Here is a 115,343-nt window from a genome sequence, read left to right on the forward strand (position 1 = left end):
TATTGAACGTGCCCCGGAGCGTCGGCGATGATGAACTTTCTTTTCGGTGTGGAAAAATACTTATAAGCGACGTCGATCGTGATTCCTTGTTCTCTTTCGGCCTTAAGACCGTCGGTAAGAAGAGCCAAGTTGATCTGACCGTTGTTTCCGCGCGCGGTTTTTTCGATCGCTTCGAGTTGATCCTCGAAGATCGATTTGCTGTCGTAGAGAAGTCTTCCGATCAAAGTGGACTTTCCGTCGTCCACGCTTCCCGCAGTGATAAAACGTAATAAATCCATCAGAAATATCCTCCTCTTTTTCTGTCTTCCATCGCGGCTTCGGAACGTTTGTCGTCGAGTCTGGAACCTCTTTCGGTCGTCCGAGTCGTTTGGATCTCGAGGATGATATCGTCTATATTGTCCGCTTGAGAATCGACGGCCGCGGTACAAGTCATATCGCCCACCGTGCGGAAACGAACGATCTTGTCTTCCACTCGATCGTTCGAGTCGATCGTGATGAATTTCGAAACCGGAAAGAGAAGATTCTCGCGATAGATCACTTCTCTTTTATGAGAAAAATATAAGGAAGGAAGCGCGATATTTTCTTTGCGAATGTATTCCCAAACGTCCAACTCGGTCCAATTGGAAATCGGAAAAACGCGGACATTCTCCCCCGGACTGATTTTACCGTTATAGATATTCCAAAGTTCGGGTCTTTGCAGTTTCGGATCCCATTGACCGAACTCGTCGCGAACGGAAAAAACTCGTTCTTTCGCTCTGGCTTTTTCCTCGTCGCGGCGCGCTCCGCCGATACAAGCGTCGAATTTAAACTCTGCGATCGTATCCAAAAGAGTCACGGTTTGAATTCCGTTTCTGCTCGGGAACTTTCCTTTTTCTTCCACCGCTTTGCCTTGATCGATGGAATCTTGAACGTAACGAACGATCAACTTCTCGCCGATTTTGGAAGCGAGTTCGTCCCTGAAATCAAGAGCTTCTTGAAAGTTATGACCCGTGTCGATGTGAACCAAAGGAAACGGAAATTTCCCGGGACGAAACGCTTTCAACGCAAGATGTACGAGCGTGATGGAATCTTTCCCGCCCGAAAAAAGAAGAGCGGGTCTTTCAAACTGAGAAGCCGTTTCGCGAAGAATGTAAATCGATTCCGCTTCCAGTTGTTCGAGATGTGTAAGTCTAGATCTATTCATAGTTGAATTCATATTGCTCTTTTAGGACCGGCTTTCTGACGGACTAACTTGCCGTCCACGACGTGAAGTCCGCATTCTTGATTGGATTCTTCCCACCACCATCTTCCGGCGCGAATGTCTTCGCCGGGTTGAATTGCTCTTGTGCAAGGAGCGCATCCGATGGAAGGAAATCCCTTTTTATGAAGCACGTTCGTCGGAATCCGATACGTATCGATGTAGTCCTGAGTTTTTTCCAAGGACCAATCCAAGATCGGATGATATTTTAAAATGTTTCGGGAAGAATCGAGTTCTACTTTTGTTAGTGAATGTCTCGAATCCGATTGTTCCGACCGGATTCCGGTGATCCAAAGTTTTGTTCCGACCAGGGCGCGGTTCAAAGGTTCGACCTTACGAATAAAACAACATTCTTTTCTGTTCTCTACGGAATCGTAAAAGCTGTCGGGACCTTTTGTGTTGATGAGATTTTGAATCGCGGTCGTTTCCGGGAAATACGTTTCGATTTTTTTACCGTAACTTGCGTTGGTAAGTTTATGAAGGTCGTAAGTCTCGTTAAAAAGACGACCCGTATCCAAAGTAAAAACTCTGATTTTAAGGTTTCGGGAGAATATAACGTGAGTAATCACTTGGTCTTCCAGACCCAAGCTCGTGGAGAAAGCCGCAGTTTCCCCGTACTCGTTGCTGATCCATTCTAAAGCGTCTTCCAGGCTAAAAGGCGCAAGTTTTTGTTCCAACTCTTGCGGGTTCATGTTCGTGATAATCTAAGTCTTGAATTGGAGGCTCACGCATCCAGCTTGATTTTATTATTTATCCAAGAAATAGTCCAGATTTAAGAAAAAGTGGAGCTATTTATTTGCCAAATTTTTATATATTGGATTTTTTGTAAACTATATTTGATATAGAGTCTTGTCAGACGGCATTTTCTCAGTCTTACTGGAAATTTGGGGAATTCTTTTTGAATTTTTTGAAATTGTAGGAACTACAACGAAATCGAACGAGCTCGCACGGAAGCGCCGGTTAAGAATCCGCTCTTTTCCGGAATTTGTGGGAACTCTTACAAACCTCTTCTTATGTCCTCAAAAATGTAGGATCTCATACAAAATCCCGAAAAAACATTCGAGCCGGAAAGAATTGCAACATTTCAGCAATCGTCGCCCAATCGGATTTCCGATGGAAATCATCCAAGTCCTCAAAGGATTTTTTAGAAAGAATCCGAAAATCTACATTCTCCTTTTCGGATATTACGGAAGTCTTTTTCTGATCCTCTTTTTAAACGAAGAATTCGGATTCCCACTCCTCACGTCCAAGACGTTTTCGATCAAAGCGATTTCATCCTGCATGTTGTATGGATTTCCGATGTTGCTATTCTACATTCAACTTTCCGAAAGAAGAAAGAATCGATCCAAAAAACAAAAACTGATCGGCTTTCTTTTCGTTTTTTGGATTTGTATGATCGTATTGCATCTCCAAAAACTTCCGATCGAAAATCTTCTCATCCATCTTCCAAAAGAATGGATCTTTTGGACCTGGAGAGTTTCTCAACAACTGATTCACGCGCTTCCTTTATTCGTATTACCGTCGTTATACGATCTTTATCGAAACAAAACGAAACCGATTCCGCTTGAAACGAGAAAGAATCCTTCCTATGTTCCGATTCTCATTTTAGGTTTATTAATCGCGGGGCTCGGTTCTATGGTTCCGGGCTTTAAAGAATTCTATCCAAGAGCTCCGCTCACAAACGAACACTTGATCTATAAGGCGACCTGGTACACAACTCTCGGATTTGAAATCTTCTACTTAAGTACATTCTACTTTACAGAATTCTTTTTTAGAAAGTTTACGATTCGATATTTGGGAGAAGTCGGAAAGTATCACGCGGTCGGCATGAGTGCGTAGATTTACGGAATGGTTCATTTTGAAAAACCGAGAGGAGAAATTCTCAGTTCTTTTTTCGGCGGCTTGCTCATGGGAGCGTTGAGCGTAAGAACTCATTCCATCAAAGGCGGACTTTACGCGCATATCGCGCTCGCGGCGGGCATGGAATTTTTTGCGGGAATTTATCTTTGGAAACAACTGTTGTGAGCTGAATCGTCGAAATCATCGACTGAACTTCACGATACAAGCGCCTCGAATCGGAAAAGAAATTGCGTTCTTGGAAAACTTGGATTCTTTTTCCGAAGAATTTTTATAAGATCCGCCTTCGATTTCTTCACAAGTTTTCGCGACTAAAAACCAATCCGGTTTTATTTCCGAAGACGAAGTAGTCTGAAAAAAATCCGATTTCAAAAAGTCCAGTTCTTCCTTTTTTCTTTTTTCCCGAACTTCCCGACGGTTTTCAAATCCCGCGCGATAAAAAGAAAGGGTCACATCGGGCCGATTGTGATGTTCCAAAGGAAGCTGATTCCATAAAACAGAAGGACGATCCACGGATTTTTTAAATACTTCTTCGGCGTCGTCCGCCGTAAAAAACAAACCTCGATCCACTCCCGAAAAACAAAGATTCGTTCTTTCCCAAAGGGAATGGTTCTTCCAGGTCCAATGACCCAAAGTAAATATTAAAAATATAGAATATACTAAAACTGAAAAAATCCGATTTCTTTCGGAAAAGAATTCTTCGTAACAAAACAAAGCGATCGCGATCGATAAAGCCGGATACAAATGATAGATATGTCTCGGTTGATGGTTCGGGGTCATCAAGGTCAAACCGACGATCGAAATCAAAACGGATAAGAATATAAAAAAGGAAGCGGCCACCTTCTTCGTTTTTTGATACCGAAAACTTCCGAGCAAAATCCCCAGGACCAAACCGAATCCAAGAATCCAACCGCCGAACGGCGCGTAAGAAGAATTCTCCACAATCTCATAAAAATACGTAAGACTAAAAATCGAATCGTCGCCTTGACCGGGCAACAAACCCGCTCCTTGTGCGTGTTGGATCGTGCTACTCGAACTTGAAAAACGATCGGGATGTAACAACACCCAAGAACCGATGGGAAGAATCACATACGTCCAAAAATTTTTCCACACGAAAAAGTTTCCGTCCGAAGAAAGAGCTTCCCTCAAAGAATTTTCGTTGTCGTTTTTCCCGAGTTTCGATGCGTAAAAAATTTTCCAAAAGGCAACGCTGATGCTGATCCAAAAGACGAGCGCTCCCGCATATCTTAAAAACGCTTTGGATTTACCGGGTAACGTTTCTTTGGAAAGAACAAACGAAAGAAGGACGAAAAAGATCGAAATCAAAATCGGAACGGAGGCAAAAGAGCGGGCGCCTCGAAACAACCCGTACGAATTCAAAATTTTGAATATTATAGTTTTTGTTTCCTCGAAACGGAAAACGAACAAAAACAAACATCCGAAAAAAATAAAAATATAACCGTACGGATATTTCGTGTGAAACAAAAGATTCGCGCTGATACACAAAAACCAAGGCGAGTAAGAATTCTTCCTTTCGTCAGAACTACGTTGTAATTCCCAAAACGAAAGAACCGCAGGAAGATAAAAAAGTCCGCCTTGGATTTCCAACATTCCCGAAAAGGAATAGTGCATAAAACCCGGGTTTTGCAACAAACCGGCCCAGATCAAAGGAAACAAAAGCGAAACGCCGATCCAATCTTTCGATTCGTTAAACCGAAATAAAATCCAAGGAACGATTAAAAACAAAACGATCAATTCAACGAACGTAAAAAGAGAAACGGGCGTTCCTCCCGCGCCGAACATCAAAACCGCGATCGCCTCCGGAAAATTTCTCAGCACGGGCCAAGTCGGAGAATCGAAAGTCAAACGTAGAACCGTGATCGGATCGAAGGATCGAAACGCTTCCGCGAGACGGATCGAGGTGATCAATCTCGCGTCGGGGTCCCAGGTTAAAAAATTTTGATTGGGACAAAAGGATACAAATTTCGAATAAAGTTTTTGGAAATAGATTCCTAAAATAACGAACTGCGGTAAAAAAAGTCCCAGAGAAATTAAAAGGGAAGAGCGGGTGTTATCAAAAAATCGCATGATCTCTCAGATGAATCATTACAACTTCTTTCGACTCACGGTCAATCTTCTAATCGGAATCCGTTTTTTATTCCCGCTTTTTTTCGCATTCTCTTTGCACGCGGACGAAAGACCTTTCACATTTCCGAAGGACCATTCTTTTCATCCGGAACACAAAGTGGAATGGTGTTACTTCGTGGGAATCATACAATCTTCCGATGGAAAAAAATACGGATACGAACTGAGTTTCTTTAAGGGAATTTTCGGAAAAAACAGGGAAGCGTTTCCGGTTCATTTTGCGATCTCGGATTTGGAAACGAAAAAACACGCCACAGCTCAGACCGTAGAACGTAAGTTAGGCGGAATGGCGGGTTACGATTCCAAAAAAATCTTCAGCGGCGATTTCGTTCTGCACATAGAAGGCAAAACCAAATTTCATCTTGTGGCAAAGCCGAAACATTCTCCCGAACTTTCCTTGGATTTATTTTTAAACGGAAAAGAATCGAACCTACTCTTGCACGGAGATCGAGGTAGATCGATCAAAAGCAGAAAGAATCCGGATTTCTATTCTTATTATTACAGCGTCCCCGGACTTTCCACAAAGGGTGAAATCGTTTTAAACGGAAAAAAAATCAAGATCGAAAACGGAAGTTCTTGGATGGATCACGAATGGAGCAGCCCCTTCGGTTCCACGCGACAAGCCGAACTTTCGGACGGTTCTAATTCTTGGGATTGGATCTGCATTCAACTCGAAGACGGAAGCGAAATCATGGCGTTTAATTTTCGGGAATCACCTGAATCAACGTCCGAAAGTTTCGGAACACTTCGTTTAGCAACGGGCCGAAAAATCATCTTTGAGAAAGAAGGAGAAGTGAATTTCATTCACGATTCTTCCTTTTGGAAAAGCGAAAGGACGAATAAAAAATATCCACTCGTTTGGAATCTGGACTTCAAATCATCGGAGAAAGAATCCGAACTTCAACTTATCATCGAACCGTTTTTTGAAGACCAAGAATTCGATTCCAGAGCGACGACCGGATTCAGTTATTGGGAAGGGGCCGTAAAAGTTCGGGGAACACGCGCCGGAAAAACGGTTCAAGGAACGGGATATTTAGAACTGAAGGGAAATCGAAATTAAATTTTAAGAACGATTCGATTCAATTCTCTTAACAATTAAGATTCTTTTTTGAAAAAGACTTTGTCTTAGGATTCGTTTCCTTGAAACTGTTTTCCGAGAACTCTGAACGAGATGAAAAAATATTTCCTAAAACGATTTCTTCTCATCATACCCACGCTGTTGGGCATGACGTTCATAGTTTTTTTAATTTCTCACTTCGCGCCGGGCGGTCCGCTGGAAACGGAAATCGCAAAAATTCGAGGTTACGCAAATTCGCAGGGCGGAAGCGCGAAAACGATTTCGGAAGAGGAAATCGACCTCATCAAAAAAAGATTACACTTGGACAAGCCGGTAGGAATCGCATATCTTTATTGGCTTAAAGAAATTCTCACCTTCAACTTGGGAGAATCCAGACTTCACACAAGAGAAGTATCCGATCTGATTCTGGAAAAACTTCCGGTATCATTGACCTTCGGACTTTCCGGATTTTTACTTTCTTATCTCATCTGTATTCCGCTCGGAATTTCAAAGGCTTTAAAAAACGGAGAACGGTTCGACATCGCTTCGAGCGGAATCATCTTGATCACGTATTCGATTCCGGTATTCGCACTTTCCGTTTTACTTCTTTATACGTTCGCTTCGGGAGAATTGCTTTCGATCTTTCCGTTGGGCCACGAAGTTTCGGACGAATACGAATCCTTGTCTTCTTGGGAAAAAGTAGTCGATCGAATCGAACATATGTTTCTTCCCGTGATCTGTTACGTTTCCGGTTCCTTTGCCGTTCTTACCTTGTTGATGAAAAATTCTCTCTTGGATCAGATCTCGAAAGAATACGTTCGCACCGCGCTTTCGAAAGGATTCAGTTTTAAGGAAGCGATCTTCAAACATGCGTTTCGAAATTCTTTGATTCCGATCGCGACCGGGTTCGGCAGCAATTTAAGTTTGATCTTTGCGGGTTCGCTCGTGATCGAACTCGTATTCAACATCGACGGAATGGGGCTCTTGAGTTTTCAAGCCGTGACCGAAAGAGATACGGATTTGATGATGGGACTTTTACTCGTACAAAGTCTTTTGTCCTTAACCGGAAATATTCTCTCCGATTTTTGTTACGTTCTCATCGATCCGAGGATTCAGTTCGAATGATTCTCAGTCCGATTTTTGTAAAACGGTTTCAAAAGTTCAAAGCCAACAAAAGGGCTTGGTACTCGTTAATCATATTATTGATTTCTTATTCGATTTCACTTTTCGCTCCTTTGATCGCCACCAACCAACCTTTGATCGTAAGTTATCAAGACAAATGGCGGTTTCCCATTTTTTCGTTTTATCCCGAATCCGAGTTCGGAGGGGAGAATTTAACTCCGCCGAATTACAAAAAATTAGCGCAAAGAGAAGACTTCGTTTCCGGTTCCAACTGGATGCTTTTCGCTCCCGTTCCGTACGGATACAACGAGGATAATCTCGAAAGTTTGGAAGAAGGCGAAACGCCTCCTTCTTCTCCCAATCGCAAACACTGGCTCGGAACCGACGATCGGGGTCGCGACGTTTTCACGAGAGTTTTTTACGCGTATCGAAACGCTCTCAGCTTCGGGCTTATATTAGTATTTCTTGAATTAGCTATGGGAACCTTGATCGGAGGAGTTCAGGGTTATTTCGGAGGAAAGACGGATATTCTCATGCAGAGAATCATAGAAATTCTTTCCGCGATTCCGTTTTTATATTTGATCCTGATCGTGGGCGCGTTTTTCGGAAGAGGATTTACGGTTCTTTTGATCACGTACGGCGCTTTGAGTTGGATCGGAATTTCGTATTATATGCGCGGAGAATTCTACAAACTCAAACAACTTACTTACGTCGATTCCGCGAAGGCCTTGGGAGTCAGTTCGTTTCGAATCATGCTTCGTCATATTCTTCCCAACGCGATCACACCGCTCGTTACATTCTTACCTTTTACTTTGATCGGATCGATTTCGATTTTAAGCGCGTTGGACTTTCTCGGTTACGGAATTCCCGCGCCGAATCCTTCTTGGGGAGAAATGATCGGACAAGGAAGAGAACGTCTCAGCGCGTGGTGGTTGATCACGTTTCCTTCGAGCGCTTTGTTTCTTACGATCTTGTTGACTTCGTTTATCGGAGAAGGTCTGCGCGATTCTTTCGATTCCAGAGAAAAGGCGGTGTATGAATGAACGCGCCTCTTCTTCAGGTTAAGAATTTTTCGTTGGATCTTCATTCCGAAAGTAAATGGCTTCCAGTTTTGCAGAACTTAAACTTCGAAATCAGAAAGGGTGAAATTCTTTCTTTGATCGGAGAATCGGGATGCGGCAAATCCCTTACTTCTCTCGCGTTGACGCGATTGATTCCATCGAATATATCCAAAGTAAAGTCCGGAGAAATCTTATATCAAGGAAAGGATCTTCTAAAACTTTCTTCGGAAGAATTGAGAAAGGTCCGAGGAAAAGAAATCGCTTATATCTTTCAGGAACCGTTCGCGGCTCTCAATCCGTTGCTGAAAATCCAGGAACAAATGATCGAAGCGTATCTGATGCACGTTTCTCAAAACCGTAAGGAGGCGATCGAAAAGGCGGAGTTTCTTCTTTCCTCGGTCGGCATCACGGATATTAAAGAAAGATTATATTCTTATCCGAATCAGATGAGCGGAGGAATTCTGCAAAGAATCAGCATCGCGATGGCTCTGATGTGCGATCCGAGTCTTCTGATTGCCGACGAACCTACGAGCGCGATCGACGTGACGATTCAAGCGCAGTTGGTCGAACTTCTTTTGAATCTGCAAAAACAAAACGGGATGTCCATTCTTTTTATATCGCACGACTTCGGTTTAGTGGGAACGATCGCGGATCGAATCGCGGTGATGTACGCCGGAAGAATCGCCGAACTCGGAGATACGGATTCGGTGATCGATTCGCCGAATCATCCTTATACGGTAGATTTGCTTCGATCCATTCCTTCTCTTGCGAAAACCGTCGAGGATTTACAACCGATTCACGGAATCGTACCTTCGCCCGATCAATATCCGATCGGATGTCATTATTCTACTCGTTGCAAATCCGTATTCAATTCTTGCAAAGAAAGTAAACCGGAACTGTTTACTATAAAGTCCGAAGGAGAACCGCATCTTTCGGCGTGTTTCCTCGCAAAAAATCGGGAATCAATTTAATACGACATGATCCGCATTCAAGATTTAACAATCAGTTATTATACGAAATCCGGATTCGGATTTAAAAAAAATCGGATCGCCGCAGTGGACGGAATCAATCTTGAAATCGGAAGCAACGAGATTCTCGGTTTAGTGGGAGAATCCGGTTGCGGCAAATCCACGTTGGGAAGAGGTCTCGTAAAACTATTAAAACCGGAATCGGGATCGATTCACTTTGAAGACCGCGAAATCACATCCCTTTCCTCCTCGGAATTTTTTCCGTTTAGAAAGAATCTTCAGATCATCTTTCAAGATCCGTATTCTTCCCTAAACCCGAGAATGACGATCGCGGAAATTCTGATGGAAGGTTTGGAAATTCACGAAAAACTTTCCATCGAAGAAGCGGAAAAAAAGATCAAAGAAATCTTGGAACGAGTGAATTTATCCGCGGATATTCTTACGCGATTTCCGCACGAATTTTCCGGAGGACAAAGACAAAGAATCGCGATCGCGCGGGCCTTGATTTTAAAACCTAAGTTCGTCATCTGCGACGAATCGGTTTCGGCTCTCGACGTTTCCACGGGAACTCAAGTTTTAAAACTTTTGGTCGAATTAAAAAACGAATTCGGTCTTTCATATTTGTTTATCTCGCACGATCTCGGTGTGGTAAAATCTATCTCGGATAGGATCGCCGTTATGTATTTGGGTAAAATCGTCGAACTCGGCGCTACTAAAGAAATTATTTCCAAACCGGCCCACCCGTATACGAGAGCCCTTTTTCAATCCACGTTCGACGTCTACGACAGAAAAAAGGTAAGAATCCCGCTCAAAGGAGAAATCCCGAGCGTAGTAAACAAACCTTCCGGTTGTCATTTCCATACCCGATGCCCGATCGCGCAGGATCTCTGCAAATCCGAGGTTCCGGTTTGGAAAGAAGTCGGAGCCGGCCAAAAGGTACTCTGTCATTTTCCGTTGGATCGGTAAAAATGAAATCCCTGAAAAGCATTCAAGAATTCTTATATAGCAACCGCATCAAGTTTCTTGCGATCCTTTTGTTTCAGGTTCTCGCGCTCGCTCTTTTTACTTTGCTTCCGATTCTTTCCCGTCAGGATTTTTATAAGGACTTCATTCTTACCGAAATCGAAAAGGAAACCGGTCTTGAGGTTCAGGTGGAATCTTCGGATCTCATTCTCTTTCCGTTTCCCGGAATCGAACTCAACCGGGTTCAAGTTCAAAAGGGAGATTTGATCGTAGGAATCAGCGATCAGATTAAGATCGATATTTCCTGGTTCGGTTTGCTTGGACAAAAAGTGGAGATCCGCGATATTTATATCTCGGGCGGAAAAATCAATCTTCACAAACATAAAGATGGTTCGATCGACGTAATCGAATTTCTTCAAAAGGGAAAGGAAAACGAAGAAGAACATAAATCGCAAACGATCCGTATTTTCGATCCCGATTCTCCGTCGAACGGCGCTTCTCTCAACCCGAAAGAAATTCTAAAGATAGGATTGAAGAACGTTCAAGTGGAGAATTTTTACGTTCACTATCAAGACGACGTCCACGATCGCACGTACGGAATTTATCTTTGGAATTCTTCGCTCGGTATTTCTTTTTACGGAAATACTTTGGATCTGACCTTACAAGGAAAACTCGACGGTCAAAGTTTTCAGATTTACGGCAACGCGGGTTTGGATGAATTCCCCACCACTCTTGAAAAACTGCAATTTCAACTTACGGTCATCTTTGATAACTGTTCTCTTTCGATTTTTAGAGATCTTCTGTTTATATTTCCGAACGCGGATTTCTCCAAAACGATCTTTAACGGAACGGTTAAGATCACCAAAGCGGTCAACAGCACGATTAATTTTAACGTGATCGCACAAGCGAAGAACTTCGCGTACAAAGGCGGGACCCCGTTCGGCGATCTCAAGATCAGTATGGAAATGAGATTGGACATTCCGAGTAAAAAACTGGAGTTTCCGTACATCACCGCGATTTGGCCCGGAGTCGCGGAAGGAAGCGCAAAGGGAACGGTTCTTTGGAATTACAAAACGAACGCGTCCTTTCAAGTCACTTCCAATTATCTGGATTATCACAGCGTTCTTCGACTCGGGAGACTTTTCGAGTTCACGAAGAAGTTCGACGATCCCACTCGACCCGACGGAGTTTTTTATTTCAGCGCGGATCTTAAAAACGTGTACGCTTTAAAACACAGATTTCCCGTTTTAAAAGCGGAAGTAAAATACACTTATCCTTGGATTCATATTCCTAGTTTCCACGCTTATATTTACAACGGAGAAATATTAGGAAAATCTAAAATTAATCCGTTTAAACCGCGTTTCGAAGTTCAAGGAGAAGCGTATAGAATCCAATCGGATCGGATTCTTATGCCGTACGTAACTGAACAGATCATCAACGGAAATATGTTCAGCAAGTTCAACTTCGTTACTGAAGTTTCCGAACGATCCACGGATTTTGTCGCGGATTTTTTTAGAAACATGGAAGGCTCGGGTAATCTTCAAATTCTCAACGGAGAATTGCTCGGTTACGCGAACTTTATGATTCCGGTTTTGAACACGCTTGGAAAGATTCTTTCCTTAAACGGAATCGATGGAAGAAAGGTGGAATTCTCCTCCTTAAAATCGGATTTTAAAATCGAAAACAATCGTTTCTACTTTCAAAACCTCAAAGTACAAGGCAACGGATTGGAAGCGGACGGAAAAGGAAGTATCAGTTTTGAAAAGAATGTGGACGTTCTTTTAAACTTAAGATTGGGCGGTAACATCGTAGGTCGCGCATTGAAAATTCCGATCATCTATAAAGGAGTTTTTAAACAATCGATTCCTTATATAGATCCGATCTGGCTCGGTTCCGTTTTTGCGGGAAGTACCATTCTCGCGCCGTTCTTTACTCCGGTGGGGGGACCGTACGGAGGGGGAATCGCGGGCTCGGTCGTTTCCGAATACGTTCGAGACGCTTGGGAAGGTTTCAAAGGATTGTTTTCATCCAAAGAAGAGAACAAAAAGAAATAATAAGATTTAGGAGAACGTATGAAAGCAAGGTTATTGATTCGAATCGCATCGGCGTTGATGCTCGTATTCGTTGCGGGACATTCCACCGGACACTTTACAAGATACAATACCGTCGACGCTCGGGCTTTGAGTACGATCTCCGCGATGCAACAAACGAAAATTCCTATGGAAGGAGTCGACCGTTCTTACGATCAGTTTTATACGGGAATGAGCCTGAATCTGAGCATCGTTTTGATTTCTTTAGTTGTTCTTCTTTGGTTCTTAGCGGATCTTTCCGAATCAAATCCGCGAGCCGCTTTGAAACTTTTGATTCCGGTTTTCTTTTGTATTGCCTGTTTTGCGGTTACGGGTTTTATTTATTTTTTCATCGCACCGGCCGCGATTTCCACGTTAGGCGCTCTTTGTCTTTTAATAGGAATTTTTCTTTTACGAAAAGATTAGATTGAGGTGGGACTTGTCGGATCTACGACAAATTTCCGTGAACTGATTTCGGCCCCACCCGCATTTGGGCGGTGGGGAGCGGTGGCGGGAAAAATTTCAAAATTCTCACATATCAGAAGAATCGAATATTCTCAACAAAAAAGTTTCGTTGTCGTACCTCCGACAGCGCCTCTAAAAAGTTCTTGAAAACCCCAAACACGGCTCCGCAAACCCTAACCTCAACTAAAATCCAAATCCATTCCTTCTTGGATTAGAATTCTCAAAGCGTTGCTCGTTTCCACCAAACCTTCGCGGATTTTATAATCGAAGTGCATGGTTCCGTTTAAAACTTCCTCTTGAAAGTGTTTTAAAATCACTCCTGGAACTTTTGCGAGTTCGAGATCGTGACTCGTCACCAAGCCGATCGCACGATTCTTCTTGAGCTCTTTTAAGATTCCTTTGCACGCAAGGGAACGTTCCCGTGTGTTTGTTCCCTTTAAAATTTCATCGAGCAAAACGAGATGAGGCAAATTCGGATTTTTGATTTTTTGAACGATCTCCGAAAGTCTTCTTACTTCCGCATAAAAAAAGGAAATCCCCTCTTCCAAGTTGTCTTCGTTTCTCATACTTGTATGAACTTTTAAAACCGGCAAAGAAAAACTCGACGCAGGCGCAAGACCTCCGGCCAAAGAAAGAATGGAAGCTACACCGATCGTTCTTAAATACGTAGTCTTACCGGACATATTCGAACCTGTGATTAATACGACATCACTTTCCTCGATCGGATCCAGAGGATTGGCGACTCTTGATTCCTTAGAAATCAAAGGGTGAAAAATATCTTTTCCCGAAACTCCGCTCTTGGAATTTTCGGGAAGAATTTCCGGAAAACAATATTCGGGAAACATCCATTTCAAATTTGCAAAAGAAAACAGAGAATCGAAAACCGTAAGATCCTCGATCGACTTTTCCAAAAGAACGGAATGTTTTTCCCTCCACTTGGAAATTCTTTGTAAGATCCAAAGATCGTAAAGAAACAGATTATTCAGGATCAGATGTAAAAGCGGGGCTTCCGTTAATGCGACACGTTTGAGAATCCGATCCAGATCCTGATAAGCGGAACTTAATTCTTCCTTGGAAGTGTCCTTTAAAAGAAATCCTCCGTCCCTTCCCTGAACGTTCAGTCCCTTTAAGTATATTAGAATTTTCTGAAGTCCGCCGATGCTACCAGAAAGAGAATAGTATTGCCGAAAAATCTCCAAAGAACTGGAACGATACAATCCGAAAAGAATCAGATTTAAGAATAAAACCGAAGCCGGAAAAGGAAGTCCCAAAAGAATATTCGCGGGAACAAACGCCAAAACGAGAATCGTAACCGGTCTGTAGATCTTTTTCAGCCAAGGGTAACGATCCCAGAGTTTGGAAGTATCGTCGTTCTGAATCAGCTTCATCTCCGTTTTCGTTTTTGAAACGGAAGAATCCCGGTTTTCGCCGATATACGAGGCAAGTCTTTGTATTTTAGGAATTGCTAATGTTTTTTCGGAAATCGAACGAACTACGGATTGACGGAAAAGAACATTCTCCCTTTTAAAATCCGAGGAAAAATCCTCGTCTTTCGGATCCAAAAGCGAAATCAATTTCTGTTCGGCGTTCGAAGTGAACGTCGCATCCAACCAAAGAAACAATCCGTTGTCCCGAAATAGATCCAAATCTCTCGCCAAAGGAGAAATCGTTTCCATAGAAACTCGTGTTCCGAATTTTTTTCCGAATCCTTTGATTGTGATTCTTGCGGATTCCCTTTCCAAGACAAAAAGCCAAAGCCGGATTCTTTCTCGTGTTAAAACCGTTCTTTTATAACGCCCGACGAAAAAGAAAAAAACCGAAAGAAGAATCAAAGAAGGAAGATAAGAAAGCGCCTGAGAACGCAGATAGTAAAAAACCGAAATCCAAAGGACAAAGGCCGAAAAGAAAATAAGGCGGAATAAGGAAAGTCTGGAAAGAAGAACGGAAATTCGATCGTGAAATCGTTTTAATTTCTCAGCTCTGTTTCGAAGCCGATCGATCCGAAGCGAGGAAGTCATCCTGTGAGGGAGTTTATATTTTCGTAGTGTTCGTTTTCTCGTTTATAAATCTCAAAATCCAACAAACGAACCAAGGATCCGAGATCAGGCATCACCCAACGCGAAACCAATTTTCCGCGTTCCTTACCTTTGATTTTATCCACGTACACGTAACCGAACAGATCCGTGCCGTACTCGTACGCGACGAATCTTCCCGTTCTTTTACCCGTGTTGTTGATGAGCCGGATCTGCATTTTTTTGCAATTTTACCGTTTTGGGAAAATTCGTACAAGAAAAAAAATACTCAAGGATTTTCCAATTTCTTCGATAGTAAGTTCAGGGAGTCAATTGCTTTCTCAAGGATGAGAATGGGGCAGGATTCCTAATAAATAGATCTCGAACCAAACCAGAAAGTCGCATGGAGGCGCAAAATGTTTTACCCAGAAATGGATCCAGACTTGAAAAGTTCCTTTCTTTCGATCGACAAAACCGTCGCAAACCTCGTAAACAACACGATTCTTCCTCAATCAGGCCTAAAAGCGGGCAACCTTCTCAACGCCGAACAAATGAAAAAACTAAAAGAAATCCGCAAACGCAGATTTAGATCGAGCGAATGGAAGAATTTTCTGAAAGACTAAACGTCTTCTTCCCATCGTAAAAAACCTTTGAGGATTTTTTTGAATTCTTACTTTCAAAAGAATTCTTAGAAATAAAAAAAGCCTGCTAAATTAGCAGGCTTTTTTGTTTAACTCGTAACTTGTTAAAACGAAATACGATTTAGTATTTCGTTTTTGTGGAAGGCATCTTCACGTTGAGGATAACGTCCACTTTCGTTACATCGCCTTCTCTTACGTTGATCATCGAATTGTTAAGATTCAAATCCTCCGCAAAAGAAGCTTTAATTTCGTAATCACCCGGCTTGAGGTTCGTAAACCAAAAGTTTCCTTCGCTGTCCGTATTCAGTTTTTGAATTCCGGTTACGCTGGAAATCGTCGGCATGAAGATCGGCTGATTGATCACAGGGTTATCCAAGGTTTTGTAAAAAACTTTTCCTTGAATCGCTCCGAATCCGCTCATAGAAACGTTGATCGGAAGTTCGTTCTTCTTATTCGGAAGAACCGCAAACGTTTCCTGAATTTCAGGATAATCGTCAGCTTTGATCGTAATCTTATGAACTCCGGCAGGAACCTTGCTCAACGTGATCGTGTAGATATTTCCAGGAATCAGCTGGCCTTGTCTTTTCACCGCACCCCAGAAATTGGAAGAAGAAGCGGTAACCGAAGAAGTAAATTCCTGATCGTCGATATAAACTTTAACGTTTCGATTTCCCTTTCTTTTCTTTTTAGCAAAGATAAGAATATCGGGCGGAAGATCCGAAAGTCCGTACGCTCGATCTTGGATGATCGTAGTTTTCAAAACAAGATCCCCTCTTTCGTTCGTAGGTACGACGGGAGGTTCTTGAGGAGTTACGACGGGTTGAACCGGATCGGGTTTTACGGGATCGGGTTCAGGATCGACGGAAGGAGCGGGAGGTTTCGGAGGATCCACCGGTTTCGGAGGTTCTGGATTTTTTTTACCGGATAAAAAGATTCCGGAAGCGTTTCCCGAAATTTGAGGAACCTGCTCATGCTGAAACTTCTTAGCCATCTGAACGGTTTCTTCTCTGGACTTAAAGAACGCTTCCAAAGCCGTTACGACGTTGTCCTTGTTTAAGTCGGCCGTGCTGAGCGCCTTACCGAAGTTATACGTAAAAATCCCGTGATTGATACTGCCGCCGACTTCAATCGCGGTTTGATTGTCGTCCGCGGAAGAAATGATCGCTTTATCTTGAAAGAAAAAATCTTCCGAATCCTGTTTAACGGTTCCGTCGCTTCCTTCCGGAATCGGAACGTCCGCAGAACCGCGAGTCGCTTTTCCTTTTTTAGCGATACCGCCGGAAAAACAACAGTCGAAGATAAAAACCGTCTTAGGCGATTTTACTTTTTCTAAATACTTATTCAGTTCGTCGTCCGGAAGGTGAGGTCTGTCATAACAAATGATCAGGTTTCTCATTCCATTCTTTGCGGACGCGTCTCTCTGAAACGCACCGTGACCGGAAAAGTAAAGTAACACGGTATCGTTATCACCCGCTTTTTTTGCTAAGGCCTTAATCTCTTTTTCTATGTTGTCTTTTGTTACGTCTTTTCCGAGAACGATTTTGACTTCGTCGAAATTTCCGACTCTTCGAATTTCGTCGTTCAAGTAAGTTGCGTCCGCCTCGCAAAGATTCAGTTCCGGAATTCCGGCTTTATTACCGGTATAGTTGGAACCGAAGATAAGCCCGTATCTCTTTTGTGCAAATGCGTCCGTCGCAAAAAATAAAATCAAACAGACGCTGATTGCCGATAGCTTGGTTTTCAAACCTGGCCTCCTAGGATGATTCAGAATGGAATCAGGGTAACAAAAGAAATCCTTTTGTCATTATTTTTTTGGGGGAAGAATCGGGAGTTCAGAATTTAGGAAAGAATTTTCCGAAACTTTGTTTGTCCGTGTTCTTGAGGAAACGGATATTATTCAGCGTTCGATCTTAAAAATAAAAAGGCCTTCGTAAGAAAGCCTTTTAAAAATTTTAGAATCGATCTTAAATCAGAGTTCGTGTTTGTAACCGACTCGATATTGTGTTCCGCCGAGCACAATAGGATACGAAGGAGAAGGTGATAATCCGAGAATTCCTCCTGCGGACTGCGTATGACCCGATCCTAATTTATAAGAGAAAAGCGTTTCCGCTTCCATGTAGATAAAACCTTTTTCCGTGATTCTAGATTGAGCGCCGATGATCCAGTTCGGTGCGATACCGGAAACGCTGAATCTCGCATTCTCCCAAATCGCCGGAGGATTGGTTCCATCCGAAATCAAACCGGCAACCGCGGGACTTAAGGGCATTACCGCGTCGTGAACCAGATTGGAAAGATTGGAACCCGCCAAACTCCACCCACCTTTGAAATAATGAACCCCGCCTCCGATATAAAGTGCGTTATCTTCGGAAACGGAAATTTTGAGTCCTACGTTGATCGGGATTTGGACCGCGTTGTAATCCCAAGTAATATCATAAAATTTGAATCCGAGCGCCTTGGCTTCCGTATCTCCTCCGAAATATTTTCTCGTATAATTTACGGCGACTCTCATAAAAAAATTCTTAGCGAAATCTTTTTCGTAACCGGCTGAAAAAACAAGTCCGGACATGGCTCCGTTGGCCTTCACGTTAATCAATCCCACGGTCGTGTTCTCGAGGGTTTGCAAACGATTTTCAGGGATTACCGCCCTTCTCGTCGCTACACCGGAGTTTGCATTTCCGCCTGTTCCACCCGAGGCTACGTCGTAATAGTTTGCGGAATCCAAACCGTCTTTCGTAATCGTTCCACCCATCTGGGCGAGATCGAATTGAAGACCGAGACTTCCGAATGCGTACGACTTTGCGCTGAGTGAATTCAGCGAAAGAAGTAGGAAAAGAATACAAATGGCTACAACCGGTTTGCGAAACATAAAAACTCCTGTTTTCAACTTTTTTCAGGGCCCTTTGTGGAATAGAATTCCCACTTTAACCCTGACAGGGTATATAAACGAGTTCATCGAGAACTGTCAAATCGGATTCCTATGAAAATCGAAACAAAGAATTCCTATCTTTAAAATAACATTAAAATATCATAATTTTCGAATGCTTAAAAAGAAAGATCATTCTATTTAGAAGTTGAATTTTTCATTCCTTTTGCTAATCCGATTATAACCCAGGTATATTCCAATTATAACCTGGCATGATCTAAAGTTACGTATCCAGCCAACTGCGCTTGGATTTAGGATTTGAAAACTATTGCTTCGTATCATACGTCAAGTTGTCTCTATAAAACAAAAAACCCGGAGGACTTTCATCGACCGGGTTTTTCTTTCGAAAAATTTGAAACGGTTTAAAGATTACTTAGATAACCATTTCATCATGCTTCTCAGTTTTTTACCGACCGATTCGATCGGGTGAGCCGCATTCTTTTCTCTCATGTTTTTGAAGTTCGGATATCCCGCTTTTGTTTCCGCCATCCAGTTGGTTGCGAATTTCGCTCCCTTATCCTTTTGAATGTCGTTCAAAACTTCTTTCATTCTTTGTTTAACGCCTGCGTCGATCACGCGAGGACCGCTCACGTAGTCGCCGTATTCCGCGGTGTCGGAAATGGAGAATCTCATTCTCGCCAATCCGCCTTCGTAAATAAGATCGGTGATGAGTTTCACTTCGTGAAGACACTCGAAGTAAGCGATCTCGGGATCGTAACCTGCTTCGGTTAACGTTTCGAAACCGGCCATGATCAGATTGGAAAGACCGCCGCAAAGAACGACTTGTTCTCCGAAAAGATCCGTTTCGGTTTCTTCACGGAAAGAAGTTTCCAGAATTCCCGCACGTCCTCCGCCTACTCCGGCCGCGTGAGCGAGAGCTCTTTTCTTCGCTTCGCCGGTGGAATCCTGATAGATCGCGATCAGACAGGGAACCCCGCCGCCTTCAGTATAAACTCTGCGTACGAGATGACCCGGTCCTTTTGGAGCGACCATATAAACGTCCACGTCTTTCGGAGGTTGAATGAAATCGTAATGAATGTTGAACCCGTGAGAAAAAACGAGCGCGTCGCCTTTTTTAAGATTCGGTTCGATATCTTTTTTGTAAAGATCCGCTTGAATCGTATCGGGTGCAAGAATTTGAATGATGTCTGCTTTTTGAGAAGCTTCAGCGACGCTGTACACTTCGAAACCCGCATTCTTAGCGTCTTGAACTGATTTGGATCCTTCTTTCAGACCGATGATAACTTTGAGTCCGGAATCCTTCATGTTTTGAGCCTGGGCATGTCCCTGGCTTCCGTAGCCGATCACTGCAATGGTCTTACCTTTGAGCGAGTTTAAATCACAGTCGGCGTCGTAATAGATGTTTGCCATTTTCCCTTTCCTCGAGTGTTCCTTTTTACTAAACATTTGAAAAAGGGTAGAATGACAACTGAAATAAACGTCACGCTTACGACCCGAGGATTATGTAACATTTAGGATTAAATCGATTCCGCTTGAAGAAGAGCGTCCGATTGGGTTTCAAGTTCTCGTACGATCACGCTCAAGGTATCGCTTTTTTCCACGAGGGATTCCATGGAATTTTGCAGTGAAGCGATCGCTTGAACGATTCCTTTCAAACCGATACTTTGTTCCGAAGACGCGAGTTCGATCTCCGAGGATAGCGCGCGTAAACGATCGAGTGTTGAAAAAAATTGAGAATTGATCTTCTTCTGTTCCTCGAACAACTTCGAGAACTCGTCGAATCTCAAAAATAAATCCTGAAAGAGAACGTCCTGATCCTTAACGTGACCGGCGGTTGTTTCCGCGGATTTTTGTCCGGTCACGACGTGATTGGAAGAATCACGGATGATTTTGGAAATCAGATCTGCGTTCCCCGCGCTACTTTCCGCAAGTTTGGAAACTTCTTGAGCGACCACCGCAAAACCTTTTCCGGCCTCACCGGCTCTCGCCGCTTCGATGGACGCGTTCAAGGAAAGAAGATTGGTCCGATCCGCGACCTCGGACATGATCCGGTTCACTTCGCCCACGCTTCGGAAAGAATCTCCCAAAGATGAAAGAGATCCCGAAAGTTCTTCCACAAATCCGGTGACCATCGAACCGGACTTTCGAACCTTGTCGATGCTTTGATCCAAAGCCTCGTTGAATACGGAAATCTTTTCGATGATCGATTTCAGATTGCTACTGTGTCCGATTAAACTTTCAATATTGCTAAACTGATTTTTTACGTTATCGGAAGAATTCTCCGTTTGCGATTGAAACTCCTCCATGGTCGAACTGATCTCTTCGAAAGAGGAAGCGTGTGTCGAAACCAAAAGTGAAAAATCATCCATAAAGTTTTTCAGGTTTTTGGAAGAATCCTTCAGATATCGAGCGGAGTCGTGCATCTTGTTGCTTCTTTGTGCGATCATCTTATGAGATTCTTCCAATTCTTCCTGACGATACGCGGAGTTTTCCCGAAGTTTTATAAAAAGATTCACGAGAATTCTCACGATCAAAGCGCAAGCGAAGATAAAAAGAATTTTGGTAATCTGTTCCGAAAAGGCCGCGTGTCCCAATGAGTTCGCGAGTTTCGGTTCTTCCGCCAAAACCAAACCGTATAAAGTCGCGGTATAAACGACGGCCGTTTGTGCGATCGCCGAGGAAATTCCCACCCAAAGAACGAAGTTCGGAGAAAGCAAAAGTCCCGCGGATATGATATAAAGATAACTGATCCCGTACAACACGGAACTTTTAACCACGCCCGAAGTATAATCGGGATGATCCATGGCCGCTCCTAACATCACCAAAAACAAAACCACAACGTCCGTAACGATAAAGGCCTTACTTAAGGTATGGGAAAGATTTCCGGTTCTTCGAATCTGAAAAAAGCTGTATAAAAAATAAAGAAGCATCGTGGTCGTTCCGCTCAGATACAACGTGTTCTGAACCACGTTACTCCGCTTCCAACCGATCGCGATCGATGAATAATAAAGAAGAATCAAACCGAGACGGATCCAGTTGATATACGCCGGACCGGACGCTATGATTTCTTCGTCTGTTTTTCTTTTTGATTCTTTCTTTAAGGACATGTAACAAATGACGAACATTTAGTTCGAAAAAGCAATGGTTTTTCCGAAAAGAGAAATTTATAATTTCCAATTCCTCTTTCTTAAGAATTTCCGATTCGAAAACGATAACGTTCCGTCTTTGTCGTATTTCGATTTTTGATTTTACTAATATTCTTGATTTTGATCGGATTATCTGCTGAATTATAACGAGATAACAAAATGACTCCGTCCGATTTCGAGAACATCCGAATGAAGTTTCTTTTTGACAGAAGCCTTTCCCGGGCGGATCGTTTCTAAGTCGGATTCGAACTACATTAATTTTTTATAATTAGAAGGAATGAACATGTCTGAACATAAAATTGGCTTATATTGGAAAAAAGGACCCGAAGATTTCAAATATGACTCTTATGACAGAACGCATACGATTCAGTACGGCGGCGGTCAAAAAATATTCGGCTCGTCCACTCCGGATACGTACGGAAAAGCGGAACATGCGAACCCGGAGGAACTATTGGCTTCTTCCGTGTGCAGTTGTCACTTCTTGACTTTTCTCGCGGTGGCGGCTAAAAGCCGTTTTACGGTTTCGGATTACAGCGACAATGCGATCGCAACTCTAGAAAAGACCGCGGAAGGAAAGATGGTCGTAACGAAAATCGATCTCCACCCTAAAGTAACGTTCGAGGGCGAAAAAATTCCCGATTCGGAAACGTTAGTCGGTCTTCACGAAAAGGCGCATAAGAATTGTTTCATTTCAAACTCGATCCGTTCCGAGGTTACGATTCATCCTCAATCGTAAAAACGATTAGGATTCCGTTTCCGCCATATTGTGGGAATACTTCCTAAGCACGTCTTGGATCTTTAAGATCACTTCGTGTTTAGGATCCACGGACAAGGCCACGTCCACCATTTCCATAGCGCGTTTGTAATTCTTTAACGCGATATAAATCTGAGCGAGATTCACAAGATTCTTAATATGATTCGGTTCTCTCAGCTTCAACCGTTCTCCGAAATCCAAAGCCTTTTGAAAACTTCCGGACTTACGAGCCGCGGTCGAAGCGATGTAAAGAATTTCCTTATCGACCGGTTTTAAGTTCAGATAATCTTCCGCGTAGAGCGCGGCGTTTTTATAATCCTTCTTTTTCAAGAACAGACTTACGAATAATTTCTTCACTTCGGGAATCTGATTGTTCAAAGTCTCCGCTTGTTCCAGATAAGAAATCGCTTCTTCGATTTCTTTGTTGCCCGCGCCTTCCTTCGCTTTTTTCAAAAGTTCGCGGATCTGTTCTCGTTCGTGTGCAAGCGCGATCTTCGACTGACTCAAATTCTCCTTAAACGAAACACGAACCAATGAAAGGTCGTCGGTAAGAGATCCGTGTTTATGAATTCCCTCGTAGATCGATTGGAGTTCTCCGTTCGCTTCTTCCACTTGTCTTAGGAATAATTTTTCGTCGTCGTTGATGATTCTTCCGCCGTCCCGATCCGTTCCCACGAGAAGATCGTCCCTTCCGTCCGATCCGGCGATGATAATATCGCCCGGTTCCATCTGAAAGGTTTTGATAAAAACGGTCCCTTCCATTCCGGTCGTTCCCAGTTTTCTAAACATAAGATCGTCTTCGATAAAACTCGCGATTCCGTCCCGGTATAAAACGGTCCACGGGTGTTCCGCGTTGATAAAATACAACAAACCCGCTTCGTCGTCGACTACGCCTAACACGAGTGATACGAGCATGGAACCGTCGAAACTTTCGAACACTTTGTGCAATTCCAAGAACGCGTTCTTCAACCAACGTTCGGGAGATTGTTCCTTCATCGTAGCGGCCATGCGCGTTCTTTCGATGATCGATTCGAACACGGCTCCGAGTACGAGAGCGCCTCCCGCCCCTTGCATGGATTTTCCCATCGCATCGGCGTTTAAGAATACGGTATAATATCGATCCTGTAATTCGATTCCGTTGGAGATGTTGATGTCCCCGCCGATCTCATCGTTGAATCTTCTAAAGGAGAATTTCTTTTTTTGTTCGATCAGAAAATCCACTTTTACGTTTTCCTGACGAGCCTTGTTGGAACCGAGAGGTTTGATCAAAAGAGAGGTTAAGAAATAATCCCCGTCCTGTTGTTGTTTTAACTCCTGAACTTCTTCGAGCGTTTGTTGAAGTTCCTTCGTTCTTTCCTTTACCTTCTCTTCGAGTTCGTCCGCGTATTGTTCCAAACGTTTTTTAGCGGCTTGGATCGATCTCGCCATTCTGTTAAACGAACGCGCGATAAAACCGATTTCGTCCTCGACCTTCACTTGAAGACGATATTCCAAGTTTCCGGAATTGGCTTCTCGCAAACCGATCACGACTTCTTCGAGAGGATTGAGTAAGGCTCCTTGAAAGAAAAAACGGAACCCGAAAAGGACGAGAAGAAGAATACAAATCGCGGATATGTAAAGAATCTTTCCCGTGGAATGAAGATATTCGCGTAAGGATTCGTAACGAAAACCTACCTCGTAGATTTTTGCTCCGGATTCCGCGACGTAAAAGTAGGAAATATAATGTTTAGGAACCGCACCGCCGATTTCGTAGATGCGTTCTCCTTTGTAAGTTCTTTCATCGAGTCTTCTTACCTGAGTGAGAAGAGTATTGATGATCTTTTCCCTCTTTGCAGAATCCGTAATGTTCGGATTCAACGCGGACTTTTTCAGTTCTTTCAGATATCCTGCGATTCCCGGAACCTCGGACTGAAACAACTTCTCCAGAGAAGCCGGATCGTTTTTCTCCTTGGGAGGCAAATGAAAGTATTTATTTCTGAGTACGACCAGCTTCTTTTCCAAATCGTCGAAATACGATTCGATTTCCTTACCGGAAAGACGTTCTTCTTTTCGCGAAGAAAGATATTCCTTCACTCCGGCCTTATACGCTTCGAAACCCGCAGGAGAATTCTTTAATATACTTTCGGCTTTGTCGGCGAGTTCGCGGTTGGAAAGGGACGGCAATTCGAAAAGATTATGAGCCACTTTAAAAAAACGGAATTCTCTCAACATGAACTCGTTCGGTTGTTCGGAGTTTTTCGAGAATCGAGTTTGGACCGAATCCGCATCGGGATCGTATTCGAAAACGTATTCGGCGTCTTTGGAAATCTCCAAACCTGCGACCGATAAACGGACTTCCTTTCTTTTGATCAAGTCGTACGATTCTTCGTATTTGTTGAAGATGAATATACTCACGATCTGAAGGATCAAAAAGAAAGTCGCCAAAGTGATCCCGGTGATTCTGGAAAGAATGGAGGTCTTTTCACTCGTGTAGTTGATATAACCCACGAGAATCACGAACAAACCGATCACGAGAGAAATGTCCAAAACGGTTTGGTACAATTCTCTGGAAACCGCTCCGTCGCGGCTCATCGCGTTAAAAACCCCGGGCACAAGCGTGACTAACGTCAACGGAATTAGAATGATTCCCGTGATGATTCTGTCCTTACCCTTGAGTTTGATCATTCTCCATGCGCCTATGATCATGAAGAACGCGGTGTAAAGGAGAATGATCGCCGAATAAATCTTATAAAAAAGATTGATCTGAAAATCCCAGTAGTGCCCCGAAAAGTAGAAGACCCGTTTGGCGGAAAGAGATTCGTAAAAATACCAAACGCAGATCACGAGAACGCCGAAAAGCGCGGTTGAAAAAACCGGGATCACCACCTTCCTGGAAATCGGTTCCGGGTAGTGGAGAAAGAACATGATCAAAAATAAGAAACCTAAAAACGGAGAAGGAATTACGATCCATCTGTGAAACACGGACCAAGGTCCGTAAAACGGAAATCCCACCATGTAGCCGAGGTGGAATATTCCGAGACAAAAGAGCCCGATGCTAAGATAGATCGTGCCGGACGACTTTTCTTGAATCGAAAAGAAAAAGAACGTAGTGAACCCGATAAAAAGAACTCCGATCAACGAAGCTAAGGAAAAGTAATTCAGGTAAATTAAATCCATCATAACGCAGGCGCTCTATAAACTTCTTAAAATTATTATCGTCAAGCAAAAAGGAAATTTAAGGAATGTATCGACTGTTATACGCTCCAAACGATTTAAAATTCAAATAAGCTAACTGTGATTGTTTGCTACTTAAAAACCACCGATACAGACATATTTGACGTTAAGATATTCCTGAATCCCATACTTCGATCCTTCTCTTCCGAAACCGGATTCCTTAACGCCTCCAAACGGAACTTGTTCGCTTGATATGAGACCTTCGTTGATTCCCAAAATTCCCGATTCGATTCTTTCCGAAAGAGTTCGAATCTTTCGATAATCCTGCGTATAAACGTAGGACGCTAAGCCCGAAGGTGTAGAATTCGCCACTCGAATCCCTTCTTCGATCGAATCGAACGCGAAGACGGGCGCGATCGGACCGAAGACTTCCTCTTTCATCGAAAGCGATTCTTCTTTTATATCCGAAAGAACAGTCGGCGAAAAAAATAATTTCCCGGCTTCGATTCTGCTCCCGCCGACGACCGCCTTTGCCCCCGTCGATTTTGCGTTTTCGATATGGGTTTCCATTTTACCGATCGCGGCTTCGGAGATCAAGGGTCCGATGTTTACGTCCTTATCAAATCCGTTGCCGACTTTTAATTGTAAGACGGCCTCCGAAAATAAACTTATAAACTCGTTATAAATTCCTTTCTGAACCAAAAATCGATTCGCACAAACGCAGGTTTGTCCTGCGTTTCTAAATTTGGAAAGAATGGCTCCGCGTACCGCGGCTTCCAAGTCCGCGTCGTCGAAGATCAAAAACGGCGCGTTCCCTCCCAACTCGAGGGACAATCGTTTTAAGGTTTTGGAACTTCTTTCCATGATGAGCTTTCCGACTCGGGTGGAACCGGTAAAACTGATCTTGCGAACATCGGGATGATCGACCAAAGTGTTTGCGATTTCTTCGGGATAACCGGTTAAAACTTGAAACACTCCTTCCGGAATTCCGGCTTCCAGAGCAAGCGCGACTAACGCTAAAGCGGAGAATGGGGTCAGCTCCGAAGGTTTACTGATTACCGTACAACCCGCGGCCAAGGCCGCGCCCGCCTTACGAGTGATCATCGAAGATGGAAAATTCCAAGGAGTTAAAATCCCGCAGACTCCGACGGGTTGTTTTAAAACTTCTATCTTCGTATCTTTTCGATGACTGGGAATGATATCTCCGTATGTGCGTTTGGATTCTTCCGAAAACCATTCTAAAAAAGAGGACGCGTAATCGATTTCTCCTCTCGATTCGTTCAAAGGTTTTCCTTGTTCCAAGGTCATGAGAATCGCGAGGTCTTCCCGATTCTTTTGCATGAGGTCAGCCCATTTTCGGATGAGAATCGAACGTTCCTTTGCGGTTCTTCTCGACCAATCTTGAAACGCGTCCACCGAAGTTCGGATCGCTTCCAAGGTCTCTTTTTGACCCAAGGATGGAACGGAACCTATGACCTTCAACGTCGCGGGATCGGAAACGGAAATTCTTCGATCCGAGTTTCCGGATCTCCAAGATCCTCCCCAAAACGCGTCTTCTTTAAACAAATCTTTTCTATGAAGTAATTCTAAACTCAAGAGAACGAACCTCGCCCTCTTGTTTAACCTCAAAATTAGGAAAAGAAAGAAGAATCCGTTTTATCGGGAAGATTTTTTTGCTCGGACCGAACTTTGTTTTCCGGTTTTTGCGGATTTCTTTTTTAAACTTTTTGAATCTTCGATTTTCTTCGTATCTTTCTTGCCGTTTTGAAATTTAAGAATCGAAGAGACTCCGAATTTTTTCTCGAACTGAAATTCAATCGGTTTGAATCCTTCTTTAGGTGGAATCAAGGACATCGCCCTTTCGGTCAAAGCCGTAATCGAAAGACTCGGATTGACTCCCAAATTGACGGTGATCATCGAACTGTCGCAAACTCTCAGATTTTGATAACCGAAGACCCGGTTTTGAAAATCGATCACTCCTTCTTTTTCGGAATCTCCCATGATACAACCGCCCATGATATGCCCCGTAATCGGAGCGTTTAACAAGACGTCGTTGATCGAACTTCTCGGAACTCCTCCGGTTTTTTCGGCGATCTTACGCGCGGTTTCGTTTGCGATCGGAATGTAAGAGGGAGTTTTTTCTCCTTCGGTCAAAGCGGAACTCATCGTCTTCTCAAAGGGCCAAACGAATCTTCTCATACGAACCAAACGGATTTTATTGTCCAAGGTCTGCATCACCAAAAGAATCAAGGACTTCTGTGCGAATCCGAAAGGCCAAGAAGCCTTAAAGAAATAAATCGGATCGGTGAACAGGGTCAGAAAATATTTCAAAGGTCTCGGAAACTTTCCTCCGCCGTCCGTAAGAACCGAAGCGATCGTTCCGAAAAAATCGGAGCCTTTCGGATAACGAACCGGTTCCATATGCGTATGTTCGTCGGGATGAATCGAAGAAGTGATCGCAATCCCTTTGGAATAATCCGCGTCCTTCTTAAAATTAGTAATTGCTAATACGGTTTCGCTGTTCGTTCTTACGCTGTCTCCCAAGGTTTCCGAAATACGCGGCATTTTTCCTTTTTGTTTCATCTTTAAAAGAAGTCCTACGGTTCCCATCACCGCCGCGGAAAGAATTACGTTTTTTGCATATAAAGTTTTTCTTGGAAAACCGAAAAAGCCCGTCGTGGACCGGGTTCGGATTTGATAACCGAATTCTCCGGTGGAAGAAGAATCGGGTTTTCCGTTTTCGTCCAGAGGAATCAGAGAAACGACTTTGTTTTCGGGAATGATCTCGGTTCCCATCTTTTCGGCAAAGAACAGATAATTCTTATCCAACGTGTTTTTGGAATTGAATCTACAACCGACCATACAACCGCCGCAATGATTGCAAGCGACTCGATCGGGTCCTTCACCCAAAAAGTACGGATCTTTCGTAAGTTTACCGGGCTTCTCGCCGAAAAAAACGCCGACCGGTGTGGGACGAAACGTATCTCCTCGATTCATATCCTCGGCGATTTCCTTGAGTATAAAATCCGATTCGTACAATTGAGGGTTTTGTGTAACGCCTAACATTCTTGAGGCGATCGAATAATAGGGAAGAATCTTATCTTTTCCTCCCAGTTTCTTAAACGTAGCGGAATTGAGAACCTTATCGCCCGGAACATAAAGCGTGTTCGCATAAACCAAACTTCCTCCGCCCACTCCCGCGCCGCTTACGAGAAAAAAATCCTTCAAAAGATTCAGTCTTTGAATTCCGTAAAAACCGATGCGAGGCATCCATAGATATTTGTTAAGCGACCAATTCGATTTCGGAAAATCTTCGGACTTCCATCGTTTACCGGATTCGATCACAGCGACGGAATAACCCTTTTGACTCAAACGCATCGCGGATACGCTTCCACCAAAGCCGCTTCCGACTACGATGAAATCGAAATCATAGTGAACATTTGTTCTCTTTTTTTGTTCCATAAGTATTCAGTAATAATCGGATGAATTATAAATTCAAAACTTTTTTTAATTGACTGTGTTATAATTTAAAAGCTGTATCATATTTCCTAACGTATCGTTTATAAAAATAGGAGTGAGATATGTCTTCGTTACCAAGTGTTTGTGTGATTGGAGCCGGATCGAGCGGAATCGCAGTATGTAAGGCTTTGAAAGATAAGGGAATTCCGTTCGATTGTTACGAAGCCGGTAGCGAAGTCGGAGGCAATTGGAGATTCAATAACGATAATAAGATGAGCAACATCTATAAGTCTCTGCATATCAACACTCACAGGGATAGAATGGAATACAGAGATTATCCGATGCCGAAGACGTACGCCGATTATCCCGGGCATCAAAAGATTTTGGAATACTTCATCGACTACGTGAATCATTTCGGATTTCGTAAGAACATACATTTTAAAAATCCCGTCGTTCACGTTGAACGTCAGCAAGACGGAACTTGGCTCGTTCAAACCGGAGACGGCAAACAAAAATACTACGACGCACTCGTAGTATCGAACGGTCATCACTGGTCGCAACGATGGCCCAACCCCGCGTTCCCAGGAAAGTTCACGGGAAAGATCATCCATTCTCATTCTTATGTGGATCCCGAAAATCCGATCAAACTCACCGGCAAACGAGTCGTCGTGTTGGGGATGGGAAACAGCGCGATGGATATCACCGTCGAACTCTGTCGTCCCGGAGTAGCTTCCAAAGTTTTCTTAGCGGCTCGAAGAGGGGCGTATATCATTCCGAATTATCTTTTCGGGAAACCCTTGGACAAATCCACGGAACTCATTCCGGTTCACACTCCGTTCTGGTTAAAAAGTTTTATCATGAGTCTCGTTTTGAAATTCGGAGTCGGAAACGTTCAAGACTTCGGTCTTCAAAAACCGGATCACAAACCCGGAGCCGCACATCCTACGATCTCTCAGGATATTTTAGTCCGTTTGGGACGCGGCGATGTAACGCCGAAACCGAACATAGAATCGTATAACGGGAATAAGGTGAGATTCACGGACGGAACCGAAGAGGAAATCGACGCGGTCATTTACTGCACCGGATACGACGTGAAGTTTCCGTTTTTTGAGGAGAATTTTATCTCCGCGAAGGACAATCATCTTCCTTTGTTCTATCGTATGATCAAACCGGAATACAATAACCTATTCTTCGTCGGTTTGTATCAGCCTTTGGGAGCGATCATGCCTCTCGCAGAGTTTCAAGGAAAATGGATTTCCGAATATTTAACCGGAAACTATCAAATGCCTTCGGAAGAAGAAATGAATGCTTCCATCGAAAAATACGAATCCAAAATGAGGAAACGTTATGTGGCATCGACAAGACATACGATGCAAGTCGACTTCGAGGATTTTCTGTACGACATGAAGTCCGAACTCAAAAAAGGAAAAAAACGCGCGGCAAAAAACGGAAACAAACCTGCCGTACCGGCGCTCGCACAAAACAAAACCGTTTCTAAAAACGGTTTTTCCGCAAACGGATTCAAAAAGAAAACTCGTGCTCTTGCAAAAGTTTGAAAGAATTCTTTTACGGCTGATTCTTACCTTACCGGAAAATCTGTTGCGGAGAATTTCCGGCGGAACCGTTTCCAAACGGGGAAGAATTTTGGACGCAAAGTTGCAAATGTCTTTGTATCTCGCAAGAACCAAACCGAGAATCGAATCTCTTTCACCGAAAGAAGCAAGAATCATGTTTAAAAACTCGATGTTTCTTTTCGATCTCGAACCGGAAAAACTTCACAAGGTCGAAAACTTTTCGATCCCCGCGTCCGACGGAAGAATCGATCTACGATTGTATCGTCCTTTTGAAAGCGACGAACTTTTACCGGCGATCGTTTATTTTCACGGAGGCGGATTCGTAATCGGCGACATCGAAACGCACGATCGTCCCTTGCGTTACCTTTCCAAACAAAGCGGAGCGATCATCGTATCCTTGGATTATCGACTCGGACCCGAACATAAATTTCCAACCGCAGTGGAAGACGCCTTTGTCACTTATCAATACGTGATTCAGAACTCGAAAACGTTGGGAATTCTTCCCAAAAAAATCGCGGTCGCAGGAGACAGCGCGGGAGGAAACTTAGCGGCGAACGTTTGTATTCTCGCCAAAAAGAAAAAAGTAAGTTCTCCTTTGTTTCAATTATTAATCTATCCGTATTTGGATCTTTTTAGAATGAGCGAAAGCAGAAACGAATTCGGAAGAGGATACGCGCTCACCAATAAGCTATTGGGCTACTTCAATCTTCACTACTTGAATTCTCCGATCGAAGGGAAGAATGTTTCGGCTTCTCCAATTCTTCATAAAAAAGCGTCCGACTTTCCGAAAACCTACTTACAGTTGGCCGGTTTCGATCCGCTTCAAGACGAAGCGATGGAATTTATCGATTTCTTAAAAAAGGCGAAGATCCCCGTTGTGTTCAATCTGCATGAAAGTTTAGTGCATGGTTATTTTAATTTTGCAGGAGTCATTCCGGAAGCGAAGAAAGCCTTGAACGAAATCGTTTCGTTTATCAAAGACGGATTCGTTACAAAATAGTTTTTGAATCGGAATTCCCGGATTTTAAGGGAGAATGATCCGATTTACCGAATCTTTCTCTTGAATTTTTAAAGCGTAAGTACAACGTAATGGATTCTGAAAGGTGATCCGTTATGAAATTCCAAGTTCTTAAAAAAAGAATTCTTTTTTGTTCTTTTTGTTTTGTTTTTAGTCTTCAACTCAACGCCGAATCCGCAAATCTCGTTTCCGGCCCGATCTTGGGATATTCCACGCTAAAAGAGGTCTTGGTCTGGGTTCAGACCGACCGCAAGGCGCAAGTAATATTAGAATATTCTGAAATTGAAAATCCTAAAAACAGGTTTTTTTCCGAGGAAATCAAAACGGATTCCAAGACGGGTTTTATCGCGAAGTTGATCGCGAACAAAGTTCACCCGGGTAAAAAATACAATTATAATATTCTAATAGACGGCAAGAAGATCGAAAGCCGACACGCGCAAGTCTTTCAAGCGCAATCCTTCTTTGCGGCCGGTCAAGATCCTCCTTCTTTTTCCTTCGCGCTCGGAAGTTGTGCTTACGTCAACGAAACCGAGTTCGACGTTCCGGGAAAACCGTACGGCGGAGAATACTTTATCTACAATTCCATTCTTTCCAAAAAGCCGGACTTTATGCTTTGGCTCGGCGATAATATTTATTTGCGGGAAACGGATTGGGATTCGAGAACCGGATTCTTTCATCGTTACAAACATCAACGGGGAATCGCGGAGCTCGCTCCGCTCTTTGCGTCCGTTCACCACTACGCGATTTGGGACGATCATGATTTTGGTCCGAACGACGGGGACGCTTCTTTTTGGATGAAGGATACGGCCGAGGAAATGTTCAAACTTCATTGGGGAAATCTCCAGTATGCGAAGGAGGGAATCTACGGTTCTTTTACTTGGGGAGATTCTCAGTTTTTTCTTTTGGACGATCGAACGTTTAGAACGGCTAACAACAATAAGGCGGTTGGTCCGAGACAGATTCTCGGCGAGAAACAATTTCAGTGGCTCGTAAATTCTTTGGCGTTTTCCAAAGCGACTTTTAAGTTCGTCGCAATCGGAGGACAATTCTTAAACCCGAACGCGGTTTTTGAAAATTACGCGACGTATCCGGAAGAAAGAAATAAAATTCTTTCGGCGATTCGAGATCTTAAAATCAAAAATCTGTTTTTTTTAACGGGCGATCGCCATCATACTGAGTTGAATCTTCTCAAAGAAGAAGGAGCCGAACCGATCTACGACTTTACAGTTTCTCCGTTGACCTCGGGTTACTATTCTCCGATCACGGAAAAAAATCCTTTGCGCGTGGAAGGAACTCTCGTCGATAAAAGAAATTTCGGAATGGTTTCCGTCAGCGGGAAACGGGGCGAAAGAAAACTCGTTTTACAAATTTTCGACGTAAACGGAAAAGAGGTTTGGAAGAAGGAAATTCTTCCCGTACCTTAAACTATGAAACGGTTGGTAAACTTGATTCTTACGTTATTCGTCTTTTTCGTTCTTTTCGTTTTGTTTTTGGCCTGGTGGAATCAGGATAAGCTGATTTTTTTTCCGGAACAACTTTCGAAAAACTTTATATTCAATTTTCCGAATGAATTTCGGGAAATCAAACTGGAGACCCCCGACGGAGAAACCTCTTACGGTCTTTTCTTTCCAGCGAAAGGAAACGAATCCCGAAAAACGATTTTATACTTTCATGGAAACGCCGGAAGTTTAAGAACCTGGGGAGGAATTTACGAAGACTTTCTTCCCTTAGGTTGGAATATTCTCGTTGTGGATTACAGGGGCTACGGAAAAAACTCGGGTAGTCTTTCGGAAAATTCCATGAACGCGGACGCGGCCATGTGGCTCGATTACGTTTTGAACGATTTGAAGGTTCCGAGAAATCGAATCGTGATTTACGGTCGCTCGATCGGAAGCGGAGTCGCCTGCGATCTTTCGTCCAAAAACCCGGATCTGAATCTATTTTTGGAAACTCCTTTTACCGATCTTCCCACTCTTGCAAAAGAATATTATCCTTTTCTAAAGCCTTGGATGTTGCGTTTTCGATTTCCGAATTCGGATAAACTGGAAAACACGAATTCCAGGATCAGAATTTTCCATGGAACGGACGACGAAATCATTCCGTATTTTCACTCGCAAAGTATATACAGAAAACTGAAAGAACAAAATAAGGACGCGATTCTTTATACGATTCCGAACGGATCTCATAACAATCTAACGGCGTATCCTGAATATCATCAGGCTTTGAAAAAAAGTTTGGATGAAATTCGGTGAAACGCGCTTTCAAAAGAAAATTTCGCGAATAGAAAAACAAACCTTGAGAAAAGAAAGAAAGTAAGGAAAATTAAAAGCCGGGGCGGAAAGATATTTCCAACCCCGCTTCGTTTCGAACGATTAGAAATATTCCGGAAAAAGAACCTTCAGTTTTTTTACGGTTTCCGGATTTCTTTTTTCGGGAGCGGTGATCAAAGAATACTTCGTGCTGTTTTTCAAACTTACGTCGTCCCCGTTTCCGATCACGTGAATCAATTCCGAAAGAAGTTTTTTTGCGGTTTCAGCGTTCTTAGAAAGATTTGCGATCACCATTTCGACGGTAACGGATTCTTCCCCTTCTCTCCAACAATCATAATCGGTCGACATACAGATCATTTGATATGCAATCTCCGCTTCGCGCGCGAGTTTCGCTTCGGGAAGAACGGTCATATTGATGATGTCCGCGCCCCAAGAACGATACAAATGCGATTCGGCTTTTGTGGAAAACAAAGGACCTTCCATACAAACGAGGGTTTTACCCACATGAATTTCCAAACCGATCTTCTTTGCGGTTTGTTCGATTCTTTTCGCGAGATTATGAGAAAAAGGTTCCGCGAAAGGCGCGTGTGCGACGACTCCGTTTCCGAAGTATGTGGAATTTCTAAAACGAGTTCGATCGATGATCTGAGAAGGTAAAACGAAATCGAGCGGTTTGATTTCTTCTCTCAAACTTCCAACGGAACTGAACGCAACGATTTCTTCCACTCCGAGTTGTTTCAGAGCGCAGATGTTCGCGTGGTTCGGAACTTCGGGAGGAGAAAGAAAATGTCCGATTCCGTGTCTAGGTAAGAATGCGATGAGCTTTCCTTTATACTTTCCGATTTTGATTTTATCGGAGGGTTTGCCCCAGGGAGTATCGGGATAAATTTCTTCGATCAGCTCCATTCCATCCAAACTGTAGAGTCCCGTTCCGCCGATGATCGCCGCTTTTACATTATGAGACATGAGTCCGTTCTCCTAAAAGAAAATCTGAATTTCTTCAAGGACAGTTTTGGAAAACGGATCTAAATTGTAAATCGGAAGTGTTTCAAACGGAACGATTTAAGCCACGCTTAGATTTTTCAACTCCGAGGATTGGGTTCTGATTTTTTCGACCTCGTATTGAAGTTTGCCGGATTCCTGATTGATGATGTTGATTTCTTTTTCCAAATGGACCATCGTCTTGACCATCTCTTCCTGACCGACCATCTGTTCCTTCGTGGATTCGAAGATCTCGCTCGAAAGTTGTTTGATTCTTTCCACTTCCGAAACGAAATCGCGTATGATTCCTCTTTGTTCCTGATAGAGTTTTCCCATCTCTTCGATTCGGTTTACGGTTTCGGAAATCTTATGTTTTTGTCTGCTCGTAAGATCTCCCGTGTCCGTGGAAGCCTTGTTCGCTTCCTCGATAAACGATCTGGATTGTTTTACGATATCGGAAATATTCTTCGCGTTTTCGGAAGTGAACTCCGCAAGTTTACTGACCTCGTTTGCAACAACCGCAAATCCTCTGCCGGCCGTTCCCGCGCGGGCCGCTTCGATCGAAGCGTTGAGCGCGAGAAGATTCGTTTTATCCGCGATCTCTCCCATGATCTGATTGATCTCGTCGACTCTATTAAAAGAATTTGATATGTTTTTCAGAAAGTGATTCGTCTTGCCCGCGGCTTCGGTCACGTTTTCCATATCGTTTCTGTTTTCGTTCGCGTACGAGCCGAGATCCTTTGAAAACTGCGCGATACTTTCCACGATCTCTCCGAGACTTTTGGATTTTTGATCGAGATCCACCAAACTGTGATTTTGTGTTTCGATCGAACTCGCGGTATTTTGAGAAGCCGCGGACAATTCTTCGATCACCGCGTTTACTTGTTCCAAAGACGCCGCTTGTGATTCCATCTTTTCACCGGTCGTGTTGATAAACGCCGCGAAGTTTTGAATCGATTCTTCCAGACTTTCCGCGGAAACGTGAATCGCTTTTTGGTTGGTTTCCAACTTTTCCAAAAACCGTTTGCTTTCTTCCGAAAGTTTTCCGGCTTGATCGGCGAGTTTCATAAAAAGGTTCATCAGTTGCGCGAGAATGATTCCCGCCGTGAAAACGAAAATGATTTTGATGACTTCCACGCTTGTGGTTAAAAGACCCGGCTTATTGGCGACATTGGGATCTTCGGTTAAAACGACTCCAAACTGAACCGCGACAAAAAGAGCGGTCGCCGAACCCAAGGCTCCTAGAAATCCGATGAAGATGACGAATCTCTTTTCACCCAAAAGACCGGAATAGATGTTTATGTAAAAATAAATGAAGAATAGAATCACGTTCTTCAAAACGCCGGACGCGACCGCGGGAGAAATCATCGCGTCGAAAATCAAAGTGGAACTTAAAATCAAAGAATCTAATATTACCGAAGCCTTATGAGCCCATTTCGGAACTTCGCTGAAACGATTCCAAATAAAAATGGCGGTGCAATAAACCGCCATCGCAAACGTTCCTCCGGAATGAACGATCAACTGCGAGGGATTGAACGTTTTATAGGCGCCGAGAATGGAAAGCGTAAACAGAATGACCAGACCCAAACGAATGCGATTGATCAGAACCGCTCCGTTCCTTTGAATTAGTTCCAAAGAAGATTGACTCATATTCCTATAAGAAGTCTGAAAGTTCGTTTTTCAAACAGAATCCGATTTAGGAAATAAGTTTTAATATATCAAATTTGTTTCAAGAAGACACAAAGTAAAACGAAGAGATTTCTCCTCTACAATGAATTTCTTATACTCCTTAAACGATACTTAAGGCTTTCAAATCCCTGGACTGAGTTTTGATTTGTAATACTCCGTCTTGGATCTTTCCGGATTCCTGAGTGATCTCGTTGACTTCCCGTTCCAGTTCGAACATGGCTTTCATCATTTCTTTTTGTCCGGTCATCTGTTCTTCCGTGGAATAGAACAACTCGTCCGATAGTCTTTTTACTTTTTCCAGATTCTTTACGAAATCGTTTATGATTGCGGTTCCTCTTTCATAAAGACGGTTCATTTCCTCGATCTTATAAACGGTCGCGTTGATTTTGATTCCTTGGCTTTCGGTAAGTTGGCTGGTTCCGGTCGAAGCGTAGTTCGCGTTCCTGATATATTCGAGGGATTCTTCCACGACCTTGGAAATCATCTTCGCGTTTGTGGCGGTGAATTCCGCGAGTTTACTCACTTCTTGTGCGACGACCGCAAATCCTCTTCCCGCCGCTCCTGCGCGTGCGGCCTCGATCGAAGCGTTCAAGGAAAGAAGATTCGTTTTATCCGCGATCTCGCCTAAGATGCGGTTGATTTCATCGACTCTTTGAAAAGAATTCGAAATGTTCTTAAGATACCCGCTCGTTTTTTCTACGGAATCCTTTACGACTTCCATTTCCATTTTACTTTCTTTCGCGTTGATATCCAAACCTTTGGAATGTTCCGAAATTTTATGAATCACATCCAAAAGAATCTGCGCTTTCTGATTTAACTCGATCAGATTTTCATTCTGAATTCGAATCGAGTTTACGTTGTTTTCGGAAGACTTGGAAAGGGAAGTAATCACAGCGTTTACTTCTTCCAAAGAAGCGGCTTGCGATTCCATTTTCGCGCTGGTCAAACTGGTAAACTCCGAAAAATTCGTTACCGAAATTTCCAACGTTTCCGCGGAAGAATGAATCACCTTTCTGTTGCTTTCCAACCTGTTTAGAAAATTCTTATTCTCCTGAAAATAAGAAGAAGCTTCCTTATAAAGGCTATCGAACAGATTCATCAAACGATAAAGAATGAAACTTACGCTCGCCATAAAGATGATCTTCGTGATCTCCGCGCTCAGTTTGAGATAACCCGGAGTCATATTGACTACGTTGTCTTCCGAAAATTTAAGACCGTGTAAAGCCGCGTTGCTCAATCCGATCGTATAACCTATGGAACAACACAAACCGGTTACGAGCACGAAATTCGGTCTTCCCAGCAGACCGGAATAAGCGATGATAAAAAAGTAAACCGAGTATAAAATCGCGTTTTTAAGAACGGGCGCTATGATTTCCGCCGAAACCATGCTGTCCAAAAAGATCGTAGAACTGAGTAAAAGAGAATCGAATATAATAAAAACGGAATGAACCCACGGCTTTATGTTGAATTTTTTATACAGTGTGAATCCGAAAACCGCGTAGATAAGCATAAATAACGCGGCCGAAGAATGAATAACTTTGATTTCGGGATGAAGGGCCTTAAAACTCGTGACCAGAGAAAGCAACATCATGATCATAATTCCCATTCGGGAATAATAAGTGAGGGCTTCTCCTTTCTTACGAATGGATTCTATAGACTGCTTGGACATAGACCAAACGTGTACAGATTTTGATTTAAGTAAATGAAAAGTAGGAACTCTTACCAAAATCCAATCGCCGTATTATAAAAGGACAATTTGCGATTTCAGAAGAATGAAATTTTTACACTGATTCGAATTCTTTGTTTAAAATCTTGGGTTGTTTGCGTTCGAAAACGGTTGGGAGAAAAAATTTTCAGGATGTAAAGGTGATGGAGAATCGGTCACGGTCATCGTTTTCACCGCATGTCCGTCCGGATATGTCCCCATATTCTTTTGATTGGTAGATCCGTTTCCCAAAGCAACGTCCTTTGCGGCCGCAGAACCCGTATAAGAATAATCCGTAAGCGCGTCGAGTTGTCTCCAAACTCCGTAGTAATCCAAAACGTCTAACGCGCCCAAGCCGATCACGGTGTTTTTGATCGGAGTATAATGGTCCGCATTGAGAATGTTACCGTTGTATGACTCGGAATAAACGATTTCAAAATCCTTTTCGGCGGTTCCGATTCCGATCTGATTGAAAATGTCGATCGCCATTCTGTTGTCGACCACGTCATCGTTGTCGTAAATCTGCGCGATCATTTTGGTCGCACTCGTAAATTGCGCGAGCTGTGCGTTTGTCATCGAGAAAGAATACCAAGGTGCGACGAGAAAGATAAAGGATCCGTTTCCTCCCCAACCTTTTTGAACGATTCCTTGGTGCGCCAAATACGGAGTAGCACCGCCGCCGTAAGAATGGCCCATATAACCGACCCGAGTCGTATCGATGATGTTGGAAAACTGACTCACGGCAAAGTTGATTCCATCCAACATATATTTATAATTCTCCGTCGGGTTTCGAGTATCGGAGATATAAATCGGAAATACGACCACGTATCCTTTCGAAACATAAAAGTCGATCAAAGGATAATACGCTTCTGCGGAAGGAGAACTGAATCCGTGAATTAAAAATAAAACGGGGGCCTTGGTCTTTTGATCGCTCGGGTAATAAACACAAACGTTTCGAGGCGCGCTCGGATTCGGTAAAGCGGCAACGGATACGGTATGCGTACCTCTCGCGCCGTAACCTTGCGAGATGGGAGGAATCGATCCGCTGCGAAAGACCGGAGTGACCGCGCAAGTATCGATCAAATACGGATAACTCAAAATCAAAAGAGTTTCCATCCAAGAATCAAGAACGTCTTTCTTCGGCTTCTCGTTAAAATCGACTTTGCAAAACGTAACGGTTAAAATGAGAAACACAACGAACAAACGATTCATAAAACGTCCTAAGAACAATCGGTCTTGAATCAACGATTTTGCGATTCTTATCGTTTGTCCAAAACTATATATCCGAACCGTTCGAAAAGAATTCTAAAAATTTAGGAACGGAGGTTCGTTTGGCTTGCTTCCCAGCCGATCATCGCCCTCTTTCTTTCGGAACCCCAGCGGTATTCTCCGATGCCGCCGGTGCTTTTAATCACACGGTGACAAGGAATCAGATAACCGATCGGATTTTTTCCGATCGCGCTTCCGACCGCCCTCGACGCGCTTTCTTGTCCGATGGAATCCGCGATATCGGAATAAGAAGACAATCTCCCTTCTGGAATTTTTAACAACGCTTCCCAAACCTTGATTTGAAAATCGGTTCCTTTGAGATGAAGTTTGATCTTTTCCTTTTGCGTCGACGTTTGATCAAAAAATTTTACGACTCTCTCTTGATTCTCATCCGATTGAAAAACGAGCTCGGCTTGGTTCCATTGTTCCTTCAATTCCGAAACGATTCTTTCTTGGGGAATATCATAAAAGAATAAATTACAAATTCCTTTTTCGGTCGATGCGATCACGTAGTCTCCGAAATTACTTTTCCGAAAGCTGTATCGGATTTTGAGTTTTTCTCCTCCATTTTTAAATTCTCCCGGTGTCATTCCTTCGATCTTTACGAATAGATCGTGTAAGCGACCGGTTCCGGAAAGTCCGGTTTCGTACGCCGCGTCGAACAAGGTCGCTCGGGGTTGGTTGAGAATCGACTTCGCGTTTTGCAAAGTAAGATATTGAAGAAATTGTTTCGGGCTGACCCCGGCCCATTCGGTAAATAATCTTTGAAAATGAAACGGGCTTAGATCGACGGATTGTGCGATTTCATCCAATTCGGGTTGGGACAACGCGTGTTGTTCTATGAATTGAATGGCGCTGGCGATTTTTTTGTAATGGTCCATGCCGGAAATGCTAATCGAATCTTGGTTTTTTTAAAACCCGATCCTTGCTGTTTTTCCTTTTTTTGGGAAGAATTTTGTTTTGTTCCAGTTCGTAAAATTGCAGTGAAACTTTGATTTGTATGAGTTCCTACAAAACTTGTTTTTCAAAACAAAATTTTCAGTTCTCTCAAAATTCCGAAAATATTCTCAAGAATGAATCAACTTCGCGAGTTGATCGATTCCTTCCACAAAAAGCGCCGGGCCGGGCTGAAGAATGATCGAAGGATCCAACTCGTAAACCTTTCCGTTTTGAATCGCCCCGGTCTTTTGCCAATCGGGATGTTTTTGTACCCATTCGAAGTTCATCGGCTTTCCGCACCAAGATCCGATGTAAACATCGGGATTCGCGGCGGCTACGTCGTTTGCCGTGATGATTCTATCCTTTGCCAAAGACTTCGTTTTGAGATGATCGAAACAATCTTTTCCACCCGCGAGATCGATCAATTCCGAAACCCAAGAAATTCCCGTGATGATCGGTTCGTCCCATTCTTGAAAAAAAACGGAGGGTCGGTTTCCGGAAGAATATTTCTTTCCGATTTCGTCTAACTTTCTTTTCCAACCTTCGATCAAAGTTTGCGTTTCGTTTCCCTTTCCGACGATACTTCCGAAAAGAAGCAAGGTCTCGAAAATTTCGGGAATCGTTCGTTGATTCGTAACAAGAACGTTCAATCCTTCTGCGATCAGATCCTTGGCGAGATTCGCTTGAATGTCCGAAAACCCGATCACAAGATCGGGTTTTAATTCTTTGATTCGTTTTACGTTGCCGTTGATAAACGCGGAGACTTTCGGTTTTTCTTCTTTGGCTTTAAGAGGTCGAACCGTATACGCGGAAATTCCCACGATCCGTTCTTCCTCGCCTAACAAGTAAAAAAGTTCCGTCGTTTCCTCGGTGAGACAGATAATTCTTTTCGGACCGATCAAATTCTTTCCTCAAATGTTCAGCTATGGAATTCCTTTTTATCGTCGATCAGTTTCTGAACCACGGAAGGATCGGCAAGCGTGGACGTATCGCCGAGACCTTCAAATTCTCCCGAAGCGATCTTTCTCAAAATTCTTCTCATGATTTTACCGGAACGAGTTTTCGGAAGACCGGGCGCCCAATGGATCACATCGGGCCTTGCAATTTTGCCGATGACTTTTTCGACGGTCGCGATCAATTCTTTTTTCAGATCGTCGTTCGTCGTTACGCCTTCTTTCACTGTGACATACGCGTAAATTCCCTGGCCCTTGATGTCGTGCGGAAATCCGACAACGGCGGCTTCGGCGACGGATTTGTTTTCCACGAGCGCGCTTTCCACTTCCGCGCTTCCGATTCTATGACCGGAAACGTTGATGACATCGTCGACACGACCGGTGATCCAATAGTAGCCGTCCTTATCTCTGCGCGCGCCGTCGCCGGTAAAATAATACCCTTTGAATTGAGAAAAATACGTATCGAAGAATCGTTTCGGATCTCCGTAAACTCCCCGCATCATCGAAGGCCAAGGAGCTTTGATACAAAGATTTCCCGAAACTTCTCCCTTATCGTTGATTTCTTTTCCGCCGTTGTCGACAAGAACCGGTTGAACCCCGAAGAACGGCAACGTCGCGGAACCGGGCTTTTGCGGAATCGCACCGGGCAACGCGGTGATCATGATCGATCCCGTTTCCGTCTGCCACCAAGTATCGACGATCGGGCAGTTTCCTTTTCCGATGTTTTTAAAATACCATTCCCAGGCTTCGGGATTGATCGGTTCTCCGACCGAACCTAAAAGACGAAGAGAACTTAAATTTCTTTTTTTGATCGGATCCAAACCTTCTCTCATCAAAGCGCGAATCGCTGTCGGAGCAGTATAAAAAACGTTTACTCCGTACTTATCGATCACGTCCCAAAATCTTCCCGCATCGGGATAAGAAGGAACTCCTTCAAACATCACGGAAGAAGCTCCGTTGGAAAGAGGACCGTAAACCAAATAAGAATGTCCGGTCACCCATCCGATGTCCGCGGTACACCAATACGTGTCTTCCGGTTTGATATCGAATACATAATGAAACGTTAAATTAGCGCCGAGAAGATAACCGCCCGTGGTATGCAAAACCCCTTTCGGTTTTCCCGTAGAACCGGAAGTATAAAGGATAAAGAGAGGATCTTCCGCGTCCATCTCCTCCGGTTTACAATACGCTGGAAGATTCGGATCGTTCATCAAAAAATGATACCAATGATCCTGACCGTCTTTCCAAGTAAGGCCGGATTCGTTGCCGGTTCGTCTAACAACGATTACGGTCTTTACGGTCTCTTTGGATTTTTCAAGAGCGAGGTCCACGTTCTTTTTGAGTTCCACCGGTTTGCCGCCGCGAAAACCGCCGTCAGCGGTGATGATCAACTTCGGTTTGCAATCGTCGATTCTGCTTTGGAGAGCTTCGGGGGAGAATCCGCCGAATACTACCGAATGAATCGCGCCGATCCGAGTACATGCAAGAATCGTAATGGCTAATTCGGGGATCATCGGAAGATAAACGAGAACACGATCGCCTTTTTTCACTCCGTATTTTTTAAGAACGTTCGCAAGACGATTCACTTCGCGATAAACGTCGTAATAAGTAAGAACTTTAGATTCCGCGGGATTGTCGCCCTCCCAGATCAAAGCCGCTTTGTTTTTCAAGGGAGAATTTATATGTCGATCCAAACAGTTATAAGAAACGTTGAGTTTGCCGCCCTTAAACCATTCTACTTTTGCGTTTTTAAAATCGTGGCTAAGAACCTTGGTCCATTTTTTAAACCAGGTCAAACGATTGGCTTCTCTTCCCCAGAACTTATTCGGATTTTCTATGGATTCTTTATAAAGGGATTTATAATCTTTGAGGGAGATGTTCGTATTCTTTTTAAATTCTGCGGATGGCGGAACGACTCTTTCTTTTGCCATGACTTCCTCCGGGTTCGGTAAAGAATGGTTCTATTTTTTTCTCTGTCTACCAAATTGCGAAAATGAAATCGTGAAAGGCTTCCTCCGGAGAATTTTCCGAAGGAAGTCGTTACTCAGGTGGAACCTGTGCGGATCAGATCTAAAAATTCGGAACGGGTTACCATGTTTTCTTTGAAGGCTCCCAACATGCAGGAAGTGAAAAGTTCGGAGTTTTGTTTTTCAACTCCTCTCATCATCATACAAAGGTGTTTCGCTTTAATAACGACGGCGACTCCTTGCGGTTCGAGAACGTCTTGAATCGCGTACGCGATTTGTTCCGTAAGACGTTCCTGAACTTGAAGTCTTCTCGCAAATACGTCCACGATTCTAGGAATTTTACTGATACCGATGATCTTTTTATTCGGAAGATAAGCCACGTGCGCCCTTCCGTAAAACGGCAAAAGATGATGTTCGCAAAGGGAATACATTTCTATATCACGAACCAGGACCATTCCGTCCGTGGGCTCCTCGAAGATGGCGCCGTTTACGATCTTCGTAATGTCGGCCGTATAACCCGAAGTCAGGAAATCGTAGGCTTTTTTTACGCGTTTCGGAGTATTGAGAAGACCTTCTCTCGTGGGATCTTCTCCGATCGATTTCAGAATATTTACAATTTCGTCTTCCAAGTTAAACTCTCTTCGTTCGATTTTCCCGATTCGAGTCGGGAGTCTTTTTGTTAGATTCCTTTCAAAAAATTTCGGAGCGTTTTTTTTGAATCTAAGGCTACATTCCCATTCTCTAAAGAGCCTCCCGAATCTTCCATCGGATTTTCATTTTCTTGCAGATTTCCAAGACCGGGTAAATCTGTCCGATCATGACGACCCGAAACGAGACGAAAAAAAAGAACGGCAATTTTGCGATCGGATTGGACGCGCGTATGATCGCACATTCCGGAATCGGAATGAGAATCCGAGGTCTTTTAAAATATCTCGGTCCGTCCGCGGAAAAGGAAAACATCCGGGTCTATCTTTTCGGAGATGTCGAAACGATTCAAAGCGAAGGAATTTCCTGTCATAAATTTTCTGGCTTCGCTGGAAAAGAATCGGAAGCGACCGATCTCGAAACGAAATCCGAGAAAGCCGATTCTTCCCCGAAGAAAAAAACTTCGTCGCTTAACAAGACCTCCGAGTTTTCGTATCCGGTTATCGATTACCATTCTCCGATCTATTCTCTTTCCGAATTCAAAGGTCATCCGTTTATGGGGAGAATGGACCTTCTCGACATTCCCCATTTCAACGCGCCCTTGCCTTACCTCAAAAAGACGATCGTGACGATTCACGATATCATTCCGTTTCGGATGAAGGAATTTCATTCGAGTTTTGTTAAGCGACTTTATATGCAGGTCGTATTTCGTTTGTTGAAACTTTTCGCCAAAAAAATCGTTTCCGTTTCCGAATACACGGCCAAAGACTTGGAATCCGTTTTCGGTTTTTCGAAAAAAGAAACACGAGTAATCCACAACGGAATCGACGATTCGGTTTTTTATCCGGCTTCCGCTTCCGAAAAAAAGAACTTCTTAAAAAAATACGGACTCAAGGAAGGTTATCTGCTCACCGTAGGAATCGGAAAGGGCCACAAAAATCTAAACTTAGTCGCAAAGGTTTTAAAACCTCTTTGGGAATCCGGGCTCCTAAAAACCAAATGGGTGTTAGGCGGGGCTTCCGGAAAAATCCCCGATTATATGCAAGCCGACGTCGTCGATTGCGAAGCTCGAATTCTTCCGATGCCGAGATTGTCCTTGGACGAATTGCGTTGTTTGTATTCCTGCGCGGGAGTTTTGATTTTTCCGTCCCGATACGAAGGTTTCGGTTTTCCTCCTCTCGAAGCGCAGGCTTGCGGTTGTCCCGTGATTTCTTCCGACGCGACGGTTATGCCCGAAATTTTAGGCGAAAGCGTTTCTTATTTTTCACCGGACAAAACGGATTCGTTGGAGAATCTTCTGAAAGATTTTTTAAAAGGTCGGAACTACGGCAAATCTTGGATCGCAAAAGGTAAAAAGAATTCAGCGCGATTCTCCTGGAAAAAGGCCGCAAAGGAAACTTTGGAAGTATATAAGAATCTTTTGAAATGAAAAATGCGTTTTACAACGCCGCAACTTTAAACTCAAACTTTTTTGTATGAGTTCCCACACTTCTCCTTTCTCCGTTGCGGCTTCGAAAATTGTTCCGACAAAGGAATCTCGAAAAAAAGATTTGCAATTCGATTGGATTGAAACCGGAAGCGCAAAGAAGAAGATCCTTCCTTCTTTCTTTAGAAATCAGCGAAACTGTTTTTTCTTGGAAAGAACTTCTTCCTTACGAACCTTGAGTTTTAAAAAAAGATCGTCCCGTTCCGCATCGGAATAACGAGACCAATTTCCGATTTCTTCGATGGTTCTAAAACAACCTTCACAATAACCGGATTCGAAATCCATCGTACAAATTTTGTTGCAAGGCGAACGAACCAAAACAATTACTTCCCTTTTACTTTAGACTTCGAAACCTTCTTTTTCCTCACGGCTTTTTTCTTCTTAGAATCGGGTAAGGTCGCAGACGGGTTGTTCAACGTTTTCAAAACGGATTTTTCAACTCCGTTTTTGGTATGATCCACGATCGTTTTCATTTCTTTAAAGAGGGACATACCGCTGATTCTTCCCGGGACGATCACGTGCGCGGCCCCGCTGGAAACGAGAATTTCCGCTTCTTGAGCGTCGTCTGTGGTGAGAATGATCGAAGGTTGAGTATGATGACAAATTCCTTTGAGGGATTCCAGAAGTCTTCGATTTGTGGTTCCCTTGAGAATCATATCAGAAATCGTGCATATTACGTATCTTGCATCTTCGATTCCGAGGTGATGAAGCGTTTCCGGGTTCGCCAAGTCGCCGTAAGCCCAACGGATTCCCTTGGCTTCGAGAGATTGACGAAAAACGGGATTGAAGTCCACGATCAAAATCCGATTGAGCCATTCCGGCTTTTCGCGTTCGATTCCTTCCAAAAGTCCTTGGGCGATTCTAAAATAACCGAGAATGACGATATCCCTTTTCGGTTGGCCGGTGATATCGGATTCGGTTCTATCCTCTTCTTTTTCCTTCAGACCGATCATTCCCAACAACTTAAGAATGAATCTTGAAATCGGATCGTTGAAAAGAATGATGTAAGTCGAAACCACGGACGCGAGAATCATCGAAGTCAGAACGGTGGATTCCAATTCTTTGCTGATATGTCCGTAGCCCATTCCCAACGCGAGAATCACAAGCGAGAACTCGCTGATTTGCGCCAGGTTCAAACCCGTGACGATTCCCGCTCTTAAACCTTTACCCGAAAAATAAACCGGAGTCGCGACGGTGATCACTCTGCTGAAGATCACGAACACGACCGCAATCAAAGAAACCGTGATAATTTGAATCGAAGGAATCGGAATTTTCATTCCGAGCGCGACGAAGAATAGAGTGATAAAGAAGTCTCGGATTCCGGAAAGTTTTGCGATGACATCGGCGCCGTACGGAAACGCGGCGATACTTACACCCGCGATCAAAGCCCCCATCTCTTTAGAAAGTCCCGCTCTTTCCGCAAAACCGCAGAGTAAAAAACACCATGCGATCGATGTGATCAGAATCAATTCCGGTTTGGATGCGGCGGCTTGAAACAATCTCGATAAAAAGAATCTACTGATTAAGAATGCGACGCAGATTAAAACCAAACCGATTCCGAGAGAACCTGCGATTTTTAAAATCTGAGGATCTTGAAGGTTCGGTTGAACTCCCATAAAGATGATCGCCCAAATATCCTGAAGGACCAGAACACCGATCGTCAGACGACCTGCGATCGTACTGACTTCGAATTTATCGTGCAGAAGTTTGACGACGATCATCGTCGAACTGATCGCAAGCGCGATGGAGAAATATAAAAGATCGAACTTACCCGATGAACCGGAAAGAATTCCCTTAAAAAAGAAAAGTCCGAACAACACGCAAAATACGAACTGACTGATCCCGAGAATAAACATGGACTTACCCATGCGTGCCAATTCTTTCAAATCGATTTCAAGACCGATGATGAACAAAAGAAGAATCAAACCGATCTCTGAAATCAACTCGATGCTTTCTTCGTTTACCACAAGTCCCAGACCCAAATTCGGTCCGAGCAAAAGTCCCCCGGCCACATAACCCAGAATCAACGGTTGTTTTGTGACTCTTGCGATATGGGAAAAGAACGTAGCGAAAATGATGCTTAATGCAATATCGTTTAAAAGGGAGAGGGAATGATGCTCCATTTACAATGTATCCTGAAACTGATTTATTTTTTTACCTTCTCTGAACGATGCAAGAACGGAGCCGGTAGTTTCTTATAATTCGCTCTGCATGCTAAAATATGAAAGTTTCCCGGAGTAAAAAACATTTTTTTTACGGAATCGGTAAAAACTGAAACGGAATCGAACTCGCTTCAAGGATCGGATATTAAAACGAAGTTGCTGATAAAGAAATAAATCGGCGGAAAAATGAATCGGTTCTTTTAAATTCGAGGCATTCCGAAAAAATCAGACGTTGTAGTCTCCGGGTTCCAAAACGTGAATATCCGGAAGATTTCTATACTTTCCGTCGAAATCCAAACCGTAACCCACCACGAACTCGTCCGGAATTCTCCAGCCGACGTACTTCACCGGAAATTCTAGAATATTTTTTCTTTCCTTAAGAAGAAGAGTAACGATCTCGAGACTCGCAGGATTTCGCGTAAAGATATGACGCACGAGATATTGAAGAGTAAAGCCGGTGTCTAAAATGTCTTCCACAAGGATCACATGACGGTCCGAAAGATCCGTGTTGATGTCTTTTATCAAATCGACCTTTCCTAAGGAAACGGTTCCGGAATAGGACTTCGCTTGAACGAAGTCGATCTCGACCGAAAAAGGAATCGCTCTTGTTAGATCCGTAAAAAAATAAACGCCGCCCTTCAATACGCAGATCAATACCGGATTTAGTTTTTTATAATCCTTTGCGATTTCGGAAGCGAGGGCTTTCACCTTTTGGGAAATTTCTTCCTGAGTAAAACGAGGATGTAAAATGTCGGAAACGGTTTTGTTCATCCGGGTATCCAAAAGCGAATTATTTTTCCGGGAACCTTACCCGATTCTTCCCAAGATTCGGTTTCGATTTGTATACTTAAAAAACCGGAAGTCGGAAACTTATAAAACACGGATTCGGACGATGACAAATCTTCTTTACCTCGAATGAGTCGGTTTGCGATTTCTTCCATGCCGGGATTATGACCTAATAAAGTTGTGCTCAATATTTTGGAATCGAGCTTTCTGATTTTTGCGAGAATGTCTTCGCTGTCCGACTCATACAATTCTTCTGTAACTATCATTTCGGAGGACAAATCTCTTTTCTTTGATATAATCTTATAAGTATCCAGGGTCCTTTTAGAATCCGAAACTAAAAATAGATCCGTCTTGAACTCTATCTTCGCTAAATACTTACGAAGAGAGCGAGCATTTTTCTTTCCTCTTTCCGAAAGAGGTCTTTCGTGATCGGATTTGAATTCCGATTCCCAGTCCGATTTGGAATGCCTGATTAAATGAATTTGTTTCAACGAACTTTGTCTCTCGCTTTCCCGTTCTCAGGTCAACTTTAAATTCATTGACAAGATGTAAAAGAGCACTTTAATAATGGGGCTATGAAAAATGTCTTTGCGTTAGCAGGAATTGCTTTGCTCGTTTTAATGCCCACCGTGTTAGGCGCCCAACTAGCAGGTCCTCCCGACGAAGAAAAGGCGAAAAAAGACGTTCAGATTCATTGGCTCAAAAAAAACGTCGGCGATAAAATTCAATCCATCGAAAGCAACGGCGAACCTGTTCTCATCGAAAACTCGAAATCGAACGCGGATATATTATACAAATTTCCATTTTTAGTAACAACAAAACGCAAGGACGGTAGCATAACGCGTACCGAAGTCGGGGCGAACTATGTTTTTGTTCGTACAAAAGGTTGGCTTTTTTCGGAACTCGGTTTCGGAAAGAATATAGTCTTATCCGATCCCGGCAAAGAATCTCCGGATAAGGAAGTCGCTCTGAAGTTGATCGAAGACGGTCTTCTTCAAGATCGATGGAAGGGGAAAACGATCGAAAACCTGAAGATCGGCGAACCGATGGCGGGAAGCGATATGGAAACGCATTGGTATCGTTATTCGGGAGAATACGAAGTCGTGGACTATAATGTGCGTTATGCGTGTTCCAATTTGATCGTGCGATTGTTTAAGGACGATTCTTCCGCAACCGAATGGAAATTGGATTGGAAAGAAAAAGGAATCTGCAGACAAGCCGCCGGTAATAACCCGAACGAATCCGCTTCTCCGTAATTCGATCTTATTCCGGATTTCGATTGGATGGTTCGGATCTTTTTATATTCTTATCCTTGATCTTATCCAAGTTTTCCTTTTTGATTCTATCCGAAAATCGAACCGAATTGATTTTTCCGGTACGAAGTTCTTTCAAAGTATTTTGAATCGAAGTTCCGATTCGATCATGAGAAGAATATTGTTTTAGAAAATTCTCCGTTTGATTCTTATCCTGAAAATAAAACGATTTTCCGTAAGAAAACACAGCCGAACTTCGAATCGACGGATGTGCGTTTTCGTTTGAAATCGTGGATTCCAAATAATTCTTCGCCGAGTTTCCCCCGAAATCGGCGATCAGTTCGTTGATCTGAGAAATCGCATACACTCTCAATTCAGGATCTTTCGCGATCGCGATCAAATATTCCTGAGGAGCGGAATTAATCGCGTAAATTTCACGGATAAGAGTTTCCTTATCCGCGTGTCCCGTTTGTGTTACGATCGCTTTGATCTTTTGATATTGATTCGGATCCAAGGCCTGAACCTGCGCGACCGAAAAAAGAGATATAAATAGAACGGTAAACGCAAAAATTCGGGTAAGATTCGTTTTCGAATTCATAGATTTCATAAGATATTTATTAAATTCCATTTTGTTAATATACAAGAGGATGCGAACGAAGCACCCAACCTTGTTCTCCGGTTAACTGAATTTGATTGATGGTCGGATTTCCCGCCCAAAACATAAGATTGAGTCCACCACTGTTGTAAAACCCGTCGCCTAAACATTCTCCCAAACCGACGAGATTGTTTCCGTTTTGATCTCTACATTCGGGTGTTTCGGGTAACGGATCCAAAGAATAACGTCCTTTCACGACGTCTTTTTCGACGGGATGATACAATCCCAAATAATGTCCGCCTTCGTGCGCAATCGTCTTTGCGAGAAATATCTGATCCGATGCGCAGGTTAAATCCTGTCCCGTGGTTCCGCAACCCGTAGCGGTTCTATGATTTTCGATGAATACGATCATTCCCGATTTCGGCGTTCCCGTTACCGGAATTCCGGGAATGCCCGAAGAGATTCCTAAAATTCCAGCGGGTGCGCTGCTCGATACCGTATAATCTCTCGTTACATAGATATTCAAAGAGTTCGCGTCTTGAACCGCGGATGGATTACTTCTATAAAGAGAACCTAAAGAATTGACTACATCTCCGTAATCGTCCGTGATATTTGCGATCGTTAAGTAAGAAGCTCCGGCCGCGGCGATGCTCGCTGTTACCGTCACGTCGATCTTAACCGTACTCTGCGCGTATATATCCTTCAACGTTTGAATCATCGTCGCCATTCCCGCAGTGGTCGGAGTCGTTACCGCACCCGGAATAAAGATCAAATTGATGTTCAATTTTTTTCTGGATTGCCAAACCTTGCTCAAACCTGAATTAGAATTTCCGAATGCACCGTTCGGTTCCGCACGGAACTTATATTCTTCGCAGGTTTGAACCGTATTGTTCGTGACTCTTCTCGTAATTACGGAAGGACTCGGTGCGCTCGGAAAGATGAAATCGGCGCCTAACGCGTTGCTGATGAAATTATTATAACCGGAACTCGGAGCGTAATATCCAGAAGTCGCACCGACCGGAAAGGCCGTCGTCGTCGATCGATAACCCGCCGATTCGCTCTTTCCATTGTCTTGAATCAGATTTCCGAAAGAAGTCTGCCAAAGAGGATAAATAAAACGATTCGGATTGGAAGCGAACGCGTGATTTTGTTCCGTATAAACGATTCCCATCGGATTGTCTTTTCCAAGACCGGCAAACTGAACTGTTCCGACAAGATACGCGGTTCCACCGTCCGCATAAGCGCCGCTTTCGGTTAAAAGAACCTGACTTAAAGTGGAATTGGAAACGCTGAAGTTCGGCGCGCTTCCGCTGGTCCGAACATTCTCGGCCGCTTCACAATGATAGAGCGCTTCGTTGATCGCATAAAGTCCGAACAACAACTGGAGGTTTTTGGAAGTGTCGTCGTCTTTTCCTTGTTGGATCGGACAACCCCAAACGAAAGAACATAAGATACAAATTATAACTAAAGATCTTCCCAACATATTTCCATTTTCCCGAGCTTTCATTGAGAAAGCCATAATATTCCGAAGCAGTCGATTCGTTTCTCATTCCGATTCGAATTCAAAATTTAAAACGAAATGATCCTAAACTATTTAGGATTGAATCCTATATCCTTTTCTTTTCCAACCAATTCGGATACGGATTTTAGATCTTGTTTTTTTAAGAACCGATCCAAAAATTCCAGAATCCTCAACGGTAGAAAAGGGCCCTGATAAATATAACCGGTATAAATTTGGATTAAGTCAGCGCCCGCGAGAATTTTTTCCAAGGCCGCTTTTCCCGAATCGATTCCGCCAACTCCGATGATCGGAATTCTTCCCTTTAAAATTCGATACGCTACACGTACGAATTCGGTCGAACGATCCCTAAGAGGAGCGCCGGAAAGTCCGCCTTCTTTTTCCACGTTCGGATATCGTTTCAGAGAAGATTTGTCGATCGTCGTGTTGGTCAAGATCACGCCGTCGATCTTTAGATTTATGGATGTTTCGAGTAACGCTTCGAGGTCTTTGTGTTCCATGTCCGGCGCAAATTTAACGAACATCGGAATTTTAAAATTCTTTCCTAATCCGTTTCGAATTCCTTGGATCAAAGAAACGAAGTTTTCCTGCTTCTGAAAATTTCTCAAACCGGGCGTGTTCGGCGAACTGATATTGATGACCGTATAATCCGCGTAAGGTGAAAGTTTTTTTAAAGTATAGACGTAATCCTCGATCGCTTTTTCTTCGGGAACGATTTTTGTCTTTCCGGCATTGATCCCTCGAATCTTTCCTTTTTTTTGGGAAGAAAGAATTTTTTCCGCCAAGTCCGCGCCGGGATTGTTAAAACCCATTCGATTGATCAAGGCCTGATTTTCGGGATAACGAAACACTCTCGGTTTGGGATTTCCGGGTTGTTCTTGTCCGGTGATCGTTCCGACTTCGATATGACCGAAACCCATTCGAGAAAGAAAAGGATAAAGTTCGCCCGTTTTATCAAAACCCGCGCCCATTCCCAACGGATTTTCGAATTCGATTCCGGCGACTTTCGTTTTTAAACGATCGCTTCGATAAGAGGTCATCGCGTCGATGACCGATAAAACTCCGGGAATTTTTTGGCTCGCTCCGAGAAGATTCTTTGCAAGCTCGTGCGCCGTCTCGGGATCGAGAGAAAGAAAAAAAGGCTTTAGAAAAGCGGAATATGCGGTTTGTCTCAGAGAAGAAGAAAGCATCTCTGAAACTATTTAATCCGCACAAATCAAGACCAGCGAAAAATTCTGCTTCCTATAAAAAGAAATACGATCCCGTATACGAGCAAAGAAATGACGGTCGGAATTACGAACATCAAACCGGCCCCTTCTATAAAAACGGCGCGTAAAGAATCGGCCATCAACGTCAAAGGAAGATTTCTGATAAACGGAAGTACGACTTCGGGAAAATTTTGATACGAGAAAAAGATTCCCGAAAGGACCATCATCGGAAACGTAACTGCATTTACGAGGCCGTTCCCCACTTGAGAACCGGCCGCCCTGGAACCTATGAACATTCCGATACAAGCAAACGCAAAGTTTCCCGCAAGATAAACGAGAAGCGCGGCCCCGATCGAACCTTCGAAAGAATTTTCAAACGTAAGAAGAGTAAAACCCAACAAGATCGCGGACTCGACGGCCGTTACGATCAAACGGGTAAAGAAGAACGAAAGAAGAAAATATAACTTGTTCATCGGAGTCGCAGACATTCTGCGTAAAAGTTTTTTCATTCTCATCTCGATCAGATTCCAACCCACGCCCCAAAGACAGGAATTCATAACTCCCATTGCGAGCATTCCCGGAACCAAGTAGTCGATGTAACGCGTTCCCTTGGAATCGAGTCGATCCACCTGCGATTCAAAATCGGTTTTACCCGATCGGATTTTTGCGAGAATCAAAAGATAATCTCTCTGACCGTTCGGATTGTCCGAATCGAAAGAGAAATGAATTTTTCCGTCGTGGGTTCTTTCCACGATGACGTTGAGTTTTCCTCGTTTGAGATCTCGGATCGCATCCTGTTTGGAAAGAATCAAAAACTTAAGCGAAGGCAGAGAGCCCGGATTCGGTGTCGCCGTTTTATCGTTCGATTGGTTCGAGTCGCTCTTTTCGATCGAAGAAGAATCCAAAATCTTCTTGAGTTCTTCGATTTGATAAGAATTTTCTAATATTGCGATTTTTACTTCTTCCGAGCCTCGATTCTTAAATGCGATCCCGAGAACGCCCGCCATCGCGATCGGAAACACAAAGGCCCAAAACAGAATCCCCGGTTCCCGATAAAATTCCTTGAGTTGAATGCTGACCAATTGAAATATCTGTTTCATTCTTCCAGTCCTCTTCCCGTCATGCTGAGGAAAAGATCGTCTAACGTTTTTTTATGACATTCTAATGCGTTTAACTTTTTACCTGAGTTCGAAATCGTCCTCATCAACTCCGGCAAATAATCCGCGATCGCCGAAACGTAAATTCTCGCTTCCGACTTTCCGGAATTCCAAAAGAATTTATACATTCCCGAAGAAGGAATCCAACTTTCGGGATTGGAACCGTCTTCCATGGAAAGTCGAATGATTTCTCCTCCGTCCGTTCTTCCTAAAAGTTCGGGAAGAGTTCCCTGATCCAAAATTTTTCCCTTGTCCATGATGATGATTCTTTCGCAAAGGGTTTCCGCCTCTTCCATGTAATGTGTGGTGAGAATCATCGTAGTTTTATTTTGTCTTAAACGATCGAGAATTTTCCAAACGTCTCTTCTCGCGCCGGGATCCAATCCGGTCGTCGGCTCGTCCAAAAAAAGTATTTCAGGATAATTTAATATAGATACGCCGAGCGCCAACCGTTGCCTTTGGCCGCCGGAAAGATTTCCCACGTACGTTTTTTGTTTTTCTTCGAGATTGATCAGCTCGAGAATTTCGTTCAGTCTTTCCTTTTTACTTTTGTAAAAGGTTCCGAACAGATCCAAAGTTTCCTGGACCGTGATTCGATCCATAAAACGGGTTTCCTGCAAAGCCAATCCGATCTTGGAACGTAAAAACGTTTCGTTTTGTTTCCAGGTCGTTCCCAAAATCGAAATGGAACCTCCGTTCGGTTCTTGAATTCCTTCGAGCATTTCGATCAGAGTTGTTTTACCCGCTCCGTTCGGTCCGAGTAAGGCGACAAATTCTCCCTTTTGAATCTGAAGACTGAGATCGTTTACGGCGACCGTATTTTTAAAACGTTTGATTACGTTTCGAACGTCGATCACCGAATCTTCGGGTTTTAACGAATGGCTGTTTTGGTTCAAGAGAAGTCCTCGATCACTACATTCTAAATTTTGAATTCGATTTTGAAACGGAAAGGTTCCGCATGTTTATGCATTTTTGATCATTCTGTAAATCAAGGAAGGAAATAGTCTAAGCGCTACTCCGAGATACTTTACGACTCCGATTCCGATATATTCCCTGTCCTTTTCCAACGCGGCGATAAACTCGTCCGTAAGCGCGGCGGTGGTCAACTTATTCTTTCCTCGTCCTGCGGTCATCGGCGTATCGACTTGAGGAGGAAGCATTTCGATCACCTTTACGTTCGTTCCTTCGAGTTGATAACGAAGCGCTTCCGTAAACATATGAAGCCCGGCTTTCGTTCCGCAATAAAGAGGTGCGGAACGTTTCGGAACCAACGCCAGACCCGAGGTTACGTTGACGATCGCCGCATTGAAATTCGATTTTAAAACGGGAATCAAAATGGAAATCAGACGAATCGGAATCGTCAAGTTGGTTTGGATTTCCTTTTCGATCGCATCCGTTTGATCGGGGTCCTTGGAAAAATCCGGATTGAATTGAATTCCAGCGTTGTTGATCAAAATGTTAAGCGAAGGATATTTTTTCCGTATTAAAGTAATCAACTTATCGAAATCGGCGGGTTTTGTAAGATCGCATCGAACGGTTTCGATTCCGGGAACGGAAGACAAACGAGAAAGCGATTCCTTGTTTCTTCCCAATGCGATGACCGTGTTTCCCAGACCCGCAAATCTTTTTGCAAGTTCCAAACCGATTCCGGAAGTTGCGCCTGTGATTAAAATCGTATTGCCCGAAAGTTTCATGATCCGCTTATCTTCTTTTTACAAACGGATCAAGCAAGCAATTCATGAACGAGGAAGAATTAACTTTTACCGTAATAGCGAAGAATTTGTCTGAGTGAAGAAAGATAAGAAGGACCGAACAGATTGATATGGACCAAAACGGGATACATCTGCCAAAAAGGAATTCTATCCTTAAGATGTTCCGGATCGTCTATGCCGCAAGAGGAAAGAATTTGTTGCATCTCTTCCAGATTTAAGGAACTTCCAAATAAGTTCAACATCGCAAGATCCTGTTCGGGATGAGAAAACGAAATCGAAGGATCGATCAGATAGGAATGTCCGTTTTTTCCGGTGAGAATATTTCCGGACCAGAGATCTCCGTGGATCAATCTCGGTCTGCTTTGATCGAGGGACCATTCTTCCGTAAACTTTTGAAATACTTCCGTAACGTTTTCCACGTCCTTGGCCGTAATCAATCGTCTTGCGATCGCCATATCCAATTGAGTTGTTAAGCGACTTTCCCAAAAGAATTCCCGAAAACTCGAATGCCAACGATTCTTTTGCGGAAGCGTTCCAATGAAATTATTCCTTTTCCATCCCCAAGAATTCGAATCCTTTCGATAGAGAAGTTTCAGACTTCGGATTAAATCTTCGCGAGCTCCGGAGGTTGTCGCGCCGGATTCGATATAATCCATTACTAAAAGCCAGGAAACTCCGGCCTGAACGATCCCGTAACATTCTGGAACACGAGCGCCGATTCGAAAGAGTTGTTCCAAGGATTCTTTTTCGGTTTCTGCCATCTCCTTGTTTGCGATGACCTTAACGGCAAAGGTATGATGAGGAACGGTTGCGAGATAGATTTCGTTTAGACTGGAGGAATGAAAACGTACTTTGGGTCTGGACCCGGAATTTACGATTCCAAGTCTTTCCAAACCGTCGCAGATCGCTTCTTCTAAACCCGCTTTGATGACCACAAATTCGCTTCCTCCCGGATGATTCCGGTTCTTTTCATCTGATTAGAAAATCGGTCTGAAAGGTTCCCGGATTGATTGAAATTTATGAAATCCTTTTATAATCCGTAAGACGTGAACATCCTAAGAATTATTACCATACTATCGTTGTTTGTCGGACACACACTTTGGGCGACGGAACAAACGTTACATTGGAATTACGCGCTCTTCGTTTCGCTGGAAAAAGGATCTAACTCCGATTGGGTGGATGTTTGTTCCAAATCCCACACGATCAGTTATACGGGGAATGTCATATTATCAAATGGCAATTTCAAATCCTCGGCGTTGCCCAAAGGATTTTTGGATTTATGTAAGAATTATAAAACTCGATTGATTCCTTTGATCACTGCGGCGGGGAAAGCGGGTTCGGGATTTCTTAAATCGGATCGAACGATCGAAAACGCGACTTTAGAACTTTCAAATTATTTAATACGAAATCCGGAGATCGCCGGTTTGCATTTGGATATCGAATTTCTTCCTTCGTCCGAGATTTCGAATTTTAGAAAATTCTTAAGGGCGTTGAAGAATAAATTGGCGAAAGAAAAAGTGCTTACGGTTGCGATCCTTCCTCAAATCGATTTTCCAAATCGAAATTCCGTCGTTCATGCGGATATTTTAACCGAGGAAGCGATCGACGAGTTTGTGCTGATGAGCTACGATTTCCATTCTCCCCAAACGGCTCCGGGTCCGGTGACTTCTTTTTCTCTGACAAAAAAAAATTTGGAATTCTTATCCGAACGAATTCCCGGTTCCAAACTCTGGCTCGGACTTCCTTTGTACGGTTACTTCTGGAATCGAAACGGTAAAACTCGGATTCTCACCCAGAAGGACCTTCGTAAGTTTCGCGAGAATTCCCAAATCGTTTCGGACTCCGACGGTTTCAGCGTTCTCAAAAACGAGAACGGAATCGGTTTTATTTCCGATCCGAGTACATTAGAAATGTTTAATAAATACCTTTCAACTTTCGGTTTGAAAGGAACCGCCTATTGGAGAATCGGTTTTTAATGGGTTCGGATTTTTGATTCGGAACCAATATTCAATTTTACATTTCTTTTCTCCCCTTTAAACTTGGAGCCAGGTTTCGTTCTTTTCAAAGAGGTTTTTTGTGCAGGAAGTTCATCGATATTTGGATCAATATTTGGAGGAGAATATTCTCCAATCGGAAACCATTCATAGGATGCAACATGTCATTCATGAATTCAGCAGTCGCGCTCCCAAGGTTCTTGTTACAAAATGTATCGACGGTCGCGTTCACGGAAGCAAGCTGAAAGGTTATCCGGTGACTACGATTCGTTTCGGTAGAACGGACGGAAACATCGTTTCCACCAATCTCAACAACTTCTGGTTTTGGAATCGGATCGATCGTTTGATCAACGACGCGATCTGCAACACTCCGAACACTCCCGCTCTTTTTATCGCGTATATGCACCGATCCGATCTTCCCGGACTCGGTTGTGCGGCCCACAACCACGACGATATCGCGGCGAGAAAAGCGATTCGTGAACAAACACAAGCCGTTCGCAAAATTTTCCGCAAAGACAGACTCTATGTTATGGAAGGAATTACGAACACGGATACGATGGCGGAAACTCTGATCTTCGAAGACGGAAACAGTTTGGATACGACGGAGATCATCCGAGATTTCGGATTCGAACATTCTTCCGATATTTTTCACCGTGCGTTTTTGAAATATCCGATCAAAGATCCTTCCACGGCGAGATACGTTAATTTTAAAACTCCCGAAGAACTACTCGCGGAACCCGAACTTCTTTTTTACAACGACTTTCAAACCGCGCTTTGTATGAAGTCCTATCTCATACGCGAAGTGACTTCGATCGTCGTTTCGGACGACTTCGCTTCCCAAAAATTGATTCAACCGGATCTATTCAACGCGTTGATTCAAAAACTTTTTGCGGTTAAGGACCTTCCGCCTCTTTTGATTCCAGCGCTTTTGTATCAATCCCTCTGGAATATCGCGTATTCTTTGTATCACGGACGCAAAATCAGTTTTCTAAACGATACTGAAAAGTGGAAGATTTTGGATCACGCGGAAGAATTGATCTGTTACGGGGACGGCTTCGAACTTCTTCAAAGAAACAAAGCGATTCTCGTCAAAACGGGAAGAGGAAACGATACGGACGCATTGAACGTGGCCCGAAAAGTATTGGAAAAGAATCGTTCGAAACAATCCGAGACGGGTCCGATTCTCATTCATCTCAACGTCGAAATTTCGGGGGAACTTTCGTCTTGGGAAGATATCAACGAGAACATCGCTTCCAAAACGAACACTCTCCTAAGAAACTTGGAAGAAGTTTTTCACGACGTGGAAACGATCGTGTTGACCACCTATTCTTATCGGGATCAAAAACGTTTTTATCCGATTCATACCAAAAAGGACAAACGGATCACCTACCCGGTGGATCTTTTAAACGGAATCAACTCCGAAACTTTGTTTTCCAGTATGGGTTTAAAATCGAGGGAAGCGCTTTACGCGACGGAAAGGATGGGAAAATTCATTTAAACCCGAACGGCCGAAATTCTTTCGAACTTCGACACATTCAGGTTTTTGAATTTTAGAGAATTCTTATATTATTTTTTCTCTCTTAAGCCTTGAACGTATTTTGCGAGTTCCGCTCTAAAGGAGAATTCTCTGGTTCCCATCAGATAACGAAACGCCGATACGATCACGTCCGGACGAGGAGGGTCTCCTCCGATAAAAAGATCCGGTTCCTTCGGAAGTTTGCCGAGTTTAAAAAGTCCTCCGGCAATCGCTTCCGATCCCGCAGCTACGAGCGCTTTCGGAGAAGGCATGGTTTCCCAAGCGGTATCCAGTGGTCCTTCCATGTTCGGTCCGACCGGTCCCGAATACACAAGAGCATCCGCGTGTTTCGGAGAAGCGACAACACGAATCTTGCTCGCTTCGCTGTCGAATAGAGCGTTGAAGCTCGCGTTGATTTCCGCTTCGGTTGTATTGTTACCGCTCGCGGCGACTTCTCTGAATTGAAATCCGGTTTTCTTCGTGGCCTTTCTGAATTGTTTGACTTCTTCGGTTTCGACTTCCTGTCTTTCGTCCGGCATTCCGTTCGTATAAGTCACCTTAAGCGCTTCACGATCGATGGAATACACGTGAACAAATCCGGAATCGATGATCTTTCCATCGGAACAGGATTCGGAACATCTTCCACACTGCAAACAAGCTCCGTAATCGAAGCTGATCTTATCCTTGGAAATCACTTTGAGAGAATGTGTAGGACAAACCTGCTCACAAGACTTACAAGAAAGACAGGATTCGGTCGGCGATAAAACTGGAACCGGAATCCCTCTTGCGTTCGGATTCAAAGGAGAAACTTTTTTGTAGTTCATCGTCTTTGCGGGACGAAGAATATTCAATATCTCGAATATAATTTTCATAGGTCGACTCCCACATAACTCAGGTTGAAGGATTTGTTGTTCAACGGAAAGTCTCCGATGTATTCTCCCCTTACCGCCAATTCAAGAGCGTGCCAGTTCGGAACGGATGCCTCGCGGATATAGGCTTCTTCGATCGTTCCTTCCGCATCCAAATCCAAGGACACGAGAACCGGTCCTCTCCAACCTTCGACCGCGGAATAATACGTTCCTTTTTTAACGGCCGATTTGGAAACGGACTTGTTGAGTTTCGGATCCAAAGCCGCTTCCAATTTAGGAATCGCTTCCACGAGCCACTTGCTACTGTTCTTCAATTCTTCGTAACGAAGATAGAATCTAGCCCAAGCGTCTCCTCTCATGTGGTCTCTGTTCAATTCGAGAGAAATCGGAGAACTAAACGTATAAGATTTTTCTAAATTACGAAGATCTCTGCTAAGTCCCGTGCATTTCTCCACCATCCCGATAAATCCGAGATGTCTGACTTGTTTTTGTCGAATCACTCCGCAGGATTGAAGTCGTTCGCGATTTGTGGACGCTCCAGCCGCTCGTTCGAAATGTCCCGCGACGTCTTCCGTTACGGAACGGATTCTTTCCGCGAGTTCGTTCAACTTATCGCGGTTGAGTCCTTTTCGAAGCGCGACCTTGCCCGGAGACAACGCGCCTCTTCCGAAACGATTTCCGGTAAGAGCTTCCATCACTCCGAGAGGAATTCCTCTTTGCAAAGAACAAACTCCTTGCAACGGATAATAACCGATATCGCCCGCGATGGCCCCCATATCTCCGATATGGGTCGCGATTCTTTCCAATTCCAAAAGAGCCAATCTCGCGAAATCCAACTCTTGAGGAATTGCGATCTTTTGCGCTTCTTCGAAAATTCTCGAAAACGCGATCGCATAAGAGATCGTGCTGTCGCCCGAAACGGCTTCCGCATAAGGCAAAGAATCTTTCGGTCCTTTTCCTTTGATCAGATCGATCAATCCGCGTTTTTGAAATCCGAGTCGAATGTCGAGATTTCGGATCTCTTCGCCTTTTACGATAAAACGAAAATGTCCTGGTTCGATCACGCCCGCATGGATCGGTCCGACCGCGTGAGAATAATGACTCGCTGGAATCGGTACCTTCAATCCCTTATATACTAAATCCTTAATGCCTTTTTTCGTTACGAACTTTTCGAGATCCGTCTTACGATCGGCGTTGAGATATCTTTCGAAATCATAGGAAGAATAATCCTCTTCTCCCTGATCGGTTCCCAAAGAATGTCTCAAAATCCAAATCGGATTTGCGGTATCTTCGAAGGCTTCCTTTTCGGAATATTCCACGGTTTCATGGCTCACTCCTTCGCTGGAAAGCCAAAAACGGTTGTAACCTTTTTTGCCCTTTCTCGGGTATAAACCCGTTACGCTACGCATTAAAACTCTCCTTGAAGCAGGTGATAAAAGCCCCAAACACCGAGACCCAACACCATGATAAAAAGCAGAAGCGAGTTGGTCATACGGATCTGCAACGTTCCGGCGAACTCTTTCGCAAAAGGTCGATCTTCCAGATTAAAAAGAGGAACCGTTTTGTAGAGCAGAACTCCGAAGAAGATCAGTCCCAAGAAAGGAACCGTAATCACGAACCACTGTCCTTGATTCCAACCCATCTTTAAAAGAAGAAGGTCGTTTACGAAAATCGGAGAACCGGGAAGAACGAACGCGACGAACAAAGAGGCCGTGTAAAGCGCCAGAGCTTTTTTGTTGATCGATTCGGAAAGAAAGATCTTACTCAATTCTCTTTTGCCCGCGTCCATTCTCACGATTCCCATCGTTAAGAAAAGAACGGACTTCAATACGATGTTTCCGGCCATCACGAAGTTGAAGATCGAATCGGACAAATCCATCCAAAGAAAGATTCCGATCGCGCCGCTGTGAAATAATGCGACCTTTGCGGTCATCATTCTCAAGTCGTTTCGTTGATAAAGCGCGACGATACTTTGCAACATCGTTACGATTCCCAAGATCAACAATCCGTCCGCCGCGCTGAACGTGGTCGGATACAATTGATGATCCATGTGAATGAAAGGACGCAACGCGTAGCTCACCGCAACGGGAACGAAGGACGCGATCAACGCGGAAATCTGACTCGGACTTTCGCCGTATGTATCGACGACCCAAACGTGATTCGGAAACAAACCGAGCTTTGCGGAATAACCGAAGATCGCCAACCAGAGTCCGATTTCGATCCAGAGATTTTCGGGATGTTCGGATAACTTACCGGCAAGAACTTCTACGGGATGATCGATTCCGTGTAACGTTGCGGTTACGATGATGATTCCCAAAAACGCGATCCCAAGACCGAAGGAATTGATCAAAAGAAATTTCCAAGCGATCGGAAACGATTTCGAAGTTCGGCTTGAAGATACGAGCAAGGCCCCGGTAAAGGTTGTCGCTTCGATCAAAACCCATTGGAGCGCGAATCCTTCTAAGTTCCAAGCCGCGAAGGTTAAACCCGTGCAGAGGATCATCAAAAAAGACCACATCGTGATCTGCCTTTGACCCTTGGTAGGCGCCAAAATATAAGCGAGAAGAATCAGGAATAGAACCGCAATTCCGATTCCGTTTAAAACGAGAAGATTCATGCGGACACCTCTTCTTTTTCGTTCTCGGAAGAACCTTCCATGCTGATTCTCAAAGTGGCCGCGGCACCGATGATAAACACCGCGTCTAAGAAGGAACCGAACTCGATCCCGAGCGGAAGTTCCGTTCTCAAAATCTGAGTCAAAAGAAACGTTCCGTTTTCAAAGACCGCAAACGAAGCGATCACCCCGACCCAATGACGTCGAACCACGAAACCGACCATTCCCACGTATAAAATCAAAAACGTGTAAAGAAAGGACATCTGATTCACTTCACCGAATCGAAATTTAGTAAAACCTAATATTAGAAAACCCACGATCGCTCCGACCAAAAGGAGCGCAAACGTGGGAATATAACCCACTTTCGGAAACGTGGATTCGACGGAGTTGGTTCTGCGCGCGGTCCAAAAAAGGATCCACGGAGTCAAAACCACTTTAAAGAGTACGATCATTCCCGCCAAAAACAAGCTGTGATTTCCGTAACCTCCCTCTTCGAAAAGAGGAACCAAAAGAAACACGCTTTGAAACGCAAGAAGAAGTACGAGTCTCTTCAAGCGGTTCTCCAAAAGGATGACTACTCCGAGCAGAAGAAGAATTAAATAACTGAATTCTGTTCCCATAAAATTTTCCTTAGGATCAACCTAGCTTGAGAAGAATGCCCAAGAAGAGCATGAAGATAAAGTTCAAACCGAGCAACTCGGGAACCCAGAGCCATTTTCTTCTCGTGCTGTTCGCTTCGATATAACCGACACAAACGGAAACGAAAAGCGCTCCGAGAATCGCGACGAGATCGAGCCAAAAAGGCGACACGGATCTACTTATGAAAAATTCTCCGTGATAAACTCCCATCTTTGCGACAAAGAGAAATAACGCCGCCGTTTTGAACTGTTGCGCCATTTCGAAAAGAGCCCTTCTACTTCCTGACGCTTCGAGCAACATCGCTTCGTGAACCATCGTAAGTTCGAGGTGGGTTCTCGGATCGTCAAACGGCGGTTTTGCGAGTTCGGCGAGAATCACAAGAGAAGTCCCTAAAAGGAAAAGTCCTCCGAAAGCAAGGCTCGCGAAGTTCGCATTAAAAACGAGGTGCGATTCGAACACCACGAGAACCAAAATCATAATCGGCTCGCAGAATACGTAAAGAATCACTTCTCTCGCGGCGCCCATTCCCGCAAAGGAAGTTCCGTTTTCGACGGAATAAGCGAGTAACGCGAATCTCATGATACCGATTAAAAACGGAATCAGAAGAAACGATCCCCATTCGAAACTCGCCAAACTCCAAACGACAAGTCCCGATAAACACGCGATCAAAGGAGAAGCCTCGGTGAAAAATCCGGAGAACGGACCGTCCACCGGTTTTTTCCGAATCATCCGCAAAGTATCGTAGAAAATCTGAAGAACGGGAGCGCCCACTCTTCCCTGCGAATAGGATCGTATTTTTTGTACGAGTCCTCCGCAAAGAAACGGAAGAGTGATAAACGCCAGAACTCGGATTACTGGGTCAATGTACTTAAGAATAATTTCCATAAATCTCCCTCGACCAACTTCAAGCCGATAATCAAAAACAGAAGAATCACAACCGTCACGGAAGAAAACGCGAGGTTGATCGAGATCGATTCTTCGTCGGCCTCGTTTACGCGCGTCTTAAAGGCATTTAAGAATTTTATAATTCCGTGAAGTATGCCTTCGTCTAAACGGGAATTTCCTTGCTCATTGGTGAAATATCTTCCCAACGAAGGAAACAACGGATCGGAGATACCGTCCGAAGGAATCGCAACGTCCGCTCCTCCGTAGTTACCCCCGCAGTCCCAAAGTTTTCTTTTGGAAATTTTCGTTCTGAATCCGAGAAGTCCCACGAAAACGATCATACCGAGTCCGATAAAGTTCACGATCGCAAGACCTTTGTACCATTTCTCATCCAACCATTCGGTTGTCGGAGAATAATAAACCGTGTAGGCTGAAATTCCCAAAGAAACGACGAGGATCAAAATCCCGCTCAAAAACAAAGAATAATAAACCGAACGAGAAGGTTTGTGCTCGGGCCAGTTCGTTCTCGGTCTTGATATTACCATCCCGAGAAAAATTCTCAAGTGACCCGCCGCGCCCAAAACCAAACCGGAAGAAACGAGAATCAGCAATGGCAAAACGAGAATCGCGCTTTGTCCCGGAATTTCCAAAACTCCGGCGACTAACTTTACGAAGGTGGCTTCCGAAAGAAACCCGGTGGTTCCCGGAATCGCGAGAAAGCTGATCGTTCCCAAGCTCAAAAGAGAAGTCGGAATTCCGGAAATTCTCCCCACGCCCGTGTTCTGATCTACATTAGAAAAACCTGATATTTTTGTGAGATATCCGATCGAAAGAAACTGAAACGTTTTACTGATACTGTGATGGATTAAGGAAAGAATGAACAGAAACGAAAAGGATCGGCTCAACACTCTTAGATTCTCCACTTCGCTGTCTTTCCACAACGCGGAAAGAAGAATGCAGAGAAACAGAAAGTTCATATTCTCCACCGTACTGTAAGCGATGGCCTTCTTCGCGTCCCTTGAAAATAAGGAAGAAAGTCCGGCCCAAAGAACTCCGAATCCCGCAAGTGGAATCAAGATCTTGATATAGATCGTATTCCCGAGCCAGGGCGCCACAAGTTGATGAAAAAGAATCAAAGGAAGATTCACCAATACGCCCGAATAAGCGGCCGACGCGTGCGCCGGAGAACCGGAGTGAGCTTCGGGAAGCCAAAAGTGAAAACCGAAAAACGCGGCTTTTACCAAAAGACCGGCCACCAAAAAGACGTTTCCGAATTCGCTTTCCGGCGAATAGATCCAATACGTAAAACAAAACGCTCCGACTCCGCCAGCGACGACTAACGCGATAAAACTTTTGATCGAGTTCGGAGTCCATTTACCGCCTTGATAAAGAAGAAATGCGCTTACCGTGGACAATTCCCAAAAGAGAACCAACCACAAAGTCTTTCCTACTAAATAACAAAGTCCCGTACTGAGAAAGAAAACCGCGTAACCCAAAAGGACCGTGGTTCTCTTACGGTGTTCGTACCCGTAGACATATATCGAGGTGATAATCCCCAAGATTCCTTGAAGAGTAAGACCAATGAATATGGCCGTGTCCTGTCCGAAAAAATTCTTACCGAGCACCTTTCCCACAAGGAAAGGCGCGATAAGGGACATTGCGACTATCAGATAAGATAGAATGATCATCGGCTTATTAAGCCTCCTTTTTCTAAAGAGCGGCGTTCACTTGAAAGAAAAATACGCTGGCGTTGTTCGCCGAAGTATGTTGCTTCATAAACGCGGACGGGTTCAATTCAAACTGACCGGTTGATCCGTTGTAGAGCAAAGGACTGTTTCTGTAATTTCGAATCGAATTTCCCGCGATCAAGAATCCGGCTCCGGTCCAGATGGACACGTTGTCGTTCACTTGAAACATCCACGTTAAATCCAATTCGTTATAAATGTTTCTACCTGTCGAATAAGATTGCGTGTAAGCGTTTCCTGTGTAGTTTTCCGTGGAACCCGCAGCCGCAATCGTGCCGGTTGCGTTAGTCGTCGTTGCTACGGGAGAAGAAAGTGCGGAACCCGCGATGGAGTTGGCGCCTCCGTTGATCGCGTACCAAGCGTCGTTTTTCTGAACCTTATCGTTGATGATATAAGCGACTTGGAACATACCCCATTTTTCGTGTTTATAGGTGATGTTCGCGTTCCAAGAACTGAGGTTCTTCGTATCGATGTTTTCGGAAAGACCCGCTACGTTGTTCCAATAAGGAATCACGCCGAAACGAGGGTTAACGAGTGTTTGAAACGTTCCCACGCTTCCGTCCGAGCGGTTATTATCCCCTGAGGCATACGTATATTGCGCGCCCACTCTCAATTTATCCGCAAACGTATAACCGGTTTGAACCACGTGAAAACGTCCCGAGTATTTCACTCTTTCGGTTTTCATATCCGCAAGAGGAGCTCCTTCGATGTTGCCCGGAATATCGTAACCCAAATATTGTTTATGAATTCTTTGTCCGTTATAACCATTCTGCCACGCACTTTCAATCGTCCAATCCCAAGACTTTCCTTCGGGGAGGTTGTTCTTGTTGGTTCTGTTCGTAAGACGAAAACCGGTCGTGTAAAGCATATCGCTTTGTCTTTTCCGGTTTTGCGCGAGAACGTCGTCCGCCGTGGACGCGGGGGTCGTCTGAGGAATCCATTTCTTAACGACGTCTATATTATAAACGTCTAATACGGCTTCGTTTAGAATTTTGATGGAATTGTAGGTACCGAAAAGAGTCGTATCCGACTGAGAAGCGGACGGATTCGTATTCGGCGTAGTGGAATTCACTTTCGGGTCGTTCGCCGAAAGAACCCCGTTCACACCGCTTTGAGTCCAATACGGTCTCGCCATAAAAAAGTGAGAACTGAAATTCTCGTAATCGAACATAACGCGCGCGCCGTCATAGGACAAACCGTTGATCGTCCAGTTTGCGCCCCCGAGCATTCTCTGATCGCCGTAAGCCCAAATCTGTCTACCGACTTGAACCTTTGCATCCAGAGGAAGTTTTTTAATCATCACGAACGCTTCCCGAATGCTCGTGCTGTTCGGAGCGATTGAGTTGTTCGGTTTACCCGGAGTGTTCGGATCCGAACTTAGAGTAGGTGTGTTGTTGAAAAAACCGGAACGAATGTCCCCGACGTTTGCGGGAGATTCTCCACCCCAAACTCGAGTGTCCTGTACCGTGATCTTGAAAGTCACGTAAGGACTCGGATCGATCAGAAAGTAAAACGCAGAAGTCTGCATGATCCGATCCGTATACGCGTGATTGGATTTATCGAAGTTTAAGTTATTTCTGGATTCGTATCTGGGTCTCAGATAAAATCCCAATTTGATCCAATCGTTTACCCAAAGTTTATTCGAGTATTTGTTAACCGTTTTAGCGAGTTCGGGCTCGATAAACATATGTCGATTGTATTCGGCGCTCAGTCCGCCTTTTTTCATCGGAGAAACAAAATCGGCGTCGTCCGTTTTTGTTTCTGTTGGTTTAGCGGCGGTGGCTGGATCCGATGTTGCGGGTTTAATCTCCGCGGTCGGAGTGCCTTGAGCGAAAACGGCTCCAGTCCCGGAGGAAAGGAGAAAGAACAGAATGAAACCTATTTTGAATGTGTTTGTTTTTTGGTTCGAAGTCATTTTGATTTAACCTTCGTTTTTATTTCAGTAAAAAAGAATCTTATACTTCGATACGAAGCTCTCCGCAAGGAAGAGATTCGTACGAGATTATTGAATGCTAAAGTATGAATCGGTTCTCGACGATTTTCCATAAAAAAAATGGGGAGAATCGTCGAGAAAACCGGCATCTTCTCCTTAGGTCAGAGTCACCAAGTAGTAGTAGAGAGGAATTCCCGCTACGATGTTGATCGGGAATACGATCGAAAGCGCAACCGTGAGATAAATACTCGGGTTTGCCTCCGGGATCATATCCTTCATAGCGGCAGGAACCGCGATGTAAGATGCGGAAGCGCAAAGCACTACGAACATCAGAGCGTCGCCGACCGGCATTCCGATAATTTTCGTAAGAACCAAACCTAAAGCCGCGTTCACGACCATCAAACCGATTGCCGCCGCGATTAAGAAGAATCCTACGTGAGCCAATTCCTTAAATCTACGAGCAGCGGAGATTCCCATATCCAAAAGGAAGAAAGTTAAAATCCCTTTGAAAAGATCATCCGCAAAAGGTTTCTCGGCTTTCCAACCGGAATCACCGGTGATGTAACCAACGATCAAAGCTCCCACAAGAAGATAGATGGAAGAACCGAAAAGAGCTTCGTGAAACAACGCTTTCCAGTTGATCGCTCCACCGCCGTTCATCTTGTTCTTGTTCAGACGATCCAGAATCACCGCGATTACGATCGCCGGAGATTCCATCAAAGCCATACCGGCAACGATAAACCCGCCGTATTCAACTCCGAGGTTGTGCAAGAATGCACCCGCAGTTACGAAGGTCACCGCGCTGATGGAACCGAAAGAACCGGCCAAAGCCGCCGCGTTGTGCTTATCCAACTTAATCTTAAGAACGAAATAAGCGTAAATCGGTACCGCAAGCGCCATGATCGAGCAAGCGAGCAGAGTAAAAAGGTGCTCTTGGCTGAAGGCGGTCTTGGAAAGCTCGTGTCCTCCCTTAAAGCCGATGGCAAAAAGGAGATACATTGAGAAGAATTTAGACAACGATTCGGGGATTACCAAATCCGATTTGAAAAAGACCACTCCCATCCCGAGGAAGAAGAACAACACCGGCGGGTTCAGCACATTTTCTAAAACTGCGTGCATATCCATAATCAGCTAACTCCATGATTTTAAGATTCCGAAACCCGATTTAAGAGTTCAAACTGAGCCGCGGTAATCTCTATTTACAAGGGAAGGAAAAGAAATTGAAACCTACTCTCTACAATCCCCTACTGAGGGAATAGACTTTCCAGGATTATAAAATTGGACAATCACTTTTTGAAAAATCGGATTTCTTGGAAAATTTTAGCAAACCGTACAAATTCTCTTGGGCGACATAAAAAGAATCTGAAAATTAAACCTTAAAGCATATAACGTATGCCGATTGAATCACGCATCCTTGCTTAAAATAGAATTCAAATCGTTAATTTATGAAAGAATTGCTCGGGATTTATACCGGTTTTTCGCAAAAAAGAAAGTCTTTTCCGCGGGGGAAAGATTTCTAAAAAACTGTCTAACTTTATAAAATTGGAAAGTGAAAAGGGTTCCCGTTTTAAGAAATGAAAATTCACGTTTAAAAATGAAGAATTTTCTTTTTTAGAAACGAATTTTAAAAAAGTACTGGTGCAAACTTCATTTTCCGGGAAAAATCCATCCTAAAAATATCGAGGGCGAGAAAGGAAAAAAAGAAATCGAAGCAGTCCGGTTTTCCGGGGAAAAAAATAAAAACTCAATTTGCTTCAGAAACGTTTTCAAAAACGATGATATCTCCTTCGGTAAATATTGCGAAACAAGGACTCGGAAACGGAATGTATAAGAATCTAACGTCGAATTTTAAAATTTTTACGCTGATTCTCGGTGTTTTTATTTCCTTTTCTCCGATCCTCGCCCACCCCGAATCCGTATTGTTGGATCAGGACACTTCCTCTAAAAACATCAGTTCTTTGATCGAATATCGTTATAGAGGTCAGCAATTCGCGGGTTGTTCCCCCGAACATATCGTAGGTTTGGAAGATCTCGAATGGCATCCGATTTCGAGCAACGTTCTTCGCGTAAAAAGAACTCCTTTTGGAAACTGGCTTCGTTTTAGCGTACACAACGCGGAGCCGATCGTACAAAGCAGAATTCTTTTATTGGGATGGTTGAACGTTCCCGATACGCAACTTTGTTTTTTTGATAAGAATGGAAAATTCGTCTCGGCGAGTTCCGGATATTCCGGTTCGACATCGGATGAAAAAATTCTCGCGTCCTTACCGCATTTCCGGTTGGATCTGGAACCGAACGAGACCAGGATCTATTATCTTTTCGTAGTATCCAACGAGGACATCAATTACAGAATCCGAATGCTCGGTCTGGAAGAATACGAACTTCACAAAAGACTCAGATCCATCATTCCCTATTCGATCATAGGAATCGTAGCGATCGCGGTTTTTTATTCTTTGTTCGGTTATTATCGCTTCAAAAGCCCGATCTTCATCACGCTTCCTTTATATATCGTTTCGGTGTTGATCACGTTTTATTTTTTACACGGTCGAAGTTTCGCGGAAATCGCAGGAAACACGAACAACTTATTCAGACACAGTTATTTTCTATTCCTAGCGATCTCGCACGTTTTCCTGTTTTTGTATCTGTTTACGATCGATAGGGCCAATCAGAAAAAAGTATATCGTTCGATGTTTTTTTGGATCGCGAGCGCCCTGGGAATTTTATATTCTTTGATTCCTCTTTTGCAATCCTGGTACGATCATAGAATTCTTCTTTTAGTGGCTACAGTAGGACTTTCCTCGTACTACTTCATCCGAGTTCATTATCAATTCTTTCGTCCCAACTCTCCGATCGGTTTGCTTTATACCGCGTCTTGGACGGCGTTTCTGCTTTTGGATACGTATAAAACGATCTTTCATTTCGATTTTTATCCGTTTAATTCCTTTTCGGTTTTCGGAGTGGTGCTGTTTCTTCCGTTCCATTCCGTTTTGGCGAGTTTTGCATTGAACGAATTTTTCAATCGAAGAACCGCGCAACAAACCGAAGAAAAAGAATCCGCGCAAACGAGAAAGTCGACGACGAGTTCCCTCAACGTAAGCGAGATCGTTCAAAACGTGAAGAATCTTTTGGAAAAGAAAAAGATCTATCTTCAGAAATCCCTGAAAGAGGAGAATATCGCCAAGGAACTCGGTTTAAGTCTTCATCAACTTTCCGAAATCATCAACGTAGAATTCGGAAATAATTTTCCTTCGCTGATCAATCAATACAGAATCGAAGAATCCAAAAAACTTCTTCTGGATCATCCCGAGGAAACCACCGCGGAAATCGGAAGTCGCGCTGGATTCAGTTCCAAATCCACTTTTTATCTCGAATTCAAAAAGTTCACGGGAACCAATCCGAACGCATATCGCAGAAAGAAGATGAAAGGCGAAGCCGCCTTCGGTAAACGAATCTAAATTCTCAAATTGATTTGAATTTATCCGACTTTGGAAATAAAATATTCTCCAATGTGGAAATTTTCGATTTTCTGACGGTTGTTTCTAACAGATTCGATAGAACGATTCATATCATCACATTAGGAAATTAAGATGCGAACTAAAATCCTTTCCGCGCTGTTTCTCGCGACTCTAATCTTCTGTTCTAATTTTTCATGCCGTTTTATTTCGTCTTTGTTGATCAAAGACGAACCCGTTCCGACCGGGATGATCGTCGTTTTTCAGAGCGGCGACGCGGAAATTCTTCGGAACGGAAAAAAACTAAAACCTTCGGTCGGTCTGTTGCTTAAGGAGAACGATCGACTTCAAACCTCTTCCGGATCGATCGACATTCAAACTGGAAACGGCGAAATCATCCGTATCAAATCCTATACGAAACTCGTTCTAAAAAATATCTCCAACCCGCAAAAAAGAGAAACGAATCTCTATGTACAAGCCGGCGAATTGTTGATCAAAACCAACAAACTCAAAACGAACGAATCGTTTTACATTTCCACTCCGACAACGGTTGCGGGCGTAAGAGGCACTACATTCTCCTTTGAACTTACCGACGGAAAACCTCCCAAGGTAAAAGTTTACGAAGGCGCGGTCGCGATCAGTTTCAAAATTCCGAAGGAGATTTTGGAAGACAAAGAAGCTAAGGACAAAGAACTCTATCAGGAATTCATAACATTCTTGGAAAAGAACGAAGTCGTTTTAGAAAACGGAGAATCCTCTTACGTGAAGCCGGATCTCGATCATATGATTCAGTTGATCTTGACGAGAATGGAACAAAACGAGGAAATCGCCAAGGAATTCGAAGCGATTCGAAAGATGGAAAATCATTCTCCCGAAAAAGCGGCTTTTACCGAATCTCCGCAAGAAACGGCCGAGATCGAAACTCTCGTTCAGGTGGATTCGAATCTGGTCGCAAAAGCATTGACCGAATCCAATCCCGATCCGAATCAACCGGTGATCTCTTCGATTTCTTCCGAGATTCAAAACGATCAGAATTCTAAACTGGATCAAGCCTTGGAAAATATCCAAAACAAAGCGGAAGCAAGCGGACTCAAAGACGAGGCTAAAATCCGGGAATACTACAACGTTCTCGAGATCGTCGTAAAAGAAGACGGCACAAAACTTTCCGGCGCGATCGTGACTCAAATCGGAGATCGATTGATTCTTCATACTCCAAGCGGAGTGGTTCGCGTCAATAAAAGCGAAGTCAACTACGTGGACTATCAGACCTTTCAAATCAAAACGAAAACCAAATAAGAATCGAAATGCGCCGAACGAAATTTGACATTTCGATTCGATTTTCTTTTTGATCTTTCGAACAATTCTTTCAGTCTGCCAGCAAGACTATGAAAAAGAAAATTCTTCTCTTAGGATCGGGAGAACTCGGCAAAGAATTCGTGATCGCGGCTCAAAGATTGGGGCAATACGTTGTCGCCGTCGATTCTTACGATAACGCGCCTGCGATGCAAGTCGCTCACGAAAAAGAAATCATCAACATGTTGGACGGAGATCTTCTGGATCAAGTCGTCGCAAAACACAAACCGGATCTGATCGTTCCCGAAATCGAAGCGATTCGAACCGAACGTTTTTACGATTACGAAAAACAAGGTTATCAAGTCGTTCCTTCGGCAAAGGCCGCAAACTTTACGATGAATCGTAAGGCGATTCGGGACTTGGCCGCAAAGGATCTGAACCTTCTCACCGCAAAATATTTATACGCGTCCTCCGAAGAAGAATTGAGAAAGGCCATCGAAGCATTAGGACTTCCTTGTGTTGTAAAACCTCTCATGTCTTCCTCCGGCAAAGGACAATCCGTCATCAAGTCCGAGGAAGAAATTTCCAAAGCCTGGGAAGCCTCGCAAACGAAAGGCCGCGCCGGAGCCGCGGAAGTGATCGTAGAAGAATTCGTTCCTTTCGAATCCGAGATCACTCTTTTAACCGTTACTCAAAAAAGCGGCAAAACTCTTTTTTGTCCTCCGATCGGTCATAGACAAGAACGGGGCGATTATCAAGAAAGCTGGCAACCCGCTGAGATTTCGGAAACACAACTGAAAGAAGCTCAGAGAATGGCGGATGCGGTTACGAGAGAGCTGACCGGTTCGGGAATCTGGGGAGTTGAATTCTTTTTAACGAAGGACCGCGTTTATTTTTCGGAACTTTCTCCAAGACCGCACGATACGGGAATGGTTACGTTAGCCGGAACACAAAACTTCAACGAGTTCGAACTTCATCTTCGCGCGATTTTAGGAATTCCGATTCAGGAAATCACACTCGAAAGAAAGGGCGCAAGCGCGGTGATTCTTTCCGGTACGGACGGTAAAACTCCCGAAGTGAAAGGTTTGGATATCGCATCGGGAATGTCCGAGTCCGACTTTAGAATTTTCGGTAAACCGGTTACGAGACCGTATCGAAGAATGGGCGTAACGCTTTCTTATTCAACAAAGGGAGAAGAAATTTCCTCACTTCGCAAACGAGCGATTCTTCTCGCTTCTAAAATCAAAGTCGATTGAAGAATTAAGAAAATTCGTCCGTGCACATATTCGCATAGTATTGGATTAAATTCGGATCCAATACTTTTGCGTTTCCGTTCTCCAAAGAGATGATCTTTCTTTGTTTTAAAACCTTAAGACCTCGGTTCAAGATTTCGTCGGAATCCTGAGTGAGATAATTTCCTTTTTTGGTAAGAATGGTTTCTTTGATCAGATTTTTCAGATCGCCGACGGCAATATCGGAACCGCTTTCTACAAGCAAACGTGCGATCAATTGATTGGGAAGAATTCTTCTGTATTTTCTCCAACCCTGCGTGATCTCGAATCCGATCGATCCGGTCGGGTCCTCTTCGTGTATGTATCTTGAAACCGGAATCGGTTCGCAAAGATCCATATAAACTTCCGTTCTTTTATAAAAGAAATCCTTAAAGCCCGGCTTCTTATCGCTTCCGCAGAATTCTTCGTCTTCGGGAACGTTTTCGTAGGACAACGCGATCGGAACCACGATCACTTCCGAACCCGTATGTTTGTAGGCTTCCACCGAAGTGGATAGAATTCCCGTTTTAATCGGAATGATTCCGCCTGTTCTCGAACGCGTTCCTTCCGGATAAACCAAGGTCGGAATTCCGGCCTCCAACATCATCGTGGAGTACTGCGTTAAACATTCTAAATATAGAATATTACGATTTCGTTTTCTATCCACCATATAGGCGCCGAGGGATTTCAAAACGTTCGCCAAACCCGGAGTCGCCATCACTTTTTTATCGGCGGCGTATCTCGGCACGGGAAGGCCTAGCCATTTTAAACCGAAGGCGACTTCGACGGAATCCAAATGCGATCTATGAGTCGGAGTATAAAGAATATCGTATCTCGAAGCGAGCGCCTTTACCTCTTTGACACAACCGCCGATCTTCGGCAATCCCGCGCCCGGTTTAAAACCGCTTAAGACGTAACGAGTCGGAGCGATCAAATGAATCAGCGTATCCCTCAAAAAAGGTTTATAATCGTCGGCGATTTCCGAAACGTAAAAATCCAGAATTCTCGTGATGTCTTTGCTACCCTTTTCCTGAAATTTCTGCTCGAGTTCCTTCCAAAGTTGTATCTCTTTCGGAATTTGAATCAGATCCGTGATATCGTTCGATTCTTGCGCTTCTTTATAACGTTTTTCTAATGCTTTTACGAGTAGAGAAGATTGTTTTACGATTCGATCCGCCATTCCCGGTTGTCCGTTGATATGACGAAAAACATTCTTACCCAAAGCTTCTTGGAATTTTTTACCGGAAGCCATTCCCAAACCGGAACGTTTTGTCGCCGTTTTGGAAATATGACGCACCTCGTCCGATGTCGATTTGGAAACGAAGCGGATCAACTCGGTCGGCGAAACCCTTCTCGTAAGAATTTGAAACAAAGTGTTGTAGAGAGGAATTTCGATCTTTTTTTCCTCCGCCAAAGCGGTGATAGACGCCAGAGCAAACGCACCTTCGACGTGACTTTCGCTTTGACTGACTTCCTTTTGGATGAACTCGGCTGGGTTAAAAAAGAGTTCGATTCTTTCGATTAGGTTCGGTTGATCTTCTCCGGAAATCAACTTATGAACGAATCTATGTCCGTACGCTTTGTTTCTACTAAAACGCGAAGTGCAGGACGCAATCAAATCGGCGAGTCCGTAGTCTTGCACGGGTCTGGTCGGAATTTCAAGAGCTTCCAAAAGGGAAATGATCTCCGAATAACCGAGGCTGATCAATTCTCCTTCGAAGTTGCTTCCGCATTCGGGAATGCCGGACGCGATTCCGCAAGCGATCGCGATCGGATTTTTCATCACTCCGAACACTTCCAGACCGACCAAGTCCTCGTACGTTTTCGTATGACTTCTCGAATCTCCGAACAAGGTTTCGAAAATTTCCACGGATTCGGAACCCGAAGAAGCGAGACAATAAAAACTATGATGACCTCGTTTGAGTTCTCCTAAAAGATTCGGACCGTTGACGGCGGTATATTCGATATTCTTAAATTCTCCCGCGCTTGAAAGTTTTTGAATATATTCAGAATATGTAATGCAATTTGTCTTTCTTCTCGTGGCCGCGGACAAAAGACCTTTCGTAAACGTAAAAATATAATGCGAAGAATTCTTATCCAGAACCTTGCTCAACTCGTCCAAAATTCCTTCCATCAACCGAGACGGGACCGCGATGATTAAAATCCAAGATCCGTTTTTTAAAAAATCGAACTCGCTCTTTACGCGGATGTTTTCGGGAAGAGTGATCGAATCCTCGAGTATGGTTGTGATTCTTTCCTTTTCGATCTTTGCGGCTCTTTTTCGATCGTCATACCAAAGACAAACTTCCTTCGCTTGCGGTGAAAGATAAGTGGAAAGAAAGACTCCCATCGGTCCTCCTCCCAAAACGGCGATATTGGCGGAAATCAGTGCGGATGGTTTTATTTCTTCCATTCTGATTGCTATTGAGAAGCGAAGAATGCGGGAAACAATCAGAAAACACCTTCTTTCGTTTTCTTTTTCCGGGTTGCGTAAGGAACAAATCAAAACAGAGTGGGTTTGTGATTTTATCCGATTCCAAAAAGAAACACCGCCGGTTGTTTTTTTTCATATTCTCGATTTGTTTTTTCATCGGTTCGACAAATTGCGCGACTTATCTTCAAAATAGAAAAAACGATTTTAAAGATATTTTCACCGCGGGTGTGGAAACTCCCGGTTACGGAATCGGATTTAGAATCGGTCCTTTAGCCGGAGGTTTTGTTTTTCAAGGCGGTGAAACCGCGCCGGGTAAACGGGATTTAGGAAAAGGTTACGGTCTTCGCGGCGGTTATTTCGGTTCTTATCGATCCCAACAATTGATCTTCGGAATTTTAGGAAGCGATACTTTTTTTCCATTGGGTGTTGAAACACAAACAACCGAAACGGAAGAATCTTCCGAAGAGATTTCTCCGGAAGTCGCGGAAGAATTAAAAAATCTGCAAGACTCAAAAACTCCGGGCGACAAGGTTCCCGAATTTTTAAACGAACGATACAACATCAAAAGTCAAAAACTTCGATATCTTTCCTTTTACAATATTCCAGTTGCGGAAAGAAGAAAAAGAAAGAAGGAAGAATTCTACAGACGATTTATCGAAGAACAAAGTTTCGATCGAAACGATCCGGCAATTCAAAACGCATTACAAGCTTTGAATAAAAAGAAAGACGGCTATCCGAAAAGTTTTCTTTATCAGATCGAAATTTACTTGGGGCTTTATGCGGGAATCAGACTCGGATTCAATCCCGCGGAGCTTCTCGACTTTTTGGTCGGAATCGCGGGATTGGATTTACTGGAAGACGATACTGCGGAGTAAACCCTTTCTTAGAGTTTATATTCCATTTTTTTAATCACACCTTTCTTATCGATCGTGAGTTTGATGAACTTCGTATCTTCCGTGATCGCTGCGGGTTTTTCCGCCAATGTCTTATAAGAATTCTTTTGATAATCGGTGGAAACCAAATACCATTCCAGAACCGCGCCGTCTTGCGTGTTGAGTTCCACGGATGGAGTCCCTAAAACCGCTTCCGCTTTGATTCTTTTGTCACCTTCCTTAACCATTCCCACTTCGAAAGTTCTAATATCGGAATTGGGTTGAAACTCTTGTTTTGGAGGTTGTTTTTTCTCCTCGGAACGGCAAAAGGAAAGAACGGACATACAAGTTAAAATCAAAAGCGCTGAAAAAATCTTTTTCATCGTATCCTTCTCTAAGTTTGGATTTTGAACCACAAGTATCGTTTTTATTTTCGCTCTGTCGAGATTAAAAATCGAAATGGAATTTAAAAAATTCTTCTTTATCCTTATGGAAGAATCACGATGGCCGCATGTACGAGAAAGAAAATTCCGTTAAAACCGTTTTCGTGACCGGAGGAAGCGGTTCCTTAGGTCTGATTCTCGTTCCGGAATTACTCAAAGAGTACCGAGTCGTTTGCATCGGAAGAAAACTTTCTTCCTTTCCCGATACGATTCGTTTTCATTCGAACTTCGTTTTTTACGAAGTCGATCTTGAAAACGAATCCGATTTTTCCATCGAAGAAAATTCGAATTTCATCATCCATCTTGCGGGCAAAGTAAGCGGAGAAGCTTCCACCTTGGAAGAATACAGAAAAGGAAACGAACTTTCCACGCGAAAGATTCTCAAGTTCGCATCCAAGAATAAAAAAACCGGAATCTTATTTTCAAGCTCTTCTTCCGTTTACGGATTTTCGGATCGACCCGTAAACGAATCGTCTTCGTTAAACGGAAATACGTTTTACGCGATTTCCAAAAGAGAATGCGAAGCCTTGATCCAAAAATCGAAAAACCAGTTCGTAATTCTGAGGATCGCATCGGTTTACGGACCTACGAATAAAAGTTTTCTAAATAAGGTTCTGACTTTGTTTCGGTACGGAATTCTTCTTTATTCAGGAAATCCGAATTTCAAAAAATCCATGGTTCATTCTTCCGATGTGATCGCTGCGATTTTACTCGTATTAGAAAAATGGAATAAAGCTTCCGGAAAAACCTTCAACGTCGCGTATCCCCGCGCCTTATCTTCCGAAGACATTCGGATTCTTCTTTCAAAACTGATGCCAGGAAAATTCTTTCTAACCTTAAAACTCAAAGGGTTGATTCTATTCTTGTTCAACGTTGCGAACGGAGTTTTGACGAAGATTACGAAAAAGAAAATCAATTTGGAATACATCCAAGAATCTTCGATCGTAGTTTCGGATCGAATTCAAAAAGAACTGGGATTTCGGTTTCGTACGGATTTTGAGGAAGGAATCGCGGAAATTCTAAAATCCAAAAATAGAATTTAAAAATTTAAACTTCCGCTTTTTCGGAAAGAAGTGAAAGCAAACGATCCAAATCGTTTTTGAGATCGTTGAGACTTTTTTTATCCACGTCGAAATTTTCCAAAAGACGAGTCGGAACGCAAAGCGCTTTGTCCTTTAACTTTTTACCTTTGCCGGAAAGAAAGATTTGAACCGAACGTTCGTCTTCTTCGGAACGTTTTCGAATTACAAGTTCCGAATCTTCCAGTCGTTTTAACAACGGTGTTAAAGTTCCCGAATCTAAATATAATTTTTTTCCGATTTCCTTTACGCTACATCCGTCCTCTTGCCAAAGCACGAGAAGAACGAGATATTGAGGATACGTAAGTCCCAGCTCGTCCAAGATCGGACGATAAAGAGCGGTAACCGCCCTTGAACACGCATAGAGCGGAAAACAAATTTGATTTTCAAGATAGAGGTCTTTCGCGGTCGTCATAATAAGATTCCGTCCCATTTTCATGGGACGGTTCGGTCTTTTATTTTTTTAGGAGTTCCTGTATTTCTTTTTCGATCTTTTCCGGAGTTGTCATCGGAGAAAAACGTTTGATGACTTTTCCTTGTTTGTCGACTAAGAATTTCGTAAAGTTCCACTTGATCGAGTTTCCGAAAAATCCGGACGCCTCGTTTTTCAAAAAACGAAACACAGGGTGTGCATTGTCTCCGTTTACGTCGATCTTTTTGAAAATCGGAAATTCGACTCCGTAATTTCTTTGACAGAAAGCTTTGATCGTTTCATCGGAACCGGGCTCCTGATGTTTGAACTGATCGCACGGAAACCCGAGAACCTCGAGTCCGTTCGTTTTGTATTTGCTGTAGAGCGTTTGAAGTCCCGCATACTGAGGAGTAAAAGCACATTCGCTCGCGGTGTTCACGATTAAGAGAACCTTACCTTTATAATCTTCCAATTTTTGATCTTTGCCGCTGTTGAGTGTTGCGGTGAGGTCGTACAATGTCTGGCTCATTTCAATCTCCATTTAGATTGTGCACAATTTAATTTTACAAAATACATAATTCTCCCTTTCGTCAAGAAAATTTTTACCCGTTTTCTCGAAATCCGAGAATAAGTACATTTTTAACCGAACGCGTATCGAAACATTCTAAGGTGTTGATTTTTTTCGAGAAAGGATAGAATCGATCCATGGCCGCTAAGAATAAAATTCTCATTCCTCTTCCTTCCGTTGACTTCGATCCTTCCGAAGCCGCTATTCCTTGGAAAACCCTCAAAGAGAACGGTTTCGAAGTTTTTTTTGCGACTCCGAACGGCAAACCCGGAGTTGCGGATTTTAGAATGCTCACAGGCAAAGGACTCGGAATTTGGAAACCTCTTTTGATCGCACATAAAAAAGCGAGAGCGGCTTATGACGAAATGATTTCCGATCCTCAGTTTCAAAATCCTCTTTCGTATAAGGATTTAAAACCGGGGAATTACGAAGGTTTGATTCTTCCCGGCGGTCACGCTCCCGGAATGAAAGAATATTTGGAATCGAAAGAACTTCAGAACTTTGTCGGGTCGTTCTTTGCGACGGGCAAACCCGTGGGTGCGATTTGTCACGGGGTCGTTTTGGCCGCTCGTAGTAAATTGCCCGGAACGGATCGTTCCATTCTTTACGGAAAAAAAACGACCGCGCTTTTGAAATCGCAAGAGATGGCCGCTTGGAATTTAACGAGATTGTGGTTGGGAAATTATTATCGAACCTATCCGCAATCGGTCGAGGAAGAAGTTAAATCGAATCTGAAAGATCCGAAAGACTTTCACTTCGGACCGAAACCGATCTTCCGAGACAATCATAAGAAGTTAAAAAGAGGTCACTCGCTTACGGACGGAAATTACGTTTCTTCAAGATGGCCGGGCGACGCGCACTCGTTCGTAATTTCCTTTATGAAATTGTTTTAATTCGTACGCGCTTAGGTCTTATCGTCTAAGTAATCTAGGATAAAGAATGCAGGATCATAACTTACTCATAACTCTTATCGTATTTTTGTCTGCGGCCGTGATCTCGGTTCCGCTTTTTAAAAGAATCGGACTCGGTTCTGTCGTCGGTTACTTGATCGGAGGTACGATCATAGGACCGTGGGGAATCGGTTTGATAACCGACGTGGATAGTATTCTTCATTTGTCCGAGTTCGGAGTCGTTTTACTTTTATTTTTGATCGGTCTTGAATTGAAACCGCAAAGACTTTGGATTTTGAGAAGACCTGTGTTCGGTTTAGGCGGGCTGCAAGTCGTTTTAACATCTCTCGTATTCTTTGTCGCATTATCATTTTTGGGTTTGGAAAAATCGCAGGCCATCGTAATCAGCATTAGCATTTCATTATCTTCTACGGCGTTTGCTCTTCAAGTTCTGGGAGAAAAAAACGAACTCAACACAGCGCACGGAAGAAGCGCGTTTGCGATCCTTTTGTTTCAGGATCTGGCGGTAATTCCGATTATGGCGATGCTTCCCTTCTTAGCGGAATCCGCGGCCGATCCGGGTTCGCAAGGAGGAATGAAACAAATTCTTTTAGCGGTCGGAACGATTCTTGCCGTGATTTTAGCGGGAAGATTTTTAGCCCGTCCTTTGTTCAGACTTGTCGCATCCACAGGGAATCACGAAATTTTCACCGCTCTTTCTCTTCTGATCGTAATCGGAGTTTCGTTGTTGATGGATCAAGTCGGTTTATCCATGGCGCTCGGTTCCTTTTTAGGCGGCGTTATTCTTGCCGACTCGGAATACAGACACGAATTGGAATCCAATCTCGAACCGTTCAAAGGCCTTCTCTTGGGTTTATTCTTTTTAGCGGTGGGAATGTCGATCAATCTCGGAGAAGTTTTAAAAGATCCGATTCTCGTGTTGGTATTCGCATTAACGCTTATGTTCGTTAAAGCGACCATTCTTTATCTTTTGGGAAGAATCTCCAAACACAACGAAGAATCTTCTCTCAATCTTTCGGTGACGATTTCTCAAGGCGGAGAATTCGCATTCGTAATCTTAGGAGTCGGTGTTTCTCTTTCTATTCTTCCTCGAGAAAGAGCGGACTTGGTCATCGCTGTAGTAACGCTTTCCATGGGTTTAACTCCGATCCTCGGAATCGTAAAAGATAAAGTTTCAGATTTGATTTTCAAAAAGGAACAAGAACAGGAAGCGGACTCGATCGAAGAACAAAATCGAGTGATCGTCGCCGGTTTCGGAAGATTCGGACAAATCATCGCAAGGATGCTTTTCGTTCACAGAATCGGTTTTACGGCATTGGAGCGAAATCCGGACCAAGTAAACTTAGCAAGAAAATTCGGTTACAAGATCTACTACGGAGACGCGAGCAAGTTGAGTCTTTTGAGATCCGCAGGCGCAGAATATGCAGATTTATTTATATTAGCGGTTCAAGATATAGAAATTTCCATCAAGGTCGTGGAATTGATTAAGAAACATTTTCCGAATTTAACGATCATTGCGAGAGCTCGAAATCGGGAGCACGTTTTTAAGCTCATGGAACTCGGAGTAAAAATCATTCGAAGAGATACGTTCGCTTCGGCTCTAGAACTCGCGGGAGAAACCTTGAGAAACCTCGGGTTTCTGGATTCGGAAGTGGAACAGAAGGTTAAAAAATTCAGAGCTCACGACGAATTGACCCTGAAAGGCCAGTTTCAAATTCGAAACGACGAGAAAGAATTCATTCAGTTTTCCAAGAACGCGATGCGCCAATTGGAAGCCGCCTTTGAAGCCGATCGCGAAGAAAAAGAGGGGAAGGCCGCGAGCTGAAATTCTTAACTTTTTATAAACTGCTACAATTCGTTCTATTTGATAAAAAAAGCGTCAGATCGAATACAAGTTACTCAATAAATTATTACGGAATTCAATTCGTAAGCGGGTTTCAATCAAAAATATAACGGGGCAACCCGTTTTTCTCTGTCTTTTAGATCCAGTCCAGCGGATATGTTCATTATAGGAAACTTTTCCGTCTCGGACTTCCCATAGAGTTTGTGGCGGAGAAATCCAATTCTCTTCACTATTCTCTCCGGAGTGGCTCTTCACCGAGCCGCTCCGATTTTTTGAAATCCGCTCGGCCGCTCGAATCGATTATAACGATTTTAGAATCTCTTCGCGCTTTCTTTTGTATTCTTCTTCGGAAATTAATTTTTTATCGAATAGATTTTTCAGTTCCAACAATCTTTTCTCGGAATCCTGAATCGTCTTTTCCTTTTGCGGAGTTTTTACTTCTACATCCTGGGACTTGGTCGCACCCGTTTTTAGAACCACGTGAAACTTCTTCGACTCGCCCTGCGTATCTTTATAATACGACAATATTCCGATTGCCGAGTCCGGAATAAAAACTTCAAGAGAAGGTTTGAGATTGGATTCGGATAAGGAATAATTCGACCAATCTTGAAACGCGTAAGGCGTTTGAAAGTCTATGAATTGATTCAATTCGAAAAAGACAAAGTGAATCGAATCGATCGTCGGGTATAATAAGAAGACGGTTCTTCGGATTCTTCTTCCCGGATTGATCGTATCTTCTTTTTTCAAAATCCAAAGTTGAAAAACATGCGAAGGCGAACTTTCAAAATTTCGAATGGAACGCTCTGCGATTTCCTGGCACAGTTCCTTCGGAAAAATTCGAAACGCGGAATCGTTGATGAGAGAATCGTTTCGATTTCCCATTTGATACAAAGCGTCCGCGATCAGAGTTTTGAAATTATTTCTTTCCTGGTTTTGAAGATAAGATGCGTTTCGATCCAACCAGGGAGGCAAGTCAGCCACGTTTTCAAAAGAATAAAACGCGATCGAATCGGACGAATAGTTCAATTCTTTTCGGATTCCCGCAAAGCAGGAAAGTATAAGAAAGGATAGAATGAAAAATCGAAATCGATTCATGACGAAGGCTTGAAAGAATTTCATTCGAAACTCGATTCCTTCAAGTAAGAATTATTCTTTTTTTCCGGAATCTTTCTTTTTGAGAATGTTCCCGATTTTACCGAGATCTTCCGGTTTGATTTTTGCGCCCGCGGCTTTTTTATTCTCTTCCTGAATGTCTTTATAAACTTCGGCCCTATGAACGGAAACGTTTCTCGGAGCTTTCACTCCGATCTTCACCTGATCGCCTTTGATATCGACGATGACGATTTCAATATCGTCGCCGATCATGATCGATTCGTTCGTTCGCCTTGCTAAGACCAGCACTTAACCCGTCTCCACTGCGGCCGATTCGAGAATTTTTTCCCGAACGGAATGAGATTCGTTTCTCGAGATGAATTGTTTTCCTAAAAGGGTTTCCTTGTTGATGAGAATCGGTCCCTGCATGTTGGCCGTCATCAAAGCAGGATCTTCTCCGGGGATCGTAACGATCACCAACGTTAGACTCTCTTTGATCTCCGCGATCCCGATTCCCTGCAATTCCTGTTCGGGAATCAAGGGTTTATATTCTTTCTTAAAAAGAGAAGGCGGAATCACCACGAAGGCGAGATCCACTTCCTCGACGGATTGAAGCCATTTGAAAACGGATTCTTCCTCTTCTTCGATGAGAGCGAACTTTTTGTAATCCTCGAATCCGAGCAAACCTTCCGGAAAAGACAGGATTTGTTTTTCCGAAATTTGCATTTTTCCAAAGGGCTTTGTATGAATCTCGATTCCCATTTTAAATATTTACCTTCGACGTTTCCGTTAAAAACGTTCTAACTTTTCGTTTATCTCAGAAAGTCCATCAATGTCGGTTTAATGATTTTCGATCCGACGTTCAACGCGTATTGATGAACGGTTTCCAACCACTTCATATTCATGATGGTCTCGGGAAAATCGATTCCTTCGTTTTTGGAAAGAAGTTCCGTCATGTATGATTTATCGAAGTCCACTCTTTGAGCGTGTTCTTCCATACGATTCATTCTCGCGCCTACGATGGCTCGATGACGAAGAATATTCTCCATCGCCAAATCGAGATCCTGAAGATCGCGTCCTGAAATTCTTTCCTGATCCTTTTGAATGAGATCGTTTCTAAACTGGATCATCACGTCGAAAACGGAAAGACCAGTTACGGTCGCCGACTTCGAATAGTTGTTAGGCGGTTCGGACGTCGCCGAATCGACAAGACCGATATCTCTCAAGATCGTTCCGCCTTCCACATCCTCCATCCAAATCTGATGCGGAGCAGTTGAACTTAAGCTGATGTTATCCTGCGCGAGTTTATTGGCTTTCACTTCCAAGGGAGAATTGTTGATCTTATCGATGATATCGTCGATCGTATCGCCCGCCGACACTTGGATCTCAACTCCGTCGATCTTGAACTTTTGATCCGAGGAAGCGATATAACCCGAGTTATCGACCTTGCTTGTGATACTCATATTGGTTCCCCAGAAAACCTTGTTTCCCGGAATCGTTACGGGAACGTATTCCCCCTTTTCGATTTCGCGAAGTTGTTCTCCGATATCGCCTCGATATTCGACGCCGATGTATTGATTCTTAAGTTCGATTCCCTGCAAACCTTTGATCTTGGATTCGATCGGTTCGAAAGGAGGTCTTTCGATCACGTGTCCGCCGAACAAAGGACGTCCGGTTGCGTCCCTTGTGTTCGCGATGTCGACTAACGCTCTTAAGATTTCGTCGATTTCTTTTCCGATCGCGACCTCAAGTTCGAAACCCTTATCGCCTTGATAGATACCGTTGGACGCTTGAACCGCGAGAACTCTCGCTCTTTGAAACAAGGAACCAATACGATCCAATTCGCCGTCGATTTGCTGAAGACGGGAATTTCCGTCGTCGATGTTTCTTTGAAACGTATCCAACTCGTTCAATCTCGAACGAAAGAACATCTGATTGGTGGCGCGGCCCGGCTCGTCGGACGGAAGACGGATTCTTTGTCCCGTCGAAAGCTGGTTCTGCGTCTCGTCCATGTTGAGCTGATGTCTGTTTAAATTATGAATCAGACTGTTGTTTTGCATCATGTTCGTAATGCGCATCATAAACTTCTCTCCTTACCCGTCCTTGTTATCCGGGATTAAGCGCCTAATCGATTGATGATCGTATCGAGAATTTCGTTCATCGTGTTGATCATCTTTGCGGACGCGTTGTAAGAATGCTGAAACTGAACCATGTTTGCCATCTCTTCGTCCAGGTTGACTCCCATGACCGATTGCCTCATGTTTTCGAGTTCACCCATCAGATCGTTCTGGATTCCGAATTCCTGTTTTGCTTCTCTCGCTTCGGTTCCCAGCTTGGAAATCAAAGTGTTGTAAAAGTCGTCCGTCGTTTTCGAATAATCCACCATCACGGGACTGTTTCTCAGAGCGGAAGCGACCATCAAAGCGTTGCGTCCGTCCTTATGACCGCCCGGAGAATTATAATCTCCAGTACCGCCGACGTCCTTGCCTCTTGCGGCCGCTATGTTCGAAACGTTATTCGCGATTGAATCCGCAACCCTAAAATGCGAAGACGGATGAAAGTGCGGAGTCAAGGTGATGTCTTCCGAACGGGCCTGAAGTTTGTTGATCTCGCCGAGACGTTTGTAGTCGTAGGCTCCGCTTGGACCGGACGCCATCAGGATTCCGGTCATACCCACGAGAAGATCGCCGGAGTCTTCCATATGTCTGAGAATAAAATTCTTATTCGGATGATCGTCCGCGACGGTAGCTTTTAAAGCGAGTTGGTTGTCATGGTTCATATAAGCCACAACACCCGAACGAGAAGCGTTGATTTTTTTGATGATCCCGTTCAACGTATCGTTTGTCGAATAAGGAATCAACACCGGAGCTTCTTTCGAATCCGATTGATTGAACGTAAGCGTTCCGTTGATTCCGATCGGACGATCCGGATCGATCGTGTTTTTACCGGTCACTCTAAAAATCGCGGTAACGTCGTTTTGTCCGTCTCCGTTGGAATCATATTCGCCGAATGTATTGATCGATAAGGAACGAATATTAAAGAAAGCTTGATTGGTGTTTCCGTTGATCCCGAAACCGTCTTTGTGAATCTCGTTAACCGCATCCATTACGTTGATCGAAAGAGAATCCACTTGATCGATCTTCTCGCGAATGATCTTATCGCGCACTTCGATCAGACCTTGCAATCTTCCCTTTCTCAAAAGAACGGGATCGCCGGTTGCGGACCAATAAAGATCCAGGAGTCCGTCCTTGGAAGGATTCCCGAGAATGTCGATCTTGTTCGCTTTGTTTCCTTGAACGAGAATCTGCTGACCGATAAAGACCATCAATTCGTCTTCGTCGGAACGACCGATCGTAACGTCGACCAAGGAAGAAAGTTCCTGTAAAAGAGCGTCGCGTTTGTCGTAAAGATCGTTCGGTCGATCGCCGAGAGCTTCCGACTTGCCGATTCTTTCGTTCAACGTGCGGATATTTTCCGCGATCGTATTCATATGATACGCTTTGGTTTCAATTTCGCGATTGGCTTGATCTCTAAGCTGAGCGAGTTTGCGATAAACGTCTTCGGTTCTACTCCCGAGCCCGTTTGCCTTTTCGAGAACCACGGAACGATGCGCGTTGTCTTCGGGATAATTCGCGAGATCTTCCCAAGAAGACCAAAACTTATCCATCAAAGTACGAAGAGTGGTTCCGTTCGGTTCGTTAAAAACCGTTTCTAATTGATAAAGATATTCGTTGCGTGCAGCCCAGTAGTCTTTGTTTCCCGAGGTTTCGATGATTCTATCATCGATGAAGTTGTCTCGGATTCTTTCGATAGAAGCAATCTCGACTCCTTGTCCGATTTGACCCGGAAGATTGGCGCGGTTGAGAGAAGGATCATACAAAGGATCCATCGCAGTCATCGTGACTCTCTGTCTCGCATAATGCTTGTTATCCGCATTGGAAATATTATGGCCTGTCGTTTGAAGCGCTTGTTGGTGCGCGGTTAAACCCCGCTTTCCGATTTCAAGTCCTGAAAATGTGGATCCCATGGCTTCCTCCTATTACGAAATATTCGATCGACTTACGCCGAAGCGTTCAGCATCAAAGCCTGTCTTTTGGCTTGTTTGCGTTCCGGATTCTTTCCCGATCCGTACGTGCTAACGCCGGATTCCATCGCTTTTTCCTTCATGACGTCGATCGTTCTAGAAAGAATTTCCTGACGAGTCAGGATCAGCTTTTCGTTGGATTTGATTTTTTCTTTTAAACGATGAAGAACTGCTTTGAGAGAGGATCCGTATTCTTTTAAACGGAAATTGGATTCCCGATCGAGTTGGTTTAAAAAATCGGATAAGGTCGGCGCTCCGGTTTCCGGAAGAGCGAAATTCTTAGAGCGATACACTTCTTCGATCGACTTCATACGAACTCTTTCGATCTCCGCGGCCATAACGAGCAACTCGTATGTCTTTTTAGTAATCGCTTCGAGAGACTTTCCGTCGGCTTGAACGACTGCGGCCGATTTTTGAGTCTCCAATTCCAGAACGTTAGAATAAAGATTGATCTCGTCCTGAAAAAGTTTCGTAAGTTGCTCCAACCATTCCTCTTGTTTCATCTGTTTTATCCGATCCCTGCTATCAAGAATCGGTAAAATCGGAAATTTGCTTAGGTAATTTTCGAAGAAAAAGACGAATCTCCCGGCGGTTACTCATAAGACATAAGCGAACTCGGGATTTCGAGCGGGAAAAGATCCAAAAAATGAGTCTGATTTACTTGAGTTCTTTTGTTGTCCAAGCGGAGAATCGAAGGTTCACAATTTATTTCCAAACGTTTTTAAATTGTACTCCCAAACCTTCCGAAAAAAATAGCAGGATACGATGCAAAATTATCTGAGAATTTTTTACGTTATACTTTTCTTAATTCAGTTCCTCGGTTTCGATTCCGTTTTTTCCAAAGACAAGACGGAATCCAAAAACAAGGACGTAAAACTGGCTTCCACTCTTCCGATCGGTTCCAAAAAGGAAAAAGAAGTTAAGGAAAAATCGAAAAAGATTTCTAAAAAAGAAAGTCCTGCGGAATTCGAGATCATTAAAAAGAAAGAATCTCTCTTTTCCTTTTCGATTCAGACCAGAAGATTTTCCCAGGGAGAACTTCTATTTCTCAAATTGACTCCCGAAAAAACCACTCTCTCCAAATTGGATAGAATCAAAATTCTTTGGGAAAAAAAAGAAGTTCCTTACACGATGAAGGATTCCGTTTTTTACGCTTGGATCCCAATTTCTCCGGAGTTTGATAAGAAAAGTGGAATATTAGAAATTCAAGATAAAAATCTGTTTCGAAAAAACGATTTTAAGGAATACGAAATTCCGATTCATAAAACCGCGTTTTCTGTTACGAAAGTTTCCACTTTGACCATGGATAAAAAATACACTTCGGAAGAACTTCCCCAGGAAACCCTTGATTTTATAGCGGATTGTTCCAAGGCAAAGGCGGAAGCATTTCATTCGAAGACGGACTTACAGATTTCTTCCGATTTCGCGTATCCGGTTCAAGAAATTCATTTTACGAGTCCGTTCTACAAAAGAAGAATCTACAATAAAACGAAAGGCAAACCGCACGGCGGCGTGGACTTCAAAGGCGGAGTCGGGACGCCGATTTACGCGATCAACGACGGAACCGTAATTCTTTCCAGAGCGATGTATTACGAAGGGAACTTCACGGTCATCGATCACGGTTTGGAAGTTTATTCTCTTTATATGCACCAATCTGAATTAAACGTGAAGGTCGGCGATAAAGTCAAAAAAGGAGATCCGATCGGAAAAGTCGGTTCAACTGGAATGTCGACCGGTCCGCATCTTCACTTGGGTTTACGCGTTCAAGGAACGATGGTAAATCCGCTCTCCGTAATCGGACAAAAATTATTCAATTAGAAAAATTGAATATTCTCGGTTGACACGATTAGATTTGAATCGTAAGAAGAACGCTTACGTTCCGATCCAAAAGAATTTTTTCCCGTTTACGGACGTCCGCCTTTAAAGGTAAAACATACTTCGGAGAATTCTTTTCCGGGAAGATGGAAGTATTCCAGCTTGTTTGACCGATTTGAGCGAGAACGGGAACCATTCCCCAAGATCCTTTCGATTGTTCCGCAAGCAGTTTAATCTTTTTGGAAACGTTCAACGGCAAGGTTAGAAAATGCCAACCGCCTTTGCCGGGATAAATCCAAACCTTTGCTTTAAATTGAATTTTAAAAGAATTCGGATTCATTCCTTTTTGTGTTCGATTTTGAATCGATCGTCGTATGAAAAATAATAATTTAGAATTTATGAATATTCTATTCTCGTTTAAAACTTTGCAGGATTTTTTCCACGACTTCTTCGTGAGCTTTTCCTTTGACTAAATTTTCGGAGATATGAAACAAAAACGAATCCGGAAGCTTATCTCCCGAGGCGATAAAAAAGCCGGTCTTCGCGTATCTCGGTCTTAGATTATCGTAATACGTCCAAAAAACTCCGTCCATTCTCTTTTCGAAATTCTCTTCTCCGAGTTCGTGAACCTCTACCATCTCGCCTTGATTGACCGCAAGATCCAAATATTTTCCGAACTCGGGTTTGATCTTGTCGATTTCCAGAAAAGGTTCGGGAAAATAAAAAATTCGAATCGAAGGATAACGATTCGGATCGGTTTCGCTGGAAGAAATAATTCCCGCGATTTGTCCGGTTCCGGTCTGATCCTTTAAGGTAAGATTTTTCGGATTGTGAAAGTAAAAATCCTCGGGCAAAGTCAGCTGAACTTGGATATCCGAGTTTTTCAAGATTCTCGATTCGGAATCGTAACTCCAATTGGTCAGTTCTTTTTGTTCCCATGTCGGTTTAAAAAGTAGGTATGAAGTCAATATCTCCGCTTGTTGAAGCGCTTTAAAACTTAAAAGTCCTCCGGTTAAAACCATCAAACCGAGCAACGTGATTCTATAAAAAACGGTGCTTTCCAAAAAGCGTAAAACGAGTCCGATCACACAATAAACGGAAATGAAAATAATGCCGGAACGATTGGAATAAAAATCGGTGAAGAAGAGAAGCGCTATGCAGGAAGTAAAAACGATCGCTTCCACGATCGGATTTAAAAGAACGCGAACCGATTCGTAAGTGCTCGTAGAATCCGGACCGATCTTATATCTTTTAACGGATTCTTCCTTGAGAAGTTTTCCGAAAGCGAACGAGATCAAAAAGAAAAAACCGGTAGCGACGAGAAACGCTCCCGAAACCAAAAGAAGAATAAAAAATATCGGGAGATGATTTTCATGAAGAATGAGAAACGAAATTCCAATGATCGAGTAAATTAGATACAGCTTTCTCAAAAAGGAAAGTTCTTGCAGTTTCCCAAGGAAAGATTGGAGTTTCTTCCAACCAGGAATTTTTTGGAGCCATTTCATGAGTCAGATTACCGGTTTTTTTTCAGATCTGAAAACGAGTTTTGACAGCCTATCCCAGTCCATCCAATCATTTCTTGATACGATCGGGGTAATTACGTCTTTTTTAAAGATTCTTTTTTCCATCGTACCTTTGGACCTCTTTTTGGTTCTGATCTTTTCTTTGCTCATCGTTTATCTTTTTAATACGATTTCCCCGAGCACGAGCCGATCGAATTACACTCTCGCTGTTTTGATCGTTTCTACTCTGAGAGCTTTCTTTCATAACGCGGTTTCGCAAACTTGGAATCTCGGTCCCGTTTTATGGACGGCCTTGTATCTTTTAATTCCCGCATATTCCGTATTCTTGATTCGCTGGTCTTTTTCCTTTTTGAAAACGACGTATCAAAGAAGAAACGCGCTCAATCCCAAAGATTTCGAAAGTGGTTTGAACAAGCTTCAAAAATCCTTTCACGATTTAATGGCAAAAGCGTACGGAGAATTGAGTTCTTCCGATTCGAAAAAACCTTTAGATCGAAGTCTCTTGAAGGAACAAGTAGAGGAATTGGAAAGAAGTATCCAAGGTCTAAAAACTTTGATCGATTCCAAAAAAGAATAGAGTCACCCGTTTTCGGGAATTAAAAAAGCAATCGAAATTTTAACGAAGCTGTTTGTCGGAAGAATCAATTCTCCTCAAAAAATCAGCTTGTAAACCGAAATCCAATCGATCAGTCGACCGGCTTGAATAAATCTTTTACGGCGTCTTTCGCCTTAGACTGATTGAAGTCTTCGCGATCGATCAGGATCAAATCCAAACCTTCTTTTTCGATGCGGTTGAGAATTTTTGCGATCTCCGAAGGTGATTTGGAATTGGTCGCCAAGTAACGAAACTTCGTTTTACATTCGGGACAATCTTTGTCTTTCGTATAATTCAAACCGAGATGTTTACAGTTTCCGCAAGTTCCGTACAAATCGTCGATCAACATCAGTTGAGAGGAAACTTCGGAGACGCTTAACTTTTTCCAAACACGAACGTATTTTTTATCGTCAGTCTGCATGTAACATTTGGATATTTTGAAATTTCACTTAGTCAAGACAAAACTGGACGGCTTGATCGATAATATCGCAGGCCTCGTTCATCTCTTCGGAACGGATCACAAGAGGAGGCGCGAATCGAATCGTATGATCGTGTGTGGTTTTCGCGAGAAGACCCAAGTCTAAAAGTTTTTTACAAACGTCCTTTGCGACCGACTTTTCGTTTTTTTCCTTAAACTGAAGAGCGTTCAATAATCCTTTCCCGCGAACGTCTTCAATGTCGTCGTATTTGGATTTTAGAAGATTCATTCTTTTTCGAAAAATCTCCCCCATCGCTTCGGAGTTTTCGGTCATCTTTTCTTCGACTAACACCTGTAAGGCGCGTTTGGCTACGGCGCAGGCCAAAGGATTTCCTCCATAGGTCGAACCGTGTTCTCCCGGCCGAATCGTAAGCATCACTTCGTCGCTCGACAATACCGCGGACACGGGAAGAATTCCTCCCGAAAGAGCTTTTCCTAAAACGAGAATATCCGGTTTCACGGATTCGTGATCGCCCGCGAGAAGTTTTCCGGTTCTTCCCAAGCCGGTTTGCACTTCATCGAGGATCAATAGAACGTTCGCCTCCGAACAAAGTCGTTTGCATTCCGCGAGATATCCTTGTGTGGGAACGATCACGCCAGCCTCTCCCTGAATCGGCTCGACCATAAAACCCGCGACGTTCTGATCTTGCAGAGAATTTTTCAACGCTTTAATATCGTTAAACGGAATGATTTCGAATCCCGGAACGAAGGGACCAAATTCTCTTTTGCTCAAAGGATCGGTGGACGCGGAAATCGCTCCGATGCTTCTTCCCCAAAAATTACCGGACGCAAAAATAATCTTGGCTTGATTCTCCGGAATTCCTTTGACCTTGTATCCCCACTTTCTGCAAAGTTTAACCGCGGTCTCTGCACCTTCCACGCCCGTGTTCATGGGAAGAATTCTTTGATAACCGAGAAGCTTTGTGATGTATTCCTCATACTCTCCGAGTTGAGAATTATAAAATGCTCTGGAAGTCAGCGTCAACTTACGCGATTGTTCGATCAAAGTTTCAATCAGTTTCGGATGACAATGTCCTTGATTGACCGCGGAATATGCGGATAAAAAATCGAAATAACGTTTTCCTTCCACATCGTATAAATAAATTCTTTCGCCTTTGTCTAAAACGACGGGCAAAGGTTCGTAGTTCGAAGCTCCGAACGTATTTTCCAACTGAATGTAATAGGACGAATCTTTAACGAGGGACATACTTCCTATTGAAGAACAAGATTCGATCGACACAAGGAAATTTTTTTACACCGATCAAAACCGGATTTTTTTGTTATGAAAATTCGATCTCTATTCTTTTACCTTGACTTTTGATTTTTCAGATTCAAAGTTTTCGAAAGTTTTAAGACAACCCGGGACCACACAATGAAGATTTTATCGATGAGAACGTATCTGATTCTTTGCATTACATTTATTACAATTGGCAACTGTCTTTACACGAATGTAAAAACTCCGGGTTGGTTCTACTCACAAAGTTACACGGACGTTCGCGGAATGGAACCGGTTGGAAAACTTACCGGTCAAGCGTGCGGAGAAGGTTGGCTTTGGCTTGTTTATACCGGCGACGAAAGTTACGAGGCCGCGGTCCAAAACGCGATTCAAGACAAGGCGGATCTTCTTTTCGACGTGCAGACGGATTACTATGTTAAATCGATCTTCTTCAACCTTTACTTTTATAAATGCACGCGAGTTAGCGGAATCGGCGTGAAACTTCCTCATAGACTGATGAAAAAAGACTAAGAATACTATGAATTCATGGATTCGAATCTCCGTCTTAACTTTTGTAAGCGCGGCATTATGTTTGGATTGCGCCTTACCGATCGGAAGTCGCAGAACTCTTGTTAAACGAAACCCCATGCCGTATCCTACCGACGCGATTCTATCCCCCGAAAATCGGGTTTCCGTCGCAGGAACTTATTTTAGAGATCCTTCGATTCATTATGGGAACGCGTCCACACGTTTGCGTTTGTTCGGTTTCGACGGTTTTATCCATTCCACCTCTTCGCTTCCACACAAGGATATGTTTCATGGTTCTTTGGACGACTGGGATTGGTCCAATCACAGGATCATACGTTTCGAAGGAGAAAGTCAGGGTTGTCAAAGGGGAGTAACGTTGATTCTTCCTTTAAGACAAGGAGAAAGAGAGGCTTTGGTTCCCGTATCCTTCGTTTTCGGAAAGACGAGTTTTTATGACGAACTGAAACAAGAAATGGAAAAGAATAAGATTAGAGCGCTCTTCGATTCGAGATTGGACATTGAACAAACCGCGTTTCTATTTTGGTTGGTTCAGAAAAGATGTATTCGCTTTAAAAGTTATGCTATTCAGGAATTTTGAATCCATTTCACTCGAGTTATGACGGGAAAACAAAAAACAATTCTCATCCTTTCTTCCTTATCCGGGTTTCTCGGAGTTGCCTTGGGCGCGTTCGGAGCGCACGCTTTAAAAACTGTGATAACCCCCGACTTGCTGGCCGTTTATGAAACCGGAAATCGTTATCACTTAATTCACAGCATTCTTCCTTTGATCCTAGCGCTCACGGGTTTCGTAAACAGAAACAAAGCCGCGTGGATTTCTTCGATTCTATTTCTTGCAGGAATTCTAATATTCTCCGGTTCTTTATACGTTTTGGCGATCACCGGAATTAGAATCTTGGGCGCGATCACTCCGATCGGAGGGGTTTCGTTTTTGATCGCGTGGGCCTTATTGGGTTTTTCCGCGATCGGATCCAAGAACGACTAACGCTGGGTTCCGAAGTAGAATTTACCTTTTTTTTCGATCAGCTTTCTCGTGATCAATCCTTCTGCGATGATCAACAAACCTTGAACCGCGGATTCTTTTTTGGAAGTTTCCGCTTCTTTTTGTTCCGCCATAAGCTGATGAACGTATTCTCTTCTTTTTCCTTCCAGAACTCCGAGCATGGAGCCGCAGACCTTGCTATCTCCGATCAAAAAAGCCAAAGCCAACGTTTGCGGCGGCGTTTCATTGCAAAGATAGTAAAGCGCTAAGTTGTCGAAGTAGGAAAGTTCCTCGAAAGATTTTACGGTAAGTTCTTCTTTTTCATCCATGATTGATTGATTCCAATTCGATAAGTTTTTTTTCGAGGTATTGAACCAAGTGGGAAGAATCCGGATCGGAGCCCGTAGCGGTTCGGATCAAATTCTCCGCCGAATAAAATTTTCCCTTCCAGTGGACATTTTTTCTGAGCCAATTCAGAAGAGAAGAAAAGTCCTTTTTGGATTTTACTTCGTTTTGAAAATTCGGATTCTCTTTTGAAAAGGATTGGAAGAGCTGGGCAGAATAAATATTCCCCAACGTATAATTCGGGAAGTAACCGAACGCACCGCCGCTCCAGTGAACGTCCTGTAAAACTCCTTCTCGATCGGAAGGAACTTCTATGCCGAACATTTCCTTCATCTTCGCGTTCCAAATTTGGGGGAGTTCGGAAACTCCGATTTTGCCGTTGATCAAATCCCTTTCGATTTCGAATCGCAGAATGATATGAAGGTTATAGGTGATCTGATCGGCTTCGACTCGGATCAAGGACGGAGAGGATTGATTGATATACGCGAAAAGATTCGGAAAACTAAGTTCGGATTCTTTTATATTCAGAGTTTCTAATAGAATCGGATAATACGTTTCCCAGAATTCTCTGGATCGGCCCACTTGATTCTCCCAAAGACGGCTTTGTGATTCGTGAACACCCAAAGAAACGGAATCGTGCAACGGAGAAGGACCGCCTTCGATTTCGGAAATTCCCGCTTCGTAAAGAGAATGTCCGGTTTCATGCAAAATACTGAATATGGAAGAAAGAGGATCTTTCACATCGTAACGAGTGGTGATTCTTTTGTCCTTACTTCCAAGCGAAGTAGAAAAAGGATGTTCGCTCGCGTCTAAACGGGAAATTTTTTGTGACAATCCTAAAATACCCGGAAGAGCCTCTCCCAGTTTATTCTGAAGAAAGATCGGAATTTCCCGCGGAAACGGATTCGCGACGCTCTTCCCTCTTGCGACCAACGGCTTTAAAGAATTCTTTAAATTAAAGAATAACTTTTCCAAATTCTTCGCTCTTTCACCGGGCTCATAACCTTCGAGTAGCGCATCATACGCTTCGGTTTGATAACCGTAACACTCGGCTTGCTTTTTACAGAGTTCGACGATCTTCGAAAGAATCGGAGCGAAGTCCGAAAAACGATTCTCCTTTCTTGCCTTGGCCCAAACCGCGTGTGCCTTACTTGTCGTAACGGAAAATTCTTCCACGAGTTCCTGTGAAAGGCGGCGAGAACGATCCAGGTCTTGAAACAATCTTTCGAACTCGATTTTTCTTTCCGATTGTCCGGGAAGATTTTTTTGTTCGTTCTCTTCTCTCGCTTTTTGAGCGAGCTTATAAAAATTTTCTCCGGCGTATTTGGAATGGATCAAACCGGAAAGAAGTCCTATCTGCGCACCTCGTTCCGATCTTCCTTCCTCGGGCAAAGTGATTTCGGAATCCCAATGAAGAACGCTGAGAATATTTCTAAGCGTAGAAATCTCTTGATAAGCGGCTCTATATTCCGCGAAGGATTTTAATTCGTTCCGAATCGAATCGGAAAAAAGGTTCTCATACTCTTTCATCTCATTGGATAGTAAAAAATCTTCTTTTAGATTGACAAGTACCCTAACCCTAAAAAAATGATTTTTGCACGATTCGCGGGCATGGTGTAATGGCTAGCACTGTAGCCTTCCAAGCTTCCAGTGAGGGTTCGAGTCCCTCTGCCCGCATAATCTTTCCTACCTCTTCCTCAAAAAGCTGGCTTCCAAACAACCCTACAGACGATCAGAGATCGCTCGTATTAAAATTTTCAAAAAAACTGGGGCGATGCCCTAAAAAGAGTTTAGAATATTCTAAAATTGGAATGAACGAATAGGGCGGGTTTCAGCAGAACAAGAAATCGGTCCCGTTTCAGGAACCGATCCGAGATATTCCGAAAATTCGATTCTATCTCCGAATCGAACTTTCCGATCTATTGTTTTGAATCTCATTCAAGAAAACGATGTTTGTACTTTCGTTTTCCAAAATGTTATCTGCAAGAGTCTCCAACAACTTTCCGATCTTTTTACTTCGGGAAGGGTCCGGCTTACGGGAGATTCTTTCCGGTTTGGTTTCCGGGTTATCTTCGTTCGCTCGGGAATACACGGGAATCCTCCAAAAGGGTGTAAGGGAAAGAATGCGTTCCGAATTTAGGCTCTGTCAAGCTCAATCCTTCTCGTCGATTTCAATTCCGGCGTGTTTTTCGAGATTCTTGATTCTCTTCGACCATTTCTGGAAATTCACGAGGTGACGGATATTGACTCTAACTTTTTGATATTCGGGGAAGGTAAGCCCATAGTCCCAACCTACGAAGATATCCTTTTTCTTCGGAGAATTTCTTAAAGAAGAACCTCCCGCGACAATGGTTCCCGCTGGTACATGCAAATGATCGGAGACAGCACAAGCGCCACCGATGATCACGTTATCTTCTACGATCGTACTTCCTGCAACGCCGCTCTGTCCGGCGATGATGATATTCTTTCCTAATATACAATTATGAGCGACGTGAACCATATTATCAAATTTGCAACCGTCGCCGATGATCGTATCTTCGATGCCGCCTCGATCGACCGTGCACAACGAACCGATTTCAACGTCGTCTCCGATTCTTACCGTTCCCACGTGAGGAATTTTATGATGAATTCCGTTGACGGTAACGAATTTATATCCGTCTCCTCCGATGGAACAGTTACCGGAACAGATGAATCTTTTTCCGATGATCACTCCGTGTTGAATGGAAGAATTCGGTCCGATATGAGAATCTTCTCCGATCGTTACATCTCTAGAAATCTTTACTCCGTCTTCGAGATATGTGTTCGCGCCGATCACGGAATTTTCACCGATGACAACGTATTCTCCCACGGTAACTCCCGCTCCCAACTTAGCGCTCGGATGAATTATCGCGGTGGATGAAATTTTTCCGGACGGGACATAAGGAGGATATACGGAATTTAAAATTTCGACGAGGCTTAGCTCGGGATTTGAAACAACGAGACAAGGAAGCGTTATTTCTTTTGCAAAGTCTTCAGTGGTTAAGATTGCGCTCGAAAGAGTGTTCTTAACTTCGGATAACATTTTCTTTGTGGAAAGAAAGCTGATGGAATTCTTCGCTCCCGGAGTAATCGGGGTTACCTTTTCAATCAAGATCGTATCAGGAGCCGCTGAATTCGTAATCTTGGATCCGCTTACTTTTTGAGCGAGATCGGATAGTTTAATATGGGGCATGTTTCCCTCGTTTTAATTGGTTGATACACGGAGAAACGAACGACTTAAAGCGTCACTCAAAAAAACGGCAGAGGTTTCGGTGATTCATTTCGAATTATAAGAATTAAGACTTCAGTAGAAATAGGATCGAAATATCCCGTTTGACGAAATGGTCTCCCTTAAAACTATGTAGGAAATTTGGAAAATTCTTCATTTTTAGGAATTGTACGCGCTCATGAAACCGATTAGAGAACCTCAGATCAACATATTCAAAAAATCAGCTCCATACAAAGCTAAAGTAATCAGCAATGTTCTATTGACTCCCGAAGCGGGAACCGGTAAAAGACCGAAAAAAGAAGGTGAGGCTCTCGTTCATAGAATCACTCTTGCGATCGATCATTCCGCTTATCCTTACGTGATCGGACAAAGTGGCGGAGTAATTCCTCCCGGAGAAGATCCTGAAAAAAAAGCCAAAGGTTTGGCGGACGCAGGTTACACAGTAAGACTTTATTCCATCGCATCCCCGAGTTATTCTTTCGGGATGAAAGAGGACAATATCGAATTCATCATCAAAAGAGATAACGTATATGATGAGAATGGAAACCTTCAGTTCAAAGGCGTTTGTTCGAACTATATGTGCGATCTGAAAGTCGGAGACGAAGTTGTGATGACCGGACCTTCCGGAAAAAAATTCCTTCTTCCAGTAGCGGACTTCGTCGGAGACATCATGTTCCTCGCAACCGGAACCGGGATCGCTCCATTTATCGGTATGAGCGAAGAACTCTTAGAACACAAACTCATCAACTTTACAGGAAACATCACTCTCGTTTACGGAGCGCCTTACTCCGACGAACTTGTGATGATGGATTATCTCAGAGGTTTGGAATCCAAGCATAAGAATTTTAAACTCGTTACCGCGATCTCCAGAGAAGAAAAAAATTCTTTCGACGGAGGAAGAATGTATATCTCTCACCGAGTGAAAGAACAAGCGGACGCAGTGAAAAAGATTCTGAACGGCGGCGGACGTTTTTACATCTGCGGCGGTCCGAAAGGAATGGAAAAAGGTGTGATCGAAGAAATCCAAAAAATCGCGGGCGACACCGGAACCTACGAAGATTTCAAACATCACCTCGAAGGAGCGCATCAGCTGTTCGTAGAAACATACTGATCGTTTTCGATTTTTTTCAAAACGAAAGCCGAAGGAAATCCGATTTCTTTCGGCTTTTTTATTTTAGAATTCACGCAAATATAATGAAAAACGAATCGATGAAATTCATAAGCGTTGTTTATACTGGTAGAATAAAACTGATCGGGAGATTTTAGGAATGGGATTTATCCGCGACGTAGACAAGGGCCGAGGCGAGGTGATTCGAGTGGAAGTATCCGAGTACAAGGGAACGAAGTATCTGAATCTTCGAGTTTGGTACACGGATAAGGACGGCGAAAAAAAACCGACTCAAAAAGGAATCGCGATTCCACCCGAACTTTACGATCAAATCAAAGAAGCGGTCATCGACGCCGAAAGCGAAGTCAAAGAATAATTCTCCCCTCTTTCAGCGACGTGATTCAGATGCTTCTTTCTTGGATTACGTCGTTGATGATCACGCGAGCCGCTTCTTCGGTTTCGGCGACTCGGATATGACTTTCCAATCTTGTGATGGAAAAAACTTTCTTCACAGAATCTCTCAAATCAGCGACCACCAATTCTCCGCCTCTTCTTTTCAACCAACCCGAAATTTGAATCAAGGTTCCGATCGCCGACGAATCGATGTAAGACGAAGCCTTTAGATTGATGATGATAAAACGAAAACCTTCGCGCATCTTTTCCTGAATATTTCCTTTCAACTCGGGGCATTTATACAAGTCGATATCGCCCGTGGATTTATACGCGAAGATTTGGTCGTGGTATTCTATGTCCTCCGAAATCGGATCGATATTTCTGTATTGAATATCGGAAGCGCCGGCCATCAGATGTTTTCCGGCAGTTTTAGAATTCTCCTTAATTTTGGATTCAAGAGCCTCCAAACGGGATTTTAAGGAACTCATAACCTCGGGCGCGAGATCGATTTGATGATCGACTTCTTTGATCAACGCGCTCAGAATTTTGGAAGCGTCGTCCAAAGATCCTTCCTTGATTAAGGAACTCGCCTTCTTCAACGTTTTACCGGAACGCGCAACGATCGTTTCCACGATTACGTCCGCGTCTTCTTTTACGGAATCCGATTTCCAATCCGGTTTCAGATCGAATTGAACGTTTTCCAATTTCATTTTGTCCGAAAGATTGTAAAAGGAACCTTCAATCCGAATACCGGAATCCTTGTTCGAATCCTGTATTACATTTTCAGGATGTGTTCTCACTCTTATAACGATGTTTCGGATATCGTCCGCTCTCATGTCTCCGCACTGAAGAACCACCGCGCGGATTCTACTCGGTTGTTCGGGATCCATTTCGGTATAAAAAGGAATGTCGCTTATCAATTCTAAGAATTCGACGTCCTTTCCGAACGTGACTTTAGTTTCGATCGATTGAGCGTATAAGGAGCCGATGTCTCCAAATTCACGAAAGAATATATCGCCCGTTCCTTCCGGGTTTTCTATGTAATAAAAATTTCCGCCGCCCGCGTCCGCGATGTCCTTCAAAAGAATTTCGTTAAAGTCGTCGCCGAAACCGATGACCGTAGTCGATATTCCTTTTTTGTAATGATCGGACGCGATCTGAATCAGATCGACCGGGTCTGTAATTCCTTGCGTAGGATTTCCATCCGTCAAAAGAATCGCCCTTTTATATACGGAAGGATCGGAAAACAATTCCAAACCTCGAAGCGTATGCAACCAACCACCCGAAAGATTTGTGGATGTTCCCGGAAGAATCGTATGAATCCGATTGACGATGGAAGTTTTTTCCACGAGTTGAACGATCGGTTGAATCACATGAATGTCTTCCGCGTAAGCGACGACGGAAAGAAAATCTCTTCGAGTCAACCAGTTCACTAAGGAAGAAGCCGATTGAATCACGGCTTCCAACTTTTCTCCTTTCATCGACCAACTTCTATCGATTGCCAAACCTAAAACGATCGGTCTACGATCGGGATTCGTTGCGCCCGTGGGAGAATTAAGACGGATCAATACGGAATTATTTCTGTTTTCCGAGACTTCGTTATGTAAAAACTTCGCGGAGAGAATCATTCCGTTGAAAAAACCATTTACCGAGGGTCCGATCAAGAAGAATTTGTAGAGTACGTCGACGCGATCATCTCTAAATGATAAGAATCCACCTCGAAAAAAAAGAATTCTCTCCATGAAAGACTTATCTTCCAAAGAAAATCCGAATCCCGAATCCGACGAGATCCGACTTTCCGATTTTTTAAAAACAATGGAGAATTTACTCTTACACGATGGAGAAGAAATTCCCAGCTTCACGAGAATCTATCATCGAAACGAATTGATCAGCGAAACGCTTAACGAAGTGGAAAAGAATTCGGATTCTTCCTTTCATAGCGAAATTCTTTGCATTCGAGACGCGAAAGAAAAATTAAAGACCCGTTATTTGTCGGACTGCACTTTGATCACGTCCTTGGAACCGTGTTTGATGTGCGCGGGAACCATTCTTCTTTCCAGAATTCCGAAAGTGATTTATCTTTTACCCGCAAAACAAGGAGAAGGAATTTCTTCTCTCAGCATCGAAACGATCTATTCTCGAAATTTTTTCCCGGAACTCGTATGTATTCCCGCGGAAATTTCCAGAGAAGCGTTCAAATCGTTTTTCAAGGCCAGAAGAAAGAAATTCAATTGACGTACAGCCTCTCGACAGAATTCCTGAAAGCTACAAGGAGAAGTGTCAGAGTGGTCTATTGTGCATGCTTGGAAAGCATGTGTGCCAAAAGCACCCCGGGTTCGAATCCCGGCTTCTCCGACTCCGTTTTATGGCAGGAACTCACGAAGTCCTTTCTCGGAAGTATCGCCCGCAAAGATTTCGGGACGTAATTCACCAAGACCTCGCTATAGGCGCTCTTCAAAACGCTCTTAAATCCGGAAAAATCGGTCACGCATATATCTTCTTCGGTCCTCGCGGCGTAGGTAAAACTACCATCGCGAGAATTCTCGCTAAACGTTTAAACTGCCAAAATCCGATCGACAACGAACCTTGCAACGAATGCAGTTCCTGTACGGAAATCACAAAAGGAATTTCCAGCGACGTTCTCGAAATCGATGCGGCGAGCAATCGCGGTATCGAAAACATCCGCGAACTCAGAGACAACGTCAAGTTCGCGCCGATGGGCGGGAAATATAAGGTTTATATCATAGACGAGGTCCACATGTTGACGGACCAGTCTTTTAACGCTCTATTAAAAACTCTCGAAGAACCTCCGTCTCATATCGTCTTCGTTTTAGCAACGACCGAGTTTCATAAAATTCCCGAGACGATTCTTTCCCGATGTCAGGATTTTATCTTTAAAAAAGTTCCTTTGTCCGTTCTTCAGGATTATTCAGAAAAACTCTGTAAGATCGAAAACGTTCAGTACGATCAGGAAGGACTTTTCTGGGTTGCGAAGAAGGGCGACGGTTCCGTAAGAGATATGCTTTCCTTTATGGAACAGGCGATCGTATTCACCGATTCCAAATTGATCGGAGTCGGAATCCGAAAGATGATCGGTTATCACGGAATCGAATTCCTGACTTCGTTTATCAAAAGTCTCGTCGATCCGGACAATCATTCGAAAGCGTTGGAAATTCTCGAGTCGCTTTACCAAGAAGGTCAGGATATCTATAAATTCTTATGGGATTCGATCGAGTTTACTCATACTCTTAACTTGATCCGGGATTCGCTCGCCGATCCCGAATCGGTAAACTTTCCGAAAGAAGATCTCGTCAAAATGAAATCCGATTTCGAAAACATCGATTCTTCCAAACTGAATTTTCTTTCCGGAAAACTTTTCGAGATCTACGAAAGAATCAAAACGATTCGTTTGAGAAATTCTTTCGAGATCAAAGTCTTTACCGAAATCCAAATCAAAAAACTCGTGGAAGAACTTACGTATCCGAGTTTAGCGGGTCTTGTGGATCGAATCAATCATCTGATTCTCATGGTCCAAGGTTCCAAGAACGCGGCGCCCGAATCCGTTTCCACTCCATCCACCACCGCTTTTAAAAAAGAATCACAAACGCAGAACGTTGCGGAAGATTCTTCTAAAAAAAAAGATGACCCGTTTTCCCGAATTTTAGAATCTCAGTTCGAGTCTAATCAACAGGATTCGAATTTTGAGAACGATACGACCGAATCGAAACCGGTCGCAACTTCCGAAACGAATCCTCAGAAATTCGATACGAGCACCGAAATCAAAAAGAAATTTCTCGGTACGGAAGTGGATCGAGACAAGTTTCCGAGATTGGATTCTTAACGTTATGTTTGATAAGATAAAAAACTTTTCCGAACTTCTTTCCAACATGGGAGCCTTCCGTGAAAAAATGGAAGATGTCAAAAAGCGCATCGCCGCCATTCGTGTGATGGGCGACGCGGGAGCGGGAATGGTTACCGTCACCGCAACCGGAGAAGGACAAATCACGAACGTATTCATCAACAAACAACTCTTCGACGCGGACGATCATAAAATGCTCGAAGACCTCGTGCTGGCCGCAACCAACGACGCGCTCAAAAAAGCGAGAGAAGCGACCGCTTATGAATTTCAATCCGCTTCCGGCGGTTTGGATCTTTCCGAAATTTCCAAAATGTTCGGCGGCAATCTTGGCTAATCATCTTCTCGACGAAATGGTCGAAGCGCTTTCGTCTCTTCCCGGAATCGGGAGAAAAAGCGCGTTCAGAATCAGCTTTCATCTTTTGAGATTGGAACAAGGACTTTTCAATCAATTCGTTCATCAACTTACGGATACGAAAAGCAGAATCAAGTTTTGTAAACGATGCGGTTCTTATGCCGAGACGGAAGTCTGTGATATCTGCACTTCCGAAAAACGCGATACTCATACGTTTTGCGTCGTTGAACAACCCGAAGACATTTTCTTCATCGAAAACACGAGAGAATTTCACGGCAAATATCACGTGTTAAACGGTGTGATTTCTCCTTTGGAAGGCGTAGGCCCGAGAGATCTTAGAATCAAAGAACTTCTGGAAAGAATCGAACCTGAAGAAGTGAAGGAAGTTTTGATCGCTACAAACCCGACGTTGGAAGGGGATGCGACTGCGGATTATTTGGCCAACCAGCTCAAACCGCTTTCGGTGAACGTGACCCGAATCGCCTATGGAATTACCGTCGGAGGATCGATCGAGTTGTCGGATCAATATACTTTGGGAAGAGCGATCCGTTCCCGTCTTCAGCTTTAAATCGATTTTTAAAACCTATGTTCCGCGGTTACGAAAAATTCCCTGAGAATTTTTCCCTGCGTGGTATCTAGATACGCTTTCAACCCGTCGCCTGCTACGAAGTAACCGGATCTCATCAAGATCTGCATATCTCGAAACGCGTTCCATCGTAAATTGATGTTGATCTCGTGTCCGAAAAAGGCGCTCGTTTTATAACCGTTCTCGAAATTGAAGTAACGATTGTTTTCGATGTAAGGAGATTTCGTTCCATACAATCGATAATAACCCAACGTTAAGAGTAGGGGACCGTAAACGACAAAGTCTCCGTTGATTCCGTATTCGTATAAACCGCTCGAATCCTTTCCCGAAAAAAGCGCGTAACCCCCGGTAAAGTCGTTCGCGATGTTCGATATGGAATATCCCGGCATCAAGGTTTTATAACCGCCGCCTCTCAAGTTCGCTTTAGTTCCATCTTTATCAAATCCGGCTCGTCCCGTACTTCCCACTCCGACTAAGTTGAACGTTAAATTCTCGCTATAACGATACGAAAACTGAAGGTCCGCCATTCCGCCCGATATATTGTGTTTGCTGAATCGATTATACAGAACGTTTCCCGCGGCGTCCCGATACGGAGCGAGGGAATGAACGGTTCCATGATTATAAATCCCGTGAACCACAAAACCGAAGTTCGAAAGATTGATCTCGTTCATAAACCCGTGCCAAAACAACTGACCCACTTCGCTGTCCAACGCGATTACGTTTCCTTTCGCGTTCGTCGTTTTGTCGATCGATGCGATCGTATCATCCAAAAAATAAGAATAGAGTTCGTGTTTGACGTTGTTGAAGAAACTAGTTTTGATTTCGTAAAAGTAAATGTTCGTCCCTATGTAATTCTTATCCGCGTATGTATTCTTATCCAAGTCGAGCTGGGCGTTTTGTCTTGCGACGAACCAACCAGCTTCAATAGTAGTATTCCACAAACGAAAATCTTTATTGAGAGTAACTCCGGTACCCGGAGTAAAAACGACTCTTCCTCTCGCGGATGAAAAAAGTTGCTGACCGACTCTTAAACTGAAAGCGTCTTCGGGAAGTTTAAAGTTCAAATACAAAAACGTGGTTTGAATGTTCACGGGAGAAGTGAACCCGGCCTCACCGCCTTGTCCCGGACCGGTCGTGGAGTTTTGACCGAATCCTTTTCCGCCAAAGGTGATATCCCCGACTTGAACGCCCCAAAGCGCTTCGAAATATTTCGAAGTGTTGAAGTTCATGTTGACCGTCATCCTCGTATCGAAATACGAAATATCTTCTTTCTGAGGAGATAAGGTAGTGGGATTTCCTTTTAACCTTTCGGCGATTTCATTGTCGGCAACGGCTTGGTTCTGTTGTTGTTGATCCGCTTTGAAAGCGTTCTTATCGTAAGGAGTTGCGGCGGTTTGACGGGAAGTATAAATATCTCTTCCGAGATTGAATCCCCGCACCCTGTAATTTCCTTGAAAGTCGAGTTTCGTTTTTTCTTCGATCTCTTGGGAAAAAAGTAAGGAAGGAAAAAGAATCAACGCAAGGTAATATAAGCGATAAGCCTTTTTTAAAAGGTCAATGGACACGGATCATTTTACCCAGTTGTTCTGATTAAAATATCGGCTTCTCAACTCGTCCAAAACACCGGTTCGTTTCAATTCCTTGATAAAGAAGTTCAAATTATCCGCAAAAATCAGATCGTTTTGAGGAAGCGCCGCGCTGATATTCTCCTCTTGAACCGTACCTAAAAGAGGAAGATAATTAGCGCGCAACGAAGGATTTTTTTGGAGCAGGGTAAGAATAAAAAAACTGTCCGCAACGAAACAAGTCACGTTGTTGCTAATAAGATTGTCGATCGCGATCGAATCCGAAAGATAACTGTAGATCGGAAGTTTGGCGTATTTTTTCTGAAGATAAATATGATTCGTCGTGTTCGATCTCACGGAAAAGCTCACCAAACCGCTCAGAGTCGAAAGATCGGAAAGACTCATAAATCTTCGTGAAGTAACGATGTTCCCTTCCGGTTCGGGAGGAAGAATTTTTTTACTCACAAGACCAGCCGGAGTCGTTACGAGATACGGATCGGAAAAGGTGACTTGTTTTCCGCGGTTCAAGTCCGTAGACATTCCGGCTAACGCGAGATCGATTTTACCCGCGCGAATGTCTTCCGAAAATTGCCGGAACGTTTTGAGAGGAACGAGTTTCAGAGAAACACCCAAGTAATCCGCGTAAAGTTTCGCGAGTTCCGCGTCGATCCCCGGATAACCGTCCTTCGGATTCTCAATGTAAAAAGGTTCATATTGTTTATTGACCCCGACTACGAGTTCTTTTTTGGAAAGAATTTTTTCCAAACGAGAACCCGCATATTCGGATTGAGAAAACAAAGCGAACGGAAAAACGAGAATCAAAAGAGGACAAAGGATTCTTTTCTCGAACATGAAACAAAAGATGAATCGATCCTCGTTTTTTTCCAGAGCATTTTAAAGCGAAAACGTAAAATCTAAGGGCTGAGAATCTGAAACTCGGTTCTTCGATTCCTATAATCCGTATCCGGATTTTTTTGAGGAACGATCGGTTCCGAACTTCCTTTGCCGTCGGTCACGATTCTCCTCGAATCGATTCCTTTTTTGATCAGATATTCTTTCACGGAATTCGCGCGATTGCGGCTGAGAATTAAGTTTTCCTGAGTATCTCCGTTCAAATCCGTATGACCGATGATTTTGATTCGTACGTTTTGATTTTCTTTCAGGTAAGAATGAAGATTCTCCAAAATCGGAAAAGAATTCTCGAGGATCTCATACGAACCCAACGCAAAATGAATGCTGTCCAATGAAATCGATTTTCCTTTTTCCAATTCCTGAAACGGATTTACGACGTTGGAATAAATATCGTAATCCCTTCCGGTTCTTCTACAAAAGTAAAACGTTCTTCCGTCACCCGCTTCTAGATAAAAGGCTTCGTCTCCGGCGGTGTTGATATCGGGTCCTAAGTTGATCGGTTCCGAAAAATTTCCATTCTCGAGCATGGTCGATTTATACAAATCGTAACCGCCGAAACCGCCCGGGCGATTGGATGAAAAATAAATCGTCCTTCCGTCTTTCCCGATCGTCGCTGCGATCTCCGAATAATCGGTGTTAATCGGCTCAGGTAAACTCGTAGCCTTTTCCCAGGTTTTGTTTTTGTAATTCGAAACGAAAATATCCGCTTCTGCGACTTGTCCGAAAGGATAACGCGTAAAATAAAGACGGTTGTTAAACAGAAACGGATTCTCTTCGATTTCTTGCGTGTTGACCGTTTTCGGAAGTACGACGGGCTCCGCCCAGGAAGAATTCACTTTTTTAGAAAAGTATAAATCTCTCGAAACTCCGATCTTACCGTTCGCTAATTGGAATTCGATGGCGCCGTCGCGATTGGATGAAAAAAGAATTCCCTCTTCCTTGTTTAGGATAAAAGGACTTTGGTCGTCGAAATTGGAATTCAAGATTTCGATTTCCGAACCTCGAGTCCATTCTTCGCCGACGCGAGTCGATTTATATAGATCGGTGTAATTCGAATTCTCCCTTTTCGAATAAAAATAAAGAATATTTCCGTCGTCCGTAAGACTGATTCCGAATTCGTTGAGATTCGTATTGATCGAACCTCTTAGTTTTTCCGGTTTTGAAATTTTAGAATTTTGTGTTTTCCCCGAAGCCGACGAATCCTGCGGTGCGACCGAAAAAGGCAAAAGAAAAATTAAGAATATTGAATATACAAAACGGAAAAAAGAACGCATAAACCACTCCGAAGATTCCGAAAGAACCCCTAAGTTGATTATCCGTTCTTTTCCGAAAAACCTAAGCGCAAAAGTATGGAAAACGGAAAATTAAATCCGTTTTTAAAGATATTGTTTCAGAGCTTCCGGAATACGAACCGTTCCGTCCGCGTTTTGAAAATTCTCGAGAATCGCGGCGTAAGTTCTTCCGAGCGCAAGACCCGAACCGTTGATCGTGTGGACGAGCTGATTCTTTCCGTCCTTCGTCTTATAGCGGATCTTTCCTCTTCTCGCTTGGAAGTCGCGGAAATTCGATACGGAAGAAATTTCCATATAACGATTCAAACCCGGCATCCAAACCTCGATGTCGTAGGTTATGGAAGAATTCGCGGAAATATCTCCGGTGCAAAGAATGATGACTCGATACGGGAGTTCCAATTTCTTGAGAATATTCTCCGCGTGAGAAAGCATCTTTTTGTGTTCTTCTTCGGATTCTTCCGGTCTGCAAAATTTTACGAGTTCCACCTTTTGAAACTGATGTACTCGAACCAATCCGCGCGTGTCCTTTCCATAAGACCCGGCTTCTCTTCTGAAACAAGAAGTGTGCGCCGTTACGGAAATCGGTAATTGATCTTCGGGAATGATTTCATCGCGGTATAAATTCGTAAGAGGAACTTCCGCCGTCGGAATCAGATTGAGTTCGTCTTTTTCGATTCTATAGAATTCGTCTTTGAACTTCGGATATTGTCCGGTCGCGGTCATCGATTCGTCGTTTACCATCGCAGGAACCCAAACTTCGGTATAACCGTGTTCCTGCGTATGAACGTTGAGCATAAAATTCATCAACGCTCTTTCCAACCTCGCGCCGTCTTTCCAATATGTGTACGATCTCGCGCCGGAAAGTTTTACGCCTTTTTCAAAGTTGATCCAATTCAACGCTTCTCCGATCTCGAAATGCGGTTTCGGAGCGAACGAAAAAGAAGGAATTTTTCCCACTTCGTATTGAACCACGTTGTCGTGTTCTGATTTTCCTTCCGGAACCTTCGGATCGAGAATATTAGGAAGTCCTAAATTGATATTCAGCAGAGCCGTTTCTTCCTGCTCCATCTTCGTTTCGATTTCTTTGATCTTCTCGCCGACAAGTTTGACGGAAGCGGAAATTTCTGTGATGTCCCCACCGGATTGTTTGATCTTTCCGACTTCTTTGCTGACTCTGTTTCTTTCTTCTCTTAAAACGTCGGCTTCCTTTTGAAACTCTCGTTTTCTTTGGATGATCGATTTCAGTTCGTCAATGATTCCGATTTCTTTGAAACCTCTGAGTTCTAAAACTTTTTTGAGGTCCTCGGTGTTTTCCGTGATATAACGAAGATCAAGCATTGTGATGGTACGCCTTACGATTCATAAATTTAATACTGTTTTCAAAAAGTCTACGTTCCACCTCGGCATTCGATTCTTGTCTGAGGGAAAACATCTTATCTAAGATAAATTTCATATAAGAAGGTTCGTTTCTTTTTCCGCGAAACGGAGGCGGAGCCAAAAACGGAGCATCGGTTTCGATCAACATACTTTCAAGAGGAAGTTTTTGAGCCGCGTCTTGAATGTCTGTTGCGTTTTTAAAAGCTACGATTCCCGAAAAGGAAATATAATATCCGATGTCGACTAACGCTTTTGCGGTCGGATAGTCGTATGTAAAACAATGGATCACGCCGAAAGCGCGGTCGCGAAAATTCTTAAGAATGGAAATCGTATCCTCTTTTGCGTCCCGAGAATGGATGACAACTGGCAACTGCGTTTTAGCAGAACATTCCAAGAACGCTTCGAGAATTTCTTCCTGTTGTTTTTTCGTATCGGCCGTGTGATAGTAATCAAGACCGATCTCTCCGATCGCGGAAAGTTTAGAATCGCCTAAGTTCGCATAGACGAGTTTTAAGATTTCTTCCTTATTGGGGAACTCGTGCGTTTCGGTCGGGTGACAACCGATCGAATATCGAATCTCTAACGAATCATTCGAATATTCGTTCGCTATAGATTGCGCTCTTAAAGAACTCTCAAGATCGATTCCGATTTGGACGATCTTTTTTACGCCGGAGGCCATTGCATTTTTTAAGGAATCTGCAATTTCCAAACCTTGGGACTGTATTATATCAAGGTGACAATGTGTATCGGCAATAGAAACCATAGAAATCCGGTTTTAGTGAGTCACTTTTTGTGAATTCGATTGACTGAAAAGAGATTTTTTAAGATCTCTTCAGACAGGTGAAAGCGTTCGGCTAAAAACCAAGTTTCGGGACATAAACCGTGGATATTAAAGCAACTTCCGCACTGATCTACTATAGACTCCGTTATAAGTACCAAGAGTACAAACTCAAACTGGATCTAAAACTTTCCGAACTCAATAAAAAGGGAAAAGAAAGACTTACGGTGATGGTAATTCCCCACTCGGAACAAAAAACCATCAACTTTCACATCTCTTACAGAGCGATTTCCATCTTTATCGGAACGATCTTCATTCTTCTCATCATCAGTTCGATCAACGTTTTAAGTCATAGCGGTTCCGTTCACCAACTCACAGAACTCAATCTTTCCAACAAAGACTTTATCCGCCAATCGGCAAAGATGAAAGAAGAAATCAATTCTCTTCATGAATACGTGGAATACTATTACGGAAGATTAGCGAGACTTTACGTAAGACTCGGAGGTGATCCGGCAAAGGTTTCCAAAGGAATCGGCGGGGCGGAACAACTTTCCACTCAACCTCCATCCATCATCGAACCGAAAGCGGTCAATCCTCAGACCAACGATCTTCCCGAAGGTGCTGCCGTTTTCAGATTGAAGGAAGACGTTCATAACTTAAGAATCAGTAACGAACTCACTCAAGACATCATCTCCATTCTCAAAAAAAGAAAGAACATCCTAAAACAAACCCCGTCCATCTGGCCGGTAAAAGGTTATGTTCTTTATCCGTACGGAGCTTACTTCAATCCGATCTCGGGAAGAAGAGAATATAACAGCGGCGTCGACATAGGATCGTTCGCGGGTTCCGAAGTTCTTGCGACCGCACCCGGAACCGTTTATGAAATCGGTTATACGAGAAACACCGGTTATTTCGTAAAAGTTTCTCACAAATACGGATGGAAGACGATCTATTCGAACATGGATCGATTGAAAGTGAAACAAGGTCAGCAAGTTTCCAAAACGGAAGTGATCGGTTTCGTCGGCAAGACCGAAGCTTCTCCGAATTATATGCTCCACTATGAAATTCACGTTGGAACAAGAGCGATCAATCCGTTTGCTTTCCTCAACCAGATTCAGGACTGAATGGCGACCACAGAAGAACACTTAATCGTAAACAGCATCATCGGCGAAGGCGCCGAGTTTAGCGGAGAATTCAAACTCTCCGGTCTCTTAAGAATCGACGGAATTTTTCGCGGCTCTATAAAAACCGAAGGAAAAGTCCTAATCGGCAAATCGGGAATCGTCGATACGGATATCAGAGCCCGAATTGTCGTCGCTGGCGGTGAAATCAACGGGAATATTTACGCGAGCGAACGAGTCACTCTATTGGCTTCCTGCAGAATGAAAGGAGATATCGTATCTCCGAGAATCGTAATGGAAGAAGGAGTACAATTCGAAGGCAATTGTAAGATCAACCCAGTTGCACATTGAAAGTACTCATACCACCTTATCAACCTCCTCGAAAAGAAACCGAAACCAAAAACGCTTCCAAGAGTAAGAAGAGTAGCGCTTCGTCCTTAAACGGAGGAAGTTCTCTCAACTCCGCCGAAGCCGTTGAAAACGTATCTTCTTCCTTTCTCGACATTCTCGAAGAAATCGTTCCTTCCGGTTCCGAAACCACAAAAGATTTAAACGCTCTTTGGAGAGAACTTCCCGAAATCGAAAAGAGATTTTTGGATCTTCCTTCCATCGGAAATTTAGAAGCCTATCAAAAACATATTCAAGCCATCACAAAAGCGGTCATCGATCAGAATATGAGGGTGGAAACTCTCGCAAAAAGAATGAAAGGCGAAGCCAAAAAGATCTATCACGTCGTAAAGATTATCGACGAGAAAATTCAGATCTTAGCGGAACTCATTATGAACGAGGGAAACTCGGCCTTTAAACTTCTGAAGTCGTTAACGGATATCCGCGGTTTGCTCTTGGATATTCAAGAGTAGTTAAAAACCTAAATTTCCTTTCGGAAAAATAAGCCTGTAGCAGACCGGCACAAATCCAAACCGACGCCACGAAGGAGAAAAATTTTATTTTTATCAATCGTTCTGCAAATTCAAAATAGACGATAAACAATATGGTAAAATAAGAACGAGAAACGACGCAGAAATCAATCCGGAATATCCTTCGTGGTCATCTATATCGATCAAACAGAGACGTGTAAGCATAGAAAGAAAGTCAAAAGCAACATTTCGAATTTATAATCAAAGATCGTAGAAACGTTCTTATCTCTCAGCTTTCGAAAACCGGAATCGAAAGCAAGTAAAGATATCGTTCCGAAAGGAGATAAGATAAAATCTAATCTCTACTGCATATACGTTTTTTTTCGAAGCAAGCCCTGATTCTATTTTTCCTTATGCTCCAAGATCAAAAAATATTTCGACTTTTACCATAAACAAAATTGAAATGAATTTACAAAATATTTTGCATTCAAACTGCTAAAATTCTTAACTAAATAAATAGTAACTATCGTTGCGTATACAAAATAGATGATAGTCATTCCTTACAAATAATTTTATATTCAAATTATATATTATATTCCTTTCAATTAATTCCTAATTTATTGTATTTCATTCCTTGCAAGCAAGTTCACTCTTAATTGCCTGTTATTTATTCCGAGGGATGCTACCCTTCGAATTTAAAATGCATGAGGACACAAAATGAATTCAATTTTCCATTCGTTTCATAATGGAGATAAGTTTCAGAGATCACTTAAAAAATTTCTAATATTAAGTGTATTATTGTTAATAAACGCTTCGTTTTTCGCCTGCGCAACTATGAATTACATTGCACGGTTCGAAAAAAAAGGACAGGTAGTGGATACGACTGCAATGACGACCGAGGCCGAAAAATTAAAACTCGCCGATGTCGCTGATGTAAATGCCTTTGTACTCGAAGTGCCACCCGGCATTTCCTGGGACGGCAATACACTCCATTATGACGAAAAGAAATGGGAAGTATTAGGAACCGTTCATTCCGATTACAATCAAGACAGTCATCTGTTTTGGTTTTACGATTATGTAGAGGAAGAATCCTGGAAAAAAGCTTATTGCTATTGGCAAGTTCCAATCAATTGGGTTACGTTAGGAATCTGGGCTTTCACTCCTCTTTATTATCCTTGTATCGTTCGAGAATCGAAAGACGACGTACAAGCCGAGAACAACCGGAAATTGAGAATTACGAATTCGTTAAAGAAAATTACGAAGGTCGCGGGCGGAGATACGGTTTTAGTCGAATCGTTCGGAGATTTACAGATAAACTTTTTTAATGCAAACACAGGCCAAAATGTGGGTACCGTAGGCATCAAAACCGTATCGGGACATGGATGGGCTCTCAAAAAGAAAAAGGAAAATAAAAAAGACAAAAAGGATAAATCCTAATTCTTAAAAGAACTCAGTTAGTAATAACAATTTCGTCGTTGCAAGAATCGAAAATGCGTAAAGTTTTCAGAATCTTGCAACGTTCTCTTTAAAAAACTTATTTTATTTTTATAGACCCAACGCATTTAAAATCTTTTCCATCGCTTCCAAATTCGGATAAGCGATCGTCATCTTTCCTTTGCCGGAACTTTGATTGTGACCGATTTCGATTTTCATAGAATACTTTCTGCGAAATTTATTTTCCAATTCGACGATGTTCACGTCTTTACGCGGCTTTTTCTTTTCAGGCGTGGAAGAACGTTCTTCGGTAAGATTGGAAACCAAGTCCTCGACCTGTCTCGCCGTTAAACCTTTTTCGGCGATTTGATACGCGAGTTGTTCGATCTTTTTCCGATCGGCTAAGGAAAGAAGAGGTCTTGCGTGACCTTCGGAAATTCTTCCGTTTTTAATCAAGTCTTGAACGACATCGGGAAGCTGGAGAAGTCGGATTAAATTCGAAATCGTGGATCGATTCTTACCGACTCGAGTCGAAATATCGGTGATTTTTAGATTCAGCTTTTCGGAAAGTGTTTTGTATGCGAGCGCTTCTTCGATCGGATTCAAATCCTCTCGTTGAATGTTTTCGATGATCGCCATTTCCATCGATTGATTTTCGGAAACGTTCTTAACGATCGCAGGAATTTTTACAAAACCCGCGAGTTTACAAGCGCGGTAACGACGTTCACCGGATATAATTTCGTAACCTGAATCCAGTTGTTTGACAACGATCGGTTGAATGACTCCGTGTGCCTTGATGGTTTCAGAAAGTTCTCTGAGAGATTCTTCTGAAAAAGTTTTTCTAGGTTGGCCGGGATTGGGTCGAATTTCGCTGATCTTAATTTCACGAAGCGCGCCGTCCGAAGAAGATTCGATCGGCGTTTTGTTTTCGTTGACCGGAATTAAATTTCCAAGACCTCTACCGAGGGCTTTGGGTTTGATTGCCATTCTTAATTCTTCCCTGCGACTTCCAGAGCAAGACTTCTATAACTCTGCGCGCCGACTCCTTCCGGATCGTAACTCATGATCGTTTGTCCGAAAGAAGGAGCTTCGCTTAATTTTACGTTTCTTGGAATGATCGTAGTATATACTT

Annotated in this window: 104 protein-coding genes, 2 tRNA genes and 2 pseudogenes (2 of these 108 running past the window's edge); 42 read left to right on the forward strand and 66 right to left on the reverse strand. The window is 43.4% G+C overall.

The features are described 5' to 3' along the window. The 3 genes in view from cysN to LEP1GSC052_RS15985 are tightly spaced (at most 8 nt apart) and all read right to left on the reverse strand, a layout consistent with a single transcriptional unit that may run on beyond the window. A protein-coding gene (cysN, locus tag LEP1GSC052_RS15975) for a sulfate adenylyltransferase subunit CysN (protein ID WP_010573248.1) crosses the window boundary here: on the reverse strand, nt 1-278 show its 5' end (the start). The gene continues 973 nt to the left of window position 1, outside the view; the window shows 278 of its 1,251 coding nt (coding positions 1-278); it begins with the start codon at nt 276-278; its stop codon lies off the left edge, out of view. After that, nucleotides 278-1,183, reverse strand: a complete 906-nt coding sequence (gene cysD / locus LEP1GSC052_RS15980) for a sulfate adenylyltransferase subunit CysD (RefSeq protein WP_010573247.1) — start codon at nt 1,181-1,183, stop codon at nt 278-280. Before cysD ends, cysN begins: the two co-directional genes overlap by 1 nt. 8 nt (nt 1,184-1,191) lie before the next feature. Continuing rightward, nucleotides 1,192-1,929, reverse strand: coding sequence for a phosphoadenylyl-sulfate reductase (locus tag LEP1GSC052_RS15985; RefSeq protein WP_020986190.1), 738 nt, complete (start codon nt 1,927-1,929; stop codon nt 1,192-1,194). Between the two features lie 421 nt (nt 1,930-2,350). Between LEP1GSC052_RS15985 and LEP1GSC052_RS15990 the strand changes: the two are divergent. Further along, nucleotides 2,351-3,262, forward strand: a pseudogene (locus LEP1GSC052_RS15990) (CPBP family intramembrane glutamic endopeptidase). 15 nt (nt 3,263-3,277) lie between these two features. Here the strand turns inward: LEP1GSC052_RS15990 and LEP1GSC052_RS15995 are convergent. Next, nucleotides 3,278-5,182 carry a hypothetical protein gene (locus LEP1GSC052_RS15995; RefSeq protein ID WP_020986185.1) on the reverse strand — a complete coding sequence of 635 codons (1,905 nt, stop codon included), beginning with the start codon at nt 5,180-5,182 and terminating at the stop codon, nt 3,278-3,280. On the opposite strand from LEP1GSC052_RS15995, the gene LEP1GSC052_RS16000 reads away from it, so the two are divergent. The 7 genes from LEP1GSC052_RS16000 (at nt 5,181) to LEP1GSC052_RS16030 (ending at nt 12,905) form a co-directional block, all read left to right on the forward strand. Beyond that, entirely contained in the window at nt 5,181-6,299 is a 1,119-nt protein-coding gene (locus tag LEP1GSC052_RS16000) for a lipocalin-like domain-containing protein (protein WP_040913083.1), read from the forward strand. The genes LEP1GSC052_RS15995 and LEP1GSC052_RS16000 overlap by 2 nt on opposite strands. Nucleotides 6,300-6,410: 111 nt before the next feature. Next, nucleotides 6,411-7,421 carry an ABC transporter permease subunit gene (locus tag LEP1GSC052_RS16005; protein WP_010573244.1) on the forward strand — a complete coding sequence of 337 codons (1,011 nt, stop codon included), beginning with the start codon at nt 6,411-6,413 and terminating at the stop codon, nt 7,419-7,421. After that, complete coding sequence (locus LEP1GSC052_RS16010; RefSeq protein WP_010573243.1) at nt 7,418-8,461, forward strand: ABC transporter permease; 1,044 nt, start codon at nt 7,418-7,420, stop codon at nt 8,459-8,461. The genes LEP1GSC052_RS16005 and LEP1GSC052_RS16010 overlap by 4 nt, the downstream gene beginning before the upstream one ends. After that, on the forward strand, nt 8,458-9,450 hold the full coding sequence (locus LEP1GSC052_RS16015) for an ABC transporter ATP-binding protein (protein ID WP_010573242.1): 993 nt from the start codon (nt 8,458-8,460) through the stop codon (nt 9,448-9,450). The genes LEP1GSC052_RS16010 and LEP1GSC052_RS16015 overlap by 4 nt, the downstream gene beginning before the upstream one ends. A 6-nt stretch (nt 9,451-9,456) precedes the next feature. Further along, nucleotides 9,457-10,413 carry an ABC transporter ATP-binding protein gene (locus LEP1GSC052_RS16020; protein WP_010573241.1) on the forward strand — a complete coding sequence of 319 codons (957 nt, stop codon included), beginning with the start codon at nt 9,457-9,459 and terminating at the stop codon, nt 10,411-10,413. 2 nt (nt 10,414-10,415) lie between these two features. Further along, nucleotides 10,416-12,464: an AsmA family protein gene (locus tag LEP1GSC052_RS16025; RefSeq protein WP_010573240.1), complete on the forward strand. Its 2,049-nt coding sequence runs from the start codon at nt 10,416-10,418 to the stop codon at nt 12,462-12,464. Nucleotides 12,465-12,482: 18 nt separating this feature from the next. Next, the gene (locus tag LEP1GSC052_RS16030) at nt 12,483-12,905 is read left to right on the forward strand and encodes an LIC_13387 family protein (RefSeq protein ID WP_010573239.1); all 423 of its coding nucleotides are present in this window, start codon (nt 12,483-12,485) and stop codon (nt 12,903-12,905) included. Nucleotides 12,906-13,123: 218 nt separating this feature from the next. Here the strand turns inward: LEP1GSC052_RS16030 and LEP1GSC052_RS16035 are convergent, their stop codons facing one another. After that, nucleotides 13,124-14,962, reverse strand: coding sequence for a MutS family DNA mismatch repair protein (locus tag LEP1GSC052_RS16035; RefSeq protein WP_010573238.1), 1,839 nt, complete (start codon nt 14,960-14,962; stop codon nt 13,124-13,126). Continuing rightward, nucleotides 14,959-15,195 carry a hypothetical protein gene (locus LEP1GSC052_RS16040; RefSeq protein ID WP_010573237.1) on the reverse strand — a complete coding sequence of 79 codons (237 nt, stop codon included), beginning with the start codon at nt 15,193-15,195 and terminating at the stop codon, nt 14,959-14,961. Before LEP1GSC052_RS16040 ends, LEP1GSC052_RS16035 begins: the two co-directional genes overlap by 4 nt. A gap of 177 nt (nt 15,196-15,372) precedes the next feature. Here LEP1GSC052_RS16040 and LEP1GSC052_RS16045 point away from each other — a divergent pair, with 177 nt between their 5' ends. Continuing rightward, complete coding sequence (locus LEP1GSC052_RS16045; RefSeq protein ID WP_040913085.1) at nt 15,373-15,579, forward strand: hypothetical protein; 207 nt, start codon at nt 15,373-15,375, stop codon at nt 15,577-15,579. A gap of 139 nt (nt 15,580-15,718) precedes the next feature. On the opposite strand, the gene LEP1GSC052_RS16050 is transcribed toward LEP1GSC052_RS16045, so the two are convergent. From LEP1GSC052_RS16050 to LEP1GSC052_RS16065, 4 genes are all read right to left on the reverse strand, one after another. Continuing rightward, nucleotides 15,719-17,341, reverse strand: coding sequence for a caspase family protein (locus LEP1GSC052_RS16050; protein ID WP_010573235.1), 1,623 nt, complete (start codon nt 17,339-17,341; stop codon nt 15,719-15,721). 225 nt (nt 17,342-17,566) lie between these two features. Further along, complete coding sequence (locus tag LEP1GSC052_RS16055) at nt 17,567-18,463, reverse strand: porin OmpL1 (RefSeq protein ID WP_010573234.1); 897 nt, start codon at nt 18,461-18,463, stop codon at nt 17,567-17,569. Between the two features lie 426 nt (nt 18,464-18,889). Next, a complete protein-coding gene (ilvC, locus tag LEP1GSC052_RS16060; protein WP_010573233.1) occupies nt 18,890-19,891 on the reverse strand; it encodes a ketol-acid reductoisomerase in 1,002 nt (333 codons plus the stop codon). A 107-nt stretch (nt 19,892-19,998) separates the two neighbouring features. Then, the gene (locus LEP1GSC052_RS16065) at nt 19,999-21,588 is read right to left on the reverse strand and encodes a methyl-accepting chemotaxis protein (protein ID WP_020985530.1); all 1,590 of its coding nucleotides are present in this window, start codon (nt 21,586-21,588) and stop codon (nt 19,999-20,001) included. A 322-nt stretch (nt 21,589-21,910) separates the two neighbouring features. Here LEP1GSC052_RS16065 and LEP1GSC052_RS16070 point away from each other — a divergent pair, with 322 nt between their 5' ends. Beyond that, the gene (locus tag LEP1GSC052_RS16070) at nt 21,911-22,363 is read left to right on the forward strand and encodes an OsmC family protein (RefSeq protein ID WP_010573231.1); all 453 of its coding nucleotides are present in this window, start codon (nt 21,911-21,913) and stop codon (nt 22,361-22,363) included. Between the two features lie 6 nt (nt 22,364-22,369). On the opposite strand, the gene LEP1GSC052_RS16075 is transcribed toward LEP1GSC052_RS16070, so the two are convergent. From LEP1GSC052_RS16075 to LEP1GSC052_RS16085, 3 genes are all read right to left on the reverse strand, one after another. Then, on the reverse strand, nt 22,370-25,537 hold the full coding sequence (locus LEP1GSC052_RS16075; RefSeq protein ID WP_020985915.1) for a SpoIIE family protein phosphatase: 3,168 nt from the start codon (nt 25,535-25,537) through the stop codon (nt 22,370-22,372). Nucleotides 25,538-25,669: 132 nt separating this feature from the next. After that, nucleotides 25,670-27,130, reverse strand: coding sequence for an NAD-dependent succinate-semialdehyde dehydrogenase (locus tag LEP1GSC052_RS16080; protein ID WP_040913649.1), 1,461 nt, complete (start codon nt 27,128-27,130; stop codon nt 25,670-25,672). Between the two features lie 60 nt (nt 27,131-27,190). After that, complete coding sequence (locus tag LEP1GSC052_RS16085; protein ID WP_040913087.1) at nt 27,191-28,996, reverse strand: GMC family oxidoreductase; 1,806 nt, start codon at nt 28,994-28,996, stop codon at nt 27,191-27,193. 119 nt (nt 28,997-29,115) lie between these two features. Here LEP1GSC052_RS16085 and LEP1GSC052_RS16090 point away from each other — a divergent pair, with 119 nt between their 5' ends. From LEP1GSC052_RS16090 to LEP1GSC052_RS16105, 4 genes are all read left to right on the forward strand, one after another. After that, nucleotides 29,116-30,549, forward strand: coding sequence for a flavin-containing monooxygenase (locus tag LEP1GSC052_RS16090; RefSeq protein WP_020986808.1), 1,434 nt, complete (start codon nt 29,116-29,118; stop codon nt 30,547-30,549). After that, the gene (locus tag LEP1GSC052_RS16095; protein WP_040913088.1) at nt 30,530-31,567 is read left to right on the forward strand and encodes an alpha/beta hydrolase; all 1,038 of its coding nucleotides are present in this window, start codon (nt 30,530-30,532) and stop codon (nt 31,565-31,567) included. Before LEP1GSC052_RS16090 ends, LEP1GSC052_RS16095 begins: the two co-directional genes overlap by 20 nt. Nucleotides 31,568-31,680: 113 nt before the next feature. Further along, complete coding sequence (locus LEP1GSC052_RS16100) at nt 31,681-33,009, forward strand: alkaline phosphatase D family protein (RefSeq protein WP_020986331.1); 1,329 nt, start codon at nt 31,681-31,683, stop codon at nt 33,007-33,009. A 3-nt stretch (nt 33,010-33,012) separates the two neighbouring features. Continuing rightward, nucleotides 33,013-33,837, forward strand: coding sequence for an alpha/beta hydrolase (locus tag LEP1GSC052_RS16105; protein ID WP_040913089.1), 825 nt, complete (start codon nt 33,013-33,015; stop codon nt 33,835-33,837). 120 nt (nt 33,838-33,957) lie between these two features. On the opposite strand, the gene mtnP is transcribed toward LEP1GSC052_RS16105, so the two are convergent. The 8 genes from mtnP to folE all read right to left on the reverse strand — a co-directional run bounded on the left by mtnP (nt 33,958) and on the right by folE (nt 43,987). Continuing rightward, complete coding sequence (mtnP, locus tag LEP1GSC052_RS16110; RefSeq protein WP_010573223.1) at nt 33,958-34,821, reverse strand: S-methyl-5'-thioadenosine phosphorylase; 864 nt, start codon at nt 34,819-34,821, stop codon at nt 33,958-33,960. Between the two features lie 96 nt (nt 34,822-34,917). Then, nucleotides 34,918-36,486 carry a methyl-accepting chemotaxis protein gene (locus LEP1GSC052_RS16115; RefSeq protein ID WP_010573222.1) on the reverse strand — a complete coding sequence of 523 codons (1,569 nt, stop codon included), beginning with the start codon at nt 36,484-36,486 and terminating at the stop codon, nt 34,918-34,920. Between the two features lie 139 nt (nt 36,487-36,625). Further along, nucleotides 36,626-38,194 (reverse strand): methyl-accepting chemotaxis protein, encoded by a 1,569-nt coding sequence (locus LEP1GSC052_RS16120; protein ID WP_010573221.1) that lies wholly within the window; start codon nt 38,192-38,194, stop codon nt 36,626-36,628. A gap of 135 nt (nt 38,195-38,329) precedes the next feature. After that, nucleotides 38,330-39,442, reverse strand: coding sequence for a poly(ethylene terephthalate) hydrolase family protein (locus LEP1GSC052_RS16125; protein WP_040913090.1), 1,113 nt, complete (start codon nt 39,440-39,442; stop codon nt 38,330-38,332). A gap of 101 nt (nt 39,443-39,543) precedes the next feature. Further along, a complete protein-coding gene (locus LEP1GSC052_RS16130; protein WP_010573219.1) occupies nt 39,544-40,380 on the reverse strand; it encodes a bifunctional helix-turn-helix domain-containing protein/methylated-DNA--[protein]-cysteine S-methyltransferase in 837 nt (278 codons plus the stop codon). A 186-nt stretch (nt 40,381-40,566) separates the two neighbouring features. Further along, nucleotides 40,567-41,340 carry a cobalamin-binding protein gene (locus LEP1GSC052_RS16135; RefSeq protein WP_020986379.1) on the reverse strand — a complete coding sequence of 258 codons (774 nt, stop codon included), beginning with the start codon at nt 41,338-41,340 and terminating at the stop codon, nt 40,567-40,569. 17 nt (nt 41,341-41,357) lie between these two features. Beyond that, nucleotides 41,358-43,322: an acetate--CoA ligase gene (gene acs / locus LEP1GSC052_RS16140; RefSeq protein ID WP_010573218.1), complete on the reverse strand. Its 1,965-nt coding sequence runs from the start codon at nt 43,320-43,322 to the stop codon at nt 41,358-41,360. 113 nt (nt 43,323-43,435) lie between these two features. Continuing rightward, nucleotides 43,436-43,987, reverse strand: coding sequence for a GTP cyclohydrolase I FolE (gene folE / locus LEP1GSC052_RS16145; protein WP_010573217.1), 552 nt, complete (start codon nt 43,985-43,987; stop codon nt 43,436-43,438). 188 nt (nt 43,988-44,175) lie between these two features. On the opposite strand from folE, the gene LEP1GSC052_RS16150 reads away from it, so the two are divergent. Further along, on the forward strand, nt 44,176-45,432 hold the full coding sequence (locus LEP1GSC052_RS16150) for a glycosyltransferase family 4 protein (protein ID WP_010573216.1): 1,257 nt from the start codon (nt 44,176-44,178) through the stop codon (nt 45,430-45,432). A gap of 186 nt (nt 45,433-45,618) precedes the next feature. Here the strand turns inward: LEP1GSC052_RS16150 and LEP1GSC052_RS16155 are convergent, their stop codons facing one another. The 4 genes from LEP1GSC052_RS16155 to LEP1GSC052_RS16170 form a co-directional block, all read right to left on the reverse strand. Beyond that, the gene (locus LEP1GSC052_RS16155; protein ID WP_010573215.1) at nt 45,619-45,807 is read right to left on the reverse strand and encodes a DUF1289 domain-containing protein; all 189 of its coding nucleotides are present in this window, start codon (nt 45,805-45,807) and stop codon (nt 45,619-45,621) included. Nucleotides 45,808-45,812: 5 nt separating this feature from the next. Further along, complete coding sequence (locus tag LEP1GSC052_RS16160; protein WP_010573214.1) at nt 45,813-47,612, reverse strand: cation:proton antiporter; 1,800 nt, start codon at nt 47,610-47,612, stop codon at nt 45,813-45,815. A gap of 264 nt (nt 47,613-47,876) precedes the next feature. Beyond that, nucleotides 47,877-48,422, reverse strand: a complete 546-nt coding sequence (gene hpt, locus LEP1GSC052_RS16165) for a hypoxanthine phosphoribosyltransferase (protein WP_020986093.1) — start codon at nt 48,420-48,422, stop codon at nt 47,877-47,879. Beyond that, entirely contained in the window at nt 48,419-48,928 is a 510-nt protein-coding gene (locus LEP1GSC052_RS16170) for a SixA phosphatase family protein (RefSeq protein WP_010573212.1), read from the reverse strand. Before LEP1GSC052_RS16170 ends, hpt begins: the two co-directional genes overlap by 4 nt. Nucleotides 48,929-49,012: 84 nt before the next feature. On the opposite strand from LEP1GSC052_RS16170, the gene LEP1GSC052_RS16175 reads away from it, so the two are divergent. Next, complete coding sequence (locus LEP1GSC052_RS16175) at nt 49,013-49,693, forward strand: hypothetical protein (protein ID WP_040913092.1); 681 nt, start codon at nt 49,013-49,015, stop codon at nt 49,691-49,693. A gap of 7 nt (nt 49,694-49,700) precedes the next feature. Here the strand turns inward: LEP1GSC052_RS16175 and LEP1GSC052_RS16180 are convergent, their stop codons facing one another. The 7 genes from LEP1GSC052_RS16180 to LEP1GSC052_RS16210 form a co-directional block, all read right to left on the reverse strand. Further along, nucleotides 49,701-50,288, reverse strand: coding sequence for a hypothetical protein (locus LEP1GSC052_RS16180; protein ID WP_051185419.1), 588 nt, complete (start codon nt 50,286-50,288; stop codon nt 49,701-49,703). 34 nt (nt 50,289-50,322) lie between these two features. Next, nucleotides 50,323-51,768, reverse strand: a complete 1,446-nt coding sequence (locus LEP1GSC052_RS16185; protein WP_020986029.1) for a M43 family metalopeptidase leptolysin — start codon at nt 51,766-51,768, stop codon at nt 50,323-50,325. Nucleotides 51,769-51,875: 107 nt separating this feature from the next. After that, nucleotides 51,876-52,994: a quinone-dependent dihydroorotate dehydrogenase gene (locus LEP1GSC052_RS16190; RefSeq protein ID WP_020985926.1), complete on the reverse strand. Its 1,119-nt coding sequence runs from the start codon at nt 52,992-52,994 to the stop codon at nt 51,876-51,878. Nucleotides 52,995-53,020: 26 nt separating this feature from the next. Further along, nucleotides 53,021-54,112, reverse strand: coding sequence for an ABC transporter permease (locus LEP1GSC052_RS16195; protein ID WP_010573208.1), 1,092 nt, complete (start codon nt 54,110-54,112; stop codon nt 53,021-53,023). Further along, nucleotides 54,109-55,065 carry an ABC transporter ATP-binding protein gene (locus LEP1GSC052_RS16200; protein WP_010573207.1) on the reverse strand — a complete coding sequence of 319 codons (957 nt, stop codon included), beginning with the start codon at nt 55,063-55,065 and terminating at the stop codon, nt 54,109-54,111. The genes LEP1GSC052_RS16195 and LEP1GSC052_RS16200 overlap by 4 nt, the downstream gene beginning before the upstream one ends. 66 nt (nt 55,066-55,131) lie before the next feature. Then, a complete protein-coding gene (locus LEP1GSC052_RS16205) occupies nt 55,132-55,863 on the reverse strand; it encodes an SDR family oxidoreductase (protein WP_010573206.1) in 732 nt (243 codons plus the stop codon). Nucleotides 55,864-55,922: 59 nt separating this feature from the next. Then, nucleotides 55,923-56,816 carry a fructosamine kinase family protein gene (locus LEP1GSC052_RS16210; RefSeq protein ID WP_010573205.1) on the reverse strand — a complete coding sequence of 298 codons (894 nt, stop codon included), beginning with the start codon at nt 56,814-56,816 and terminating at the stop codon, nt 55,923-55,925. A gap of 111 nt (nt 56,817-56,927) precedes the next feature. On the opposite strand from LEP1GSC052_RS16210, the gene LEP1GSC052_RS16215 reads away from it, so the two are divergent. Beyond that, entirely contained in the window at nt 56,928-57,857 is a 930-nt protein-coding gene (locus LEP1GSC052_RS16215; protein ID WP_084492246.1) for a glycosyl hydrolase family 18 protein, read from the forward strand. A 100-nt stretch (nt 57,858-57,957) separates the two neighbouring features. Beyond that, entirely contained in the window at nt 57,958-59,373 is a 1,416-nt protein-coding gene (locus LEP1GSC052_RS16220) for a hypothetical protein (protein WP_010573204.1), read from the forward strand. Between the two features lie 68 nt (nt 59,374-59,441). Here the strand turns inward: LEP1GSC052_RS16220 and LEP1GSC052_RS16225 are convergent, their stop codons facing one another. From LEP1GSC052_RS16225 to LEP1GSC052_RS16260, 8 genes are all read right to left on the reverse strand, one after another. After that, nucleotides 59,442-60,263, reverse strand: coding sequence for an NADH-quinone oxidoreductase subunit B family protein (locus tag LEP1GSC052_RS16225; RefSeq protein ID WP_010573203.1), 822 nt, complete (start codon nt 60,261-60,263; stop codon nt 59,442-59,444). Beyond that, nucleotides 60,260-61,669 (reverse strand): hydrogenase large subunit, encoded by a 1,410-nt coding sequence (locus LEP1GSC052_RS16230; RefSeq protein WP_010573202.1) that lies wholly within the window; start codon nt 61,667-61,669, stop codon nt 60,260-60,262. The genes LEP1GSC052_RS16225 and LEP1GSC052_RS16230 overlap by 4 nt, the downstream gene beginning before the upstream one ends. Continuing rightward, nucleotides 61,669-62,877: a proton-conducting transporter transmembrane domain-containing protein gene (locus LEP1GSC052_RS16235; protein WP_010573201.1), complete on the reverse strand. Its 1,209-nt coding sequence runs from the start codon at nt 62,875-62,877 to the stop codon at nt 61,669-61,671. The genes LEP1GSC052_RS16230 and LEP1GSC052_RS16235 overlap by 1 nt, the downstream gene beginning before the upstream one ends. Then, complete coding sequence (locus LEP1GSC052_RS16240) at nt 62,874-63,494, reverse strand: formate hydrogenase (protein ID WP_010573200.1); 621 nt, start codon at nt 63,492-63,494, stop codon at nt 62,874-62,876. Before LEP1GSC052_RS16240 ends, LEP1GSC052_RS16235 begins: the two co-directional genes overlap by 4 nt. A 16-nt stretch (nt 63,495-63,510) precedes the next feature. Then, entirely contained in the window at nt 63,511-64,398 is an 888-nt protein-coding gene (locus LEP1GSC052_RS16245) for an NADH-quinone oxidoreductase subunit H (RefSeq protein WP_010573199.1), read from the reverse strand. Continuing rightward, nucleotides 64,365-66,086: a proton-conducting transporter transmembrane domain-containing protein gene (locus tag LEP1GSC052_RS16250; protein WP_010573198.1), complete on the reverse strand. Its 1,722-nt coding sequence runs from the start codon at nt 66,084-66,086 to the stop codon at nt 64,365-64,367. The genes LEP1GSC052_RS16245 and LEP1GSC052_RS16250 overlap by 34 nt, the downstream gene beginning before the upstream one ends. A gap of 22 nt (nt 66,087-66,108) precedes the next feature. Next, complete coding sequence (locus LEP1GSC052_RS16255; RefSeq protein ID WP_010573197.1) at nt 66,109-68,058, reverse strand: alginate export family protein; 1,950 nt, start codon at nt 68,056-68,058, stop codon at nt 66,109-66,111. 174 nt (nt 68,059-68,232) lie between these two features. Then, on the reverse strand, nt 68,233-69,201 hold the full coding sequence (locus tag LEP1GSC052_RS16260; RefSeq protein ID WP_020986827.1) for a sodium-dependent bicarbonate transport family permease: 969 nt from the start codon (nt 69,199-69,201) through the stop codon (nt 68,233-68,235). A 698-nt stretch (nt 69,202-69,899) separates the two neighbouring features. On the opposite strand from LEP1GSC052_RS16260, the gene LEP1GSC052_RS16265 reads away from it, so the two are divergent. From LEP1GSC052_RS16265 to purT, 3 genes and pseudogenes are all read left to right on the forward strand, one after another. After that, the gene (locus LEP1GSC052_RS16265; RefSeq protein ID WP_040913650.1) at nt 69,900-71,531 is read left to right on the forward strand and encodes a helix-turn-helix domain-containing protein; all 1,632 of its coding nucleotides are present in this window, start codon (nt 69,900-69,902) and stop codon (nt 71,529-71,531) included. A 132-nt stretch (nt 71,532-71,663) separates the two neighbouring features. Next, on the forward strand, nt 71,664-72,824 hold the full coding sequence (locus tag LEP1GSC052_RS16270; protein ID WP_010573194.1) for a FecR family protein: 1,161 nt from the start codon (nt 71,664-71,666) through the stop codon (nt 72,822-72,824). A gap of 77 nt (nt 72,825-72,901) precedes the next feature. Beyond that, a pseudogene (gene purT / locus LEP1GSC052_RS16275) lies at nt 72,902-74,077 on the forward strand (formate-dependent phosphoribosylglycinamide formyltransferase); the annotation flags it as partial. Nucleotides 74,078-74,081: 4 nt separating this feature from the next. Here the strand turns inward: purT and LEP1GSC052_RS16280 are convergent. After that, nucleotides 74,082-76,505 (reverse strand): 1-acyl-sn-glycerol-3-phosphate acyltransferase, encoded by a 2,424-nt coding sequence (locus LEP1GSC052_RS16280; RefSeq protein WP_010573192.1) that lies wholly within the window; start codon nt 76,503-76,505, stop codon nt 74,082-74,084. Nucleotides 76,506-76,612: 107 nt separating this feature from the next. Here LEP1GSC052_RS16280 and LEP1GSC052_RS16285 point away from each other — a divergent pair, with 107 nt between their 5' ends. Then, nucleotides 76,613-77,401 carry an LIC13411 family adhesin gene (locus LEP1GSC052_RS16285; protein ID WP_040913651.1) on the forward strand — a complete coding sequence of 263 codons (789 nt, stop codon included), beginning with the start codon at nt 76,613-76,615 and terminating at the stop codon, nt 77,399-77,401. Nucleotides 77,402-77,409: 8 nt separating this feature from the next. Here LEP1GSC052_RS16285 and LEP1GSC052_RS16290 read toward each other — a convergent pair whose 3' ends face one another. Then, nucleotides 77,410-77,814 (reverse strand): LIC13410 family lipoprotein, encoded by a 405-nt coding sequence (locus tag LEP1GSC052_RS16290; RefSeq protein WP_010573191.1) that lies wholly within the window; start codon nt 77,812-77,814, stop codon nt 77,410-77,412. A 95-nt stretch (nt 77,815-77,909) separates the two neighbouring features. Here LEP1GSC052_RS16290 and LEP1GSC052_RS16295 point away from each other — a divergent pair, with 95 nt between their 5' ends. Continuing rightward, nucleotides 77,910-78,884: an NAD-dependent epimerase/dehydratase family protein gene (locus LEP1GSC052_RS16295; RefSeq protein ID WP_010573190.1), complete on the forward strand. Its 975-nt coding sequence runs from the start codon at nt 77,910-77,912 to the stop codon at nt 78,882-78,884. Between the two features lie 4 nt (nt 78,885-78,888). Here LEP1GSC052_RS16295 and LEP1GSC052_RS16300 read toward each other — a convergent pair whose 3' ends face one another. Together LEP1GSC052_RS16300 and LEP1GSC052_RS16305 are read right to left on the reverse strand one after the other, a co-directional pair. After that, nucleotides 78,889-79,338, reverse strand: a complete 450-nt coding sequence (locus tag LEP1GSC052_RS16300) for a MarR family winged helix-turn-helix transcriptional regulator (RefSeq protein WP_370739519.1) — start codon at nt 79,336-79,338, stop codon at nt 78,889-78,891. A gap of 37 nt (nt 79,339-79,375) precedes the next feature. After that, nucleotides 79,376-79,861, reverse strand: a complete 486-nt coding sequence (locus tag LEP1GSC052_RS16305; RefSeq protein ID WP_040913097.1) for a glutathione peroxidase — start codon at nt 79,859-79,861, stop codon at nt 79,376-79,378. 176 nt (nt 79,862-80,037) lie between these two features. On the opposite strand from LEP1GSC052_RS16305, the gene LEP1GSC052_RS16310 reads away from it, so the two are divergent. Further along, a complete protein-coding gene (locus LEP1GSC052_RS16310; protein ID WP_010573187.1) occupies nt 80,038-80,793 on the forward strand; it encodes a type 1 glutamine amidotransferase domain-containing protein in 756 nt (251 codons plus the stop codon). A 46-nt stretch (nt 80,794-80,839) separates the two neighbouring features. Continuing rightward, nucleotides 80,840-82,636: a monovalent cation:proton antiporter-2 (CPA2) family protein gene (locus LEP1GSC052_RS16315; protein WP_010573186.1), complete on the forward strand. Its 1,797-nt coding sequence runs from the start codon at nt 80,840-80,842 to the stop codon at nt 82,634-82,636. 318 nt (nt 82,637-82,954) lie between these two features. Here LEP1GSC052_RS16315 and LEP1GSC052_RS16320 read toward each other — a convergent pair whose 3' ends face one another. From LEP1GSC052_RS16320 to LEP1GSC052_RS16345, 6 genes are read right to left on the reverse strand one after another with little or no spacing between them, the layout of a single operon-like run. Then, nucleotides 82,955-83,773, reverse strand: coding sequence for an LA_1326/LA_4305 family lipoprotein (locus LEP1GSC052_RS16320; protein ID WP_010573185.1), 819 nt, complete (start codon nt 83,771-83,773; stop codon nt 82,955-82,957). 27 nt (nt 83,774-83,800) lie between these two features. Continuing rightward, nucleotides 83,801-84,055 (reverse strand): carbon storage regulator CsrA, encoded by a 255-nt coding sequence (gene csrA / locus LEP1GSC052_RS16325; RefSeq protein WP_010573184.1) that lies wholly within the window; start codon nt 84,053-84,055, stop codon nt 83,801-83,803. Beyond that, the gene (gene fliW / locus LEP1GSC052_RS16330; protein ID WP_010573183.1) at nt 84,056-84,508 is read right to left on the reverse strand and encodes a flagellar assembly protein FliW; all 453 of its coding nucleotides are present in this window, start codon (nt 84,506-84,508) and stop codon (nt 84,056-84,058) included. 50 nt (nt 84,509-84,558) lie between these two features. Continuing rightward, nucleotides 84,559-85,824 carry a flagellar hook-associated protein 3 gene (locus LEP1GSC052_RS16335; RefSeq protein ID WP_010573182.1) on the reverse strand — a complete coding sequence of 422 codons (1,266 nt, stop codon included), beginning with the start codon at nt 85,822-85,824 and terminating at the stop codon, nt 84,559-84,561. 38 nt (nt 85,825-85,862) lie between these two features. After that, nucleotides 85,863-87,773, reverse strand: coding sequence for a flagellar hook-associated protein FlgK (gene flgK, locus LEP1GSC052_RS16340; protein WP_010573181.1), 1,911 nt, complete (start codon nt 87,771-87,773; stop codon nt 85,863-85,865). 32 nt (nt 87,774-87,805) lie between these two features. Beyond that, nucleotides 87,806-88,333, reverse strand: coding sequence for a flagellar protein FlgN (locus tag LEP1GSC052_RS16345; protein ID WP_010573180.1), 528 nt, complete (start codon nt 88,331-88,333; stop codon nt 87,806-87,808). A 262-nt stretch (nt 88,334-88,595) separates the two neighbouring features. On the opposite strand from LEP1GSC052_RS16345, the gene LEP1GSC052_RS16350 reads away from it, so the two are divergent. Further along, nucleotides 88,596-89,648, forward strand: coding sequence for a M23 family metallopeptidase (locus LEP1GSC052_RS16350; RefSeq protein ID WP_020985586.1), 1,053 nt, complete (start codon nt 88,596-88,598; stop codon nt 89,646-89,648). 28 nt (nt 89,649-89,676) lie between these two features. Here LEP1GSC052_RS16350 and LEP1GSC052_RS16355 read toward each other — a convergent pair whose 3' ends face one another. Continuing rightward, entirely contained in the window at nt 89,677-89,985 is a 309-nt protein-coding gene (locus LEP1GSC052_RS16355; protein ID WP_010573179.1) for a DUF1905 domain-containing protein, read from the reverse strand. 67 nt (nt 89,986-90,052) lie between these two features. Further along, a complete protein-coding gene (locus LEP1GSC052_RS16360) occupies nt 90,053-91,150 on the reverse strand; it encodes a hypothetical protein (protein ID WP_010573178.1) in 1,098 nt (365 codons plus the stop codon). Between LEP1GSC052_RS16360 and LEP1GSC052_RS16365 the strand changes: the two genes are divergently transcribed. Next, nucleotides 91,149-91,745, forward strand: a complete 597-nt coding sequence (locus LEP1GSC052_RS16365; RefSeq protein WP_010573177.1) for a hypothetical protein — start codon at nt 91,149-91,151, stop codon at nt 91,743-91,745. The genes LEP1GSC052_RS16360 and LEP1GSC052_RS16365 overlap by 2 nt on opposite strands. A 109-nt stretch (nt 91,746-91,854) precedes the next feature. Here the strand turns inward: LEP1GSC052_RS16365 and LEP1GSC052_RS16370 are convergent, their stop codons facing one another. Together LEP1GSC052_RS16370 and rocD are read right to left on the reverse strand one after the other, a co-directional pair. Then, a complete protein-coding gene (locus LEP1GSC052_RS16370; RefSeq protein ID WP_010573176.1) occupies nt 91,855-92,184 on the reverse strand; it encodes a hypothetical protein in 330 nt (109 codons plus the stop codon). 28 nt (nt 92,185-92,212) lie between these two features. Further along, a complete protein-coding gene (gene rocD / locus LEP1GSC052_RS16375; protein WP_010573175.1) occupies nt 92,213-93,448 on the reverse strand; it encodes an ornithine--oxo-acid transaminase in 1,236 nt (411 codons plus the stop codon). 165 nt (nt 93,449-93,613) lie between these two features. Between rocD and LEP1GSC052_RS16380 the strand changes: the two genes are divergently transcribed. From LEP1GSC052_RS16380 to LEP1GSC052_RS16390, 3 genes are read left to right on the forward strand one after another with little or no spacing between them, the layout of a single operon-like run. After that, complete coding sequence (locus LEP1GSC052_RS16380; protein ID WP_010573174.1) at nt 93,614-93,988, forward strand: TRL-like family protein; 375 nt, start codon at nt 93,614-93,616, stop codon at nt 93,986-93,988. A gap of 7 nt (nt 93,989-93,995) precedes the next feature. After that, on the forward strand, nt 93,996-94,583 hold the full coding sequence (locus tag LEP1GSC052_RS16385) for a hypothetical protein (protein ID WP_010573173.1): 588 nt from the start codon (nt 93,996-93,998) through the stop codon (nt 94,581-94,583). Nucleotides 94,584-94,601: 18 nt separating this feature from the next. Beyond that, nucleotides 94,602-94,988, forward strand: coding sequence for a DUF423 domain-containing protein (locus LEP1GSC052_RS16390; protein WP_010573172.1), 387 nt, complete (start codon nt 94,602-94,604; stop codon nt 94,986-94,988). On the opposite strand, the gene LEP1GSC052_RS21490 is transcribed toward LEP1GSC052_RS16390, so the two are convergent. Both LEP1GSC052_RS21490 and LEP1GSC052_RS16400 read right to left on the reverse strand, forming a co-directional pair. Further along, nucleotides 94,985-95,314 carry a hypothetical protein gene (locus LEP1GSC052_RS21490; protein WP_020985924.1) on the reverse strand — a complete coding sequence of 110 codons (330 nt, stop codon included), beginning with the start codon at nt 95,312-95,314 and terminating at the stop codon, nt 94,985-94,987. The two genes, LEP1GSC052_RS16390 and LEP1GSC052_RS21490, sit on opposite strands and share 4 nt — an antisense overlap. After that, the gene (locus tag LEP1GSC052_RS16400) at nt 95,307-96,860 is read right to left on the reverse strand and encodes a carboxypeptidase M32 (protein ID WP_010573170.1); all 1,554 of its coding nucleotides are present in this window, start codon (nt 96,858-96,860) and stop codon (nt 95,307-95,309) included. Before LEP1GSC052_RS16400 ends, LEP1GSC052_RS21490 begins: the two co-directional genes overlap by 8 nt. Before the next feature lie 75 nt (nt 96,861-96,935). Here LEP1GSC052_RS16400 and LEP1GSC052_RS16405 point away from each other — a divergent pair. Next, nucleotides 96,936-97,007: transfer RNA gene (locus LEP1GSC052_RS16405), tRNA-Gly, on the forward strand. 217 nt (nt 97,008-97,224) lie between these two features. On the opposite strand, the gene LEP1GSC052_RS16410 is transcribed toward LEP1GSC052_RS16405, so the two are convergent. Both LEP1GSC052_RS16410 and lpxD read right to left on the reverse strand, forming a co-directional pair. Then, nucleotides 97,225-97,422, reverse strand: a complete 198-nt coding sequence (locus LEP1GSC052_RS16410; protein ID WP_010573169.1) for a hypothetical protein — start codon at nt 97,420-97,422, stop codon at nt 97,225-97,227. A 60-nt stretch (nt 97,423-97,482) separates the two neighbouring features. Further along, on the reverse strand, nt 97,483-98,541 hold the full coding sequence (lpxD, locus tag LEP1GSC052_RS16415) for a UDP-3-O-(3-hydroxymyristoyl)glucosamine N-acyltransferase (protein ID WP_010573168.1): 1,059 nt from the start codon (nt 98,539-98,541) through the stop codon (nt 97,483-97,485). A gap of 214 nt (nt 98,542-98,755) precedes the next feature. Here lpxD and LEP1GSC052_RS16420 point away from each other — a divergent pair, with 214 nt between their 5' ends. Next, nucleotides 98,756-99,688 (forward strand): ferredoxin reductase domain-containing protein, encoded by a 933-nt coding sequence (locus LEP1GSC052_RS16420; RefSeq protein WP_020986423.1) that lies wholly within the window; start codon nt 98,756-98,758, stop codon nt 99,686-99,688. Nucleotides 99,689-99,845: 157 nt separating this feature from the next. Further along, the gene (locus LEP1GSC052_RS16425; RefSeq protein ID WP_010573167.1) at nt 99,846-100,061 is read left to right on the forward strand and encodes a transcriptional coactivator p15/PC4 family protein; all 216 of its coding nucleotides are present in this window, start codon (nt 99,846-99,848) and stop codon (nt 100,059-100,061) included. A gap of 25 nt (nt 100,062-100,086) precedes the next feature. Here the strand turns inward: LEP1GSC052_RS16425 and LEP1GSC052_RS16430 are convergent, their stop codons facing one another. Beyond that, the gene (locus LEP1GSC052_RS16430; RefSeq protein WP_040913657.1) at nt 100,087-101,706 is read right to left on the reverse strand and encodes an anti-sigma factor antagonist; all 1,620 of its coding nucleotides are present in this window, start codon (nt 101,704-101,706) and stop codon (nt 100,087-100,089) included. A 112-nt stretch (nt 101,707-101,818) separates the two neighbouring features. Here LEP1GSC052_RS16430 and LEP1GSC052_RS16435 point away from each other — a divergent pair, with 112 nt between their 5' ends. The 5 genes from LEP1GSC052_RS16435 to recR all read left to right on the forward strand — a co-directional run bounded on the left by LEP1GSC052_RS16435 (nt 101,819) and on the right by recR (nt 104,857). Then, a complete protein-coding gene (locus tag LEP1GSC052_RS16435; protein WP_010573165.1) occupies nt 101,819-102,313 on the forward strand; it encodes a nucleoside deaminase in 495 nt (164 codons plus the stop codon). Between the two features lie 36 nt (nt 102,314-102,349). Continuing rightward, nucleotides 102,350-102,433 (forward strand) — tRNA-Ser (locus LEP1GSC052_RS16440). Between the two features lie 10 nt (nt 102,434-102,443). Further along, a complete protein-coding gene (dnaX, locus tag LEP1GSC052_RS16445) occupies nt 102,444-103,919 on the forward strand; it encodes a DNA polymerase III subunit gamma/tau (protein ID WP_020986629.1) in 1,476 nt (491 codons plus the stop codon). A gap of 4 nt (nt 103,920-103,923) precedes the next feature. After that, nucleotides 103,924-104,271, forward strand: a complete 348-nt coding sequence (locus tag LEP1GSC052_RS16450) for a YbaB/EbfC family nucleoid-associated protein (protein ID WP_020986763.1) — start codon at nt 103,924-103,926, stop codon at nt 104,269-104,271. Further along, on the forward strand, nt 104,264-104,857 hold the full coding sequence (gene recR / locus LEP1GSC052_RS16455; protein WP_010573161.1) for a recombination mediator RecR: 594 nt from the start codon (nt 104,264-104,266) through the stop codon (nt 104,855-104,857). The genes LEP1GSC052_RS16450 and recR overlap by 8 nt, the downstream gene beginning before the upstream one ends. Nucleotides 104,858-104,865: 8 nt before the next feature. Here the strand turns inward: recR and LEP1GSC052_RS16460 are convergent, their stop codons facing one another. From LEP1GSC052_RS16460 to LEP1GSC052_RS16480, 5 genes are all read right to left on the reverse strand, one after another. Further along, the gene (locus LEP1GSC052_RS16460) at nt 104,866-106,440 is read right to left on the reverse strand and encodes a hypothetical protein (protein ID WP_010573160.1); all 1,575 of its coding nucleotides are present in this window, start codon (nt 106,438-106,440) and stop codon (nt 104,866-104,868) included. A gap of 3 nt (nt 106,441-106,443) precedes the next feature. Next, entirely contained in the window at nt 106,444-107,292 is an 849-nt protein-coding gene (locus tag LEP1GSC052_RS16465) for a substrate-binding periplasmic protein (RefSeq protein WP_010573159.1), read from the reverse strand. A gap of 62 nt (nt 107,293-107,354) precedes the next feature. Further along, nucleotides 107,355-108,626 carry an OmpA family protein gene (locus tag LEP1GSC052_RS16470; RefSeq protein WP_010573158.1) on the reverse strand — a complete coding sequence of 424 codons (1,272 nt, stop codon included), beginning with the start codon at nt 108,624-108,626 and terminating at the stop codon, nt 107,355-107,357. A gap of 102 nt (nt 108,627-108,728) precedes the next feature. Then, the gene (gene serS / locus LEP1GSC052_RS16475) at nt 108,729-109,982 is read right to left on the reverse strand and encodes a serine--tRNA ligase (protein WP_010573157.1); all 1,254 of its coding nucleotides are present in this window, start codon (nt 109,980-109,982) and stop codon (nt 108,729-108,731) included. Continuing rightward, on the reverse strand, nt 109,975-110,784 hold the full coding sequence (locus LEP1GSC052_RS16480; protein WP_020985853.1) for a TatD family hydrolase: 810 nt from the start codon (nt 110,782-110,784) through the stop codon (nt 109,975-109,977). The genes serS and LEP1GSC052_RS16480 overlap by 8 nt, the downstream gene beginning before the upstream one ends. Nucleotides 110,785-110,903: 119 nt before the next feature. Here LEP1GSC052_RS16480 and LEP1GSC052_RS16485 point away from each other — a divergent pair, with 119 nt between their 5' ends. From LEP1GSC052_RS16485 to LEP1GSC052_RS16500, 4 genes are all read left to right on the forward strand, one after another. Beyond that, on the forward strand, nt 110,904-111,923 hold the full coding sequence (locus tag LEP1GSC052_RS16485; protein ID WP_010573155.1) for a M23 family metallopeptidase: 1,020 nt from the start codon (nt 110,904-110,906) through the stop codon (nt 111,921-111,923). Then, nucleotides 111,924-112,271 carry a bactofilin family protein gene (locus LEP1GSC052_RS16490; protein WP_010573154.1) on the forward strand — a complete coding sequence of 116 codons (348 nt, stop codon included), beginning with the start codon at nt 111,924-111,926 and terminating at the stop codon, nt 112,269-112,271. It begins immediately after the preceding gene. Further along, entirely contained in the window at nt 112,268-112,780 is a 513-nt protein-coding gene (locus tag LEP1GSC052_RS16495) for a YaaR family protein (RefSeq protein ID WP_010573153.1), read from the forward strand. The genes LEP1GSC052_RS16490 and LEP1GSC052_RS16495 overlap by 4 nt, the downstream gene beginning before the upstream one ends. Before the next feature lie 831 nt (nt 112,781-113,611). Further along, nucleotides 113,612-114,214: a hypothetical protein gene (locus LEP1GSC052_RS16500; protein ID WP_084492275.1), complete on the forward strand. Its 603-nt coding sequence runs from the start codon at nt 113,612-113,614 to the stop codon at nt 114,212-114,214. Nucleotides 114,215-114,322: 108 nt separating this feature from the next. Here LEP1GSC052_RS16500 and LEP1GSC052_RS16505 read toward each other — a convergent pair whose 3' ends face one another. Together LEP1GSC052_RS16505 and LEP1GSC052_RS16510 are read right to left on the reverse strand one after the other, a co-directional pair. After that, the gene (locus tag LEP1GSC052_RS16505; RefSeq protein WP_010573151.1) at nt 114,323-115,198 is read right to left on the reverse strand and encodes a ParB/RepB/Spo0J family partition protein; all 876 of its coding nucleotides are present in this window, start codon (nt 115,196-115,198) and stop codon (nt 114,323-114,325) included. Nucleotides 115,199-115,200: 2 nt separating this feature from the next. Continuing rightward, nucleotides 115,201-115,343, reverse strand: partial view of a ParA family protein gene (locus LEP1GSC052_RS16510; RefSeq protein ID WP_010573150.1) — the end only. The gene runs 619 nt beyond the window's last position; only the last 143 of its 762 coding nucleotides appear in the window; the start codon falls outside the window, past its right edge; the stop codon is at nt 115,201-115,203.

This window comes from Leptospira kmetyi serovar Malaysia str. Bejo-Iso9, assembly GCF_000243735.2.
In the GTDB taxonomy this organism is placed as follows: domain Bacteria; phylum Spirochaetota; class Leptospiria; order Leptospirales; family Leptospiraceae; genus Leptospira; species Leptospira kmetyi.

What these genes read in the sequence shown, in the direction of transcription:
- cysD (WP_010573247.1), bottom strand. Translation starts at nt 1,183, where the DNA reads ATGAATAGATCTAGACTTACACATCTCGAACAACTGGAAGCGGAATCG.
- LEP1GSC052_RS15985 (WP_020986190.1), bottom strand. Translation starts at nt 1,929, where the DNA reads ATGAACCCGCAAGAGTTGGAACAAAAACTTGCGCCTTTTAGCCTGGAA.
- LEP1GSC052_RS16000 (WP_040913083.1), top strand. Translation starts at nt 5,181, where the DNA reads ATGATCTCTCAGATGAATCATTACAACTTCTTTCGACTCACGGTCAAT.
- LEP1GSC052_RS15995 (WP_020986185.1), bottom strand. Translation starts at nt 5,182, where the DNA reads ATGCGATTTTTTGATAACACCCGCTCTTCCCTTTTAATTTCTCTGGGA.
- LEP1GSC052_RS16005 (WP_010573244.1), top strand. Translation starts at nt 6,411, where the DNA reads ATGAAAAAATATTTCCTAAAACGATTTCTTCTCATCATACCCACGCTG.
- LEP1GSC052_RS16010 (WP_010573243.1), top strand. Translation starts at nt 7,418, where the DNA reads ATGATTCTCAGTCCGATTTTTGTAAAACGGTTTCAAAAGTTCAAAGCC.
- LEP1GSC052_RS16015 (WP_010573242.1), top strand. Translation starts at nt 8,458, where the DNA reads ATGAACGCGCCTCTTCTTCAGGTTAAGAATTTTTCGTTGGATCTTCAT.
- LEP1GSC052_RS16020 (WP_010573241.1), top strand. Translation starts at nt 9,457, where the DNA reads ATGATCCGCATTCAAGATTTAACAATCAGTTATTATACGAAATCCGGA.
- LEP1GSC052_RS16025 (WP_010573240.1), top strand. Translation starts at nt 10,416, where the DNA reads ATGAAATCCCTGAAAAGCATTCAAGAATTCTTATATAGCAACCGCATC.
- LEP1GSC052_RS16030 (WP_010573239.1), top strand. Translation starts at nt 12,483, where the DNA reads ATGAAAGCAAGGTTATTGATTCGAATCGCATCGGCGTTGATGCTCGTA.
- LEP1GSC052_RS16035 (WP_010573238.1), bottom strand. Translation starts at nt 14,962, where the DNA reads ATGACTTCCTCGCTTCGGATCGATCGGCTTCGAAACAGAGCTGAGAAA.
- LEP1GSC052_RS16040 (WP_010573237.1), bottom strand. Translation starts at nt 15,195, where the DNA reads ATGCAGATCCGGCTCATCAACAACACGGGTAAAAGAACGGGAAGATTC.
- LEP1GSC052_RS16045 (WP_040913085.1), top strand. Translation starts at nt 15,373, where the DNA reads ATGTTTTACCCAGAAATGGATCCAGACTTGAAAAGTTCCTTTCTTTCG.
- LEP1GSC052_RS16055 (WP_010573234.1), bottom strand. Translation starts at nt 18,463, where the DNA reads ATGTTTCGCAAACCGGTTGTAGCCATTTGTATTCTTTTCCTACTTCTT.
- ilvC (WP_010573233.1), bottom strand. Translation starts at nt 19,891, where the DNA reads ATGGCAAACATCTATTACGACGCCGACTGTGATTTAAACTCGCTCAAA.
- LEP1GSC052_RS16065 (WP_020985530.1), bottom strand. Translation starts at nt 21,588, where the DNA reads ATGTCCTTAAAGAAAGAATCAAAAAGAAAAACAGACGAAGAAATCATA.
- LEP1GSC052_RS16070 (WP_010573231.1), top strand. Translation starts at nt 21,911, where the DNA reads ATGTCTGAACATAAAATTGGCTTATATTGGAAAAAAGGACCCGAAGAT.
- LEP1GSC052_RS16075 (WP_020985915.1), bottom strand. Translation starts at nt 25,537, where the DNA reads ATGGATTTAATTTACCTGAATTACTTTTCCTTAGCTTCGTTGATCGGA.
- LEP1GSC052_RS16085 (WP_040913087.1), bottom strand. Translation starts at nt 28,996, where the DNA reads ATGGAACAAAAAAAGAGAACAAATGTTCACTATGATTTCGATTTCATC.
- LEP1GSC052_RS16090 (WP_020986808.1), top strand. Translation starts at nt 29,116, where the DNA reads ATGTCTTCGTTACCAAGTGTTTGTGTGATTGGAGCCGGATCGAGCGGA.
- LEP1GSC052_RS16100 (WP_020986331.1), top strand. Translation starts at nt 31,681, where the DNA reads ATGAAATTCCAAGTTCTTAAAAAAAGAATTCTTTTTTGTTCTTTTTGT.
- LEP1GSC052_RS16105 (WP_040913089.1), top strand. Translation starts at nt 33,013, where the DNA reads ATGAAACGGTTGGTAAACTTGATTCTTACGTTATTCGTCTTTTTCGTT.
- mtnP (WP_010573223.1), bottom strand. Translation starts at nt 34,821, where the DNA reads ATGTCTCATAATGTAAAAGCGGCGATCATCGGCGGAACGGGACTCTAC.
- LEP1GSC052_RS16115 (WP_010573222.1), bottom strand. Translation starts at nt 36,486, where the DNA reads ATGAGTCAATCTTCTTTGGAACTAATTCAAAGGAACGGAGCGGTTCTG.
- LEP1GSC052_RS16120 (WP_010573221.1), bottom strand. Translation starts at nt 38,194, where the DNA reads ATGTCCAAGCAGTCTATAGAATCCATTCGTAAGAAAGGAGAAGCCCTC.
- LEP1GSC052_RS16125 (WP_040913090.1), bottom strand. Translation starts at nt 39,442, where the DNA reads ATGAATCGTTTGTTCGTTGTGTTTCTCATTTTAACCGTTACGTTTTGC.
- LEP1GSC052_RS16130 (WP_010573219.1), bottom strand. Translation starts at nt 40,380, where the DNA reads ATGGACCATTACAAAAAAATCGCCAGCGCCATTCAATTCATAGAACAA.
- acs (WP_010573218.1), bottom strand. Translation starts at nt 43,322, where the DNA reads ATGGCAAAAGAAAGAGTCGTTCCGCCATCCGCAGAATTTAAAAAGAAT.
- LEP1GSC052_RS16150 (WP_010573216.1), top strand. Translation starts at nt 44,176, where the DNA reads ATGACGACCCGAAACGAGACGAAAAAAAAGAACGGCAATTTTGCGATC.
- LEP1GSC052_RS16160 (WP_010573214.1), bottom strand. Translation starts at nt 47,612, where the DNA reads ATGGAGCATCATTCCCTCTCCCTTTTAAACGATATTGCATTAAGCATC.
- hpt (WP_020986093.1), bottom strand. Translation starts at nt 48,422, where the DNA reads ATGAACAAAACCGTTTCCGACATTTTACATCCTCGTTTTACTCAGGAA.
- LEP1GSC052_RS16175 (WP_040913092.1), top strand. Translation starts at nt 49,013, where the DNA reads ATGAAAAATGTCTTTGCGTTAGCAGGAATTGCTTTGCTCGTTTTAATG.
- LEP1GSC052_RS16180 (WP_051185419.1), bottom strand. Translation starts at nt 50,288, where the DNA reads ATGAATTCGAAAACGAATCTTACCCGAATTTTTGCGTTTACCGTTCTA.
- LEP1GSC052_RS16185 (WP_020986029.1), bottom strand. Translation starts at nt 51,768, where the DNA reads ATGTTGGGAAGATCTTTAGTTATAATTTGTATCTTATGTTCTTTCGTT.
- LEP1GSC052_RS16190 (WP_020985926.1), bottom strand. Translation starts at nt 52,994, where the DNA reads ATGCTTTCTTCTTCTCTGAGACAAACCGCATATTCCGCTTTTCTAAAG.
- LEP1GSC052_RS16195 (WP_010573208.1), bottom strand. Translation starts at nt 54,112, where the DNA reads ATGAAACAGATATTTCAATTGGTCAGCATTCAACTCAAGGAATTTTAT.
- LEP1GSC052_RS16205 (WP_010573206.1), bottom strand. Translation starts at nt 55,863, where the DNA reads ATGAAACTTTCGGGCAATACGATTTTAATCACAGGCGCAACTTCCGGA.
- LEP1GSC052_RS16225 (WP_010573203.1), bottom strand. Translation starts at nt 60,263, where the DNA reads ATGAAAATTATATTCGAGATATTGAATATTCTTCGTCCCGCAAAGACG.
- LEP1GSC052_RS16230 (WP_010573202.1), bottom strand. Translation starts at nt 61,669, where the DNA reads ATGCGTAGCGTAACGGGTTTATACCCGAGAAAGGGCAAAAAAGGTTAC.
- LEP1GSC052_RS16235 (WP_010573201.1), bottom strand. Translation starts at nt 62,877, where the DNA reads ATGAATCTTCTCGTTTTAAACGGAATCGGAATTGCGGTTCTATTCCTG.
- LEP1GSC052_RS16240 (WP_010573200.1), bottom strand. Translation starts at nt 63,494, where the DNA reads ATGGGAACAGAATTCAGTTATTTAATTCTTCTTCTGCTCGGAGTAGTC.
- LEP1GSC052_RS16245 (WP_010573199.1), bottom strand. Translation starts at nt 64,398, where the DNA reads ATGGAAATTATTCTTAAGTACATTGACCCAGTAATCCGAGTTCTGGCG.
- LEP1GSC052_RS16250 (WP_010573198.1), bottom strand. Translation starts at nt 66,086, where the DNA reads ATGATCATTCTATCTTATCTGATAGTCGCAATGTCCCTTATCGCGCCT.
- LEP1GSC052_RS16255 (WP_010573197.1), bottom strand. Translation starts at nt 68,058, where the DNA reads ATGACTTCGAACCAAAAAACAAACACATTCAAAATAGGTTTCATTCTG.
- LEP1GSC052_RS16260 (WP_020986827.1), bottom strand. Translation starts at nt 69,201, where the DNA reads ATGGATATGCACGCAGTTTTAGAAAATGTGCTGAACCCGCCGGTGTTG.
- LEP1GSC052_RS16265 (WP_040913650.1), top strand. Translation starts at nt 69,900, where the DNA reads ATGTATAAGAATCTAACGTCGAATTTTAAAATTTTTACGCTGATTCTC.
- LEP1GSC052_RS16270 (WP_010573194.1), top strand. Translation starts at nt 71,664, where the DNA reads ATGCGAACTAAAATCCTTTCCGCGCTGTTTCTCGCGACTCTAATCTTC.
- LEP1GSC052_RS16280 (WP_010573192.1), bottom strand. Translation starts at nt 76,505, where the DNA reads ATGGAAGAAATAAAACCATCCGCACTGATTTCCGCCAATATCGCCGTT.
- LEP1GSC052_RS16295 (WP_010573190.1), top strand. Translation starts at nt 77,910, where the DNA reads ATGTACGAGAAAGAAAATTCCGTTAAAACCGTTTTCGTGACCGGAGGA.
- LEP1GSC052_RS16305 (WP_040913097.1), bottom strand. Translation starts at nt 79,861, where the DNA reads ATGAGCCAGACATTGTACGACCTCACCGCAACACTCAACAGCGGCAAA.
- LEP1GSC052_RS16310 (WP_010573187.1), top strand. Translation starts at nt 80,038, where the DNA reads ATGGCCGCTAAGAATAAAATTCTCATTCCTCTTCCTTCCGTTGACTTC.
- LEP1GSC052_RS16315 (WP_010573186.1), top strand. Translation starts at nt 80,840, where the DNA reads ATGCAGGATCATAACTTACTCATAACTCTTATCGTATTTTTGTCTGCG.
- LEP1GSC052_RS16320 (WP_010573185.1), bottom strand. Translation starts at nt 83,773, where the DNA reads ATGAAATTCTTTCAAGCCTTCGTCATGAATCGATTTCGATTTTTCATT.
- fliW (WP_010573183.1), bottom strand. Translation starts at nt 84,508, where the DNA reads ATGGGAATCGAGATTCATACAAAGCCCTTTGGAAAAATGCAAATTTCG.
- LEP1GSC052_RS16335 (WP_010573182.1), bottom strand. Translation starts at nt 85,824, where the DNA reads ATGCGCATTACGAACATGATGCAAAACAACAGTCTGATTCATAATTTA.
- flgK (WP_010573181.1), bottom strand. Translation starts at nt 87,773, where the DNA reads ATGGGATCCACATTTTCAGGACTTGAAATCGGAAAGCGGGGTTTAACC.
- LEP1GSC052_RS16345 (WP_010573180.1), bottom strand. Translation starts at nt 88,333, where the DNA reads ATGAAACAAGAGGAATGGTTGGAGCAACTTACGAAACTTTTTCAGGAC.
- LEP1GSC052_RS16350 (WP_020985586.1), top strand. Translation starts at nt 88,596, where the DNA reads ATGCAAAATTATCTGAGAATTTTTTACGTTATACTTTTCTTAATTCAG.
- LEP1GSC052_RS16355 (WP_010573179.1), bottom strand. Translation starts at nt 89,985, where the DNA reads ATGAATCCGAATTCTTTTAAAATTCAATTTAAAGCAAAGGTTTGGATT.
- LEP1GSC052_RS16365 (WP_010573177.1), top strand. Translation starts at nt 91,149, where the DNA reads ATGAGTCAGATTACCGGTTTTTTTTCAGATCTGAAAACGAGTTTTGAC.
- LEP1GSC052_RS16360 (WP_010573178.1), bottom strand. Translation starts at nt 91,150, where the DNA reads ATGAAATGGCTCCAAAAAATTCCTGGTTGGAAGAAACTCCAATCTTTC.
- LEP1GSC052_RS16370 (WP_010573176.1), bottom strand. Translation starts at nt 92,184, where the DNA reads ATGCAGACTGACGATAAAAAATACGTTCGTGTTTGGAAAAAGTTAAGC.
- rocD (WP_010573175.1), bottom strand. Translation starts at nt 93,448, where the DNA reads ATGTCCCTCGTTAAAGATTCGTCCTATTACATTCAGTTGGAAAATACG.
- LEP1GSC052_RS16380 (WP_010573174.1), top strand. Translation starts at nt 93,614, where the DNA reads ATGAAGATTTTATCGATGAGAACGTATCTGATTCTTTGCATTACATTT.
- LEP1GSC052_RS16385 (WP_010573173.1), top strand. Translation starts at nt 93,996, where the DNA reads ATGAATTCATGGATTCGAATCTCCGTCTTAACTTTTGTAAGCGCGGCA.
- LEP1GSC052_RS16390 (WP_010573172.1), top strand. Translation starts at nt 94,602, where the DNA reads ATGACGGGAAAACAAAAAACAATTCTCATCCTTTCTTCCTTATCCGGG.
- LEP1GSC052_RS21490 (WP_020985924.1), bottom strand. Translation starts at nt 95,314, where the DNA reads ATGGATGAAAAAGAAGAACTTACCGTAAAATCTTTCGAGGAACTTTCC.
- LEP1GSC052_RS16400 (WP_010573170.1), bottom strand. Translation starts at nt 96,860, where the DNA reads ATGAAAGAGTATGAGAACCTTTTTTCCGATTCGATTCGGAACGAATTA.
- lpxD (WP_010573168.1), bottom strand. Translation starts at nt 98,541, where the DNA reads ATGCCCCATATTAAACTATCCGATCTCGCTCAAAAAGTAAGCGGATCC.
- LEP1GSC052_RS16420 (WP_020986423.1), top strand. Translation starts at nt 98,756, where the DNA reads ATGAAACCGATTAGAGAACCTCAGATCAACATATTCAAAAAATCAGCT.
- LEP1GSC052_RS16425 (WP_010573167.1), top strand. Translation starts at nt 99,846, where the DNA reads ATGGGATTTATCCGCGACGTAGACAAGGGCCGAGGCGAGGTGATTCGA.
- LEP1GSC052_RS16430 (WP_040913657.1), bottom strand. Translation starts at nt 101,706, where the DNA reads ATGATTCTCTCCGCGAAGTTTTTACATAACGAAGTCTCGGAAAACAGA.
- LEP1GSC052_RS16435 (WP_010573165.1), top strand. Translation starts at nt 101,819, where the DNA reads ATGAAAGACTTATCTTCCAAAGAAAATCCGAATCCCGAATCCGACGAG.
- dnaX (WP_020986629.1), top strand. Translation starts at nt 102,444, where the DNA reads ATGGCAGGAACTCACGAAGTCCTTTCTCGGAAGTATCGCCCGCAAAGA.
- LEP1GSC052_RS16450 (WP_020986763.1), top strand. Translation starts at nt 103,924, where the DNA reads ATGTTTGATAAGATAAAAAACTTTTCCGAACTTCTTTCCAACATGGGA.
- LEP1GSC052_RS16465 (WP_010573159.1), bottom strand. Translation starts at nt 107,292, where the DNA reads ATGTTCGAGAAAAGAATCCTTTGTCCTCTTTTGATTCTCGTTTTTCCG.
- LEP1GSC052_RS16470 (WP_010573158.1), bottom strand. Translation starts at nt 108,626, where the DNA reads ATGCGTTCTTTTTTCCGTTTTGTATATTCAATATTCTTAATTTTTCTT.
- serS (WP_010573157.1), bottom strand. Translation starts at nt 109,982, where the DNA reads ATGCTTGATCTTCGTTATATCACGGAAAACACCGAGGACCTCAAAAAA.
- LEP1GSC052_RS16480 (WP_020985853.1), bottom strand. Translation starts at nt 110,784, where the DNA reads ATGGTTTCTATTGCCGATACACATTGTCACCTTGATATAATACAGTCC.
- LEP1GSC052_RS16490 (WP_010573154.1), top strand. Translation starts at nt 111,924, where the DNA reads ATGGCGACCACAGAAGAACACTTAATCGTAAACAGCATCATCGGCGAA.
- LEP1GSC052_RS16500 (WP_084492275.1), top strand. Translation starts at nt 113,612, where the DNA reads ATGAATTACATTGCACGGTTCGAAAAAAAAGGACAGGTAGTGGATACG.
- LEP1GSC052_RS16505 (WP_010573151.1), bottom strand. Translation starts at nt 115,198, where the DNA reads ATGGCAATCAAACCCAAAGCCCTCGGTAGAGGTCTTGGAAATTTAATT.